Origin of the sequence: Coleofasciculus sp. A1-SPW-01 (assembly GCF_040217205.1) — a bacterium.
Taxonomy (GTDB): Bacteria; Cyanobacteriota; Cyanobacteriia; order Cyanobacteriales; family Coleofasciculaceae; genus Coleofasciculus; species Coleofasciculus chthonoplastes_A.
On sequence record NZ_JAVJNP010000147.1, the window covers coordinates 1 to 85538 of the forward strand.

Below are 85538 nucleotides of genomic sequence, written 5' to 3' on the forward strand. Positions count from 1 at the left end.
CCCCCACAGTGCTATACTGTGTTATGTAGATGCACCCTGATGATCGGGAGAGTCGCCTAATTTTAGGGCTCTCCTTTTTTATTTGTCTGGATGCTGCCGCTTCTAAAAACCTAGACAAACCTACCCATCAGTAATTCTGCCGGGTATCAGCCAAGCGTAAGCGTTAACGGTTATCGACCAAAAGTTACACCGTGGACTTATACCAAGGCAGAATTACTGATGGGTAGGTTTGTCTAGGTTTTTAGAAGCGGTTAAACGTGAAAATGCCTAATAATATGTAGGGGCGGGTTTAGGGACAAAATCAAGAAACCCACCTCAAACCAAACAACAAAACCCGCCCGAATCCCAACTTAATAATTTGAGATGAAGACAAATAAAGCCTTCTATAAGCTGATAGCCAATAACTGTGGTTCCTGGGAAATTTAGTAGTTCTTCAATAGCACCAATCATGGTTCAACTTCCTGCCAGATCAGATTCCTGTCAGATCAGATAACGACGCTCCGAGAGTAGAGACCTACTATGCTACCTCTAGACCCCCCAAGAGGGCTTCCAGTAAGATGGGATTATCGTGGACTTCACCAAATGCCTGGAGTAAACCCTGAGTATCTGGCATAGTTGTGTTCTCCTTCTCATTAAGTTGGCGTTATTGCCAGTGTCTAGGGTTACTGTAGCACGCTCATGTGAATTGGGTTAGTAACTAAGGGAAGAGATTGGGAGAAGGGAGATCAGGAAGAAGAGGGAGAGGGGCTTCCACCCTGCCGCTCTTTCCTGTGAGAGAATAATAGACGGTGTTCTCATATCAGAAGCGACTATGCAAACCAGCGATCGCACAGCTATCAATTCCCACTCTCAACGTCCTCTATTCCCCGCCCGGACAGCAACCGTGAGACGTACCACGGGTGAAACCGATGTCCAGGTTAGCCTGAATTTCAATGGTACAGGAACCTGTCGTGCGGACACAGGTATCCCCTTTTTGGATCACATGTTGCATCAGCTATCCTCTCATGGGTTAATTGATTTAGACGTGAAAGCCACGGGTGATATCGAAATTGACGATCACCATACCAATGAAGACGTGGGCATTACACTGGGACAGGCGTTTGCTCAAGCATTAAGCGATCGCAAAGGGATTGTCCGTTTTGGTCATTTTATCGCACCCTTAGATGAGGCATTAGTCCAAGTGGCACTGGATTTTTCGGGGCGTCCTCATTTAAGCTATGGCTTGGAGATTCCCACTCAACGGGTTGGCACCTATGACACGCAACTGGTGCGGGAATTCTTTGTCGCATTGGTGAACCATAGCCAAATGACGTTGCACATCCGTCAACTGGATGGAATTAATTCTCATCATATTATTGAAGCCACATTTAAAGCCTTTGCGCGATCGGTCCGTATGGCAACAGAAATTGATCCCCGTCGCGCTGAAATGATTCCCAGTTCTAAGGGGGTTTTGTGACTTAATGGTGAGTTGATTTCACTCCTAAAATGGCTCATCGGCGCGGAGAATAATCAAAGGGTATTTCGGTGACAAATGACGAATGATGTAGCTTGCTTCTCGATGAAAGCGAGTATGACAAATGACAAATAACGAATGACAAATTAAACCATTGGCGGAATCGTTAATCCTTTAAGCGATCGCGCTTTTTCTAGACTCAACCCTTTACACTGCATCAGCACCGCAAAACCTCCCAATCCCGTGGGGTCAATCAGTTGATGTAAAGCATCCCGACGCTGCATAATTCTAATCACATCCTGCGCCCCCGCCATCGCTTGTCCCTGATGGCTTCCTAATCCTGACAATGCCGAGATGCGATCGCCTAATCCTAATGCCATTAAAAACAACCCTTGTTTAGTCAATTCTACGGTTTGTAATCCAGACAATTCTCCTTGCCGTTCCAACGCCGTAAAATTCACATGAGCGGTAATATCTTGTTGCCCAACATTTACATAAGGATTATCATGATGGCGGTGACGATAATAGCATTTTAATGTTCCCTGATGTCGGACGGGTAAATAATAGCGATCGGCAGGATACCCATAGTCAATCGTGAGCAAAAACCCTTGTTTCAGCTTATTAGCAATCATCTCCATCCAATCCAACGCTGCCAAATTGACTTCAGTTCGATAGCCATCTGGATACGCACCTGAATATAAATCAATTCCTATCCATTGAAAATACTCATTTAACTGAGGTGTAGAACTATCATTGGTAACTTCGCCAAAATGAATCTCATCTCCTTCTGTCGTTACCGTTGTCACATACACTTCCCGAAGCTTTCCCTTTTCCAGCACAACTTGATGCACTGGAAAGGCATCCACGAGTTCATTAGAAAAACAACACCCGATAATTGAGTTGTCTGGTATTTCATCAAAGGTACACCAGCGTAACGGTAAACCCGGTAGATTCAACTGGGTTAAAACTTGCTGTTGTTTACTGATCAATCCCGCTGCTTTTTCAACAATGATATAGTCTAACGCTGCAAAACAGTCTGGATACTGTCGATATAAATAATTCAAAACATCAGCCGCAACCAATCCTTGACCCGCCCCCATTTCCACCAATGTAAAGGGTTCGGGGTATTCCAGAATCTCCCAGATTTGGGCGAACTGTTCTGCCAGTAACTCACCAAAATCATGACCCAGATGGGACGAGGTAAAAAAGTCTCCTTCAGAGCCAATATTAACTGCACCCGTAGCATAATATCCCTGTTGGAGATGATAGAGGACTAAATCCATATATTCGGCAAATGAAATACGCCGATTTGGTGTCGCCACAATTGTATCGGCAATTAGGTGTCTTAAGGATTTATCTTGGGGGGATAATGACATGAGTACAGATTTGGTAACCGAGTAGAGACTCGGGGAAGCAGAGGAAGCCTGTAGAGATGCGATCCAGAAGCGTCTGGAAAGCAGGGGTTGTAGGGGCGAGTCGCTGCATAAATGTGGAGGGTAAGAATTAACCTGTCTCGACTCGCCCCAGTCTCAATCGTTAATCTCAGAAAGGGGACTGTATTATTTAAATCATTAAAGAGCGCCCCCACAAACTGATATCAATTAACCAAGGGCTGAGTCGCGATCGCATCGAGTCCCACCGATTTCAATAAGTCTGCCCAAGCCACTTGAAAGGAGGAATCCTGTGGATTAGATTGTCTAAGTTGAGCCAGGGTTGTCAGCGTATCAAACCAAATACCATTTGCCCCATACTGGAGAGCCTGTTCTAGCAAAGGTTCTCCGTCTAGCTGATTTAATGTTCCATTCGGCTTAATCCGTTTAATCACGCCTTGGACTCCGGGACTATCGGGCGTAACTTGTGCGCCACAAATCATCAGAAACGACCAATGATACGTTTTACCCATTTCTAGCTTGGATGCTTCCTCAGGGAGCTTGACGCGGATAATCCCTGCTTGTTTGGGCATGGGCAAGGTTGTTTCGTAATAATAATCCTCATTTTCGTCCTTAAGCACAAAGAGTGCCTGCTTTGCTGTGGTTTTAGGGACGTAAACAAAAAATGTCGGGCGCTCTGCAACGGTCAATCCTTGGCGAGTCGTGGGCATTACAGGGGTAATCCTTGGGTCAAGTGCCTTGGCGTCTTGAGGACATCCACCATCACGAGTTCCTCCTCCTTGTCTATTGTTGGGTAAGAGTGGCTCACCCGTTGATGGCGGTGTGAAACTTACCGTCACCATCGACCGACTGGCTAACGTTCTACCCGGCATAACCTCTTGCGCCTGCACGGGTAGCCCCTCAATCGGCAGGATGTTCCACAACAGACTGAGGACAAAGAAGCTAATATAAGTGTAGTAATGTTGCCAAGTCATGAGCATAATCCTCTTGAACAGTAAATGCCTTGGCTAATGACACTATTAATATTAAACAATTTTGTTTATAATAGCCAGTCTTCACCCCTAGATTTTACTCAACCCATAGGAGTAAAAATTGAGAAAATTTATGATGACTCGCAATAAACCGATTTACTCCCTAGAGCGCAAGATTTCAGTTGCACTTGCATCCTAATGAGAGTCCTGATTCAGACGGAGTAGAGACGCGCCATAGCGCGTCTGGAAGCTGGGGATGTTAGCAAAGCTGATAAAAAGTATCGTTTGTTACAGAAATATTTTATCGACTAACTATGGCTTGCTGCATAAAGCCGAAACCATTAACTATCAAGGCTTTGAGTGGCATTGATATTTGCTCTTCTTCAAGGAAAAAAGGTCAAACCCTTTCATATCCTTGCACCACTATCAGGGAAAATGTACCATTGCTACCCCTGCTCCCTCTGCTCCCCCTGCTACCCCGGCTCTCTTCCCCCACCACAAGACTTATTCAGCCGCCCCTAAATATTTTTTCATCAGAGTAAAAAAATAGCGATAAATCTTGATGGAAACAGCAGAGCTTTCAACAGGGCTGTTCCTTCCTAATCTCAACTGTCCCGTTGCGTTGAATTTTGTTCGACTATAACCAATTACCTACTAAAACAAACGGTGCCCAGTAATAAGGATGCTCGTACTTAGGATTTTTCAAGATAGAAAGCTGTGCCTGACGCAGAGATTCCGCTTTGCTGTTTTCAGCTTGAGTCAGGTATTGGTAAAACTCAGCCATAAGTTGAGCCGTTGATTCGTCGCGAACTGACCACAGGGTTGCCAGAGTGCTGCGAGCGCCGGAACGTACAGCAACACCTGCTAATCCCAAGGCGGCTCGTTGATCCCCGGTTGCGGTTTGGCAAGCACTGAGAACCAGTAATTCAATCGGTTGGTTATCCTCTCGTTCTCGAACTTGCAGTAGTTGATCCAAATCATTGACATTAACTGGCCCCTCCCAGGTCAAGATAAACGTATCTTCCACCTCGGAACTAAACTGACCATGAGTAGCTAGGTGAACTATGGGGAAAGGAACATCACTAATTTCCTGCTTAAGTGTGGTTGTGGTAAACTCCTGATTGAACAGCATCTCAGACGGTACTTGATCCGAGATTTTTTTCAGTTCCAACTCAACTCCCGGTAAGGCAGAAAACCCCCCACGTTCCTCGCTGAGTCCACCAATTAATGCCTGAAGCCGTTCTCGGTCTAATGCACGCGGTTCTAACAGTTGCAATCCGGGACTAACCGCGACACTATATTTTTCAATGAGATACTGTTCTCCATCATAAAGGGCTGCCATAGGCAGATTTCGCAACGCCCCATCCAGGATAAAGACGAGGGTTTTAATCTCATTGTCGGCTAATTCAGCTTCTATGGGTCGAATCAGCCAGTCGTAAATGTCTTGGGAATAGCGTAACCGTTGTTTGTTTGACAGAACAGGATTGAGGAATTTGCGGAGTTGGACAAAGGCGTTGTTCACCTCTGCTTCCGGTAATTGGGTTTGATAATGGTGCAGGGGTTGTCCCGGCAATGATAGAATCACAGCTAATCGATCTGGCAGAATAATCGGATAAATCACTGCCGCCGTGGGATCAACCTGATCAATTTGTTGGGATTGCGCCTGGATACAGGTGTTGCGAAAAAAGTTATCTAATTCAGCAAGCTGGAGGGATTCAATCACCTCACGGGCTTTTTGGAGGTTTTTTTGAGACGGATCAGATTTGAGGAGTAATCCCACCAGTTGACGATAGACGGGTTCAACCCGTTCTCGAAAGTAAAATTGTAAATTGGGCAGGGCAATCAAATCACTGCGGAGCGATCGCAAGGTTTCCACGGCGACGGTATAAGCGGCGACGGCATCCTTTATATTTCCCTGCTTTTCCAGAATACGACCCAGTTGCCATTCCCATAAGTAGGCAATATCACCAGCATTAATGACTTGAACCAAACTCAGCGCCTGTTGCGTCAGCTTTTGCGCCTCGGCTAACTGCTGCTTCTGTTCGTAAAGTTTGCCTAACTCGCCCAAAGCGTAGGATTCAGCTTTCGCGTCTTGAATCTGTCTGGCTTGTTGAATGGCTTTGGCTAATATTTGTGCGATCGCGCCGTTCGTAGTGAGCGCTTTAGCGCCGTTCGTAGTGAGCGCTTTAGCGCCGTTCGTAGTGAGCGCTTTAGCGCTTCCGGTTTCTGGGGTAAGGTTATCGGTTAAACCCATCAATTGACATCCAGACGTGCCATTGCACGTCTCTACATCGCTGCTCATCCGCATCAGACTATCTGCTAAATTGACATGAGCATAAACCGCCGCCCGACTGGGGGATAGGGTGGCGAGACTAACTTGGATTTGCGGTAATAGTGCGATCGCGGCGTCTTCTTGTTCCGTATTGATCAACAGACTCAGTTGGTTCAATTGAGCTTTGATTTGGATCAGTGAATCGGTTGCATTTTTAGCGGCTTTCTGGTAATAATCTAATGCTTTGTCATCTTCTTGTAAGTCTCTAGCCACATTTCCTAAGCTCAACAGAATCGCACTGGTATCAGGAGTTGGGTTCAGTTTTTGGGCGATCGCTAAACTTTGAGTTAAAAGGGTTTGGGACGTTTTGGGATCACCCAACTCTTGCAGGGCAATTCCTAAACTCTGCAATCCTTGAACTTTTAGCAGGGAATCAGGTTGGGCTTGGAGGTGTTGATTTGCCTGTTCTAGGCGGGTTTGCGCCCGTCGATAGAGTCCCAAGGTTTGCAAGGCTTGGGCTTGGTTAATTTGGCTTCCCAGTTTTCCGGTTTCATCACCCGCACGGCGGTAAGCGTCGCTGGCTTGTTTCCAGGTGTCCAAGGCGGCTTCAGCTTGTCCTTTGGTAAGTTGTAGGCGTCCCTGCGTATTCAAGGCTTGACCCAGAATCGCTAAACCTCCTGATTCCCAATTGTCTTGGTGTTGCAACAGATCAAGACTTTGGCTAATCGCCTGTTCTGCGTCTTGGACTTGTCCCAAGTTTTGATAAGCTAGCGAGAGATAACTTAAACTTAGGGCTTGATTTAGGCGATCGCTCTTTGCTTCATACTCTTGGGCGGCTTGTTGCCACAGTTGTGCTGCATCAGCAAAACGTCCCGCTTCAAAGGCAGCAATCCCTTGTTCTAGAGGGGTTGGGGAATTGGCAATTTTGGCGTTTGCAGGTTGGCGTTTTAAGCGCCTGGTGTTATCCCCAAGGTGTAAGATTTTATCGGTTTGGGCAATATGCCCTTCTGCCCTCTGCCCTCTGTCCTCTACCTTGTCTCCACTAACGTGTAAAGATTCAACTGGATATGAAATTCCGGGTAATACAGTGGTGACGAGAAAAAGGGTTAGCCCAAACAGTATCACAAAGGAAGCATACCGTCTCAAACTAGACCGAATCTTTAGCCGAAAAATTTGACTAGCCCACTTCATAGTTTGACCTGATTTTGATAGTTAACGGTATCCAGAGGGAGTGTTGAGCGTTGACCCTTTGCTCAAAGGAATCTGGTTTTGAGTAGGGGCGGGTTTAGGAAATTATGTTTCGCTATTGATCATAACGTTTGTACAAAACCCGCCCTGACTTAATTGGCAGTTAGGAAATTATGTTTCGCTATTGATCATAACGTTTGTACAAAACCCGCCCTGACTTAATTGGCAGTTAGGAAATTATGTTTCGCTATTGATCATAACGTTTGTACAAAACCCGCCCTGACTTAATTGGCAGTATTGACACTTCGCTCAAGGGTATGATGTTGAGTTCATATCATATAAGTTCGCATCGAAATTATGTTTTTTTAACGCAGAGGGACGCCGAGGTTCACGCAGAGGGACGCAGAGGTTTTTTGCTTGATTTGAGTTCCTCCCAAGAATTAAAAAGAACAAGTTTGTGGTTTATATCGAGGACGTTGGGGAGAAGCTTCCGGTAAATTAGCTACCAATTCAACTTGACCTTTTTCATTGACAATCCAGCCTTGTGCTTCAATAATTTGAGGTTGAGGATTGGGTCGGGAAAAGTGGAAATTGTTTTCTGTTTTAGCGACAGACGATGGGGAAGATGCCACAGACAAATTGCGTACATCTGACCACACTGTCTCACTGGTAAGGGGTTGAGTTGGGTTGGCAGGTAAGCCACCGCGCCCCGTTATGGCAAAGTAATTCCCTTCATTAGCAGCACAGCCAAGAGCAATAAGTGTGCTGGTATCTGTGAAATTTTCGGGGAACTCAACTAATCCTTGAGAGGGGTCAATACCCTGGATCACAATATTCACAGTACCACTAAACTCAGGACCCAATTCAGAGGTGGCTGTAATATCACTTTCTGGTGTCAATTTCTCCCGAAACTCAGTGCCAAAAATACCTTGAGCCGTAACACTAACTCGTCCCCCTCGACCTTGTTGAGCATTGGCAGTAATATCGCTATTTTCGTCAGCGACTAAGGTATCGGTGATGATGGTAATATTACCCCCATCTGTATTCCCGGCATCTGTGGTAATCTGACTCTCTTGAATCATCAGCAAGTTTTGAGTTTTCAGGGATAAGTTACCACCTTGACCCGAATCTGTCGCCGCATTAATTGTTCCCTGATTGTCTAATTGAATCAAATCGGCGACAATTTCTAATGTCCCCGCATCCCCTGAACCAAGACTATTCACGGCAACTTCTGCCCCATCCCGGATAATCAGTTGACCTGCATTTACCTTTAAAACACCCGCGTCCCCAGTGGCTTGCAAGGCGGGAAAGTCAGCACGTCCGGAGGAAGAAACTAAACTACTGGGAATTTCGACGGTGACTCCTCCCCCTGTAGAAATTCCTGTACCGATGAGTTCCAAGGTATCGGAGACATTAACCGTCAATGTGCCTCCATCTCCCGCACTCAGGGTGGTGGTTGAAATATTTGCCCCATTGTGAATGATCATATTTTGAGTGGAAACTGTTACATCTCCTGCGGGCGCACCACTAAAACTGGTGGTTCCTGGACCACTAATAAAGCGAGCATCCGGGGATAAGCCGTCAATTTCGATAAAATCAGTCGCATTTATGACAACATCTCCAGCGGGACCCCCGACTGGAATTAACCCCAATCCCGTCAATGCACCCGTCTGATTTCCCACTTGCGCCCCGTCGCGCATAATCATCTGGCGTGTATTTACGGTGATGTCGCCGCCTGTCCCTGTACTAAAGATACTGTTGGCAAAAATCCCTGTGGGAGCTAGGGCGCCAATGGGAGTGCTGTCCATTTGCACAGACTCAGAGGCGTTGACTTGCAAACTTCCCCCATCGCCTTGAGCCAAGGTAATCGTTTGCAGGAGTCCTCCATTTTTCAGCGTTAGGTGTTGCGTATTTAATCTGAGATTCCCCGCATCACCTGTTGTGCCTTGAAACGCCCCGGTGACAAAGGCAGAACCGGATATTTCAACGGACTCAGAAGCGTTGACTAAGACATCTCCCCCTCTCCCAGCACCCCCTGTTGGTGTAGACGCGATCGCGCCATTCCCCATCACTAACCGATTCGTGTCAATGGTTAAACGACCGGCTGATGCTGATGCACTATTTCCTTGAGTACCCGCTAAAAGTCCACCTCCAACAAATCCTTCTATATCGGACACTTGTAAGGGTGGGGGAGGTAAACCTAATGTCTTTAATAGTTCTGATAGTTCGGGTGTCAATGATTCGGGTGTGGCTAACGCCCTTAAGATAACGCTGAGTTGCAAAGCCTCAAATCCCGAACCACTCAGTTCTACGGAGTCGGAAGCCCGAATCGTCAGATCTCCCCCTGTCCCGCTACCAAAGGTTGAGGCGGAGACTAATCCTCGACCCTGCACCCGCAGTTGTCCTGTATTGATGGTTAAATCTCCCCCTGATCCAGCACCGACTGTATTTGCCTTAATGCTACTGAGAACCAAACCATCATCAGTCGGTGCAGCGCCAACCACTTCGACTAACTCAGCCGCGTTTATGGTTAAATTAGCTCCAGGTTGAGATCCTTGGGTAATGGATAAAATTTGTGACCCATCCCGGACAGAAACTTGTCGTCCTTGCACCAGAATCTCGCCCCCGCCTGCACCACTTGCATTGACGGTGGCTTGTTCTATCAATTGAATCGTGCCTAATGTCGAACTTGTAGCGTTCAGGAACGAGGATTGGGGAGAATTAAGATTCCACTCTCCATCAAAAACAGAACCCAGTTCAATTTTTCCCCCAGGTGCGGTTAGATGACCCCCTTCTAACTCCACATCTCCACCAATTAAGGATAAAGTTTGACCAGGTTGCACCGCTAGACCCACGACTTCTCCATCCCTCTGGGCGACGGATTGATTGACAATCATGCCGGGATTGGCTCCAAATTGTAAGCCTAGGGGAACGTTAACGGTGAGTAAAGGGGACGGGGGTTGAGGATTTGTGGCGCTGAACTCTAGCCCATTCTCAAAAATAATGCTGTCTGCTGTCGTGGCGCGAAATGCACCGGACACGTTTAATTGAGCATTTTCACCAAAAAAAATACCATTGGGATTCAGCAAAATCAGGTTCGCTGATCCATCGACGCCTAAGGTTCCCAGAATATTCGTCGGACTGTTTTCACCAGTGACGCGAGTGAAAATGGTTTCAATCCCGCTGGGGTTAGCGAAATCAACTCGTTGTCCATCTCCCACATTGAACTGTTCAAAACTGTGGAATAGGTGAGAATCCCGTTGAGCGCCGCCTTGAATCAGAATGTCTATTGGGTTATCGCCCGGTGTCAATATCGACGTTTCATCACCCAAAGTAGCATCAGGAGTAATTTGCGCGATCGCAGGCTGAGTTAAAACAACGCCAATCCAGCATCCCAATAGGCTTGTCGCGGTCAATGCCATTCGCGGGAAGCTGGCGAGATCGAGGCTTTTTTGATTCAGGTTTCGTGCCACCGCACCATTACGTCTCAAGTAACACCAAACAAGTTATCGCTTTATTTGGCTACAATAGCATCTTTCTTTGGGAAGATGGTAGAATCCAACAATGCTGTAGGGGTTGGGTTCATCAGCGACCTTGACGTAGTACGGCTAGCTGCTGTAATTGCTGGCTTTGCTGCTCCACTTGCAGGGATAGAGTATCACAGACGAGATCACACAATTCAAACAAAAATGGGTTAGCTATCTTATAGTAGACACAAACCCCTTGCTGTTCACGGGAAACAATTCCCGCTTGGTTGAGTATTTTTAGGTGCTTCGATACATTAGCTTGTCCGAGTCCGGTTTCTTCAATAATCTCCGTGACGTTCTTTGCACCGCCTTTCAAGCAGCAGACAATCTGTAGCCGACTGACTTCCGAGAGTACCTTGAAAAAATCTGCCATCAAGGTCAACGCCACAGGAGAGAGTTGGGCGATACCGCAATCTGTTGATGAAGTCGCTTTCTTGGTCTTGGGTTTGGTCGCTGTGCGATTAGGCATAAGGAGTAATGTTGTGCGGTTCGGTCTTGTTTACTGATTAGTCATATTATTACATACCATAAATAGGTTGGCTTCGCTGTCATGGTGAGAGAACCGACTGTAGGGGCGGGTTTTACAGATAGCTTATGCCACAAGCTGATACCTTGCCTCAACCCGCCCTTGGGGAAGCCGGTGAGTAGAGGGCAAAATGGTTCCCCGAAAAAATTTTTGGGCAAACCCTTGACACTATATAACTAATTGCTCATATAATACATACATCGACGAGAGGCGTCACTCAGTCGCGTCAGTCAAAGGGGTTTACCAATGGGCAAACTATTTAATGAGCTAAAACAAGACATTTTGTATCAGCACGGCATGAATGCCTGCCTGAATTGCGGTGTATGTACTGCCGTTTGTCCGGCAGCCGAGTTTAACGATTACTCTCCCAGAGAGGTGATGAACATCGTCCAATCCGAAGATGATGAACTGATTGAAGAATTACTCAAATCCGACAAGATTTGGTATTGCGGACAGTGTTTCTCCTGCAAAACCCGGTGTCCCCGAGGCAACAGCGTCGCCTCAGTCATTCTTGCCTTACGCCGACTCGCCATTCATTACGGTTACTTTGCTGAGTCGGAAAAAGGACGACAGCAATTAATTGCCAAGCGAGTATTTGGGGAAAATATGCTCAAACGCGGCTATACCTTACTCGCCCAAAACATCTCCCCCTCTCATTTCCCTGAACTGGGTGAGAACTGGGAATACTATTACGATCATATCAAAGAAATGCGCGAATGGTGGGGTGTGCCGATGGATTTGGAAAATAGCCCCGGTTCCCACCGGATGATTCCGGAACAAGACATGGAAGAAGTGCGGACAATTTACCAAAAAACTGGTGCCGTCTCCTTAATGGATGCCGTGGAAAAAGGCATGGAAAAGAAACTCGGCAGCAAAGCGGAAGTGGAAAAATACTGGCAAACCTGGTTAGAAACTGGGGATAGCCGCAACTACGAAATCAAATAAATTAGGATAAAAATCATGAAATTAGCCGGAAAAAACCAAGCCTGGGAAAGACACCAAAAACAAGTTCCCAGCGTCGATGAACCAGGTGGAAACTTATGGGGATGCTTCCGCAGTTGTTTTCTCCAAAGTGCCGCCCCCTACACCGAAGGCGTCGCCTATAAAATCTTAAAAAATGACCTAGGTATCGAACTGCGGGAAGCCCCTGGTCATACCTCCTGTGGGGCAATTGGATATCACGGCGATGTCAACAACCTAGAAACTCAGATGGTAATTGCGGCGAGAAATTTTTCCATCGCCCATTATGAACAAGGTGTGGATAATCTTTTCTCCTTCTGTGTCACCTCTTTTGCTAACTATACGGAAGTAATTAAACTTTGGGAAGAAGAACCGGATTTACTGGAATACACCGAAAAGACATTAAAAGAAACAACGGGTCGAGAGTTTTGGATTCCTCATGTATCCGGTGGTAGACCTTCGGTTGTTCATGCCTCAGATGTTTTCTTTGCCAATCGTCATAAACTAGCTGCAAAAGCTAAATATAGTCTCAAAGGAATCAAAGCCACAGATCACGTCGGTTGCCATTATGGGAAGATTTTCCCCGGTGAAGCCATGGGTGGGGCAGAATTTCCCCAAGTGTTAGTGGGACTTTTAGAAGCCTTTGGTGCAGAAATTGTTGATTATCCCGAACGCCGACATTGTTGTGGGATGGGCTTCCGTCAATGTGCGTTTCCTGAAAACCGGGATTACACGGCTGGGAGTGTTTATAAGAAATTAGCTAGCTTGAAAGAAGCACACCCAGACTGTAATTTAATCTTAACCAACTGTCCGGGTTGTACGGTATTTATGGATGCTGAACAAGGCACGATTAAAGAAGTATTGGAAGAAGAATTTAACGTGTCTATTTTAGACTATGCCCAACTGACTGGACTGCTGTTAGGCTATGACCCCTTTAAAGATTGTGGACTGAATGCCAAAGCCGTTCCGGTCGAACCGTTACTGGATAAAATTGGTATTCCTTATGACAAATCTAAGACGGCTGAAGAACGGAGACGACCATTTTAGTTTGTAGTAAGCGCTGTCTTCGCTTCTGGTACTAAAGTGCCTACTACGAACCCAGCTTAAACCAGTGACATTCGTTTTAAGTGGGTCGGGATATTAAAGATTATCACTTGTCATTTGTAAGGGGATGACTTGACAAACGGCAAAACTGGCAAATATCGCAAGGATGAAAACAATGGGTAAAAACGTAGTCGTAATTGGTGGTGGTCCAGCGGGAATGGCGGCGGCTGGAAAACTCAGCGAGTTAGGACAAGAGGTCACGTTAATTGAGAAAGAAGCCGAATTAGGGGGACATTTAAAGAAATGGTATAAAGTGTTTCCTGATTTTACCGATGCTTCAGAAATTATCGCTGAACTCAAAGGTGGATTGCATGGAACCCGGGTGTTAAACAATTGTACAGTGAATCAGATTGAGGGTTCCGCCCCCAACTTTACCGTAACCACTTCAACTGGGGAAAAAATTGAGGCGGCTTCAATTTTGGTTTCGACGGGATTCAACCCTTTTGATGCATCGTTTAAAGAGGAGTATGGATACGATATCTACGATAATTCCATCACCTCGGTTGAACTCGATGCCATGCTAAAACAGCAAAAAGTAAAAACTGCATCGGGAGAAACACCACGGAAAATCGCCATGGTTCATTGTGTCGGGTCTCGCGATGAGAAAGTCAATAATAATTACTGTTCCCGAGTTTGCTGTACCAATGCGGTCAAGGTGGCAATTGAAATTAAAGAACAGATCCCTGATTGTGAAATTTACAGTCTGTATATGGACATTCGGGTGTTTGGTCGCGGTTATGAGGAACTGTACCGAACGTCTCAGGAAAAATATGGGGTTCAGTTCATCCGAGGTCGGCTGTCTGAGGCAAATGAGAAAAATGATGGCAGTTTATTGTTAAGGGTAGAAGATACATTAACAGCAAGACCGATGCGGTTAACGGTGGACTTATTGGTGTTAATGGTGGGAATGTGTGGGAATACGGAACTGGCAGAAATTGCCGATCTAAAAGTGGGTTGTGATCGGTTCTATGAAACCGCCCATACTCAATATTCTAACAATTATTCGGCACGGGCAGGTGTTTTTCTGGCGGGGACAGCAACGGGTCCGAAAGCGATTGCTGAATCAATTACAGATGGGCGTTCTGCGGCGGCAGAAATTGCCGGGTTTCTCGCCACTAAGGTTGGTTCTCTCTCCCCATTTGAATCAGCGACCAATGGGCATTTTGCCAGTCAAAAGCAGGTTGTACATCAGTGAGGATTAAATCAATGGTCGCCAAAAAGAAATGCTTCTTTGGTATCAAAACTGATCGCCAGGTTGATGGTGATAAAATCAGTCAAAAGTTTATGGATAAAGTGATCGCTGAGGGGGGTGAGAATGCGGCGATCGCGAGTTGTATGCAATGTGGGACTTGTAGTGGTGGATGTACCAATATTGACCGCATGGATATTTCCCCCCGGAAGCTGATCCTGTTGCTGCAACGGGGTGAATGGGAAACGATACTTAAAAGTAACACCCTCTGGTTATGTACCTCCTGTTACACCTGTACATCCCGATGTCCCCGTGGAGTACGACCAGCAGATGTCATTGAGGCGGTTAAAGCCCTTGCCATTCGCGAAGGAATTGAGAACGACTCGACCCGATTTAATCAGATCTTTGTGGAGTTAGTTAAGAAACGCGGGATTGTCTTTGAACCGGAACTCATGCATCAATATGGCGGGATTGAAGCCATGTTGGAACAAGCTGAGTTGGGCGTCAAATTAGCACTTCGGGGTAAGTTGTCGCCCTTTCCGGCTAAAGTGAAAGACTCCAAAACCTTTAATCAAGCATTAGAAAAAGCGAGGGAAAAATGACCTATTCTTATTATCCAGGATGCAGCCTCCATTCCTCAGCCAAGGAGTTTGATATCTCCACCCGGATGGTGATGCAAGAACTGGGAATTGAACTGGAGGAACTTGAAGATTGGTCCTGTTGTGGGGGTTCCATCGCGGCTGGGGTGTCTCATGAGGTGGGGATGGCGTTAGCGGCGAGAAATGTGGTGCTGGCGCAGCAGAAAAATCGCGATCTTTTGGCATCCTGTTCGGGGTGTTACAACAAGTCAGCCAAGGCAGCCAAGGCATTAGAAAACGAGACGGAACGCAATAAGATTACGCCGATTCTATCGCAGATGGGGATGTCGGTTTCTGACTCTAATACTAAGGTGAGAAATGTTGTTGATGTCTTGGCGAATGATGTGGATATTTCTAGCCGGATCAAAAAGCCGTTGCGGGGTTTAAAAGTTGCCTGTTATTATGGGTGTCTTTTGACTCGACCCCAGGAACTAACGGGATGGGATTCTCCAGTTTTCCCCATGTCGATGGATAAATTATCTGAGATTTGTGGGGCGGAAGTGGTTGATTTCCGGTCAAAGACCAAATGTTGTGGGGGACCGATTCTTGTTCCTCAGGAAAAGGTAGCGTTTGAACTGACGAAGCGCCTGTTAGATGAGGCAAAATCCCTAGGGGCAGATTGTATGGTGTTGGCTTGTCCGTTGTGTGCTAATAATTTAGAACTGAGACAGCCGGATATTGAGAAGGCATACAATGTTTCCTATAAGCTGCCCATTCTTTATATCACGGAAATTATTGGCTTGGCGTTAGGGATTAAGCCGGGAAAACTGGGGATTAACAAGCACGTTGTTTCACCTAAACCTGTTTTGGCTAAATTGGGATTCTAATCGGATAACTATACCACCACTCCTGGTGCGCCACAGTTAAAATCGTGAAATAGATTTGACCATTGAATTGGGCAGATGTCGGTGTGGTAAAAGGGCGCACGTCTGTGCGCCCCTACAGTTCTAATCCATCCAATTAGGTGTGCTATACAAGTAGTGCCGTGACCCAACTAAAATGGGGCTTTGTTTGTAGTGAGAACTTTAGTTCTCTAACGCCTAGCTGGAGAGGGCTGAAGCCCTTACTACGAACCCAATTATTACCATCAATTTAGGCTTGTTACACCACTATGAACCACCACTTGATATTAAGCAGACTTTCCCCGCGCCAATGTAGAGGTATTGTCGGCAATGTGTCTACTACCTTGCATTTTTACTTGTACAAACAGCTATATAGTGATATACTTAGTTAAATAATTACAAGGTTCCCTGGCAATGTGGGAAACACTCTCAGCCAATAACCAAGGATTGCCGTCACCATCGGGCAATCGGTTCAGAGTGTTAGAACGCCGAAAAATCTACTGTTCGTTTACATTAGGTATCATGTTCAACAATGTCGGACGCTTCGATCAAATTGTTCGCTTACTTTTAGCACAAGTTTTACTGTATGCAGGGTTGAGTGTTTATCAAGATACTGGCTTAGTGGTTGGATTGGATATTGCCGCAGCTTTGCTTGCTTTCAGTGCGGCGATTGGCTTTTGTGGCATTTATCGCTTACTCAATATCAACACTCGCCCACCTCACGATCATCCACCTGTCTAACCTTTACGCCAGTTCTAGCAACCATTCATTTAAAGTAGGAGAAACCATGAAAATTGCTGTCGCCAGTCAAAATAAAACAAGCATAACTGAACACGCTGGACATTGCCAGAGGTTTTGGATTTACGACATCAAAGACAATGAAATAACCGCTAAAACGCTTTTGGAATTGTCACCTGAACAGTCGTTTCACAATAGCAAACCCAATCACTCCCACCCATTAGATGATGTGCAAGTTGTGATTTCTGGGGGAATGGGAAAGAAATTGGTGAGCCGTCTGGAACAGAAAGGAATTGAACCCGTGATTACTAAAGAAACGGATCTAGATAAAGCGGTGAATGGCTATCTTAATGGGTCTTTGGTCAGAGAAGATAGCGAATGTCATGATCATAAACATGAGCATCAACACCGCCATCAACACCGTCACGGATGTGAAACGTAAGTGAGATTTAGAACGGAAACCGTAGGGGCGCATGGCGTGCGCCCGATTCAATGGTAAAAATTCCACCATTTTAGCTGTGCCACGCTAGTAGCAACGGCAGATGAATTTTAAACAGTGGTAAAATAGACGAGGAGCCAATCCAATTAATTACTGTAGCCGCTTCGCTTGAATCAGGGGATCTATCTTATCTTATGCAATGGCTTAAAGTTGTAGCTGCGTCAACGAGAAAGGCGTTGGTGTCGCTTAAATTGTTTTGGAATTTACCGCAATGTCTATTCTCTCCACTCAACAGAATTGCCAGATTTTACGCAGTATCTATGAAAAAGTCGATCATCCTATTTTCGTGATCGATATCGATGAGCAAGGACATTACCGTTATACCGATTTTAATCCCGTGGCTAAAAAAATTTTGGGGTTAACGTCAGATAACCTACGTGGACGTTTACTGCGGGAAATATTGCCACCTGAATTCGCCGCGCCCTGTATAGAACTCTATGATGAATGCGTTAAGGCGGAAAAAACGATTCAATATGAAAAACTCGTTACTCTAGATGGAGAACCGATTTGGTGGCTAACGGGACTCACCCCGATCAAAGATGATAATGGGCGCATTTATCGACTCGTGGGAACCTGTACTGATATCACAAAACGTAAGCAATTTGAACAAGCGTTGCAAGAATCGGAAACTCGATATCGACAACTGGCACAACGAGAATCACTGCTGAATAGTATTGCCAGTCAAATTCGCGCTTCTCTTGATTTTAATACGGTGGTAGAAACTGCCGTTGATAAACTTTATCACTTGTTACAGTTAGAACGCTGCGTCTTCCGATTATATGTACCAGAAGCCATTCCTCCCGTAGCAGAAGTTATCGCTGAAGCCAAAAATCCTGAGTTACCTTCCTTAAACGGAAGTCAAGTTCCCGTCGCCGAAATTACTCCCTTAATTGCTAAAATTACCCGCAAAGAAGTGACTCGTATTGAAGATACCCTGACGTTGCAAGATCCAGTCGAACGCCAATTTTTTCTGGAGACATTAAACTATCGTGCGGTGGTTTTTGTCCCCGTTCACACTCAAGCGGGAAAAATTGGCGCTATCTGTTGCAGTCACAGTGGGAAAACGCGACATTGGAGTGACAGCGACGTAGACTTGTTAGAACGGGTAGCCGATCAACTCGCGATCGCGCTCACTCAAGCGGAACTCTACGCCCAAACTCGCTCAATTGCTGAATCGGAAGCCCAGAAAGCCATAGAACTGACAGCAGCGTTGCAACAATTGCAACAGACGCAAGCTCAACTTATTCAACAAGAAAAAATGTCCAGTTTGGGACAACTGGTGGCGGGAGTGGCTCATGAAATTAATAACCCAGTTAGTTTTATTTACGGGAATATTAATCCAGCTAAAGATTATATCGACGATGTTTTGGAACTGGTACAGCTTTATCAGCAATCCTATCCCAATTCCACTCCCCTGATTCAAGCCAAATTGCAGCAACTGGATTGGGAGTTTATTCAGCGAGACTTTCCTAAATTATTGGACTCGATTAAAATTGGAGCCGATCGGATTCGCAAAATTGTGCAGTCGTTGCGGAACTTTTCGCGACTCGACGAAGCTGAGATGAAAGCGGTTGATTTGCATGAAGGAATTGATAATACTTTATTAATTCTCGAAAACCGCTTGCAAGCTAATCCCAACCGTCCCGCTATCCAGGTTGTTAAAGACTATGGTAACTTGCCCTTAGTCGAGTGCTATGCTGGAGAAATCAATCAAGTGTTTATGAATTTGCTAATTAATGGAATTGATGCTTTAGACGTTGATTTATTGAAGCCGCCTAGGATCTATATTTTGACTCAAAGAGTAGACGATGAAACTGTGGCTATTCACGTTCAGGATAATGGAGTGGGAATACCAGCAAAACTAAAATCACGAGTTTTTGAACCGTTTTTTACCACCAAACCTGTGGGCAAGGGAACGGGATTGGGATTATCAATTAGTTATAAAATTGTCGAGAAACATCGTGGCACTCTCGACTATCGTTCCCAACTAGGGAAAGGCACGGAGTTTGTGGTGAAACTTCCGCGATCGCAGAAAAAGTAAAAAGTCCTAAATTCAATGATAGAGTACCAGATGCAGACTCAAAAAAACGCCTGTCAGCTTACTGTTTTAGTCGAGAATACAGCTTATGGGCGGGGATTGTTAGGAGAACATGGGTTGTCTTATCTGATTGAAACCGACTCCCAGCGCATTTTATTTGATACAGGGCAGGGGTTAACATTGCGCCACAATGCTCAACAGTTGGGAATTTCACTACAAAATTTAGATGCGGTGGCGCTGAGTCATGGTCATTATGATCATACAGGTGGTTTAATGACTCTCTTAGAAGACTGTAAAATTGCTAAACTCTTTCTGCATCCGGCGGCGCTACAACCCAAGTTTAGTCCCAGAGGGAATATTGGCTCTCCGATTCAAGATGCAGATAGGCTCAAACAGACGATTGATCAGTTAGTTTGGACAGATAAACCGACAGAAGTTATCCCTGGTATTTACTTGACGGGTTCAATTCCCCGGTGTCATCCCCTAGAAGATACAGGGGGTGATTTTTGGCACGATTCCCAGCAAAATCAAGTGGATTTGATTGTGGATGATCAAGCCTTGTTTATGGATACACCCGCAGGAATGGTGGTGATTTTAGGCTGCGCTCATTCAGGTGTAATTAATACCCTCAATTATATTGCCCAAATCACCGGAACCGATAAGTTTTACGCCGTAATTGGGGGAATGCACCTATTAAGGGCGAGTCGCGATCGCTGGCAAGCAACGGTGGAAACCTTGGCGAACTATAAGGTTCAGGTATTAGGGGCGAATCACTGTACCGGAACCGCCGCGATCGCGTTTTTGTGGCATCATTTTTTAGGCAACTGTATAAGCTGCAATGTCGGTACTCGCTTAGGGTTTGGCACTTGAACGTTGGCACTTTTTTGCCGAGTGTGTGATGCGATCGCCTGATAATCACGTCTAATTTAGAACGTCTGCCCTGTGTAAACCGAGCGAACTTCTCCATTCCGTCGAATAATCGCTTCTCCGTTGTTCACATCAACTAACATCCAGCCACTTGTGCCAATGGCTTCACCAATGTTAATCCGCTGAGTAATCCCATCAATTTCAAATAAGGCAGCAGAAAGTTGGTCTGACTCTAGCACTCCCACTAGAGTATGGTTTACAGGAGGCGGGGGTGGCGGTGCTGGTGGCGTTGGCGATGCTGATGCTGTAGGTGAAGTCGGAGCAACGGTTGGTGGTGGTGTTGGCGGTGTTTGAGCCGTGACTTGAGGAGGTGGTGGTGTGGGTGCAGGTGGATTAGCAGCAGGTGAAGGCGCTGGGGCTGGTGGTGGGGCGACTGAGGAATTGGCAGGGGGTACAGGGGGTATCCAGGAACTCTGGGGTGGATAAACCGGATAGTAGATTCGTTCCAAAATTGTACCCGGTGGATTAGCACCCATGGCACGATTGATAGCACCGGAAGAGTTGGTCGCACCTGGAGGTAGATTAGGATTACCTGTTCCACCACCTGCCATTCCAGCTTGTTGTCTGGCTTCAGCTTTACGGTCAATGGCTTCTAGCGCCTCCAACGCATACTCTCCAAACTCGTAATCGGCTTCTGAGGGGGGTTGGGTGTCAGCAGACGGTGAGGCGATAAAGTTGGGCAACCAAGGCGCAAACCGTTGTTTTTGAGTAATCAGTAGCAACAGTGCAGTTAGACCCACTGAAATTAGAGCCATTACCCATAAAAATTTATCCACAGACCAACCTGATTTTTTGGCATGGGAATCACTACTCTTTGTTCCTTTCGTTTCTGAAGACTGGGTTTCAGACGATTTTTGGTTCGTCTCAGAGGGCTGTTCCACCAAGTCTTGAGTCGGTATCACAGCGGGTGGCGCGGTGATGGAAGGCATCACAAGTGACTTTAAGGATACATAATCGGGTTTAGCTGGTTCAGTTGGTAATTTGCTACTCCCTTCCAAGATGCGGTCAAGATCTGCAAATAAATCATCCATTAACTTATCTGCATCGGCTTCGGCTGACCAAGACTGGATCGCAGTGGAGGTGGTTGATGGCTTGTTTGCCTTGTCGTGAGTATTGATATCCTGAGACATAATGGCTCGCTCTGATGGCTATAGAATTCTCTATATTAAGATGCTCTAAAGCATTTCCTATCGCTTAGATTAGCAATCAAATTACCGATCTGAGAAAAAATTCTCATCTTTTTATTAAAATTCTGGACAATTTTAAGTCCAATGGCGATATTGTGGGTCTACTTCTGTTGATTGGCTTTGGCATTGCGTCGCCACATCTGGGGTTTGATGCGTCGCAACGCGGATGCCGGAAATCGTTGATGCCATTGGTGATCTGAAAGTGTCGCCAGTTCCGCTAAGGTGGGAGCGACATTCCCAGGATAGGGTTCAAAGTCGGCTACATCTGTTGGTTGAGCAAAGCGTTGGTTCCAAGGACAAACATCCTGGCAGATATCACACCCCGCCACCCAACCCTGTAAATGGGGGGTGATGGATGAGGGTAGTTCCTCGGCTCGGTTTTCAATTGTATGATAAGCAATACAACGATTAGCATCTACGACAAAAGGTTTAACAATTGCTCCGGTCGGACAAGCCTCCAGGCAACGGGTACAGGTCCCGCAATGCTGGGTATGGGGAGTATGGGGTGTGAGTGATAAGTTGGTTAAAATTTCCCCTAAAAACACCCAACTGCCATACTCTCGCGTAATTAGATTACCATTTTTTGCGATCCAACCAATTCCAGCACGTTCTGCCCACACTTTATCCTGCACCGGACCGGTGTCTACGTAGTAACGAGCTTCGATTCCTTCTCCTTGGGCTTGTAACCAGTGGGTCAAGGCTTTGAGTTTTTTGTGCATCACCTTATGATAATCTCGTCCCCAAGCATAACGGGATATCTTGGCGTACTCGTTTCCTTGAGGACGTTGGTGAGGGGTGTAGTAGTTGAGGGCAACGGAAATAACGGATTTAACGTCTGGCATACAGGTATGGATATCTAAGCGGCGAGGATTCTGCATCCAATCCATGTCAGCATGATAGCCTTGAGCCAACCACGTTTTCAGATGTTGAGCGGCTTCCTCGTCAGCATTCCCTTCTATAGCTGCAATACCACAGTGATGAAATCCTAGCGATCGCGCTTTTTGCTTAATTTGATTGCTTTTGTCCTTTGTCCTTTGTCCTTTGTCCTTGGTCATCATAGGCATACTTTGGCAAGTTTCTCTATGATGAATGAAAGTTATCCCGACTAACAACCTGAAATGACTATAGAGGGCATTACCCAGTCCGTGATTTTGCGTTACTTTGAAACGATGAATGCTGGGGATTATGACGATGACAAATGACGTAGCTTGCTTCTCAAGGGAGCGAGTATGACGAATGACGAATGACCACTAAGCCGCCACTTGCTCCCAGGAACGAGCGAGCAACTGACGCCCCAACTCAATATCTCTAGGCGCACAAAGCCAATCGGGATGAGCTGTCATTAACAAACTTTCTAATGCTTCTTGATCAAACAAATGCCAGACAGCCGCGCCGTTAATCGTGGTTGCGATCGCGTAGCAATTGGCGCTGATACACTGAATGGTTGAGGTGTTGGCAATTCGCCGCAGTTCCATGCGATCGCCTGGTTGAAGACTTCGGAACCGCCATAATATTTGCTTCCATTCCTTGAGTGATAACACCGTTAATCCTGGAATCGCAACCTGGATATCCGGATCTCCATTGATGGTAATCCAATAGTGGCGTGATGGATCAATTCCTTCTAACCATGGAGAATCATCATCCAATCGGTAGCGGGGAGACAAGATAAACGGCTGTGTCATAGGAATGATGGGTTGCACTAAACTTAACAGCTAACTCTTGGTTTCGGAGGCTCACCAGTCCTCGAAACAAGGGCATCCTTAACATACAGACAGTCAAGTCGCTCTTAGGGCTTGACTTATCTAAAATCCTATAGATTCAGATATCTATATCAAGTAAATTTAACAAAGCTTATAGATTTAATTAGGATTATGACTGTTTTTGTAATATCTCGTAACAATTTCCGTAATCTCGGATATTATACTACAGACATTCCGTAAATGGGATACAATTATCTAATCATTCGTCAGCCTTAGGTAAGCTCGTCTCCATCTTCAGACAATTACGACCATTGATCTGCAAGCGATACTCGACTCGATCCATCAGCTTTTGCATAATCAGCCAACCATATCCGCTTTCCTGTTTCGCCTCTGGAGAGGGTTGATTATAGTTGGTGATGTCATACCCTTTGCCGTGATCCCAAATTTCCAAAGCAATGTCCCGCTCTTTGAGTTCCAAGCGAATCAAAATCGGTAAATTGGGTTGATCTCGATGAGCATGACGCACCACATTGGAATAGGCTTCAACTAACGCCAGTCTTAACCGACTCGATTGATGTTGCCAATCCACTGAATCTCCTAACGCTACTTCCAAACTTCCCAGTAACCAGCTTTCGACAATCGTCAAAAACTTCAAGTCACTTGGTACATGCAGCTCCGTTTTCATCAACTATAGAACCTCCATTGAGAGAATTGTTTGGTCATCTTCCTGAACGTTGTTAGTCTCCTCGCGGATATGAACTAATAAATGGGGTAAATTAAAGGGAGCTGGCTCATGAAGCAGAAGTTGCCAAAGACCCGATGTCCCCAACATTGAATTCGTCAAGGATTTACTATTTTTAGAGTTTTGAGAATGGGTGTCGTGTTTTACGTCCTTAACCGTTGCTTCTGTAATCCCATCACTGATCAGCAGCACAACATCCCCCGAATGTAACGTCAACGTTCCGGCTTTGGCTTTCCACTCCGGAAGAATACCCAGGGGAATCCCCCGAGTTTTCAGGTAATCCGGTTCTACGGTGACAGATGATTCCGGTGCAGATTGTTGCTGAACAACTAAATGATGCGCCCAAACCAACGGATAAATGTGACCTGCATTCGCATAGACAAGCTGTCGCGAGGTTGGCGTATACCGCGCTAGTACCATCGTGATAAAACAGTTCGTACTGAACAGATCATCTGACATAATACTGTTCAGGTTTCGCATCACTACCTCCGGTTCGGGAGAGATTTCTTGAGCCAATTCTCGGCGCAAGATAGAAATCGCACTTGCCATAAATAAAGCCGCAGGCACTCCCTTTCCCGACACATCACCAACCGCCAGCCAAACATCGCCTTGAGGATGCACATAGACTTCAAAAAAATCACCGCCAACTTCTCGTGCGGGATAACAGTGGGCTTGAACTCTGACCCCTTCCACCTCAGGTAAACTTTGGCGCAACAAATTATTTTGAATTTGGCGAGCTACCTCCAATTCAGCCCGCATCTGTTCGGCTTGTAATTGGGTGCGTTGGTAGAGTTTTGCCTGAGAAATGGCTAACGCTGCCTGTTCAGCAACAGCTTCAATGAGTTTAATGTCCTCTGACATCCAAGGCTGATCACACTGTTGCTTATAAAGGGATAACACGCCCAATAGCTGTTGTTGCCAGATCAGAGGAACAACTAGATGCACCGAATGATTACCATCACTGAGCTGTTGAATAAGCTGGGTTTTCCAGTTTTCCAGCACATTTTGCACAATCGGTTCAACATCAGGTAACGATTCAGAATCTTTTGTTGACTTAGCTTGGTAAGAAAATGAGTCTGAAATCAGGTGATTACCATCGACAGGTTGCAGGATACAACTCGTCGCCTCGAAGGTTTGACCAATTGTGGTGACAACGGTTTGCAACATACTGCCATAGTCTAGCGACTCACGAATGGCTGTTGTCACGACATTAAAGAGTTCTTCGCGGCGTAAAGCGCGACTCAGTTCATTAGTTCTTTGTTTGAGAACTCGGTACGTATCGGCTGCTTGTTGAACGATGACTTTCAGACTTTCCGGATTCCAGGGTTTGGTAATATACTTAAAAACTTTGCCGGAGTTAATGGCTTCGACTAAATCTTCAACATCGGTATAGCCCGTTAACAGAATCCGAATTGTATCCGGGAAGCGATCAACTGTTTTCCCTAGTAATTCTGTACCATTCATCACGGGCATCCGTTGATCAGAGATAATGATCGCCATTTCTCCCTGTTCATCTAAAATGCTCAGAGCGCTCATCGCCCCATCCGCTTTATAAACCCGAAACTCTCGTCGGAAGGTTCTATATAATAAATCTAAATTGTCAGGCTCATCGTCCACTATCAATAATTTGAGTTTATCTGCCTGACTCATTCTGTGTACTCCGGTTTCTGCTTGAGTTAGAAACAATAAGTTAAGGGGGTTAATTTTTGTTCGTCTTTTAACCTCAAAGCTAGCTGAGGATAGCTGAAAATTATCCTTTTTTCTTTTGGTATATGGCAAATTTCCATATTGATGAATTTATTTTTGCTAATAAAATATATCATCATACCATATCTATTTTTTCGGGGGAATGAATCAGCCGTTTATTTTACCAAGAGCCTGCGCTCTGCACCAAGTCAGCTATTGAGATTGCCTTTTTTCCCTAGCTTAACCTTCTTCTGGGACAATGTGGTTGCTACTCAGATTATAGTTTCCCGTCCAAGAGCTGGGATGCAGGGGGAGCAGAGATACTTTTGTTATCATGATTCATTCCAGCGTTCAATGACCAATGACCAATGACAAAGGACGAATGACAAAGGACAAATGACCTTTAGCGAGTTACTCCCTGCACAACGGGGCGAATGGCGGAACCATCAAACAGTCCCGGATTCCCTGCCCAATTAAAATCATTAATTCGTAAGCTAATCGAACCTAACTCCTGAACTGGATTGTAGCGTAGGAGAAGGCTGTAGGTGCGACGGCTGTACTCCAAGAATAAATCTGTACTGATTTCCTCACCCGTGTCCAAATTGAAAGAGGTCTGAAAACCAGCCAGAAACGGACCGTAGATTTGTTGGCTAATGCCAGCAGAAAGCACAACTCGATCAGCCACTCGGTCAAACCGAAATGGGGATAAGTTCCCGCGTGCAACCTGAGTGTAGCTGAGGTTAAATCGAGTGTAGTCGAGATAGGGTCGGGAAAAATGCCCAAGCTGACCCACAAGCCCAACTGTACCACTGAGAGATTCCTGGGTATCGCCACTACTATAGGCGCTAGCAACCCCGGTGACTACTCCCCGCACTGCCAAAAAAGGAACCACAGGTCTTGGTGTATATCGTAACCCTTCGGTGGGGGTTAAAGGCAAAGCCTCACCTCGCCAGAGTGTGAAACTTCGGCTTAACGATGCACTGGCTTGATAGCGTGTTAAGTCGATGCGGTTATTCTCTCGTGGAGGGGGAGGTAGCAAGTCTTGTCTATCTGTCCTAGCGTTAATTGCCTGAATCCCTGCTTGATAGGTGAGATTGATCCCTGTGTCTCCTAAGCGAATTACTGGGGATGTGATCACCGCTCCCAGACTCTGCTGTACGGTTTGAAAACCCAAGGAACCGTTAAATAGGCGATCGCGAAAGCTATATTCCAGATTCAAGTTATGCGGTAAATCGGTACCGATAACCTGTTGGAGTCGTACACTGGCTCTGAGTTCTTCCTCAAAATCATCCGGATCAAGGCTGGTGAAGGTGGCTGAAGCCCGTAGGGTGGTTTGGGGGGTAAAGGTGGCATCTAGTTGGGCTTTGAGACCAAAGGAGGAGGGGTCTAAAAGACCATCATCATCTTTGTCTGGGGTATTGGGGTTTCTTTCACCAAGGACGGCTCTCTGGAGAAAGTATTGGGGGGTGACTTTAAATAGTACCCCTGGAGTATTGACAATATTAAACGATCGCTCGATAAATAAACCGCCGCGATCATCATCATCGAAGCCAAACTGAAGTAAACCCGGTTCCCGTTCCCGACGATCAATTACCACCCGATTGCGAAATGTGGGTACGGATAACCCTTGGTCAAATACCAACCGGGGACGAGTGGCAACGATTTCATCCACTAAGGGCGAAATCCGGCGAAATCGAGCCGTTTGAGCTCGTAATTCTAGTTCAGGTGGGGAAAAGGGGTCATTGGTGATCCGCACATTTTGAGCGATCGCTTCTGAACCTTCAAAGTCAATGCGATCGGCTTCATAGCGGAATCGGTTGATTGTTCCTACAGCCTGTGGCGCACCGGAAACGACATTCGAGAAATTTCCGGTTGTTGTGGTGCCAAAGCTGCCGCCGATAAAGAAGGAGTAAAAGCCGGGATTGGTTATGTCTTGCAGGGGTTGATTGCTGAGAACGCGATCGCTAATTGGTCGTTGTTCTTGGGGCGCATTGGGATCAGCCGGAGAGGGCAAGATGGTTAAATCAGTACCTGATGTCGGCACATATAATTCTCCACTGGCATCAAAAATCACACCGCTATCCTGGACAAAGGAATACTCAAAGCGTTGACCTCGTAAAACCTGATTTCCTCGCGTCAACACCACATTATCCTCAGCCACCAAAATCCGATTCGGTAGGTTAACTTGGACGCGATCCGCTTCCAGCAGAGCGCCGCGAAACCGCAACAGGACATCCCCTTGGGCGGTAATCACCTGTCGTTGTTGATCATATTCCTGTTGATCGGCGGTTACTTCCAGCACCCCTGTGATCGGACCGGGAGCCGCAGGTTCAGTGTCTTCTGAGGCGGAAGCATCAGGGGTTGGCTGGGAGGTTTGCGATCGCGGCTGTCGCTGATGAAGATCCGGTGCAGGGACTATCGCTGGGTTAGGTAATACTAGGGGATCGGATGGGGGAGATGTAAATTCAAACTCTCTGATCTCACCTCCCCGCTCTTGAGTGATGATACGTTCAACGTTTAAGAGTTCCAGGGTTACGGCGGAAGAACGCACCGAACTCGCATTTGTTGTCTCAGAGGTTAAGTTCGTGCTGAAAGCATCAGAATCAATCCTTTCTGCCCTCTGCCTTCCGCCTTCTGCCTTATCACTCTCTTCGGCTTTTCTTTGGTCATTAGTCCTTGGTTGTTGACCTATAGTCAATGACGGATTTAGCGTAGTTGAGATCGGGTCAGCCTGGACTTTTTCCGATTGACTCGTGCAACAGGGCTGCAAATCTGCCGCCGTTCCCATCTCTTCTGCTAGCTTGCTCCCAGACGTGCCATGGCACGTCTCTACATTCCTCCTCTGCTCGCCTGCTGGTTCGCAGGTGGTGACCAACTTTTGTTGAGGTGGATTAGCCGTATTCATTGAACGGTGAGCAGGTATCTTATCCTGTCCGTCTAAAAAGTCCTCACGTCCTTTTACCTCATTTCCTTGAAGCCTCTGACTGGGAGCCTCTGCATTGTTTCCACCCAAGGGTAAGGATTCCACAGGACTGGATATCAAGGATTGCGGCGTGCGATCGCGGGAGTCTCCGGTGCGGTTTGACGGCAAATCATGACCCGCTGAACTCGTCTTGCCATCTCTGCTCTTTGACACCTCGGTTCCGTGGTTTTCTCGGGCCGCATAACGGGCAGAAATCGACTGTCCTAGCAGAGTAGCCTGTGAAGATGTTATGTCTGATGAAAACTCTGGCGGTAACGTTTCGGGTGGGGTTGGTGTCGCCAGTCCCTTTGGCGTTTGCTGGGGAAGGCGAGTCGGTACTGAACTCAGATGTGAGGACGAAAGGGGAGCAACAGCGTCCTCAGTCGTTAACGATTGAATAATGGCAGGAGTTTCAGGCGGCTGAACGGGTTGGGGCATTTTTCAACAATAACGGTCGAAGGAACAAATCCGAAGCGTACCGCCTTACCGCGCCTAATCACAGCGGGGCGAGATACGCCTCGCCCCTTTAAAAAACTCAGGGATGAAGCAAAGTATAATTTACTCCAAATCCCGTCGCTTGGGGTTACGAGCCGGATCGTTTGACAGGAAGCCAAACACGAATAAGGCAACGAAAATACTAACAACGATATAGACCACAATCTTGAGTGTCAGCATCTTGAATATCTCCCAGAGGTATGAATCATCGAATTGGCGATTATGTTGCGTTTTGCAACAACTTTTCTAATCATACCCAATCGTGGTCTCCATGTTGATAGGCAAAGTTTACTCACGCTCAGGATGTTTGATCGGTATTTTCAGGACACTTTCTCTAAATCAGCCTGGGATCATTATCCCTACATTCTTATGCACATCAGACTTTTTTAGTCAAGAGTAAGTTCCATGACCTAAGACCCATGATAAATTCCTTGTGCCATCTGCCATCTGCCATCTGCCATCTGCTTTTCATGAATCATCCAAAAAATGAGCCTGAACCTCTTACTGATGGGATTTTAGCCTGAAGCTGACATCGATAAACCCAAGTCTGTTACAAAAACAGTATTAAAAGTCTCATCCTTTGTGTAAAAGTATGTACACAATGTTATCCGTGTAAGACTTAGAATTTTGTCGCTTTATGCAGCCTATTCGCACTTTTAACGTTTCTCCCGCTTTGCCAGAAGCCCTGGAACCCTTACGTAAGCTGGCATATAACCTGCATTGGGACTGGAATGTGGAAACAAAAGACTTGTTCCGGCGCCTAGACCGTAAACTCTGGGAATCGACTCGCCATAATCCCGTTTTGACGTTGGGGATGATTAGCCAAGCCCGTCTGGAAGAAGTGGCTGAAGATGATGGGTTTCTGGCACAAATGGAACGGGCATCTCGACAGTTAGACGACTACCTCAAGGAACGGACATGGTATCGTAAACATCGTGGCAACAGCGAGGAAAAAGAATGCTATGCCTACTTCTGTGCCGAGTATGGGTTAGTCGATTGCCTGCCCATATATTCCGGTGGTTTGGGTGTTCTGGCTGGCGATCATCTCAAATCTGCCTCTGACCTTGGTTTGCCTTTAGTGGCAGTCGGTTTACTTTATCAAGAAGGATACTGCGCCCAATACCTGAATGCAGATGGTTGGCAACAAGAGCGCTATCCGATTAATGACTTTTACAATATGCCGCTGCACTTAGAGCGGAATGCTGATGGTTCAGAAGTGCGGGTTGCCGTCGAATATCCAGGTCGTACTGTTTATGCCCGCGTCTGGCGCGTGCAAGTGGGAACGGTTCCCTTGTATCTGCTTGATACCAACATTGAACCAAATAATCCCTACGACCAAGATATCACCGATAGACTTTATGGGGGTGATTTGGATATGCGGATTCACCAAGAGATGATGTTAGGGATTGGTGGAATTAGAGCCTTAAAAGCCTTGGGATACAAGGTCAACGTTTATCACCTCAACGAAGGTCACTCCGCGTTTTTAATTCTGGAACGCATCCGTCGATATATGGAGGAAGAAGGGTTAAGCTTTGCCGAAGCCAAACAATTGGCTCAGTCTACCCAACTATTCACCACCCATACGCCTGTCTCAGCGGGATTTGACCTATTTCCTCCCGATAAGGCAATGTACTATGTGGGTCATTATGCGAATATCTTTGGCTTGTCGCGGGAAGAATTTCTGGGGTTGGGACGAGAAGATACGGGGAATTTGGCATCTCCTTTCAGCATGGCAGCGTTAGCCATTAAAACCTCTAGTTTTATTAATGGCGTCAGCCGATTGCATGGGGACGTGTCGCGGAAGATGTTCCATGGACTGTGGTCTGATCTGCCTCTCGATGAAGTCCCGATTACCTCAATTACCAATGGAGTTCATGCTCGTAGTGTGGTGGCAAAAGCCAACCAGGAACTCTATGACCGCTATTTGGGTCCGAACTGGTCAAGCCGCAAAGCAGAAGATCCCCTGTGGGATCGGGTGGCTTCGATTCCGGATGAGGAGTTGTGGCGCAATCACCAAGCTTGTCGGTCTCAAATGGTTATGTCTGTACGGGAACGCTTACAATACCATTTACGCGATCGCGGCGCTACCTCTGCTGAAATTGATCGGGCGCATGAGGTTCTAGATCCCAGCATTTTGACCATCGGTTTTGCCCGTCGGTTTGCCACATATAAGCGGGCAAACTTATTCATGCGGGATCTGGATCGGATCAAGAAAATTATCCAAGGCAATAAAGAACGAAAAGTTCAGTTTGTCATTTCCGGTAAAGCTCACCCCAAAGACATGCCTGGAAAAGATTTAATCCGCGACATTATCCATACAATTCGGGAAGCCGGATTGGAGAATTCTGTCGTCTTTGTTCCCAACTATGACATTCACATCGCCCGATTGATGGTATCGGGGTGTGATATCTGGTTAAATACTCCCCGTCGCCCCCGTGAAGCATCCGGAACCTCTGGAATGAAGGGGTCTATGAATGGTCTGATGAATGTCAGTATCCTTGATGGATGGTGGGACGAAGCCGATTACGTGCGAACCGGGTGGCCCATCGGTCATGGGGAAGAATACGATAATCCTGAGTACGAAGACGAGATAGAAGCCAATGCCCTTTATGAGCTAATGGAAAAGGAAATTGTCCCCCTATTCTACAATCGCGATAATGAAGGATTACCGCGTGGGTGGATTGCCAAGATGAAAGATGCAATCCGGCTTAATTGTCCTACCTTTAATACCGCTCGTATGCTGCGAGATTATGCGATGCGGGGTTATTTCCCAGCTAGCGAACGCTACAAGGCGATGACGAGCGAGAACTACCAACCCGTGAAAGCCCTTGCTCAGTGGAAACAACACTTATTTGAACAGTGGTACAACATTAAAATTGAAGACATTGACATTGCGGCTGCCAAGGATCTGATGGTCAATCAAACGGTTGCGGTGAAAAGCCGGATCAACCTCGCTGGACTAACGGCTGATGATTTACAGATAGAACTCTACCAAGGTTCAGTCAATGCCGACGGGCAAATTGTTAATGGCGTACCCGTGGTGATGGATTACCAAGGAACTGACGAACACAATATCAGCATCTACACGGCAGATATCTGTTATGGTGCCAGTGGCTTACAAGGTTTGTCTCTCCGGGTATTTCCCAAACACAAACACCTTTCTAGTCTCTATGAACCTGGTTTAGTTCTCTGGGCTTCTTAGTATTAGAGATGGGGGGAGTCGGGGCGGGTTGAGTCACATTTCGGGTGCAACCGAAAAGATAGTAATTAAACCCGCCCCTACAGAGGCACCAGATACCGTGAAAAGTGAGGTTAGCTCCCTCTGCTGTTGTTATACGAGGAGAACTTCAGGTTTCAACAAACAAGGAAATTATCTTGTACTTCAAATTGAAGTGCGGAGTCTGGGTTAAAGATAATCCAGTATCCTGGCAAAGGTGCGTTACGCTACGCTAACGCACCCTACAATTTTACAATTGTAATCCACCAATTAAGGTGTGCCACGCCGCCATCGTGGGCTCTTGCGAAGTCGAAACCCACCAGCATACCAGTCAGTGGCATTCGCTCTAAGATTGAGGTGACAAGGTACTTAAATCCTCTAACACTTTTGTCACAGACTGATATCGATCCATGAAGTAGTAGCGCACCATTTTTTCTAATATTTCACCGAATTCGTCACTCACATTTGCCAAATGACGCCAGCTAATTTCCCCGGTCTCTGAATCCAGCACTAACTGGTGAGGAGGAATGCCTGTTAAAGCTTGAATCCCAATCACCCCAACCGCATAAATATCGCTGCTCAGAGTCGGGTGTCCAGCGTATTGTTCTGACGGTGCATAGCCACGAGTACCAACCGCCACCGTATTATGTTCCTGGGTATCGTGTTCCTGATCCAGTTTTTGTTGAGGTTGAATCTGTTTAACTGCCCCAAAATCAATTAACACCAATTGACCATCGGTTTGGCGACGAATAATGTTACTGGGTTTGATATCCCGGTGAATAACATTATGTTCATGGATAAACACCATAATTTCTAAGAGACCTTTGATTAACTTGACCACTTGCTCTTCTGGCATTCGCTTATCTACAGGTAACTCGTCGCTGAGTGAATCTCCTTTAATGTATTCTTCGACAAGATAGAATTCCCGACTTTCTTCAAAATATGCCAGCAACTGGGGAATGTGAGAATGTCTGCCTAACTTTTCTAAGATTTCTGCTTCTGTATGAAAGAGACGTCTGGCAATGGCGAGAAATCGTTCATCGCGACGGGCTGGTTTTAAATGCTTGACCACACACTTGGGTTTGCCCGGTCTGTGGCTATCTTCAGCTAAATAGGTGAGACCAAATCCCCCAGAACCTAGAACCCGATTAATCTTATAGCGTCCGGCTAAAAGGTTGGGATTGTCAGATGGTTTAACCGTTGGCGCGGGTTGGCTCACAGCTGCATCAGGTGTCCAAATTGCCGTTTCTCCATCCCCATCCTGCTGCGATGGGGCAATAGCCGTTTCTTCACTTAGGGTTACCTCTTGCTGTTCTGCAATCAGAGTCTGATCGTCATCTTCAGCCTCTTGAGTGGTTGGAGCAAAGCTGGTTCTATCTTGTAATAAACCCTGAAGGGCAATGAGATTATTTTCCTGTTCTTGGAGTAGATGGGCAAAATGGGCGCGTTCTTGCTGATTTTGGTAGGCGCTATAAGCCAAGACCCCTGTAGATGACATCACCAATCCCAAGGCTGGTATCATCACCGGTATCCAACCCGCCTCCAGAAACACGATCAAGGATATACTGCCCAAAAGACCAATCGCTACTGTCTCAGCCAGCAGCAGTTGCCGGATATTGTGGGTGATGGATATCAGGATAGCGCCCGTCAATGACCAAAACCCGATCCAGACCACTTCTCCCCACTCAGGGATAAACCAAAACAGCTTGCGTCCATTGAGAACGGTACTGAGCAGTTGACTGACAATTTGACCATGAACAACTACTCCCGGCATTTTTTGCAGAACTTCCCCTTCGGAACTGTAGGGTGTGTAGAACAGATCATTTTCTGCCGGATCAGAAATCCCAATCAGGACGATGCGGTCTTTGACTAAGCTTGGATCAAGACGATCTTCGAGAACGTCTGTCAGGGTCACACTATCGGCGAGTTTGTCCGCAGAGCGGTAATTCAATAAAAGTTGATAGCCACCCGCATCCGCCTTTTGATACCCTCCTGACTTGGGCTTTAGGGGTTTGAAAACCACATCTCCCCATTTGAGATACTCTTGTTCGTCTTGGGTAATCGTTTGTGGTTCAATTCCTTTTTGTTCTAGGTAGTACCGGGCCAACTGAAAGCTAAAGGAAAGGCGGGTGCTACAACCTTCAGGAATTTCGGCATTGTGAAACAACAATGCCCGACGCACAACACCCCCTTCATCGATCGCTAAATCCGCAAAGCCAACCCGCTCCTGAGGCACAGCTTTCGGTGGGGGAGTCCCTCGCTTGGTTTCGTTCCCTAGCCGACAAATAGGAATGAGATTATCGCTGTTGTTAAAGAGTTGGGTTAATTCAGCGTTACCCGGAGGTATGGGAATATCCCGATACATATCCAAACCAACCACCGTCGGTTGATGCTGCTGTAGCTTTTGCAGTAGCTGCGTCATCACCGCATCAGTCATGGGCCACTGCTCTAGGGATTCAATATCCTGCTCCGTCACCTCAACCACCAACAGGCGTGGGTCAGGGGGTAAACTCGGTCGCAACTGCATCAACCGATCATAAGCATAAAGCTCCAATGGCTCCAAAAGCGCTAACTGGCGAGTCCCCAGCAACACACCTGTAACCGCCAAACTGGTTAGCAAGGCTGGATTTTTCCAGGTCAAACTACCAATGCGTTTAAGACGCGACCAAAAGGCAGAGAGCTTTGACCCTTCGCGACCCTCGTAGGGAACCTGGTTTTGAGATAACTCCCCACTAGTTTCCTTCACGTATCTGATTACTCACAACTAACACCTTAACGCTAGCAAGAATTTCCCTGAATTGTAGCCAACATCAACATAGAATTCAGTAGACACTGGTCTCTATTATGACTCAATGTGGGTTGAAAAATAATTCTCTGATTAGCGATAAATAAGTAGGGTGAGCAATGCCCATCCTACTCAAAAGAGTTCTCATTCTTGGGGTGCTAGTTGCTTGAATTACTTTTCAGTCATCGTGTAAGCCCCATCCCAGTCATCCGGTGGTGGTTCTTGGAGAAAATGTTGACACCGCTTCAGGTGTAATGCAGAGGCTTTATCATTTTTGTCAAATTCTTCCATGATAATGCCAAATTCACCCATCGCCCGGGTAAACTTCCGGTTGAGATAATGCTCCCGTCCTTTGTGGTAATGTTCAATAATTTCCTCTTTTTCGGCAGAAAGGGGATCAGAACGCAGTCCCACCAGTTCGTAAATTCTGACAGGCTTATTCTTGCCTTTGACGCGAATGCAATCGAGTTCCCGATACCAAATCCTATCCTGGCAGGGAGCAAAGGTATATTCGCTAATAATAATGTCACAGCCATATTGCTTACTGGCACCTTCTAGGCGGGAGCCTAAGTTGACACCATCGCCAATGGCGGTGAACTCCATCCGCTTACTCGAACCAATATTGCCGCTAATCACACTGTCCGAGTTAATCCCAATCCCAATTCGGATTTCTTCTTTTTTCTGTGACAGACGATTAGCATTAAAATCTGCCAATCGGTGGCGCATGTCCACAGCCGTTTGTACCGCTCTCCAGGCGTGATCGGGTAGGGGTAAGGGCGAACCAAATACCGCCATAATTGCATCGCCGATATATTTATCGAGAGTACCTTTCTGCTTGAAAATCGCCTCGACCATCGATTCAAAATACTCATTCAGCATTCCCACCACTTCTTCCGCTTGGAGTTTTTCGGTCAAAGTGGTGTAGCTACGAATATCAGAAAACAGCACCGAAACTTCTTTGCGATCGCCTCCCATTTTGGCATCACCCAGTTTCAGCAGTTCTTCTGCCAACTCCTGAGTCATGTACCGATACATTGTACTCTTGAGGCGCTTCTCATCACTGATGTCGTCCATCACCACCAACGCCCCATACACATTGGTCAGATCGCTAGTATCCGCAATGGAGTTAATCGACAAATGCACGCTATGCTCTTCATTGCTCGGCGTTAGCAACGTCTGATCGGGGTAGTACTGATTGCGGTCTTTCTCGCTTTTGGCATCTAAGCCATTCTGTAGTAATTGAGCAAAGCTGGCAAGACTACCCTCTTTCTCTTTAATTTTGATCAATTCGGAAACTGATCGCCCTTCGATAGTATCTCCCTTACTAAAGCCCAACAGTTGCTTGGCACTTTCATTCGCCGCGATAACTTTACCGGCTTTGTCTGTAGAAATTACACCATTGGTCAGACTCCGCAGGATATCCCTCTGCATTTGCTCCTGCTGTTTAACCGTGGCAAACAGCTTTGCATTTTGCAGCGCCACACCCGCTTGGATATTAAAGGCTTCCATAAAAGCGACATCGCTTTGATCGAAACTCGCCTTCCAGCATTCGGGTGCGTCTTGTTCCTCTTTATCTGGATTGGGCTGGTAAGGAGGAAACTCTCCCTTCTTTTTCTTATTCACTAATTGAGTGACGCCAATTAACTCGCCATCGGCGTTATAGACTGGCATACACAGCAAGCTACAGGTGCGATATCCCGTATTGCGATCGGTTTCTCTGGCTTTCTCGGAATCGGGATGATTGTACAGGTCAAATGGGATATTCAGAATTTCACCCGTCAGCCCGACTCGACCCGCAAAACCAGCTCCGATGGGAACCCGCAGTTCTTTCATCGAGCCGCCAGACTGAGTAATCTTCGTCCACAAATCATTGCGTTCGTGATCAATCAACCACAAAGTCGAGCGATCGGCATTCATCAGCTCCTTAGCTTCCTCCATCACCCGCTTGAGCGTTTCTTCCAAGTCCAAACTGCTCTTACTCAGGGATTCAGTCGCTTTCATCAGAGCATTAGCCGCTCGCTGTTGCTGGGTTGCCAGGTAAAATGACTTGGACGATTCCAGAATCAGGCGGATGGAGGGGGCAAATTCTTCAAAAAGTTTCTGATCGGTTTCGCTAAACCCTTGTTTATCAATTTTTTCTTCTAAGGGTAAATCATCCTCAGGCTCATGATCCGGCTTTAGCTTATTCAGTAGCTGAACCACCGCCACCAAGTCTCCCTTCTCATTGAGTAAGGGAAGCGTCAGCATCGTATACGTCCGGTATCCGGTTGTCTTATAGAGTTTTTTCGACCCTTCTGATCGCCGATCATCGAAGAAATCGTAGGGATTATTGACAACTTTTTTCAACGTTGCCACTTCCCCAGCAATTCCCTGATCAGCCGGAATCCGAAGTTCTATGGTTTTTCCATTCTCACCCTCGGCGACGATCGAAAATAATTCATTTTTATTTTCATCCAGTAAAAATATCGTTGTCCGGTCTGCACCCAAAAGCTCTGCTGTCTTCAAGGTGATGGCATTGAGCATCTCCTGAAGAATTGTCTCAAACCCTTGGCTGTCGAGGAGCATGGACAGGGTTTGATGAACAACTTCGAGTTTCTTTTCCACCCCCGTAACAACTTCTTTGAAACTGTCTTGAGTCAGGGGGGCAAGAAACGCCGTAAATGTTCCATTAGTGGTCGCTAGGGCACCAGCAGAGGCAGGTTGATGTTCATGCGCTCTTTGGTCGTCAGTATAGATTGGCGTTATATCAACGGTATCTCCATTGTGATCCGCAGACCTGGGTGAAAATGCAGCTGTCATATTTCTCGTTAGGGTCAGAGAACATTCCTGGCATACGAATAAGATTACTCTATCAGTTAAAGTTTTACCACTCAGGTTTATTTTATTGGCAAGATGGGGAAGCTGGGGGAGCTGGGGAAGCTGGGGAAGCTGGGGGAGCTGGGGAAGCTGGGGGAGCTGAGGGAGCTGGGAGACTAAATTTCTATTGCCTATTGCCTATTGCCTATTGTCTATTGCCTATTGCCTATTGTCTATTGCCTATTGCCTATTGTCTATTGCCTATTGCCTATTGCCTATTGCCTGTTCCCTGACGAATGACCATCTCCATTAATTCTGACGCCAATGACGGGCTTGGGTCAACAGCGAATCAGCAAACGTCATGGCTTCTTGACCCGATTGTCCACCCGCTAGCTGGGCAATTTCTTCCTGGCGGTGAGAATGATGATCGAGGCGACTGACGCGAATGACGGTACGCAGGTCAATCTCAGAAATTCCCTGATCAACGAGCGTGTTTGTCTGGTTAGTTTCGGGTAAGAGGGTTTGATCGATCACCTGTTTATCGACGCGGAAATGTCGATCTGCCATGGCGGCGATGATGGGTTGGTGTGTCACACACAACACTTGATTCTGCTGGCTCAGGTGATGAAGTCGTTCCGCGATCGCACTGGCTACCCGCCCCGATACCCCAGCGTCAATTTCATCAAAAATTAAGGTCACGCCTTGGTCGCCACTATTGGACAAACAGGCTTTCAATGCCAGTAAAAAACGGCTCATTTCCCCCCCCGATGCCGTTGCTGCTAACGGTTGTAGAGGTTCCCCAGGGTTGGGAGATAAATAAAACGTGACTTGATCCGCACCAGTCACTGTCGGCGTGATGGGTGTGATCGCGACCTGAAACTGTACCTTTTCCATGGCTAGAGGCTTCAGTTGCTCCACCAGACGCTGTTCCAGTTCCTCGGCTGCGACTCGACGTAACTGGGTGAGCTGATTACAATATTCTGTTAAGATTTCCTGACATTGATGATAACTTTTTTCCAACTCATCCAAGGATTGACCATTACCCCGGAGTTCAGCCAATTCTGAGGTCAGTTTTTCGTAATGGGCGATCGCATCGGCTAACGTGGGTCCATATTTCCGGCAAATTTGTTTCAGGGCGCGGATGCGTTCTTCCACCTCTTCTAAACGTTCGGGATCAGTTTCGAGTCCATCCCCATACGCATTAATTTGGTGAGAAGCTTCTACCACCTGCGCTAAAGCCCCACTGACCAATTCTAGGATGGGTTGTAATTGGCTGTCGTATTGCGCCATATCACTCAACGTGGTTTCGGCTTCCCCTAATAAATCGGCGCAGGCAAATGCACCGCTGTCATTTTGGTAAAGTGACTGATAGACCTGATAACTGTGCTGTTGAAGTTCTACGACATGAGTTAACCGTTGACTCTCTTGTTCGAGTTCGGTAAGTTCATCCGGATCAGCAAGATCAGCGGCGCTCAGTTCCTGAGTTTGATACTCTAGCCAATCGAGACGTTGTAGACGCTGCTGTTCCGACTGACGCCGTTTTTGCAGGGCTTGCCAAGCGTCCTGAGATGCCAGATAAGCCGTAGTCACTTGATCAAGGTGTTGTTTGATCGGGAAACCGCCGAAAAAGTCAAGCAGTCGCCGCTGGCGAGTTGAGGCAAAAAGCTGTACTGTTTGACCTTGGGCGGTAATTTCCACCAAGCGATCGCGTAATTGTTCCATCAAGCGGCGATTCACCAAAATCCCATTAATTCGCGATCGCGATCGCAGGGAGTTCTGTTTAGCCGTAATCTCTCGACTACAGACCAAATCCGCTTCATCAAGTAAATCAATTTCCTGTTCACTCAACCAAGCCATCAACGTCCCATCGATGCGAAACGTCGCCTCAACCAGCGCCCGTTTTTCCCCGGTGCGAATCAAGCGATGGGTGACTTTTCCTCCCAACGCGACATCAATGGCATCCAGAATGATTGACTTGCCAGCACCCGTTTCGCCCGTCAAAACATTCAGACCCGCCGCAAATTCCAATTCCAGTTGGTCAATTAAGGCAAAATTTTGAATCCGTAACGATAGCAACATAACATTTTCATCCAATAGTTAGAGAAAGCGGTTAAAAGACGAAATAAGTCATAAGTTATAAGTGGATACTACCGTGCCGATCGAGCCAACCTTGTTCCTTAATCATGAGTCCTGATCAGGATAAACTGAATGGCGTGGTATCTCAATCATTTTTTTGTTACAATTCTTTACAGAGCCGCTCCTGTTGGTGAATCCTGAATAAATATGAATCTTAAAACAATTTCTCCTGCCTCTCCCCAGCCAGATTCAATCGCCGAACTCAATCCCTCAGTGGAATCCTTACCCCCTGAGCCAATTGTGGTTGAGTATGAACAGACGCCGTCCCCGGGATCAGCGCTACCACAGGAGTGTTCGGAAAACCGAACCGAAACGCTGCGCTATGATCCAGTAGCGATTGAAGCTCAATATGGACGCGCACCGCTACAAGTCTTAGGACGGCTACTCAGGATTACTTTACCCACGGCTGCCTTTGCCTTAGGGCTATGGTGGGATCGGATACGAGGTCGCCGACAGATCAAAGAACGGCGGCGAGCGATTCAGTTGCGGGAACTCTTAACCCAACTCGGACCAGCGTATATTAAGGTCGGGCAAGCACTTTCGACGCGACCTGACTTAGTACCACCCCTCTACTTAGAAGAGTTGGCGTTGCTACAAGATCAACTCCCTCCCTTCCCCAATGAAGTCGCTTTTCGATTCATCGAAGAAGAACTAGGCGATCGCCCCGAAGAAATTTATGCCGAACTGACCTCATCGCCTGTAGCCGCCGCCTCCCTAGGACAAGTTTACAAAGGGAAACTTAAAACAGGGGAAACCGTCGCCGTCAAAGTGCAGCGACCAGGTTTAGCACGGCGCATTGCCTTGGACGTTTATATATTACGCCGCCTCGCTCAGTGGGTACAAAACAATGTTAAGCAGGTGCGGAGTGACTTGGTTGCCATTATGGATGAGTTTGGCACCCGCATCTTTGAAGAGATGGATTATACCCAAGAAGGGTGTAATGCTGAACGCTTTGCCAACCTTTACGGTCACCTTCAGGATATATATGTACCCAAAATTTACTGGCAATATACAGGACGGCGTGTCTTGACAATGGAGTGGGTCAGTGGTACTAAACTGACTAATCTGGAAGCAATTAAAGCTCAAGAAATTGACGCCAAGTATTTAATTGAAGTTGGCGTGCAATGTTCACTACGTCAACTATTGGAGCATGGATTTTTCCATGCTGATCCCCATCCCGGAAATTTACTAGCCACGCCGGAAGGCAAGCTGGCTTATCTGGATTTTGGGATGATGAGCGAAGTCAAACCCTATCAGCGTTATGGGTTGATTGAGGCGGTTGTTCATTTAGTCAATCGGGACTTCGCAGGTTTAGCTCATGACTATGTAAACTTAGAGTTTCTGTCGGAAGATACGGATTTAACCCCAATTATTCCAGCGCTTGCTAATGTTTTTAACAATGCCTTAGGCGCTAGTGTTGCCGAACTCAATTTCAAAAGTATCACTGACCAACTCTCGGAAGTGATGTATGAATATCCATTTCGAGTTCCCGCCTACTATGCCCTAATTATTCGTTCCTTGGTCACATTAGAAGGGATTGCGATTAATGTTGATCCGAATTTCAAGGTTCTCAGTAAAGCTTATCCTTATGTGGCGAAACGTTTGTTAACAGATTCTTCCCCACAATTACGCGCTTCTCTAAAAGACTTACTCGTCAAAGACGGTAATTTCCGCTGGAATCGCCTGGAAAATTTATTGCGGAATGCCGCCAATTCTCAAGATTACGATTTGAATAAGGTTTTAAATCAAACGTTAGAATTTTTATTCTCAGAACGTGGAGTTTTGATTCGAGACCAATTGATCGAGGAAATTGTCAAAGCCGTCGATATGTTTGGACGTCAAACCTTTGATAATGTAACTGAGTCTCTGCGCCAACGAGTGGGATTACAGCAAAAAACAGAATCCACTAGCAAAGTCGTAGAACTACCGCAAAGTGCAGAGCATATCAAACGAATTTGGCAAATTCTGCAAGATACGCCCGGTTTCGATCCCTTCCAACTTGCCCCCCTTGTTCCTCAATTTTTGATGAAGCCAGAAACTCAGCAAATGGGACAAAAAATTGCTGGCGGTTTAGCCCAACGGGTGATGGCACGATTAATTCGGGAAGTTTTACTTCAGGAGACTCAAAGTCAAGGGGAAAAGCCTTCTAATGGTTCTAGCGTCAAGAGAGCACCCAAACTCGTCCTGCCACCAGCCGCCGCGATTCACTGACATGCTCCCGGTGGGCAATGCCCACCCTACGGTCTATTAAGTTTCGGCGATCCTACAATGCTGATATGAATAAATTTAGTTTTGAGCCGGAAATTTATTTCCCGGCTCTTTTCTAATTCTATAGCAATAGACACATCGATTAGGACGTTCGGCATCATGTAGAGACGCGCCATGGCGCGTCTCTACATAAATGATGTGTCCTAACAGCCATGGCGGTTGCTATAATTGAGTGAATTAGAATTATTAATGACGCGAAAAGTTACCGTTTTTGCGGTTACCGCCTCTGTTTTCGCGAGGTCTGGCTTTATTCACCTTCATATTGCGCCCCATCCATTCAGCCCCATCGAGTGCCTCAATAGCGGCTGTTTCTTCATCGTCTGTTTCCATCTCTACGAAACCAAAACCCCGAGGACGTCCGGTTTCACGATCAGTGGGTAATTGCACCCGCTTGACAGCACCATAGTCTGCAAAGACAGCACTCAGGTCTTCTGCAGTAACGTCGTAGGATAGGTTGCCTACGTAAATTGACATGATTGTCTCCAAGCTCAAAGTTGTATAAAGATGAGGGTATCGGAGACAAGTCTGTCAAGTCGAAAGGAAAAAAGCCAATCTGTACTAAACACAAACACTGAAACCGAACACATTCTCAATGATTAAGCTAGCACAGGCTTGCCAATTTGGGTACGGATATCAAATTCTTACTGTTCGCCAATCTTAACCGTCAATTTTAATGAAAGTCCGACTACTTATCGATACCTTGGCGCGATCGCAATTTACCAGATCAGCGGTTAATGTCAGACAACTCGGTAGAATATGAAAGACATTGTGACTCAAGACTATCTGTGGCTAAGCCAAAACCTTCTCTTGCAAGAACTCCTCTGTTTGACCTCGCCGTTGAACAAAATGCCCGCTTCACTGGCTTTTCGGGTTGGGAAATGCCAGTCCAATACAGCAGTATTGGACAAGAACACGAAGCAGTACGCACCGATGCGGGAATGTTCGATATCTCCCACATGGGAAAATTTGCTTTTACCGGGAAGCAGCTATGGCAAGCGTTACAGCGATTAGTCCCATCAGATTTGAGTCGATTACAACCGGGTCAAGCTCAATACACGGTATTGTTGAATCCTCAAGGGGGCATCATTGATGATGTGATTGTTTACCACAAAGGGGAGGATGAAACGGGCGAATCGCAGGCGATGATGATTGTTAATGCGGCAACCTGTCAGAAGGATAAAGAGTGGTTGTTAGCACAACTGGAGAACACCGAGGTAAAATTACTAGACCTTTCCCAGGAAAACATCTTGATAGCCCTACAAGGATCTCAAGCCGAGACTTACTTACAGCCGTTTGTCCAGGAAGACTTAACCGCGCTGAAATCCTTTGGACATCTCAATGCAACGATTCTAGATCAACCCGGATTTATCGCCAGGACAGGGTACACCGGAGAAGATGGGTTTGAGGTGATGGTTAAACCGGAGGTTGGGGTACAACTGTGGCGGCGTCTGTTCCAGGCGGGAGTGACTCCCTGTGGTTTGGGAGCAAGAGATACGTTGCGACTAGAAGCAGGGTTGGCACTTTATGGACAAGATATTGATGATACGACGACTCCCCTAGAAGCTGGTTTAAGTTGGCTGGTACATTTAGACCGTAAAGGCGATTTTATCGGGCGTTCTGTACTAGAAGCCCAAAAAGCCAATGGTGTGGAACGTCGGTTAGTGGGGATTGAAATGCAGGGGCGACATATAGCCCGTCACGGTTACTCGGTACTATCTGAGGGACAAGTCGTGGGAGAGATAACGAGTGGTACCTATTCACCAACACTAGGAAGAGCGATCGCGCTTGCCTATTGTCCCACATCCCTCGCCAAGATGGGTCAACAGTTAGAGGTAGAAATTCGCGGTAAGACTTATCCTGCCGTTATCGTCAAAAAACCCTTTTATCGCGCCAAAAAACCTTCGAGTTAGAAACCAAAATTTTTCGGTCATTCATTCCAGTTCCCTCCCCTTGACAAGGGGAAGGCTAGGGAGGACACATCATTTATGTAGAGACGCGCCACGGCGCGTCTCTAACACAGTTCGTTTGTCCTAATAGATGTGTCTACTGCTATATCATTGCTCCCTCATCTGCCCCATCTGCCCCATCTCCCCCTCACCTCATCACTTATTCAGCAGCCCCTAGATATGATTATTTTGAGAAGGACTAGGAAAATTGCTGGGCTGGATTTGCTGAAGGCTTTCTCGTTCTGCCTCTAGATCTATATTAATTTTCAGCAGCATTTCATGTTCAGCATTTTGTCGTTGATAGAGCCGCTGAATTTCTCGTTCAAACTGTTCTCGTCCCTCTTGAAAAAAGTCAGGATAAGTGGTTAAAGCGCGGATAAATTGGGAAAATTGCTCAGAATTTAAAGATTTTTGATCGGCTACAGCTTTTTCCGGTTGTTGCCATAGCCCAATCGCAAATACCAATGTTGTGGCGATGAGAAAGCGGGTTAATTTCATGTAGTAGCAATCCTCCCCCTGACGAATGTCCTATCTTTATTCTGTCAGGGCAGAACAATTGGCAGCATCCATCAACAGGATGGATTGATATCACCTGATTGGATTATGTCATTTGTCATTTGTCATTTGCTCTCCTAATCCCTTACCTCCCATCTCCCCGCACTTCTACTCCTCGCTCATGTCATCCATCTTTCTGTGATCCAGAGGCTACAGCTTCGGCTTGATAGCGAATCCCGGCTTGCTTCAGACGCCGCAACACCTCAGCCAAGCGATCGCACTCCGCAATCAAACTTACCCGCACATAGCCTTCACCGCCGACACCAAAGGCATTTCCGGGCGTCACCACCACACCTGTTTGCTGGAGAATATCCAGGGCGAAATCCGTTGAATTTTGACCCGGTGGACAAGGAACCCATAAATACATTGTCGCCTTTGATTTAGGAATCTTCCATCCCAATTCCGCTAACCCTTGAATCAAAAAATCTCGGCGACGACAGTAACGTTCTTGCACCTGATGCACATAACTATCAGGTAAGTCTAATGCCGTTTCTGCGGCGGTTTGTAATACGGCAAAAATCCCATAATCTAAATTTGTTTTTAACGTCCGCAATCCTTGAATAATATGGCGATTTCCGACAACAAATCCAACCCGCCAACCTGCCATATTATAAGTTTTTGATAAAGTATGAAATTCTACGCCAATCTCCTTCGCGCCCGGAATTTCTAATAAACTCGTGGGTTGATAGCCATCAAATGCTAGTTCGGCGTAACATAAATCATGCACCAACAGAATTGAGTAACGACGGGCAAAAGCCACAATTTCCTCAAAAAACTCACGGGGAGCCGTCGCTGTTGTTGGATTATTCGGATAGTTAAAGTAGAGAATCTTTGCCCGTTGCGCCACATCCTCAGGAATAGCGGCTAAATCAATCAGCCAATCATTTTCCGGCTTAAGGATCATGCTGTGAATTTCAGCCCCAGCAATCAAAGGACCTCGGAAATGAGCTGGATAAGCCGGACTTGGCACTAATACCAAATCCCCTGGATTGACGTAAGCTAGAGCAAGGTGAGTCAATCCTTCTTTAGAACCCAACAGGGGTAGGGCTTCGCTATCAGGATCGAGAGTAACTTCATAGCGACGGTGATACCAACTGGTAATGGCGTGGCGAAAATCTGCCGTTCCTTCAAAGGGGGGATAGCCGTGGTTAATTGGATGATTCAGGGCGGTGATAGCGGCTTCAATCACGGGTGCAGGTGCTGAACCGTCAGGATTCCCCATGCCTAAATCAATTAAATCTAACCCTTGCTCACGGGCACGGGCTTTGAGTTCATCCAAACGAGCAAACACATAAGGGGGTAAAGCACTCAGGCGCTTTGCTGGGGTAATCCAATCTAAGTTCATTCAAAAATGCAGCGTTCCTAACCTAGAAAATTATATCGGCATTATCGGAAAATCGCTTAAGCTCCCAGAATTTTTGCCCTCAAGGGCTAAATCCGGGTTTATGAGGGCTTGCTGTATAAGCTGTTGCTGCATTCAGATGGGGATACCTAGATTTCTCAAAGGCAACAGGTAACAGGCAACAGGGAATACACAATTTAACAATCAAGGGTTGGACAACAATCCAAGATTCACAAAGAAACCGTAGGGGCACGGCATTGCCGTGCCTTTCCTACCATTATTTAAGTAGGTTGGTGGAAATAAACAATTCCATGAGGCAGTCAAGCAGGGGTTAATCAATTAACTCCAAAGAAAAACTAAATCGCCTCTAAATCTAGATACCAATTCTCAATCACCTGCTGAGAAATATGTTTCCCTCTCGTCTCAATCAGCATTTGTGCCATAGCCTTCACCTCACTTACTGTTTTATATTCCGTCTTTACCATCTCCGTCAATAATCTTAAAGTTCTAACATAAGGAATTGAACGTTTCCGACAAGTTTCAACCACTAAACCGTCATCACTGGCGCATAGTAAAAACCGATGCTGGGCGATGGCTAAAGTGGAACGATCCGCAATACTTAATAAAGGCGCTTCCCTTGAAAAATCAATCAAACTTTGGAACATTGCTTCCGTATCCAGAACAATCGGCGTAAGATATTTTGCTGCTGCTTCTCTAGTTTGGGGTTCTAAATTATCCGAATCTAGCACTTCTTGGGCAATGCAAAGCGGATCATAACATTTCTCTAACCAGTTCCATTCCCCAAGGTAAACAAAATCAATCAGTGCTGTAGCATCCAGAATCATCCCCTCCAGCTTCCTAGATGGTTCAGGCGACGGCATAAACCTCCTGTTCTCTGCGAGTCAGCCGTAAGCGCTCAATCGTCATCCCCAGCAGTTCCGACGCTTTCGACTCCGATATCTTCTCTTGTTCTAGTGCTTGCCAAACCAAGCTAGAATAGCGCTGATTGAGGGAAAAATCCTCTGCTTGCAGTTTCGGTTCCAGTTCAATGTCTTTGGTTAAAGACTCTCCTGTTTTATTTTTATACTGCACACACAACGCTTTTTTCGTTTTCCCAAAATCCTTTAATCCCATCTCATCCAAACGCTTGAGAATCACCGCATAACTCACCCGAAAATAAGACTTGAGTTTCAACCAGTCGTGCATATTAGTCCGCGCTTGGTCAAAAGCAGTTTGAGACACTAGCAAATGACTGGCAAAATAATTCGCCACTGCTTCACGGGCTTTTTCTTCCTCACGGTTGTCACTGGCTAAAAGCTGACCCTGATACTCTCCCCGATGAAAAATCAAATGGCCAATTTCATGGGCAAGAGTAAACAATTGACGCTCTATGCTGATCTTGTGGGTATTAATCAGCACAAACGCCCCTTGAGTATTGCTACAAGCACTTAAACCAAAGAAGTTATCCTGCTCAATGGGTAAGCGTAAAACCTTCAGACCAATTTCTTCCACCGCTTCAAACAAGTTGGAGATAGGAGCATCACCAAACCCTAAACGGGCGCGAAACTGCTTCGCCACTTGCTGAATGCGTTTTTCGTTCCCCTCTACACTGTCACAAGGGGTGCTTTCTGGCGCGTAGGGAGGCAAGCCCACCGCCGTTTCCAAAGCCGTATAGGTATTGAGCAACCCCTCGATATAACTCGCAAACTGGGGCTTTTTCGTGAAAGTCGTATGACAACGGAAACAGAACTGATTTTCAATAGGGAAAAGCTGATCCACAGGACGCAATAGATCATCAAGCGTCACCCCCAGATGTTTTGCTAACCGAGACAGGGTTTGACTATCGGGTAAGGTTTTCGCCTTCTCGTAGTTATTGATCGTCTGACGAGTCATCCCAACCTGTTCGGCTAACCGTTCTTGGGAAAGCCGTTGTCCTTTGCGATATCGGATTAAATTTTGCGCGATCGCATCTTTCATCAGAAGCAACCATAACTTTATTTTTTTACATTTTAGCTAAAACTTTAATTAAATGTAAAACATATTTTACATTTAGTCATCTAATCTGAAGTTCCCCTTTGACAAATCGCTTGCCTCACAGATTTTTTCCAAAAAGTATTAAGAAAATCTTAAATATACATGGGTACGAATTGAGAAGGGTAATTGGCTCAAACGCTTACATAGTCGGGGTTTCTACTTCTATCACCAATCGGGATGGGGGGAACTTCAGTTTAAAGAAAATAGATAGGGGTAAAGTGGGCAATACCCACCCTACTGGGTAAGAGTTTGAGTCGTCTTTAGACGACTTAAGCTTTTAGCCAAGAACTTGAGTTCTTGGCGGGTGTTGGGGCTTACTGACAACGATACAAGATATCAGTTATTCGTATTTTTCATTCATCGCCGTCGATAAAACGGGACTGCAATTTTTTTCCACAGGTGTTGTTGTCGAAACCATCGCCGCCATGAGCTGTTCAGGTGTCACATCAAACGGTAATCTGTGGATATCCGACTGCGGCTGACAAGCAATATCTGCCCCCTGGCGCAACTGTGCCAACGTGATATTTCCTAACCCCAAATCATCAAGAGTTTGGGGTAAACCGATTTCGCGATAAAACTTCAATAACTGTTGTCGTGCAGATGCGGCAAGTTGATTCCCCTGTACCATTTCTTCTAAGCGCAATTGCACCAGAATCCCATAAGCGACTTTCTCCCCATGTAAAGCGCTGTGAGAACCAGGAAGATGAGTTAAACCATTATGCACCGCATGAGCCGCCACAGTACGACACTGCGCCCCACCTAAACCACCAATCACACCCGCTAACAAAACTGAAGCATCAACTACCTCTCGCCAAACCTCGCTCCCTGGCGTTTTTAGGGCGTCTGCTGACTTTTGAAACAGGATATCCCGTAACACCCTCGCCTGTTGCACCGCCCCAATAATTAAGGTTTGAGCAGAATCCCCACTACTCACGGATGCCTCATACCATTTCGCTAAGGCGTCTCCAATTCCGGCGACTAAGGTACGTTGGGGGGCAGTTTCAATTAAGCTGTAATCCAGGATGAGTAAATCTGGGCAGCGATTCAGACTCACATCATACAGGAAAGCCCCTTCATTTGAGTAAATATTGGACAATGCTGTCCAAGCAGCACAGGTAGCGGCAGAGGTGGGAATTGTCACAACCGGAAGGTGACATTGATGAGCTAGGAGTTTAGCGGTGTCTAAGGCTTTGCCACCTCCCACACCAATAATTAAGTCGGCTTGATGGCAGGTTGCTGCTTCTTTGAGGGATGCGAGGGAGACTTCACTACAATCCGGACGATAAGATGCCTTAGCACAAGTTAACACCGACTGTTTCAAGATCGGTTCTAGCTGCGGTGATAACGTCGCCAAGGTATGATTCCCGCCAACAATCAGCGGGCGATGACCCAAAGATGCGATCGCCTCTCCAGATTGCGCTAATGCTTGGACACCGCGCAACACCTGCGCTGGGGCAACTGTGAGCGACAGCAATGAGGGAGGAGCCGAGTTAGTCATTTTTAGCAGAGGATGCAGCTAATTGAATTTTTATCTTACCTCATCTCCCCTATCTCCCCTACCAAATCAGTTTCAAGACTTCCCCTGAAAAGTCAGGTGGAGGTATCTGGTAATTGTGCCAAGCGTTCTTTGTAAATATTGATAGTCATCTGTTCATCATCACGTTCAGCCAGCGATCGGCTGATTTTACCTACAACTAGGGGTTTAGATACACCGGGTTCTGGGTGGATCACAGTGCGGGCGCGAATTGTCAGTTGGTTATTTTCTCCACCCAAACGCCCATAAGAAAAGAAGTCGCTGGCGGCTTGGCGCAGACTGGCTTCTAGTTGAGATTCGTTGATCGTTGTGGGCAAAGCGATAACGGCTTGGTTGCCTCCGTTGTCGTAGACTAAGGTAAAGTGGACTGCACCAGGAATCACTGTGCGGCTAAACGGGACGATACTTAGCGCAAATAAGCCGCCCGTCAGCACCCCCATAAAGCCCGTAATTCCCACCAACCGAAATCGGATGCCCCATTTAAAGATAAAACCTAAGAGGCTAAGAACTCCGAAAACTAGGGTGAGAATGCCTATCCATTGGGTATAGGTGAGAAAGTCAGTCGTTGTTGGCATAGAAGATAACCTGTGTTGACTCGATAAACGCCAATGGCTACATCGTTGCAGTTTGGTAACTTTTTTATCCTATCAGCGTTGCTTCATCCATGAATACCCTCAGATCAAGCTCCCTTAAGTATGACGCTCCTCGCCATTAACTTGAATTTCTCCACCTACTTCCTGTCCTCTCCCCGAATAATTGACTTTCGCATCCATTCCCGCACACTCTCTAGGTGGACAATTGCCTGATCACGTTCTCGGTTATCTGGACAACTTTCCAATATAGTATCTAACAGCCGTCCCCACAGGTATTCAACGGTGGCAATTTCTTCGAGTTGCGCTTGAGTGGGACTATCCCATCCAAACAAGCGATCGCGTATTGCCTTTGCTTCAGCGGATAGATGCTCCTTGTCCAACTGATCCTCTCCTGCATCACTTTATTTTTAGCTTATTTTTAACCACAAATTAAAACCCAAAGCCCTACTTGCACTGTTCCCTGTTGCCCGTTCCCCGTTCCCTTTAATGACCCACTCTAATTTCTTGCCGAGCTTTCTGAGTCCAAGCCTCATTAACTAGCAAATTGCCAGTAGACATTTTAAAATCAAATGGATGAGGAGGTTCAGGGACATCCAGAACACCACCTTGCCGATGAAATTTAATTAACCTAACGATCCAAGTACAAAAGTCTAAAATTTCCTCAGGTAATAGCGTTAGGTCAAAGTGCCAGCTTTGATTAATTCCCCGGCAATCTCGTCCCCACAGCCTCGATTGAATAATACCTGCTCCTTTATTAATAGACACACGCAAAATAAAGGGTCGTTCTGGGAGTAATTCATCAGGGGCTGTGTGAACATAAATACACAAATAATTCATGCGTTGCCGATCATCGATCCAAGATGCCATTGGCAGATTACCCGTTGATGAATTGCGGGTTGTAATCTTCACTGGCACGTTCATCTTGGCGGCAAATCGATCGTAGAACTCTTGCCTTAGCTGAGAAACTGTACGTATAGCTTCTGGAGTCATGATTACTGCATAAGAGTGAACACTTAAAACCGTTTTTTGCGATAGCGAGAAAGCCGCCGCAGTTGCTTATGCCGAGCAATGGCTTTACGTTTACGTTTTTGAATCGGCGTTTCAAAGTGGCGATGTTTCTTCATATCGGGAAAAATTCCCGCCTTGGAGACAGCTTGTTTAAATCGGCGGAGGGCTGACTCGATCCCTTCATGTTCACCGACAGTCACCTGTGCCATTTTATTTCCTCCTTAGCTTGAGTGAATTGCTCAATACCTGACAACATCTAGCAGAAATGCCTAAACTCCTACTCCAATCTTCAAGTTTGAATCTGATTCTTCCAAGCTGCCGCTTCAACTCTCGTAAGCGGCAGTCATTGATTATGAACGTAGAATTTAAAATATGAACGTAGAAGAGGAACGCAAGACAAAACCGATTGCTTCTATTGAGCCAAAGAAAATTGGAAAATCCCGACTGCCTTAGACTTGTTAACGACGGGAAGGCATATTGTATTGCCTTTCATCGGTGCAGTTGCTTTCCTGGTGCTTTTAGCCTGTACGCTTATGGGTTGGCTTGCGCCTAAACTTAAACTCGAATTATTCCGGTGAAAGTGAGCCTTGAAGTTGTTACCGAGCGCTACTTTCCCAATATCATGCTTCTTAACCCGCTCTTTACCTGTTTAGTTTAACTGTTCAGTTTCCGCCGATTGGAACTACCGCTAAACTGGTCAATTCCAGCGCATTCCCAGGTACGTACAGACGCGCCGTGGCGCGTCTCTACTTCTCGATAACGGCTGCTAGCAAAACCTAGCCCGGTCAACACAGACTTTTTTAAGCTCTTGCTACAACACTTAGACTTAGCGACGGGTTGTTGACTCGATAGTCCAGCATCTAGGAGACATTGAGAAACACCACCATGAATTAGCTGATTGCACCCGCATTATTCTGGTTTAGTAACGTCGAGAGAATCCATCCCGGTTGCCGCCGCCGCGACGACCACCGCCTCCTTGACCCCGAGGCTCACGAGGTTTAGCTTTATTCACTTTCAAATCCCGACCCATCCATTCAGCACCGTCTAGAGCATCAATAGCGGCAGATTCTTCAGCTTCTGAGTCCATTTCCACAAAACCGAAGCCGCGCATCCGACCTGTTTCCCGATCCGTGGGTAACTGAACCCGCTTTACTGTCCCGTATTCAGCAAAAATACTGGTGATGTCTTCTTCCGTAGCATCATAGGACAGGTTACCAATGTAAATCGACATAGAGTATCTCACAAAATCAATGAATGTAGAGACTTATGATTCGGAGACATGCCTGTCCGTAAATAAAAACAAACGATACAGCCGAATATAAACCTCGCTGATTATAATAACACCATTTATACACGACCCGGCTGACATTCTTCCAATCTAAAATCTAAGCCACCCAAAGGTGCTGGGAAAATCGAACGGCGAAGCTGAGCAATACTAGAGTGAAAAATAGGAGTGTTGCCCATCCCCATCGGGGATAACGAGCCAGCAACAGACCTAAGGCGATCGCAATGGATACAATACCATAAGCATGGCGTTCAGCCGAAATGGTGCGACCTGGGCTTAAAATCACGGCTAAGCTGCACAAGCCATAGATGACGGTAACAGGTCTGAGTTTTGTTCGCTGTTGCACGAGTAAATAACCACCGCCCCAAACCATGATCATATTAATTAGCGGATCTCCGGCTAAAAGCCACAGGAGAATTCCCAGAAGGTAGAAGCCATACCCTTTATCCACACACAGCCGTTTCAGGTGCGATCGCCATAATAAATAACTTGCAGCACAAATCGTAACAAAAATCAATGGATGCCACGGATCATGAAGCCAACCCTGATTCCAGTTGGCAGTTCCGGCGGAAATTTGCACCAACATCTTCAACCATCCCTGTCCGTAAAACGCTTGTTCAGGGTGCCATGCTTGTTGCACCCTTAAAAAGGCAAGCATGTCCCCAAAACGAATTCCGCAGTAGAGGCTATAGAGTCCCAATCCCCCGGCGGTGGCTAAACTAGGAAGATACGCGATCGCAGATCTTTTCTCTCGCCAAGCCACCAGCCAAAATGCTGGAGATAGAGCGATTCCTGGTAATCGTGTCGCACTGGCTAATCCTCCCCATAACGCTGACCAACCGTAGTGTTTCCGGTCAAAGGATCGCAAAGCGGCTGTACTCAACAACAGAAATAACCCCTCCGTATAAATTACCGTGCCAAATAGAGAAAAAGGACACCAAGCTAAAACCGCTGTTGTCCAGCGGGCAACCTTCTGTCCATGACTCTCTTGCACCCAAGCATAGAGAACAATGAGCGCCCCCCAAAATGCCAGATTATTGACAATAGTCCCCGCTACGTTAAAGGGCAATTCCCCAATCATTACCGCCCGAACCAATAAGGGAAACAAGGGAAAGAACGCCACATTATGTCCCTGACCATCATTAGCATACTCGTAACCGGAGAGAGCGATCGCCTGATAAAAATAACTATCCCACGCCAAAAATACATCCCAACTAACTGTCGGTTGAATGCCCCCAGGTGGCGCAGGCAATAAGGGCGCAATCACCAACATAGCGATCGCGATAACCATTCGGCTGAATAGCCACATTACCGTAGCAAAAATAACCCCATTCACGTAGATGCCTACTATTCCCTGAAGCTCAATATATCGATTCAGTTATTGCATCTTATGTCATAAACTGCTGGAAATGCGGTAGTGCCAGCTACATCATCTTTCCTTGGATAACTGATTACTGATTAATAAATGACAAAGGACGAATGAGAAATGACAAATGACAAATTCAAATTCCGATAACTAATTCCCAGCTTTTAAGTCTCCCTGTATCCGTCGGCACAGAATCGATGACCCTCAACTGCCAATGACCAAAACTATCCTGATTCAGCAACGACTTGAGCGCAGGGGTATTGTCTACCGAATAGGTGTATTGGAGTTGAGTATTGACACCCAATGTACGACTTTGTAACAGTACAGTCTGATCCTTGGGTGATGTCAACTCCACTTCTAAATCTCCCAAAAAGTCATGTTCAATGTCCACCGTCACCTGAATATCTTGCACTAAACCAGATTCAGTAATTTGAAGCGTGCTAGTCACACCACGGGAATTATTATCAGGAATAGCTAGGTTGTGATCATTGCGTCGTTTTAAAACTTGGGCAACTTTAGCCGTTTGAACTCGTTGCTTTTGGGCATCTTGTACCGCTTTAAAAGCATTAACCTTACCATAACCAAACCACTGGGAATACCCATTCGTATCATAAGTACCCAATCGCATACCGAGCTGGGAATCCGCATCACGGTCTACAATTTTGTCGGCTGTATCTTGCAGGATGCGTTTGACTTGTGCAGCGGTGAGATCAGGATTGGCGGAGAGAACCAGCGCCGCAACACCCGCGACAACGGGACAGGCGCTCGATGTGCCACCAAAACTCCCCACAAAATCACCGACTTCATACCCAGCCACGCCAAGTAAGTCGGTAGTAAAGACACCATTACCCGGCGTGGGGGCATTCACTTGGGGAGCCGTGCTAATAAAACCTGTTTTTTCAAACCACATTCCTGGCGGCGCATTGTTGCTAGGGGCGCAAACGGCGACATTCGTCCCCCAATTACTGTATGCCGCTTTTTTGCTCAGGCTGGTGCAAGCCGAAACCGCAATCACATCTGGATGTACGGCGAAACCACTGAGCCAGTTGGTAGGTCCACGTAGTAACTCATTTGTCCAACCGCGCTCAAAGATCGTGCCATGGATGGGGCGATTGGCATTTCCGGCGGCAAAGACGATCACACAGCCTTTCCCGCCGCGTCCCTCAGTCGCCGCACGGGTTAGGGCAGCCCGTTGCCGTAGGGAGAGGGGGAAGTAAACGGTTGCCGCACCCCAGCTACAAGAAACGACGCTGGCGTCATTTTCAATTGCCCAGTCAAATAATTCTTCAATACTTGTATCATCCAGATACCCACTGGTGCGAATGGGCATCAGCGCACATCCAGGTGCGACACCGACAATACCCTGACCATTTTCTTCAGCCACCGCAATCCCCGCACAAGCGGTGCCATGACTTTCACCAGAACCACTGGGTAGAGGAATAAAGTCTTTGTCTTTAAAGTCTTTGGGCGCGACAATTTTTCCGGTGCCTTGAAAATCGGGATGGTTGACATCAATGGCATCATCGGCTATTGCCACGACAATGGAGCGATTTCCCCGGGTAATATCCCAGGCTTTTTCTACGTCAATATGAGAACGTGGGGCTAAATTTGAACCACCACTGTGATTTAGATACCACTGTTGAGGGTATAAGGGGTCTTGGGGATGGTAGCTCGGCTGTTTGGGAACAATGATCTGGGGTTCTGCGGTTAAGACTTCGGGGCGTGTGATCAGTCGATTGGCTATTTTTAGCGGATTCTCTGGGGAATTCGGGGTGAGTTGAAAGATAAAGGTGTTGGGAATACCGATGAGCGATCGCACTGATTTTAAGCAAAATTCGGTCTCAATAGCGGAGATTGTGGCGTCATCGGTGTCGGGGTTAAATTGAATCGTTAGTTGATCGCCCAGGTAAATGAAGGTCGCTGGATCGTCCTTGAGTTGGTAAACATGACTAGCAAAGACAACATCTTCGCGATCGCGTGCCACTTGCATTGTCTCATCCCGGTGTTCGGCGTCAACCGTAAATTCCACAAGCTGAGTGCGGGGAATTTGACGCTGGTGGTGGATACTCAGGGCTTGTTCTAGCTGCTCGATGGGGATTTCAGGGGAGCAAAGGGTGAAGCGATCGCGCACCTTTAGTAATCCTAGTTCTTCACCGCCCCGTTGCAGGAGCAGACCGATGCTTTCTTCGGGAATCGGCGTGGTTTGAGGAGAATCGTCTGGCAGAGAATCAGGATGCGGGATCATGGTTTAGAATAGATTACTCGTCAATCGTACAAGATCATTAAATTATGACTATTTTTCTTGATCCTATTACTCCGGATGTCTAAGAAACCTTCCGGGTATTGTTTCAGTCTAGCTGGTTTAGACAGCCCCACTGACTGGTAATCGGGTCATCGCTGATGGTTAGTGATGGACGGCAAATTCCTTGCCCCCAAGTCTAGCGATCGTCATCTGACTCCCCTTGCCGCATCTGTCGATGGTAAGATACCCGACAGGTTCTGTGTTTGTTAAAATACTATCCCTATTTTTTACATGATCTCTTCTGGAACGATTCATAGCCTTGGCTTTACCTGCCTTGTTGCCTTTCCCTTCACAACGAGTGTGGCGCTCTTATCCCCCGCCCACGCTCAAACTCAAGCGGCTGCGCTTTCAGAAGAGGTCAGCCAAATGCAGCCTGAGCCAGATGATTCTACTGAGCTACGCCCCTTAACTCAGGACGATAGCCTGCTGAGTTTACAGGGGGGACAGCGGTTAATGGTAGAGGCAAATCAAGCCATTGAAGCTCAAGACTATACGTTAGCCTCTCAAAAACTTCAGCAGGCGCGTCAAGTTTTCAACCAATTGTCTAATTTCTATCAGCAGTTAGCTGAAAGTTTTTCGGGAATTGATAACCGGATTTTCAATGAGCATCGGCAAAACGCACTCAAGACAGCAGAAATGCGGGATGAAGCCACCTATCAGTTGGCGTTGGTACATCGCGCCCAAGATCAACCGGAGTTAGCGGTTCCCTTACTGATTCAGATCATTCGTTCTCAGAATCCCACCCGTGATTTGGGCAAAAAAGCTTACCAGCAGCTTTTTGAATTGGGATTCGTCGGTTCTCCCTTCCCCCCCTCTGGCAATAGCGAACCGACTTCATCCGTGACTCCAGAACGTTAAATTAATATGTAGAACGTTGAAGAAAAATGGAGTGGGTATGATTAGTCCAGAGCAAGTTGAGACAATGATCAAAGCAGAACTTCCCGATGCTCAAGTACAGGTACAAGATTTAACCGGCGGTGGAGATCATCTGCAAGCGATCGTTGTGTCCTCCCAGTTTGAAGGCAAAAGCTTGGTAAAACAGCACCAGCTTGTTTATGGCGCTCTCCAGCAAGCAATGGCAAGCGAAGCCATTCACGCCCTAGCGCTGAAAACCTATACCCCTGCATCTTGGCAAGCTACCCGTCAGGCTGTATAAACTCTCGCTACACTAGACCCATACAAAACTACACAAAACATTTCAGCAAAGCTATGACGTCAGCAGTTAAAGAACGGATTGACCAGCTCATCAACCAGGACAAAATTGTGGTGTTTATGAAAGGCACCAAACTGATGCCCCAATGTGGTTTTTCCAACAATGTCGTCCAAATCCTGAATACCTTGGGTGTTTCCTACGCAACCGTGAATGTTCTCGATGATCCGGAAGTGCGTCAAGGCATTAAGGAATATTCCAATTGGCCCACGATTCCCCAAGTTTACGTGAATGGCGAGTTCATTGGTGGCTCAGATGTGATGATCGAGCTTTATCAGAACGGCGAATTACAGGAGATGGTCGAAGTGGCATTAGCATCTTGACATCTTTCCCGTTCTAAGCTATATATCGCAAAATCAACCAAAAAGCCTGCTTAAGCAGGCTTTTTCAATCTATTAGGACTTACGCAAAGGCTCTATTTGTAGGGTGTGTTAGCGTAGCGTAACGCACCGCAAGCCGCTATCAGTGGTGTGTCTGCGTAAGTCCTGTCTATGCTTAACCTAAGAACAATGTAGAGACGTGCCATGGCGCGTCTGGGAGCTACCGGAGATTGGCAAGGATTGTGGCTTAAGTTGACACAGGTGAAGGGAGATCGCCCACACCGAAGTCCCTCATCCAGGTTTAATAGTAGTCAGTTTCGGGTTCTGGTAAGGGTACGGCTTCAAAGTTGGAGGGATCGCGTAGATAACGAACAGCATCTTCCTCCAAGCGATGAATCAAATAAACTTCTATAGCATTACTATGTCGAAGAGCATCAAGATAGCCATCAACGTATAACCGCAGTTCGTCAAAGCGATATCCCCGGTTCCACATAAAAACTAGAGCATCTGTAAGTTGCTGATAGTAGCGTATGGTTCGAGTGTCTTGAAGCATAGTCTAAAGCAGTGTGAATTCGGTATTTTAGCGTTAGAGTTACTAATTGTCAATTCTTTCAAATTGATCCCTAGCAACTCCAGCTAGCCCTTACTACTATTGTGCCTTAGATCAGTTGACAATGTGGTCAACTGATTGACAGAAATGAACGACTCCGCCCATCATACTGCTTGACACTCCCCCTTTTAGAAAAAGGGGGATTCTGCGGAACTCACATTCCACATATCCTGAGAGAACAGCTCTAGCTGTCTTCCCAAGTTCCCAGGCACACGACGTTTACCCTTGCGGGTGTCGTGTTTTCTCCTTTTAGCCCTTCGACTTACCTCGACTTCGCTCGGTACAAGTCGCTCAGGGCTAAGCACTGTTAATTCAGTGCTGGGCGTTTCAAACAGATTTAACTGCTTGGGTTCCGCCGAGTCCCGGCGTACCTTAACTAATTTCAACACCTCGACTCCAGCGGACGTGTTGACGCTGAGCGGAGTCGAAGCGTCAAGCCATATTCAACAACGGCTTTGTGCTTAATGTTTCGTGCCGCCTGCTTATCCGCATGATCGAAATGTCCACACTCGGTACAGATAAACCGTTCTCTATCCCGGTTGGCTTTATCGATATGACCGCAGGCACTGCACTCTCTAGATGTATTCCGTGGGTTCACTTTGAGCAAGACCTTTCCTGACTTCGCAGCCACGTACTGAATCTTGCGGGAATTGAAAAAGCGCATCCAGCCAATTTTAGGCAGATAGACCTTGCTCCCTTTGAACTTAACCCGACCCGGCTTATACTCAAACGACCGGAAATTGCTGCGGTTTTTGAATGCCGGAAAACCCCGCCCATCAAAGAAGTTTATCAGCTAATAAACGAAGGCGAATAAATTCGCCGTGTGAAACATTGAGCGAAGTCGAAATGTCGAACTTCATCCCCCGACGCTCAGTACGGGGGCTTCCGTTCTCCCGCTCTTTATCTGTGATGATTTCAATCATGAATCAGCCGACGAAATTAAATATCACAATAAAGCAAATTAGTCAATCCACTAAATGATTTTCTAGGGCAAAACGCACAATTTCGGCACGGTTGCTGGTTTCTGTTTTTCTCAGGAGACTGCTGACGTATTTTTCAATCGTCCGAGGACTCAGGTGTAGCTTGTTCCCAATTTCGCTATTGGATAACCCTGTGGTCAGTAAGTCTAAAACCTGTTGTTCCCGTTGAGTCAGATGCAGTACATTGGATGGGGAGGTGGGGGAGGCGATCGCACGAGGAGTTGATTCGGACTTGGGCGTCGCCTCCGTCGTCTCCGGCGATGGGGTTGATGGTCCTGTATCAGTGGAAGAGAATCGTAATTCGGCTTGCATCATCTGAGACCGTTCCAGCAGATTCCGAATTACAGCACTCAATTCCTTCATTTCAAAGGGTTTGGGCAAATACAAGTCACATCCTAACTGGTAGCCCTTAATCCGCTCATCAGTACTACTGCGCTCCGTTAAAAAAACCACAGGTAACAAGCGGAAAGCTGGTCGTTTCCGAACTTGTTGCACAAGTTCATAGCCATTCAATTTCGGCATATTGATATCGGTGACGATTAGGTGAGGATGATACTTGTCAATCAGAGACAGAGCCTCTTGACCATCTTCTGCCGTTACAACTGAATAGCCTGACATTTCCAGGTAATCGCTCACAGAAAGACGAGTACCTAGGTTGTCATCTACAACCAGGATTATCAATGGCATGAGAATAACTGCAATACAAGCCTATATAATAGTTGAAACATCTAGGGACTTTCTAGAGCATCGGTGCAATAATCACAGTTAGCGGACTCTAACTCTAACAAGTAATAAGTCTGTCCTAACCTTTACGGCGACAACTCTAACGTGTCGAGTTTGTCAACAAGTCATGAACTTGTAGGAATGACAGGCTCTCCTTGCGTCCGCTGGTAAACTCTAGTTCCTATTGACCAAACTCAATCCTAGCTTGCTCAACAATATCTACGGTAACGACATCCAAATCAGCCTCACGAGCTAAATGCTCAATCCGTTGTCGAGCTTGAGTACGCACAAAATACGGTATTTTTTTGAGTTTCGCCTTAGCTTCGGGTGTCCAGTCTAAGGTATCTGTATAATTAGCGCTGTTCATGTTCAATGCAAGCGGGAGACTTTTCTCATTCCGCTTTGATCTTAACCCAGAGGGGCAGGGGGAAGCGGGGGAAGCGGGGGAAGCGGGGGAAGCGGGGGAAGCGAGGAAAGCGGGGGAGGTAAAAAAAGATAAGTAGGTTGGTGGAAATAAACTCAACTATCCACCAGTTATGTGAATAGACCTCAAACCCTTACATAAACTAATGACGTAGCTTGCTTGCGCGTTGAGCGCGAGTATGACGAATGACGATCTGTGCCGTTAACTTTTATTGTCCCTACCTACTTAATAGTGAAACCCGCCCCTACAAACCAGGTTCCCTGAAGGTCGTGAAGGGTCAACACTCAACACTCAACACTCAACACTCAACACTTCCTCTATCCCAGCTAACCAATCGAGTAACATCTGATTAAACTGTTCTGGGCATTCATCATGAGGACAATGACCCGCATTATCCAACTCGATCAACTTGATATTCGGGTTGAGATCGGCAAACTGCTGGGCTAACTGGGAAGGAATCATCCGGTCTTGACGCCCCCAAATTAACAGTATAGGACTATCCAAAGTCGGCAAAACCGATTTGACCGGAGGACCAAATTTAGATGAGGTCATCGCTTTAAACAGCGCACTAAATGTAGCCGCCGCCCCGCGATCGCGAGCAGGGTGGGTGAGAATGTCCACTAATTCTGCATCAATAGCCTTGGGGTTGGCATAGGCAAGTCCTGCCCATTTCTGGACAATTGATGGGCGTCGCAGCAGATAAAAAAGACTTTGGAGAACCACAGGAGACGCGACTACACCCTCAACCGTTGATACCACAGGTCTCAGCCAACCCGGAAGTGCCTCTTCTCGGAGGGAAAAATCTGGCAAATTAACCAAGGCAAGTCCCTTAACCATCTCCGGGTGAGTGGCGGCTGCGCTCAGAGCCACCAGTGAACCGATTGAGTTACCCACTAACACTACGGGGTGTTGAATCAAGGTTCGCCAGAATTCATAAACTTGATTGACCCACAACTCAATCGTATACCTTGTCCCAGCTTTGCGCGAACTGCCAAACCCCAACAGATCTAGCGCATAAACCGGGTAGTTCTGACCCAGTACAGGTAGGTTATGACGCCAATGTCCGATGGAAGTACCAAATCCATGCAGCAGCAGAACGGGAGGAGTCAATGTTGAGTGAGACTGCGGTGGACGAATATAAGTGTAACGAGTCTGCCAACCTTGCCAAACCCAGTCTCGTTGATTGCCGACTCGTTGCTGCCACGATACCGATGGATTCACACCATGCCTCAACTTCAAAAACGTTTACAACTCCTTACCTATTATTGTAGTGGTTTCTTCAGGGTACTCTCTACAGCAGATGCCCCATAACCCAGGAAAAATCAGGACTAACAAACGCTTCAAATATTCCCTCTCTCGCGAGGGTTCTCTGCTATCCTCCGGCAATTTGGAAGTTACGTTAAAAAGATGGACAGAAACTGGATCAGAGTCAGTAAAATGGCAAGTAAAATCCGCTTACTTTTATCCAACCCTTAACAACTAGAAATTCAAGCAGACACCCGTGAGTGATAGAAGACGCCAACGCGATCTACCCCAAATCAACGAAAGAATCCGCTATCCTAAGATTCGTGCGATTGATACCGATGGCACACAGCTAGGAATCATTGCTCCTCAAGAGGCTTTACGCATCGCTGAGGAAAAAGAATTGGATCTGGTTTTGGTTAGCGATAAGGCAGATCCGCCCGTGTGCCGCATCATGGACTACGGCAAATACAAATTTGAACAGGAGAAGAAAGCCCGCGAAGCCCGGAAGAAGCAACACACGGCGGACGTTAAAGAAGTCAAGATGCGCTATAAGATTGATGATCATGACTACCAGGTGCGTGTCAACGCAGCTAGGCGCTTTCTGAAATCAGGAGATAAAGTTAAAGCCACGATTACCTTTCGGGGGCGAGAAATTCAGCACGCCAACTTAGCCGAAGACTTGCTCAAGCGCATGGCAACGGATTTACAGGACGTTGCTGAAGTGCAGCAAGCCCCCAAACGGGAAGGTCGTAATATGATGATGCTACTCTCTTCCAAAAAATAAGACTTGGGTTCATTGGTCATTAGTCATTAGTCATGGGTTAGCCGCTATGGACTATAGCTAATGACTTAGGACTAACGACTAAGGACAAACTGCTAAATGAAACTACAAACTCGTACTCGCATTCAAAATGAATGGGTACGGCGAATCCTAGAATTGGTCAATCTTCGTCCAGAAGAAGGCGAGCGCACCTTTTTGATGTTCGCCTTCTACACTGCTACCTCAGTTGGGCTGCTTTGGTTTGAGTATAGTGCGACAGCACTGTTCTTGGACGAATACGGTGCGAGGTGGTTACCCGTCATTTATATCGCCAGCTCCCTGATGGTGTCTGGGCTAGGGGTCTTATACTCTTGGCTACAAGAACGGGTACCGATGAGGCGTGTCTTAGTTACAGTCGCTTTCCTAACGTGCGTACCCTTGTTGATCTTACGGTTGACCCTAGGCTTTAGCTATTTAAACGGGTTAATCGCCTTGGGTACCGTTTTTCTGTTGCGATTGTGGATGGATGCGGTCGAAGTTCTCAATGATCTCAACTCTCAAGTTGCCGCGAATCAATTATTCAATATTCGGGAAATTAAGCGCACCTATCCGATTGTGTCATCAGGACTCTTAGTGGCTGATGTGATCTCCGGCTTTTCTTTACCCCTGCTGTTGTTGGTTGTCGGCACAATTCAAAACGTTCTCGTGGTGGCGGCGTTGATGATGATGGTTGGCGCTGGCACTTTGTTTTATTTAACCCAACGCTACCAGCAAGCCTTTCCTAACTTACCCACAAGGGATTGGGAAGACGATGACCAGAAATTTGTGGTTCGCCGCACGACCGGACATCTACAACGCTATATTGTGCCGTTATTTGCCTTTTTTATTCTCGGTGAAGCCCTGTATCTGCTGGTAGAGTTCCAGTATCTGGGTCAATTAGAGGCAAATTTAGAAGCTTCAGATATTGCTGGGTTTTTGGGGTTATTCAGTGGGATTGTCGGCATATTTGAACTCACCTCTCAGTGGTTCATATCCAGTCGCGCCGTGGAACGTCTGGGCGTCTTTGTCGCGGCGATGATGCTACCTGCGTCCTTAGCGATTATGGGCTTAATCACATTGAGTGGTTTACTGGATGTGGTGATTAAGCTATTCGGTGCAGTCATTACCATTCCCGGATTCGTGACCGGATTATTCGTCGGTCTAATTTTTCTGCGGTTTATTGACGAACTCCTGCGCTATACCTTAATTGCTGGCATTGAACCGTTCTTGTTTCAACCGATACCCGAAGGAATTCGTAATGCCCTGCAAACCCGAGTACAGGGAATTGCAGAACCCATAACCACGGGTGTTACAGGTATAAGTATGCTCGCTGGGATCTGGCTGTTGCATCACCTATTTCCGGGACAGCCGGAATCCCAAATTCAACAATGGCAGAGTGGTATGTTTATTCTTGCTATTGTGTTTTTCTCCCTAATCTGGTTGCTGAGTGCTTGGTCGATGCGCTCGACTTACGTTACCTTGCTGGTTGATAGCGCTGAACAAGGACGCTTAGGGTTTTCTGATGTTGACTTAAAGGCGTTCAAGCGAACGGTGATAGAAACCTTAGAGCAACCGGGTACGGAAGCGGATAAACGCTCTTGTATTCAACTTTTATCCCAGATTGACCCCACGAATGTGGGTGAGGTACTGGCTCCCCTTTTGCCTCGCCTTTCTATTGCGCTTCAGTGTCAGAGTCTAGAGGCGATGTTGGAGTATCCCAACCCCGCCTATTGTCGGGACGTGCAAGTCTTGATTGAGCAGAAACCGCCGCCAGAAGTGTTGGCGTTGGCGCTGCGTTATGTTTGGCTGACTCAACCAGAATTGGATATTGACACGATTAAACCTTATCTCCATGGAACCGTTGATCCGATGGTGCGAGCCACAGCCGCCGCGATTATCTTGCGTCGGGGAACCCCGCAAGAGAAGGCGGAAGCGACAGAGATCCTGCGGCGAATGGTGAACTCAAAACGGGAACGAGAACGAGTTATGGGGACACGAGCCTTAGGAGAGGCAGAGTATTTGCAAGCCTTGAGAGTTTATATTCCTCATCTGTTAAAAGATGAATCGTTGCGTGTTCGTTGCGCTTTATTAGAGGTGATTGCGGCAACTCATTTGGAAGAGTCTTATCCATCGCTAGTACGAGGACTTTATTACAAATCGACTCGTGAAGCGGCTCGCATGGCGTTGGTGCGTCTGGGGAATGAAGCGATTCCGTTGCTGCTGGAGTTGGCAGAAGATATCCATAAACCGGATTTAGTTCGGGTACAAGCTTGGACGGCGTTGGCGGAGATTGGCACACCCGAAACCCTGAACTATCTGGTGCAACAGCTAATGACGAGTTGGGGGATCAGCCGTCGTAATATTCTCCGCAGCTTATTGAAAATTCCCAATGAGGAAGGAATCGATGTGGTGCTAGATCAGTTGGGACGGAGTGGGATTGAGACGTTAATTGAGCAAGAACTGCTGTTTTTGGGTCAGATTTATGCCGCTCTGGTGGATTTGAAGCCAGAACTGATCAGTGGACAGGAGGCAGATTTGCTGCGACGGGCGTTAAATGATCAGCAAAAGGATTTGCTGGAGAATTGTTTTTTGCTGATGAAGTTTCTTTATCCCGTTGGTGCAATTCAAGCGGCATCCTTTAATCTGGAATCTGAGTCCCGCTCCAATATTGCGATGGGATTGGAAATATTGGACAATACCATAGATATTCCCCAAAAGCAAGCCTTTTTGACGCTGTTTGATCGCCGTTCCTTTGGCGAAAAGCTGGAATGTTTGCAAGAACTGGTGTCTTATCAACCGATGAATCCTAGCGATCGCGTGCGACGATTGATTGAGTTCCGTCATTTTCTCTCGGATTGGACTCTGGCTTGTTGTTTCCATTTAGCGCGGGGGGCTTATATGAGTTTGACACCGGCTGCAACGTTAGTCTGTCTGCGTCATCCCACGGGTTTTGTCCGAGAAGCGGTTTTAACCTATTTGAAAGCCGCATCGCCTCGTTCTTGTATTGAGTTACTACCGATGCTCAAACATGATTCTGATCGGTTGGTGGCGGCGGTAGCTCAACAGATGAGTAACGAATTTGGTCTGGTGAGCTGATGGAGCAGTCGTTAGGAAAGGTTTATTCCTCTATTATCAGTCAAAGTGGGATAAAGTAAACTAGAGCTTTCTACAGCTACACTTGGAACCAATCCCCAGCAGCTACCCGCTAACCCCATGTTAACCAGCGTTGAGCGTTTACTTTTTGTCAGGGGCGTCCCCATTTTTCAGGAATTGCGGGACGATTTTCTGGTGCGCGTTGCTTCGGTTATGGATGAGTTATCATTTCCGAGTGATCATACGATTGTTACCCAAGGGGAAGAAGGGCGATCGCTGTATATTGTGGTATCCGGTTCCGTGCGGGTTCACATTGGCGATCGCGATTTGGCTTATCTGAAGCAAGGTGCTTGTTTTGGCGAGATGTCACTGTTTGATGCTGAACCGCGTTCGGCTTCGGTGACGACATTGGAAACCTGCGAATGTCTGATGCTGACTCAATTGCAATTGTATGACGCCATTGATGAGACACCAGGAATTGCGATTAATATTATTCGCTTACTCTCGCGCCGCATTCGAGAACTAAATAATAAGTTGAATGCTTACGAGGTGAAACATCCGGCGTCTGATTTCAGCAAAACCAGCAGTAATTTTACGAGGTAGTTGAGGACGAATGGTGTTACAAGCTTTTCGCTTGGTGGTTATACCCGGATTTCTCACCCCAATTGTCCAAAGGCTTATACAACCTGGATTGACAGTACAATAAGGCTTTCAACACCCTGTCGAAATTTAGGTTCGGTCGAAAATTGTCTGACCCTTCGACTTCGCTCAGGGTCAAGCAATTTGAATTTTTCTTCATTTGTCCTAACTAGAGTGCGTAGTGCTATAAAACCCGCTCCTACATCTACCTTCGCGATCGCGTGAATGAATTACCGGGAATTCATGCCAGGAATGCGACCATTGACATAGTAGTCTCGGGTTCCTTTAGCATTAAGGGCTTCCCCTAAGCGATTCAACGCATGAACATAAGCAGCGGTTCGCAGGGAAACAGCTAACTCTTTATAAATTGACCAGATATGTTGGCTTTCTTCCACCATTTTCTGTTTCAAATTTTCATTCACTTTTGCCATTTTCCAATAGAGTCCACTGCGGTTTTGTACCCATTCAAAATAGCTCACTGTCACCCCACCCGCATTAACCAGAATATCGGGAAATACGAGAATTCCTTTGCTGTCTAAAACCTTATCCGCCTCTGAAGTAATCGGACCATTGGCGACTTCAAAAATATAGCGGGCGCGGACATCGTTAACATTCTCGTGGGTAATTTGATTCTCCAACGCCGCCGGAATCAGAATATCTACATCTAAGGCTAAGAGTTCGGCATTGGTTAACTGTTCATGTTCAACAATATTACAAACCGTGTCTTGACAGTAAACCGCTTGCAGACTTTGACTTGACATTTTATACTGGCGAATACTGGGAATATCTAAGCCTTTTTTGGCATAAATTCCACCTTGAGAATCACTGATGGCAACAACTTTATACCCAGCTTTAGCCAGGAGTTCTGCCAATACCGCCCCAGCTTTACCAAATCCCTGAATTGCGATTGTCGTGTATTGGGGGATTAGATCCAGTTTAGGTGCCATGGATTCAATCACAAAGTAAGCCCCCGTAGCGGTTGCGCCATCGCGCCCCACACTTCCACCCATGGTGATGGGTTTACCCGTGACGACAGCGGGACTAATTTGACGCCGAATGATGCTATATTGATCCATCATCCACCCCATAATCATGGCATTGGTGTAAACATCAGGGGCGAGAATATCCACATCCGGTCCAATAAAATCGGCGATCGCGTCAATGTAGCCGCGACTGAGGCGTTCGAGTTCCAGTTTGGATAAGCCTTTGGGATTAACCGTAACTCCCCCCTTCGCACCACCAAAGGGTAGATTTAATACCGCACATTTAAATGTCATCCAAAAGGCGAGGGATTGAACTTCATCCAGAGTAACGTTGGGATGATAGCGTACACCGCCTTTTCCGGGTCCCCTGGTGTCATCATATCGAACTCGATATCCTTGTACCATGGTTAATGAGCCATCATCCATGCGAACCGGGATGGACACACTCAGGCTCATTTTAGGATGCTTTAAGCGGGCGATCGCATCTTCGGAAATCGAGACATGTTTCATCGCCGCTTGCAATCGGGTGCCAGCATCAGCTAATAATGAATCAGACATTCCATTGTTCCTCATAAAGATAAGGGATTGAACTAAAATTAGAGAGAATTTGATCGCAAGGCAAATCGCCCCCTGGGATTGGGATTGAACCAGGAAACCCAATCACCAGCACAGCTTGCTTGGCGATTCAAGTCCCTAATGTCCAGACTCCAGCGCCAGTTGAGTAATTTTGGGTTTGAATTAAGCAAAACTTATATATAGGCGCGATCGCGCTTATCGATGAACAAAACAACGGCTTCATCTCTCCTTGATCTAGAAAAGATTAAAGTCGGTGCGACTTGTCCTTACTACGATTATTTCACGGGATTTGATTAAATTGCCAATAAAGTGTAGTTTTCGTTACTTTTTTAACATAAAGTTTACATTTCGCTTGTAGTTGCGCTTGTAGTTGCGCTTGTAGTTGCGCTTTAGCGCCGGTATAACTTTGAGGTTAGTTCCTACGTTGTAGCGATGATAGGCTAAAGCCCTTACTACAAACTACAAACTACAAACTACGAACTACAAACAGGACGACTAAACACTGGTGAATAGTCGCCCGGTGAACTTTTTGCCTGGGGGAACTTCAGTTGCGTTTAATCGTTGTTTGTTAGCCCTTCAATCATGTCTTTCGCTTTTTCTAACACGTTCTTGTCGGGCTGAGATTCTTCATACTTTTCTTTTTCCTCCTCGTAAAGTTTTTCCACCCCTTTTTGCGGATCTTCCGACAGTGCTTCTTTGGCTTCTTCGTAGGCTTCTTCTTTCTCTTGCTGTGACAATCCTAATTCGATCTTTTCTGCTTTTGGTGGAGTCGTCAAAGGTGTATCAGAGTCAGCTAATACGGCTTGATTGCTCAGGAGTAATAAACTCCCTAGATTGATTAAAGTAATTAAACTTAAAGCCCAAAGCATTTTGCCAATCCGTCGCTGAAAATTGATTAAAAATTGTAACATTGCCATCTCCTTTAAAGTATCAAACCGAAATTAGCTTGAAATGCTAATTATAGCTGCTAATGATAACCTTAGCTTCTGCCCATGGATAGATATACTAATTTTATAATTGCTGCCAATCCTCAAGTTAAGCAATTATTACTGGCTAGGCTTGCTTGAATAGCTAAACCCATCCTACCGATTGAATTATTACTTATTATTTATGAATGTCTATTAATCCAGCCAAGAGCATTTTTTTTAACTCCTGATTGAGCGCCTGATACCCCCTAGGATTGATATGTAACGTATCGTAAATGTACTGGCTTTTAACGTGCTGATCCTCTACCAAAAGTGAATAGGCATCTAAAATTAAGACATTTTTGGCTTTTAGCGAGTAGAGGTAAGCATTGACATCCTCAACGGCTTTGGCGACATCAGGTGACCAAAAGGGTTGACGAATCAGGGGAACCGAACCAATGGGAAAAATGGTGGTTAAAATAACAGTGGCATCCTGTTTGACTGCACGAGCGACAATCTTGTGAATATTAGTCTTACAGTTACTGATAATGGCTGCTTTTTGCTTAGGGAATAGCGGGATTGTTTTCAAATCGTTAATCCCAACTTGCACAACGATAATATCGGGATGTAAGGGTAAAATATGTTGATCAAAACGTTCCCATACCTGAGTGGACGTTTGACTGCCAATGCCACGATTGATAAAAGAAACATCGTTGATATTGTCTGGCTCAACCCACATTGCTGCTCGCGAGTCACCAAAGAAGACAACGGTTACTGGAGAGTGAATCGATGAACGATCAGCTAACGCATCCCCACTAAAGGTTTGTAGTCCAAGGGGATCGAGATTGGTTTTGTTCAGTTGCAGGTAGTACGATTTGGCTTGGGAGAAGAGGAAGATATTGACAACCAGCGACACAACTAATGCCACCAGAGATAAAAAAAATACCAACCGAAATAAGCATTTTCGTTTCTGCATTTTGTAAATGTATTTATTTTGAATATGCTCCTGTAACACACCATAATTTTAACGCCTTCGCTTGCGAAATTCACCTCCTAGATTTCGGCATTGTGCCAAGGAGTAACCCAGGAGTTGGGCGTGTTCCACGGCGGCTTGTTCGAGATAATTCTGTTGACACTCCCCGCTCTTACATAGACGGGGATTCTTGGTTCTCCGATCCGCCATTAGACGACAAGATTGCTCCAATCGCCCAAGAGGGCAGGTCTCCCCAAGCGTAGTTTCCGGCATGCCCTGCCGTACTTAACCCTTTTTGAAGGATGTTTAGACTGGCTGCGATGTCCCTGTCTTCGGTATATCCACAGTTTCCACAAACATGGGTTCTTTGGGACAGGGATTTTTTGACTCGATGATGACACTTCGGACAATCTTGGGAGGTGTAGTGCGGTGGAACTGCCACTGTCATTTTTCCGTATTTATGTCCGAAGTATTCTAGCCATTGCCTAAATGTAGACCAGCCAGCGTCAGAAATAGACTTAGACAAGTGACGATTTCTTACCAACCCTTTCACATTCAAGTCTTCATAAGCTACCAAATCGTTAGATTGGATAACGGAATATGCGACTTGCTTGCAGTATTCTTTTCGCTGCCTACTTACTCTTAAATGCTTCCGGGCATATCGTTTTCTTGCCTTATGATAGTTTTTAGACTGCGGTTTCGCTCCCCTGCGGTACTTCTTAGACTTCTTGCGATTAGCTCGATTGAGCTGTCTTTCCGATTTGCGGTAAAACTTTGGAGGCTCTTCGGTGTTACCATTGGAGTCGGCTAGAAAGTATTTGATTCCTAGGTCTAAACCAATGGCTTTTCCAGTAGGCTTAGTTTTAACTCGCACATCAGCTTTAACCGCAAATTGTGCATAATAGCCATCGGCACGTCGAACCAACCTCACTCGCTTGATTTGGTCAATAGAGTAGAAGTTGAGATCATAAGTGCCTTTCAGTTTTAGTCGTCCTATTCCTTTCTTGTCGCTGAAGGTTATAGCTTTACGGTTCTCCGATAGCTTCCATCCTGATGTTTTGTACTCAACAGAACGGCAGTTTTTCTTGAACTTAGGAAAACCTTTGGCCCCTTTAACCTTTTTTCGGCAATTTTCGTAGAAACGACTAATGGCACTCCAAGCACGATCAGCTGACGCTTGACGCGCCTGAGAATTGAGTTGATTAGCAAAGCTAAACTCTTTCGCCAATACACGACAATATTTACTGAGATCATACTTATCGACACCTTTGTTGTCCATCCAGTGTCGCAAGCATTTGTTTCGGACAAACTGAGTCGTCCGAATCGCCTCATCAATTGCTGCATATTGAGCGGGTTTAGCTTTTATTTCATCCCTCGGATAAATCACGAGGGAGCCTGCACTATCACTTGTAAACACCATTGTTGACATGTCCGAGGACATCAATTTCATAATGCCGCACCCGCAATTGCCTGGTATAGATTTGCATGGGCTTTCACTGTCGTCGAGGATTCTCAGGGTTGAGTATACGCGCTTTTGCGAGTCCCTAGCTAAGTTACAGCCTTTTCAGACTCGATGTGATACACCCAAACAAGAGCAGCACAGAGCTGTCCTAGAGTTGCTGTACTACACCGTGTTAGAAAGTGCTGTAGCATACTGAAAACTCTGGCACAGCCACGTCTATGACTGTCTTGATTTAGCCCAGATAGCGCCACCGAGTATTTCAATAGCGTGCTTGATCGTTTATTATAGAAATTAAGCTGTTCTATTTTTTCTCACCTTGCCATTAACCTGGAGGAATCATTAATAAACGAATCCTGAAGTGGGTAGCGGCAAAATAGCTGAATGTCTAGAACACGACTAATCGCTTTCAGTCAGATTAGGCACAATCAAGAGACGGCTTGCCACTCTCGATTTTTGTTGCTGCATTGAGTGATAAGTTCCTCTAGGAAAACTACAAACTATTTGACTTTTTTGCCATTTAATGCTGGTGTTAGAATTTATTGAGTTCCTAATCAATACGTAAATTTTTTTTAATTTTTTTTGCAGTTTAGCCCGACAAATCAGGAAAAGCTACGCAGAGCTTTGCAGTCTAGTTGTGGGTAGATAAACTAGTTAAGTGTTCAACTCTATGCATGGCAGATATAACCGACCCGCTTTTGCAACAGGGGTGTTTCTAAAGTCAGAAAAAATCGTAACTTTGACTCTGGGATATGGGCAGGAAAACTGTCACTGCATTACCTTAGTACCGCACGATCTTGGACGTCAAACGTCAAAAACATTTTGCCATGACTCAGTTCACTGATTTGAATAGTCGGTTTTTCTGGCGTCCGCGTGTAAGCTGTCACGCATTTAAATTGGGAATGGGTAGCGAGCAAGATGCAAAGCCTGCGGCATGGCTTCGCTAAACGCACTACAAGGATTTCGCAATTCTTGACATTATGGTTTAAATGCCGAACAGCTTACTACCCTGAATCCTTATGTTCAGTCCCTTTATCGTTATCGCTGACTGAAATAAGCCCAAGTTTCTCCGCTCGGTAGAGTTTGTTTGTATGTTTCCCTTTTTCAATCGACTGTTAATCGATGGGTTGATTTATTGGTTTAATGTAGCTGGCTGGCTTTTTGATTTCAGCCCAATTCGCCCAGTGCTAATGTATGGCGGTGTCTTGGCTGTCATGGGGTTACTGGCTATAGGTTTAGTCGGCTTAAGACAAACTCAACGAAAAAGAAATGCTACCGCTTTTGCCAATTCCCCAGAACACTTGACTAAAACAATACCAACCGACTTCGCCCCATTGTTTCAAGCGATTCCTCAGGCGGTAGTTGTTACGGATACAGACGGTTTTATCGTTAAGGTTAACTCAGCTTTTAATCAGCTTTTTGGGTATCCAACAAAAGCCTTAGTGGGACAACCCTTATCGCAGTTGTATGCGAATTCTGAGGAGTTTGATCCACAGACGATGAATCCGGATTCGGCAGATTTCAATCAGTCCAAACGGATAAACTATCAACGCCAAACCGGGAATATTTTCAGCAGCGAAACCCTCAATAGTGTCGTTAAAGATAGGGAAGGAAACGTTGTTGGAATTCTCTGGCTGATTCGCGATATTAGCGATCGCCAGCAAACCGAACTCGCCCTGCAAGCCAGTGATGAACGCTTAAACCTGCTGATTGACGGGATCAAAGACTATGCGATTTACCTGCTCGATACTGAGGGTAAGATTGTTAGCTGGAATGCAGGCGCTCAACGTCTGAAAGGGTATTCAGCATCAGAGATCATTGGTCAATCTTATCAGTGTTTTTTCCTCAAGGACGATCAAGAAAGCGGTAAACCCGAACAATCCTTAAAAATTGCCGCCGAAACGGGTCGATTTGAGGATGAAGGGTGGCGCGTGCGGCGGGATGGTTCCCACTTTTGGTGTACAACGATTATTACGGCGCTGCGCGATGAAACAGGATACCTGCGGGGGTTTGCCAAAGTCACCCGCGACATTACTGAATCCAAGCAGACTGAGGTGCGCTTACAACTGTTGGAACGGGCGATCGCAGCCAGTAGTAATGGTATCCTGATTACTGATCCAAATGTACCCGATAATCCGATTATTTTCGTCAATCCCGGCTTTGAGCGAATTACTGGTTATTCAGCTCAAGAGGTTTTGGGAAAAAACTGTCGCTTCTTACAAGGAGATAATCAGCAACAACCTGGCTTAGATAAACTAAAAGCGGCATTAAAAAACGAACAAGACTGTCACGTCATCCTGCAAAACACTCGCAAAGACGGGACACGCTTCTGGAATGAATTGTCCATTTCCCCCATCCGCGATCGCCATGGCAAACTCACCCACTATATTGGCATTCAAACCGATATTAGCGAACGTCGCCAAGCCGAACAAGAACGCGATCGCATCTTTGGCTTGTCCGTTGATATGCTTTGTATTGCGGGGTTTGATGGCTATTTTAGACGCCTGAATCCCGCCTGGGAAAAAACTTTAGGGTGGAGTGAAGCTGAATTATTAGCCCAACCTTATCTAGAATTGGTTCATCCCGATGATCGCGCTGTGACTCTGACGGAAGCCGAAAAACTAACAACTGGGAAAGACTCTATCGCCTTTGAAAATCGCTATCGCTGTCGCGATGGTTCCTATCGCTGGCTGTTGTGGAATGCTAAAGCCTTAGTGGAAGAAGGATTAATTTATTGTGTTGCTCACGACGTAACTGAACGCAAGCAAGCCGAAGCCGCCTTACGGGAGAGTGAAGCCCGTTTCCGTACCATGGCAGATAGTGCGCCTGTACTACTATGGGTGGCTGGAACCGATGGACGCTGTACGTTTTTCAATCGCCCTTGGTTAGAGTTTACCGGACGCCGTTTAGAAGATGAACTGGGCGAGGGGTGGCTAGAGGTGGTACATCCAGAGGACAAGAACAATTGTTTACAGATTTATAGTCATTCCTTTCACCAGCGCCAAACCTTTCGCATGGAGTACCGAATGCGACGCGCTGATGGGGAATATCGTTGGATTTTAGATACAGGTGTGCCGCGATTTGACACGAATCGGGGGTTTCTGGGATATATCGGCTCCTGTATAGATATCACCGATGTGAAAGAAAGTCAAGCCGCCCTAGAGTATTCCCAATCCCTGCTATCGGGGGTATTAAATAGTTCCCTGGATGGGGTGATGGCATTTGAAGCTGTTCGCGATCGCCAAGGGACGATTATTGATTTTAAATGGCTGCTGATTAATCCCGCTGCTGAACGCATGGTGGGACGGACGAGTGAGGAACTGATGGGTCAGCAGTTGCTCGTGGAAATGCCAGGAAATCGCCAAGACGGACTCTTTGATTTCTATGTTCAGGTAACCGAAACCGGGATTCCGATTGAGCGAGAATTTCATTACCGCCACGAAGGGATTCAGGCTTGGTTTCAAATCGCCGCTGTCAAATTAGGCGACGGATTTGCCGTTACCTTTGGTGATATTACTCATCGCAAACAAGCCGAGGAAATCTTATATCAGAAAAATTCAGAACTGCAAGCGATTTTTAACGCCCTTCCCGATTTATATTTTCGCTTGAGTCAAGATGGAACGATTCTCGACTATAAAGCTACCAATTTGGGTGAATTATATGTCGAGCCAGAACAGTTTTTGGGACAGTCGGTACACAATGTTCTCCCTGCTGATGTGAGTGATAAAATTCAGGGGGCGATCGCGCAGGTAATTCAGAGCCAATCCCCAGTTAGTCTGGACTATTCCTTATCCTTAGAGACAGGGGAGCAAAACTATGAAGCCCGACTCGTGCCATTTTTGGACAATCAGATTATTGGGATTATCCGTAATATTACCGAGCGCAAACAGATTGAACAACAACAGCGCCAAGACGAAGCCGCGATTCGGGCTTTATATCGAGTGGCTGCTGCACCCAAACTCACGTTTGAGCAACGCCTACAAGGACTCTTAGCCTTGGGGCGGCGTCATTTTGGTCACGATGTCGGTATTGTGTCTCAGATTGAACAAGGGCGCTGTCTGGTGATTGCGGCTCAAGTTCCGCCTAAATCACCTCGACAGGTGCAGGCGGGAGATACGTTTGAATTAGGACAGACAATTTGCAGCGAAACGATTCACGCCAAGGAACCGATCGCGTTCGAGTCGGCTGAAGATACAGAATGGGCAAATCATCAAGCCTGTCTCACGTTTGGGATTAAATCCTATCTGGGTACGAGTGTCAAGGTAGCGGGGACTGTTTATGGGGTACTGTGCTTTTTCAGTCTCGATCAATCTTCCACCACCCTCACCGCCAACAATCGCTCGGTGTCCCCTCAATTGCTCAAACTCATGGCACAGTGGGTGGGTCATGAGATCGAACGTCAACAAGCCAGAACCTTATTAGAGCGGCAATTACAACGGATGTTGCTGCTCAAACAAATTACCCAAGAAATTCGCCAAAGCTTAGACAGTAAGCATATTTTTCAGACGGCGGCGACGCAAGTGGGTCAGCTTTTCGGTGTAAATCGTTGTCTGATTCATACCTATTTGGCAAAGCCTTGTCCGCAAATTCCGTTGGTGGCTGAGTATCTAGAACCCGGTTATGAGTCAACCCGACAGCAAACGATTCCCGTTGTGGGCAATCCTCACGCCCAAGCGGTGCTGGCGCAAGACCAAGCTGTGAGTTCCGAGAATGTTTATATTGATCCACAATTAGAGGGGGCGAATCAACTTTGTCGTCAGATGGATCTTAAATCCATGCTTTCGGTGCGGACTTCGTATCAGGAGCAGACCAATGGTATTATTTGCCTGCATCAATGCGATCGCTTCCGTCAGTGGAGTGACGATGAAATTGAACTGTTAGAAGCGGTGGCGGCGCAAGTTGGGATTGCGTTAGCTCAAGCTCAACTCTTAGAACAGGAAAAGCAACGGCGGGAAGAATTGACGCTGAAGAACCTCGCCTTACATAAAGCGAAACGGGAAGCCGAAGTCGCTAATCGGGCAAAAAGTGAGTTTCTGGCAATGATGAGCCATGAAATCCGCACGCCGATGAATGCGGTAATTGGTATGGCTGGATTGTTGTTGGATACTGAGTTGACGTCCCAACAGCAAGACTTTGCTAATACGATTAGTAGCAGTGGTGAAGCTTTACTGACGATTATTAATGATATTCTGGACTTCTCGAAAATAGAATCCGGCAAATTGGAGTTAGAGGAACACCCCTTTGATGTGCATGTTTGTATTGAGGAAGCTTTAGATTTAGTTGCCTCTCAAGCGACGGCTAAGGGATTGGAACTCGCTTATTTAATTGAACCCTTCGGCTTCGCTCAGGGTCAACCCCAAACCCCAGCCACCGTGGTGGGTGATATTACCCGCCTGCGACAGATTCTGGTGAATTTGCTGAGTAATGCGGTGAAGTTTACGGAACGGGGGGAAGTGGTGGTATCGGTGATCAGTCGGGCGGTGTCTGGGGAAGCTGGGGGAGCAGAGGGAGCAGAGGGAGCTGGGGGAGCTGGGGGAGCAGAGGGAGCTGGGGGAGCTGTTCCGGTGGAACATCTGGAAGCCGAACAAACCTACGAACTGCAATTTACGGTCAGAGATACAGGAATTGGCATTCCCCGCGATCGCATGAATCGGTTGTTTAAACCATTCTCTCAGGTGGATGCGTCGATGACCCGCAATTATGGGGGGACAGGTTTGGGTTTAGCGATTAGTAAGCGCTTGAGTGAACGGATGGGCGGGCGCTTGTGGGCAGAAAGTGAGGTAGGGAAAGGTTCGACGTTTTATTTCACGATTGTAGTGAAATCAGACCCCAATTCGGTCACGGCGGAGTTGGATACACCCCAACCGGAGTTACGAGGAAAACGGTTACTGGTAGTGGATGATAATGCGACGAATCGGCAGATTATCACCCTACAGGCGCAGTCATGGGGAATGGAGGTGACAACAGCCGCATCAGGAGAGCAAGCGCTAAACTGGTTAGCCGACTCAGAACCCTTTGATCTGGCGGTTTTGGATTGGCAAATGCCAGAAATGGATGGTTTGACCTTAGCGTTACAAATCCAGGCGTTACCGAATAATGAACAACTCCCCTTGGTCATGCTCAGTTCTGTGGGTCGGCAAACCCCATATCAACCCGATGATATGCCCAACTTTGCGGCATTTCTGACCAAGCCGATTAAGCAATCCCAGCTTTATAATATTTTTGTGACAATTTTAGGACGTAGGCGGATTTCGGTGCGTCCAGGCGATCGCTTATTGGGACTGCTTGAGGCTCAGTTTGCCCAGAGGCTACCCTTAAGCATTCTGCTGGTCGAAGATGTGGCGGTCAATCAAAAGGTGGCTCGCCAAATGTTGCAGCGCTTAGGATATCGCGCCGATGTGGCGAACAATGGACAAGAGGCGCTGGAATCCCTGCGTCGTAAGTCCTATCAGGTTGTTTTCATGGATGTGCAGATGCCAGAAATGGACGGATTGGAGGCAACTCGCCGCATCCGGGCTGAATGGTCGTCAGCTTGCCAACCCTGGATTATTGCCATGACTGCTCATGCGATGCAGGGAGACCGAGAACAATGTTTGCAAGTGGGTATGAATGACTATATCAGTAAACCGATTCGACCGGAAGCCTTGGTGCAAGCCTTAACCACTTATGCTCAAGTGCTGGATCAAGAAGGCAGAGATAGTATAAGGGATCATTCAGATGAGGACGTATCTGTGCCAGAAATAACCTCAGACTCCAGTGTCACCCCTGCTTTGGATCGGCAAGTGCTGAAAGATTTAAGAGAAATTGCCGGAGATGATTATGAGGGGTTAATCGCGGAAGTGATTGACAGTTATCTGGAAGACTCCCCACCTAGGGTACAAGCAATTCGGAGTGCGATCGCTCATGATGATGCTAATGCTTTGCACCAATCTGCCCATGCATTGAAATCATCGAGTCTAACGATTGGTGCAACGGGTTTGGCGAAACTGTGTGCTGATTTAGAAGCGTTGGGTCGCACGGGAAACCTAGAGCCAGCTTCTACCCTGATTTCCCAGTTTGATGCAGAGTATGAGCGAGTTGTCACTGCGTTGCAACAAGAGCATCCGAGGAAACTATGATGAATGAGCCTGACTTTCACCGTGACCCGCCCCTGATTTTGATTGTGGATGATGAAAAGACCCTACGCCTGGTGCTGCGTCGGGCGATGGAACAGGAGGGATATCGGGTGTCAGAAGTGGGGGATGGGCATCAATGTCTGGCGTTTTGCACCGAACAGTTACCCGATATTATTTTGTTGGATGCGATGATGCCTGTGATGGATGGGTTTACCTGTTGCGCTCAGTTACAGGAACGATTTGGTCAGAAATGTCCACCTGTGTTGATGATTACGGGACTTAATAATCAGGAATCCGTAGACCGCGCTTTTGAAGCAGGCGCTACGGATTATATCACGAAACCGATTCATTGGGCGGTGCTGCGGCAACGAGTGCGGCGGTTACTGCATACCCATTGGGTGATGGCGGAGTTACACCGCAAAATTGAGCAAGAACGGGTGCTGAAGGCGAAGTTAGAGGAAATGAATCAGGAGTTGCAACGGTTGGTTGATTTGGATGGGTTGACTCAGATTGCCAATCGTCGGGCTTTTGATCAGGCGTTGCAGCAGGAGTGGAAACGATTGGCGCGGGAGCAAGCACCTTTGTCGTTAATTTTGTGTGATATTGATTTTTTTAAGGCATATAACGACACGTATGGACATCAAGCGGGAGATGAGTGTCTTAAACAAGTTGCTGATATTTTGCGTAAAGCGGCAAAGCGTCCAGCGGATGTGGTAGCTCGGTATGGGGGTGAGGAGTTTGTGGTGATTTTACCGAATACATCCCTCAGAGGTGCCATGCAGGTAGCAGAATCGATTCGCTCGAAACTGAAGTCGCGGGCGATTGTGCATGAGGGGTCTGGGGTGAGTAAATTTGTCACCTTAAGTTGTGGTGTAGCTGGAGTAATTCCGCCGCCAAAAACGACTCCAGATCGGCTAATTGCGGAGGCAGATCAAGCGCTGTATAAAGCTAAGGTAGAAGGGCGCGATCGCGTGGTAGGGAATTTGGTTGAAGTTTGATTGTTATTATTTTACTCCCTTTCCAGAACTTCTAATGTCAAAATACCCTTTCGTTTCTTTACGATTAGTTCGATACTATCTAACCACTGAGAACCGATTAAAATATCAGGGAGTCCTTCTCCAACGTGAACGGGAATGGTAAACTCTTGGTTATCGATCATTACCGTTCCTGCATAGAGGTCAAAAAGCTCATTACCTCGCGCCGTTGTCATGTCGATTTCATAGGCGATCGCAGACCACTGTAACGCCTCGATATCCTGAGCGTTAAGCGCTAGCCAGCCTGTGGTAAAACCCGTATCTAGAAGTGCTTCAACGGCAAAACATTCGCCATTTGCGGCTATCAGTTTAATCTCAAAGAACAACTCCCCATTTTCACCAAACCTGCCTACAATCATATCGTGCCGCAGGTTCCGGTTTCATTCAGTCGAAAGATTGTTAGCTTAACATCAGTATTGACATAACGTTCTTGTCCTTTTTGAATCACTCCTTCTAGTTTTGGGTCAATTAAATAGTCGCCGCTATCGGGTTCTATGGCAATGAACCAATTGTAGTATTGTTCAATCAGTTCCGGGCGAAGTCGTTCAAAAATAACTCGGCAACGCTTGCCCAGTTCAATGCGTTTCGCTCTGCGTCTGGCTAATTCTTCTGGCGGAATGGTATATTTTGGGAATATTCGTCCCCGTCTTGGTTGGCGCTTCTGTGGTAAGGATGTCATGTTGATAAGAGAATGTTACATTAGGGATTTTTGTAATGGTATTGTAGCTAAATCTGTCCCAGTAAATTCAGGGGGGTGTCGTGCGATCGCGTGTTAATAAAAGTGTCCCCACTCTGTTTTAAATGCCACTCCATAAGCTGTCATACATTTAAATTGGGTATGAGTAGCGAGCAAGATGCTCACCCTACAAGAATGCTCGCCATCATCATAAAATTGCACCTAAATTCCAACAGCACGAGAAATCCACACAGCATTATCCAAAAGTGCGATCGCAGATCTTGTCGGGTGCGTTAATGAAATGTAACGCACCCTGTATAGTGCGATCGCATCTGTATCTGTCGTCCTGAGTCGAGTTCGAGGCTCAAAGCGTCCTCGGCGAGGCTCAGAGTGTCCTTAGTCGAGGCTCAGAGTGTCCTTAGTCGAGGCTCAAAGCGTCCTCGGCGAGGCTCAGAGTGTCCTTAGTTGAGGCTCTAAGCGTCCTCAGCGAGGCTCAGAGTGTCCTTAGTCGAGGCTCAGAGCGTCCTTAGTCGAGGCTCAGAGTGTCCTTAGTCGAGGCTCAGAGTGTCCTCGGCGAGGCTCAGAGTGTCCTTAGTCGAGGCTCAAAGCGTCATGGGCGAGGCTCAGAGTGTCCTTAGTCGAGGCTCAAAGCGTCATGGGCGAGGCTCAGAGCGTCCTTAGTCGAGGCTCAAAGCGTCATGGGCGAGGCTCAGAGCGTCCTTAGTCGAGGGTCTATTGGCGTCATATTAAGACGTTCCGGCGGAACGTCTCTACCATCATGATGCTTACCGTCAACCCGATCACCCCACACGGGCAAGAATTCAAAGCCTCTCAAGAGCAGGAGAGAGGTTTGGAGAGAGGTTTCCCCCTCTGTCTTTTGGTATACCATAGTTAGCATCTCCCCTCTCAATTCCCCCATGAATGAACAACGCCAACAAGCCTATCTAACCCTGATTAATGCCCTATTAACCTGTCCCAATGGTGAGGAAGGGCAGATATTGCAGGATAACGCTGAGTTAGTGGATGCGGGGTTGGTAGCAACCATGGCACAGGTGGCGAAAGCGTTAGCAGAGAGAGGGGATGAAAATGCCGCGCAGTTTTTAATCGGAATGGCGAATCAGTTAGGGGAATCCTTGGGATTATCTGACTCAACTGCAACTTCTCAAGGTCAACTCGACTTCCTGGTTGAAGTATTACAAGCAACTGTAGATAGTAGAGGTAATCCGCAAGTTGTCTATCCCCTCCTCCAGCAAAACCTGCATCTATTGGATGATAAATTTGCCCGGATATTGTACGACTGGGCAACCGCAAAACTGGCAGAAGTGGAAGCCGAACCAGCCCAAGCTATTGCCTTAATTATTGGTGAATTCAGTAATCTGATCCAGCAGTTCCCTCTAGGAAGTCAAGCCACTAACTTGGAAATCGCGATTACGGGTTATGAATTAGCGCTGACTATCTTTACCCGCGAGAATCACTCAGAAACTTGGGCATCAATTCAAAATAATCTGGGAGAAGCCTACAGAAACAGAATCAGGGGAGAAAGGGCAGAGAATATCGAAAGTGAGATCGCTTCCTATCAAGCCGCCCTTCAAGTCAGAACCCGTGACGCTTTTCCCAGCGACTGGGCAATGACGCAATATAATCTGGGGATTGCCTACTGTGAGAGAATCCGGGGAGAGAGGGCACAGAATATCGAAAGTGCGATCGCATCCTTTCAAGCCGCCCTGGAAGTCTACACCCGTCAAGCCTTTCCTAGCGACTGGGCAATGACGCAAAATAATCTGGGGAATGCCTACTCTGACAGAATCCGGGGAGAGAGAGCACAGAATATCGAAAATGCGATCGCTTCCTATCAAGCCGCCCTTCAAGTCAGAACCCGTGAGGCTTTTCCTAGCGACTGGGCAATGACGCAAAATAATCTGGGGAATGCCTACAGAGACAGAATCCGGGGAGAGAGGGCTGAGAATATGGAAAATGCGATCGCGTCCTTTCAAGCCGCCCTGGAAGTCAGAACCCGTGAGGCTTTTCCTAGTGACTGGGCAATGACGCAAAATAATCTGGGGAATGCCTACAGAGACAGAATTCGGGGAGAGAGGGCTGAGAATATCGAATGTGCGATCGCATCCTATCAAGCCGCCCTTCAAGTTCTTACCCGTGAAGCCTTTCTCCAAGAGCATACTCAAACCCAATTTAACCTAGGACTTGCCTACCGAAACGCCCGACAATTGGACAACGCCTATCATGCCTTTGTCGCAGCGATTGATACGGTTGAATTCCAGAGAGTCGAAATTAGTTTAGGTACGGCTAATGATGCCGATAAACAGAAACTAGCGGAATATTTCAATAGAATCTATCGCCATACCATCGAAGTCTGTCTAGAATTAGCCGACAATACCCAAGCCTGGGAATACATCGAACGCAGCAAAACCCGTAACCTGATCGAACTCCTCACCAGTCGCAGCCTTTACCCCGATGGCGAAATTCCCACCCAGATCAAAAGCCAATTGCAACAGTTACAGGAAGAGATTCTGATTGAACAGCGACGCCTAAATCAGTTACAGGGGGCTGGGGAACAAAAGTTATCGGCAAAATCGATAACTGTAGAAGAGATAGACTACAGCCACATCAACCAACTGCGCCAGCGCTACAACGAACTTTATCCCTATAAACCCCTCAAGTTTGACCAACTCTCTACACTGATTGAGCCAAACACAGCGATTATTGAATGGTATATTTTCGATGACTGTTTCCGCGCCGTGATTATTAATGACCTAACCCCCCAGCCCCCTTCCCTGCCAGGGAAGGGGGAGGATTTAAGGAATAACGATAATTTAGGGAATAATAATAAGAATTCAAAGCCTCTCTCCTCGCAGGAGAGAGGTTTGGAGAGAGGTTTCCCCTCCATTTGGACATCCACCCCCGAAGACTTAGCTAACCTAGAAACCTGGGCTATCGACTATCTCCAAGCCTACTACGCCCCCAGACTTGCCGAAACCGACGCCGAAACAGAACAACTCAAACAAGACTGGCAAACCTCACTCCCCTCACGCCTCAACCAGCTAGCCGAAATACTCCATATTAACGATATCCTCACCTACATCCCCGAAACCTGCACCCAATTAATCCTAATTCCTCATCTTTATCTCCACCTATTCCCCCTCCACGCCTTAAACCTATTCCCCCGTTTCCCTGACGGTATCCGTTATCTCCCCAGTTGCCAACTCCTGCACCAACTCCAGCAGCAACAACGCCCTGACTTCCAGCACCTGTTTGCCATTCAAACCCCCACATCTGACTTATATGAACAAGACATCGGCGCCGTATCTGCCATCACCCGACAATTTTCCCCGATTGATATCCTCAAAAAAGACAAAGCCAGCAAATCCGCCCTCCTCTCTTCTGGGGAAACTCTCGACACCGCCAACAGTCTCCTCTTCTTCTGTCACGGCTATTTTAATCTCGATTCTCCCCTGGATTCCGGCTTACAGTTAGCCGATGCTAACCTCACCCTGGAAGACATCATCGCTGATTTTCGCCTCAGCAATTGTCGCCTCGTCACCCTTTCCGCCTGCGAAACCGGGTTAACCGACTTCAACAATATCAGCGATGAATATATCAGCCTCCCCTACGGTTTCCTCCTAGCCGGGAGTACCAATGTAGTCAGTAGCCTGTGGGAAGTCAGCGCCTTTGCCACCGCCCTCCTCATCGTCAAATTCTACCAAGAACTCCAGCAGCAAGAAAACCTCGCCCTCGCCCTGAATACCGCCCAATGTTGGTTACGAGACACCACCGTCAAAGGTTTTCAAGACTGGCTTCCCACTTCTCCCTTCAGTACCACCTGGCAGATAGAATTAAAGCAGTATTTCCAGAAACTAGAAACCGAACAAGGGGAAAAAGCCCAACCCTTTAACAATCCCTATTATTGGGCTGCATTTTGTCTAATTGGCAAAGGAGTTTAACATCATGTCTGTTTACGACAACAGTATTCTTGCCTTTATTAAAGTTATCGAAACTAACGCCAACTTACTCACCCCTCCAGACTGGGATAATTTAAATCAACTCGCCAATCAACTTCCTGACGATGATATTGAGAATATCTCGGATCAACTGGAAAACTGGTTAAAAGAATCTGCCTCCCGCCAAGAGATATTCCAGAGATACCAGGAACAGCGAGAGGGGTTAACAGAGGCAGAAATCAGAGATTTTCCAGAAATTGGTGTTGGCGGAAGCAAATCTCCCACGCCAGCGAATCAACCCAGCCCAGCTGCGAAGGACATGATTATTAATAGTATTATCAGACATTCACCTCCATCTACACCCCAGACAAACCCAGCCAATCCTCAAGGTTCCAATTAAGCGATAGGGATTGGCGGTTCGACTCAAGCTGATATTTTCCCCCTCATCCCCTAACCCCTTCTCCCACCAGGGGAGAAGGGGAACCGGATTCTCTGGCTCCCCTCTTACTCCCCTCTCCCAAGCTTGGGAGAGGGGCTGGGGGTGAGGGCTGGCGTGGGAGAGGGGCTGGGGGAGCTCACAAGGGTAGGTTTTTTAAGATTGCGGTTCAGGTAAGACAAGGAAGACAGGTAGACCAGTAGACAAGGAAGAGTTTTAACGAAAAATAGGGCGTTTCGGCTTTTAGAAGTTAGTTTGACCGAACCAAATTCTGTACGGTTTTCCCCCCTTGTCTTCTTTCCTTCCTTGTCCTCCTTGTCTTGTCTCCACCCTAAAATAAAAAACCTACACCTGTCAGGGCTGGGGGAGAGGGGCGATATCTTCAGCTAAACAGGGTACGGCAATGCCGTACCCCTACAGATATTCTGTATTATAGGCTAATAAAAATCTCGGCAATTTCCATCAACAAATGACATAAGACATAAGACCAATAACCCATAAATGAAAAACGTCAGCCTCACCCTCTACGCCTTCCACCTGCGTCAAACCCTCACCGACGCCCCCGATCGCGTGGCAGATGATGCGGCTTTATTATGGGATAATCTGACTAATCTGGGACATTTCCCTGAACTGACTACCCTCAAATCCCAACTCATCTGCTACACCAACACCGAATACACCCCCCAAAACGAACCCGGACAAAAAACTTACTGGCTTACCCACGCCAAAGATATCGACTTAGGCGCTATCTCCACCGCCGATGGCTTCAAAATCACCGCCAATCTGCAACCCTTTCGCCTCAATGACACCTACGCCATTGATCTCACTCTCACCCCCGACTCTCCCCACCTCGACATCACCCTCCCCCAACTGCAACACTTCAGCCCCCAATCCCTCCTCCCCAACACCATCCAAGCTTCCCTCGGACAAACCCTATTGTTATACGCCGAAGTAGACGCCCAAACCAACTGCGCCAGCCTCGCTGAACAATGCGCCACCGCCCTCCTCGCCAACACTCCCCTCAATCCCAGCTTCCAGCATCAAGACAGCCTCTTCGGGAGTCACCTCTTCCACTACCTCGCCACCCAACCCAGCCAACCCGATAACCCCGCCCAACAATGTCACATCCTCATCTCTCTCAACACCAACCAATCTCCCACTGTTGAACTGTTGGGAAAAG

64 protein-coding genes and 1 pseudogene are annotated in these 85538 nt (G+C 46.7%); 25 read left to right on the forward strand and 40 right to left on the reverse strand.

Annotated elements, in window-relative coordinates; genetic code table 11:
• The first annotated feature begins 811 nt into the window (after positions 1 to 811).
• Positions 812 to 1456 (forward strand): imidazoleglycerol-phosphate dehydratase HisB, encoded by a 645-nt coding sequence (gene hisB, locus RH949_RS22485; RefSeq protein WP_006099045.1) that lies wholly within the window; start codon positions 812 to 814, stop codon positions 1454 to 1456.
• A 143-nt stretch (positions 1457 to 1599) separates the two neighbouring features.
• Here hisB and RH949_RS22490 read toward each other — a convergent pair whose 3' ends face one another.
• The 5 genes from RH949_RS22490 to RH949_RS22510 all read right to left on the reverse strand — a co-directional run bounded on the left by RH949_RS22490 (position 1600) and on the right by RH949_RS22510 (position 11271).
• Positions 1600 to 2829: a class I SAM-dependent methyltransferase gene (locus tag RH949_RS22490; protein WP_446356270.1), complete on the reverse strand. Its 1230-nt coding sequence runs from the start codon at positions 2827 to 2829 to the stop codon at positions 1600 to 1602.
• A 221-nt stretch (positions 2830 to 3050) separates the two neighbouring features.
• Positions 3051 to 3818, reverse strand: coding sequence for a DUF928 domain-containing protein (locus tag RH949_RS22495; protein WP_446356272.1), 768 nt, complete (start codon positions 3816 to 3818; stop codon positions 3051 to 3053).
• Positions 3819 to 4452: 634 nt separating this feature from the next.
• On the reverse strand, positions 4453 to 7278 hold the full coding sequence (locus RH949_RS22500) for a CHAT domain-containing protein (protein ID WP_446356274.1): 2826 nt from the start codon (positions 7276 to 7278) through the stop codon (positions 4453 to 4455).
• A 437-nt stretch (positions 7279 to 7715) separates the two neighbouring features.
• Complete coding sequence (locus tag RH949_RS22505) at positions 7716 to 10748, reverse strand: two-partner secretion domain-containing protein (RefSeq protein WP_446356276.1); 3033 nt, start codon at positions 10746 to 10748, stop codon at positions 7716 to 7718.
• A gap of 112 nt (positions 10749 to 10860) precedes the next feature.
• Positions 10861 to 11271, reverse strand: coding sequence for an ArsR/SmtB family transcription factor (locus RH949_RS22510; RefSeq protein ID WP_006099097.1), 411 nt, complete (start codon positions 11269 to 11271; stop codon positions 10861 to 10863).
• Positions 11272 to 11574: 303 nt separating this feature from the next.
• Here RH949_RS22510 and RH949_RS22515 point away from each other — a divergent pair, with 303 nt between their 5' ends.
• From RH949_RS22515 to RH949_RS22555, 9 genes are all read left to right on the forward strand, one after another.
• Entirely contained in the window at positions 11575 to 12273 is a 699-nt protein-coding gene (locus tag RH949_RS22515) for a 4Fe-4S dicluster domain-containing protein (RefSeq protein WP_446356278.1), read from the forward strand.
• Positions 12274 to 12288: 15 nt separating this feature from the next.
• A complete protein-coding gene (locus RH949_RS22520; protein WP_446356280.1) occupies positions 12289 to 13335 on the forward strand; it encodes a heterodisulfide reductase-related iron-sulfur binding cluster in 1047 nt (348 codons plus the stop codon).
• 172 nt (positions 13336 to 13507) lie between these two features.
• The gene (locus RH949_RS22525; RefSeq protein WP_446356282.1) at positions 13508 to 14587 is read left to right on the forward strand and encodes an FAD-dependent oxidoreductase; all 1080 of its coding nucleotides are present in this window, start codon (positions 13508 to 13510) and stop codon (positions 14585 to 14587) included.
• An 11-nt stretch (positions 14588 to 14598) separates the two neighbouring features.
• Positions 14599 to 15183, forward strand: a complete 585-nt coding sequence (locus RH949_RS22530) for a 4Fe-4S dicluster domain-containing protein (protein ID WP_446356284.1) — start codon at positions 14599 to 14601, stop codon at positions 15181 to 15183.
• Positions 15180 to 16046 carry a CoB--CoM heterodisulfide reductase iron-sulfur subunit B family protein gene (locus RH949_RS22535; RefSeq protein WP_006098868.1) on the forward strand — a complete coding sequence of 289 codons (867 nt, stop codon included), beginning with the start codon at positions 15180 to 15182 and terminating at the stop codon, positions 16044 to 16046. Before RH949_RS22530 ends, RH949_RS22535 begins: the two co-directional genes overlap by 4 nt.
• A gap of 429 nt (positions 16047 to 16475) precedes the next feature.
• On the forward strand, positions 16476 to 16802 hold the full coding sequence (locus RH949_RS22540; RefSeq protein ID WP_232231642.1) for a YgaP family membrane protein: 327 nt from the start codon (positions 16476 to 16478) through the stop codon (positions 16800 to 16802).
• Positions 16803 to 16848: 46 nt separating this feature from the next.
• Positions 16849 to 17241 carry a NifB/NifX family molybdenum-iron cluster-binding protein gene (locus tag RH949_RS22545; RefSeq protein WP_006098951.1) on the forward strand — a complete coding sequence of 131 codons (393 nt, stop codon included), beginning with the start codon at positions 16849 to 16851 and terminating at the stop codon, positions 17239 to 17241.
• Between the two features lie 268 nt (positions 17242 to 17509).
• Entirely contained in the window at positions 17510 to 19339 is a 1830-nt protein-coding gene (locus RH949_RS22550) for an ATP-binding protein (protein WP_446356287.1), read from the forward strand.
• Positions 19340 to 19369: 30 nt separating this feature from the next.
• Positions 19370 to 20206, forward strand: a complete 837-nt coding sequence (locus RH949_RS22555) for an MBL fold metallo-hydrolase (protein ID WP_446356289.1) — start codon at positions 19370 to 19372, stop codon at positions 20204 to 20206.
• 56 nt (positions 20207 to 20262) lie between these two features.
• On the opposite strand, the gene RH949_RS22560 is transcribed toward RH949_RS22555, so the two are convergent.
• The 7 genes from RH949_RS22560 to RH949_RS22590 form a co-directional block, all read right to left on the reverse strand.
• Positions 20263 to 21393 (reverse strand): hypothetical protein, encoded by a 1131-nt coding sequence (locus RH949_RS22560; RefSeq protein ID WP_446356291.1) that lies wholly within the window; start codon positions 21391 to 21393, stop codon positions 20263 to 20265.
• Between the two features lie 158 nt (positions 21394 to 21551).
• Positions 21552 to 22508, reverse strand: coding sequence for a tRNA epoxyqueuosine(34) reductase QueG (gene queG, locus RH949_RS22565; protein ID WP_006099020.1), 957 nt, complete (start codon positions 22506 to 22508; stop codon positions 21552 to 21554).
• Between the two features lie 192 nt (positions 22509 to 22700).
• Complete coding sequence (locus RH949_RS22570) at positions 22701 to 23132, reverse strand: hypothetical protein (RefSeq protein ID WP_044205293.1); 432 nt, start codon at positions 23130 to 23132, stop codon at positions 22701 to 22703.
• 277 nt (positions 23133 to 23409) lie between these two features.
• Positions 23410 to 23835 (reverse strand): ATP-binding protein, encoded by a 426-nt coding sequence (locus RH949_RS22575; protein ID WP_044205155.1) that lies wholly within the window; start codon positions 23833 to 23835, stop codon positions 23410 to 23412.
• A gap of 3 nt (positions 23836 to 23838) precedes the next feature.
• Positions 23839 to 25542 (reverse strand): SpoIIE family protein phosphatase, encoded by a 1704-nt coding sequence (locus RH949_RS22580; RefSeq protein WP_006099083.1) that lies wholly within the window; start codon positions 25540 to 25542, stop codon positions 23839 to 23841.
• Positions 25543 to 25981: 439 nt separating this feature from the next.
• Positions 25982 to 28978: a DUF3769 domain-containing protein gene (locus RH949_RS22585; protein WP_446356295.1), complete on the reverse strand. Its 2997-nt coding sequence runs from the start codon at positions 28976 to 28978 to the stop codon at positions 25982 to 25984.
• 120 nt (positions 28979 to 29098) lie between these two features.
• The gene (locus RH949_RS22590; RefSeq protein ID WP_006099131.1) at positions 29099 to 29215 is read right to left on the reverse strand and encodes a photosystem II reaction center protein I; all 117 of its coding nucleotides are present in this window, start codon (positions 29213 to 29215) and stop codon (positions 29099 to 29101) included.
• 457 nt (positions 29216 to 29672) lie between these two features.
• Here RH949_RS22590 and glgP point away from each other — a divergent pair, with 457 nt between their 5' ends.
• On the forward strand, positions 29673 to 32237 hold the full coding sequence (gene glgP / locus RH949_RS22595) for an alpha-glucan family phosphorylase (RefSeq protein WP_446356297.1): 2565 nt from the start codon (positions 29673 to 29675) through the stop codon (positions 32235 to 32237).
• A gap of 361 nt (positions 32238 to 32598) precedes the next feature.
• On the opposite strand, the gene RH949_RS22600 is transcribed toward glgP, so the two are convergent.
• Positions 32599 to 34998, reverse strand: a complete 2400-nt coding sequence (locus RH949_RS22600; RefSeq protein WP_446356299.1) for a CHASE2 domain-containing protein — start codon at positions 34996 to 34998, stop codon at positions 32599 to 32601.
• A 210-nt stretch (positions 34999 to 35208) separates the two neighbouring features.
• Complete coding sequence (locus RH949_RS22605) at positions 35209 to 37836, reverse strand: GAF domain-containing protein (RefSeq protein WP_446356301.1); 2628 nt, start codon at positions 37834 to 37836, stop codon at positions 35209 to 35211.
• Between RH949_RS22605 and RH949_RS22610 the strand changes: the two genes are divergently transcribed.
• Entirely contained in the window at positions 37824 to 38126 is a 303-nt protein-coding gene (locus tag RH949_RS22610) for a hypothetical protein (protein ID WP_446356303.1), read from the forward strand. The genes RH949_RS22605 and RH949_RS22610 overlap by 13 nt on opposite strands.
• 16 nt (positions 38127 to 38142) lie before the next feature.
• On the opposite strand, the gene recN is transcribed toward RH949_RS22610, so the two are convergent.
• Complete coding sequence (gene recN / locus RH949_RS22615) at positions 38143 to 39912, reverse strand: DNA repair protein RecN (RefSeq protein ID WP_446356305.1); 1770 nt, start codon at positions 39910 to 39912, stop codon at positions 38143 to 38145.
• A gap of 204 nt (positions 39913 to 40116) precedes the next feature.
• Here recN and RH949_RS22620 point away from each other — a divergent pair, with 204 nt between their 5' ends.
• Complete coding sequence (locus RH949_RS22620) at positions 40117 to 42180, forward strand: ABC1 kinase family protein (RefSeq protein ID WP_006098785.1); 2064 nt, start codon at positions 40117 to 40119, stop codon at positions 42178 to 42180.
• Between the two features lie 243 nt (positions 42181 to 42423).
• On the opposite strand, the gene RH949_RS22625 is transcribed toward RH949_RS22620, so the two are convergent.
• Entirely contained in the window at positions 42424 to 42711 is a 288-nt protein-coding gene (locus RH949_RS22625) for an RNA recognition motif domain-containing protein (RefSeq protein ID WP_006098780.1), read from the reverse strand.
• Positions 42712 to 43022: 311 nt separating this feature from the next.
• On the opposite strand from RH949_RS22625, the gene gcvT reads away from it, so the two are divergent.
• Entirely contained in the window at positions 43023 to 44147 is a 1125-nt protein-coding gene (gcvT, locus tag RH949_RS22630; protein ID WP_446356308.1) for a glycine cleavage system aminomethyltransferase GcvT, read from the forward strand.
• Positions 44148 to 44357: 210 nt separating this feature from the next.
• Here gcvT and RH949_RS22635 read toward each other — a convergent pair whose 3' ends face one another.
• The 12 genes from RH949_RS22635 to RH949_RS22690 all read right to left on the reverse strand — a co-directional run bounded on the left by RH949_RS22635 (position 44358) and on the right by RH949_RS22690 (position 56145).
• The gene (locus RH949_RS22635; RefSeq protein WP_006099031.1) at positions 44358 to 44681 is read right to left on the reverse strand and encodes a hypothetical protein; all 324 of its coding nucleotides are present in this window, start codon (positions 44679 to 44681) and stop codon (positions 44358 to 44360) included.
• A 181-nt stretch (positions 44682 to 44862) separates the two neighbouring features.
• The gene (locus RH949_RS22640; RefSeq protein ID WP_006099023.1) at positions 44863 to 46083 is read right to left on the reverse strand and encodes an aspartate aminotransferase; all 1221 of its coding nucleotides are present in this window, start codon (positions 46081 to 46083) and stop codon (positions 44863 to 44865) included.
• 353 nt (positions 46084 to 46436) lie between these two features.
• Positions 46437 to 46961, reverse strand: a complete 525-nt coding sequence (locus tag RH949_RS22645) for a hypothetical protein (RefSeq protein WP_446356317.1) — start codon at positions 46959 to 46961, stop codon at positions 46437 to 46439.
• Positions 46948 to 48057 carry an ImmA/IrrE family metallo-endopeptidase gene (locus RH949_RS22650; RefSeq protein ID WP_446356349.1) on the reverse strand — a complete coding sequence of 370 codons (1110 nt, stop codon included), beginning with the start codon at positions 48055 to 48057 and terminating at the stop codon, positions 46948 to 46950. The genes RH949_RS22645 and RH949_RS22650 overlap by 14 nt, the downstream gene beginning before the upstream one ends.
• Before the next feature lie 397 nt (positions 48058 to 48454).
• Complete coding sequence (locus tag RH949_RS22655; RefSeq protein WP_446356319.1) at positions 48455 to 49612, reverse strand: iron-containing alcohol dehydrogenase; 1158 nt, start codon at positions 49610 to 49612, stop codon at positions 48455 to 48457.
• Between the two features lie 92 nt (positions 49613 to 49704).
• Entirely contained in the window at positions 49705 to 50223 is a 519-nt protein-coding gene (locus RH949_RS22660; protein ID WP_006099025.1) for a Ycf51 family protein, read from the reverse strand.
• A 155-nt stretch (positions 50224 to 50378) separates the two neighbouring features.
• The gene (locus tag RH949_RS22665; RefSeq protein ID WP_006099123.1) at positions 50379 to 50621 is read right to left on the reverse strand and encodes a hypothetical protein; all 243 of its coding nucleotides are present in this window, start codon (positions 50619 to 50621) and stop codon (positions 50379 to 50381) included.
• A 103-nt stretch (positions 50622 to 50724) separates the two neighbouring features.
• Positions 50725 to 51231 (reverse strand): hypothetical protein, encoded by a 507-nt coding sequence (locus RH949_RS22670; protein ID WP_006099034.1) that lies wholly within the window; start codon positions 51229 to 51231, stop codon positions 50725 to 50727.
• Between the two features lie 23 nt (positions 51232 to 51254).
• A complete protein-coding gene (gene rpsU / locus RH949_RS22675) occupies positions 51255 to 51458 on the reverse strand; it encodes a 30S ribosomal protein S21 (protein WP_006099092.1) in 204 nt (67 codons plus the stop codon).
• A 710-nt stretch (positions 51459 to 52168) separates the two neighbouring features.
• The gene (locus tag RH949_RS22680) at positions 52169 to 52480 is read right to left on the reverse strand and encodes an RNA recognition motif domain-containing protein (RefSeq protein ID WP_006098827.1); all 312 of its coding nucleotides are present in this window, start codon (positions 52478 to 52480) and stop codon (positions 52169 to 52171) included.
• Between the two features lie 154 nt (positions 52481 to 52634).
• The gene (locus RH949_RS22685) at positions 52635 to 53870 is read right to left on the reverse strand and encodes a mannosyltransferase family protein (protein WP_446356322.1); all 1236 of its coding nucleotides are present in this window, start codon (positions 53868 to 53870) and stop codon (positions 52635 to 52637) included.
• Between the two features lie 166 nt (positions 53871 to 54036).
• Positions 54037 to 56145, reverse strand: a complete 2109-nt coding sequence (locus RH949_RS22690) for a S8 family serine peptidase (RefSeq protein ID WP_446356324.1) — start codon at positions 56143 to 56145, stop codon at positions 54037 to 54039.
• 288 nt (positions 56146 to 56433) lie between these two features.
• Between RH949_RS22690 and RH949_RS22695 the strand changes: the two genes are divergently transcribed.
• The 3 genes from RH949_RS22695 to grxD are packed head-to-tail and all read left to right on the forward strand — an operon-like array spanning position 56434 to position 57735.
• Complete coding sequence (locus RH949_RS22695; protein ID WP_446356326.1) at positions 56434 to 57060, forward strand: hypothetical protein; 627 nt, start codon at positions 56434 to 56436, stop codon at positions 57058 to 57060.
• Positions 57061 to 57097: 37 nt separating this feature from the next.
• Positions 57098 to 57358: a BolA family protein gene (locus tag RH949_RS22700; RefSeq protein ID WP_044205138.1), complete on the forward strand. Its 261-nt coding sequence runs from the start codon at positions 57098 to 57100 to the stop codon at positions 57356 to 57358.
• A 53-nt stretch (positions 57359 to 57411) separates the two neighbouring features.
• The gene (grxD, locus tag RH949_RS22705; RefSeq protein ID WP_006098788.1) at positions 57412 to 57735 is read left to right on the forward strand and encodes a Grx4 family monothiol glutaredoxin; all 324 of its coding nucleotides are present in this window, start codon (positions 57412 to 57414) and stop codon (positions 57733 to 57735) included.
• Positions 57736 to 58033: 298 nt separating this feature from the next.
• Here the strand turns inward: grxD and RH949_RS22710 are convergent, their stop codons facing one another.
• From RH949_RS22710 to RH949_RS22730, 5 genes are all read right to left on the reverse strand, one after another.
• Complete coding sequence (locus RH949_RS22710; protein ID WP_044205135.1) at positions 58034 to 58285, reverse strand: DUF6761 family protein; 252 nt, start codon at positions 58283 to 58285, stop codon at positions 58034 to 58036.
• A gap of 439 nt (positions 58286 to 58724) precedes the next feature.
• A complete protein-coding gene (locus RH949_RS22715; protein ID WP_446356329.1) occupies positions 58725 to 59006 on the reverse strand; it encodes a zinc ribbon domain-containing protein in 282 nt (93 codons plus the stop codon).
• 301 nt (positions 59007 to 59307) lie between these two features.
• The gene (locus RH949_RS22720; RefSeq protein WP_446356331.1) at positions 59308 to 60009 is read right to left on the reverse strand and encodes a response regulator transcription factor; all 702 of its coding nucleotides are present in this window, start codon (positions 60007 to 60009) and stop codon (positions 59308 to 59310) included.
• A 217-nt stretch (positions 60010 to 60226) separates the two neighbouring features.
• Complete coding sequence (locus RH949_RS22725; RefSeq protein WP_006099000.1) at positions 60227 to 60412, reverse strand: PCP reductase family protein; 186 nt, start codon at positions 60410 to 60412, stop codon at positions 60227 to 60229.
• A 348-nt stretch (positions 60413 to 60760) separates the two neighbouring features.
• On the reverse strand, positions 60761 to 61690 hold the full coding sequence (locus RH949_RS22730; RefSeq protein WP_446356333.1) for an alpha/beta fold hydrolase: 930 nt from the start codon (positions 61688 to 61690) through the stop codon (positions 60761 to 60763).
• A gap of 280 nt (positions 61691 to 61970) precedes the next feature.
• Here RH949_RS22730 and infC point away from each other — a divergent pair, with 280 nt between their 5' ends.
• The 3 genes from infC (at position 61971) to RH949_RS22745 (ending at position 66209) form a co-directional block, all read left to right on the forward strand.
• The gene (infC, locus tag RH949_RS22735; protein WP_006098862.1) at positions 61971 to 62498 is read left to right on the forward strand and encodes a translation initiation factor IF-3; all 528 of its coding nucleotides are present in this window, start codon (positions 61971 to 61973) and stop codon (positions 62496 to 62498) included.
• Positions 62499 to 62594: 96 nt separating this feature from the next.
• Positions 62595 to 65609, forward strand: a complete 3015-nt coding sequence (locus RH949_RS22740) for a HEAT repeat domain-containing protein (RefSeq protein ID WP_006099014.1) — start codon at positions 62595 to 62597, stop codon at positions 65607 to 65609.
• A 117-nt stretch (positions 65610 to 65726) separates the two neighbouring features.
• On the forward strand, positions 65727 to 66209 hold the full coding sequence (locus RH949_RS22745) for a Crp/Fnr family transcriptional regulator (protein WP_006098974.1): 483 nt from the start codon (positions 65727 to 65729) through the stop codon (positions 66207 to 66209).
• A gap of 266 nt (positions 66210 to 66475) precedes the next feature.
• On the opposite strand, the gene RH949_RS22750 is transcribed toward RH949_RS22745, so the two are convergent.
• The 5 genes from RH949_RS22750 to RH949_RS22770 form a co-directional block, all read right to left on the reverse strand.
• Entirely contained in the window at positions 66476 to 67786 is a 1311-nt protein-coding gene (locus RH949_RS22750; RefSeq protein ID WP_446356336.1) for a Glu/Leu/Phe/Val family dehydrogenase, read from the reverse strand.
• A gap of 572 nt (positions 67787 to 68358) precedes the next feature.
• Positions 68359 to 68715 carry a hypothetical protein gene (locus RH949_RS22755; protein WP_446356338.1) on the reverse strand — a complete coding sequence of 119 codons (357 nt, stop codon included), beginning with the start codon at positions 68713 to 68715 and terminating at the stop codon, positions 68359 to 68361.
• A gap of 193 nt (positions 68716 to 68908) precedes the next feature.
• A complete protein-coding gene (locus RH949_RS22760; RefSeq protein ID WP_446356340.1) occupies positions 68909 to 69685 on the reverse strand; it encodes an SGNH/GDSL hydrolase family protein in 777 nt (258 codons plus the stop codon).
• 169 nt (positions 69686 to 69854) lie between these two features.
• Positions 69855 to 71102, reverse strand: coding sequence for an RNA-guided endonuclease InsQ/TnpB family protein (locus RH949_RS22765; RefSeq protein ID WP_446356351.1), 1248 nt, complete (start codon positions 71100 to 71102; stop codon positions 69855 to 69857).
• Positions 71086 to 71169, reverse strand: a complete 84-nt coding sequence (locus tag RH949_RS22770; protein ID WP_390434911.1) for a hypothetical protein — start codon at positions 71167 to 71169, stop codon at positions 71086 to 71088. The genes RH949_RS22765 and RH949_RS22770 overlap by 17 nt, the downstream gene beginning before the upstream one ends.
• 1063 nt (positions 71170 to 72232) lie before the next feature.
• On the opposite strand from RH949_RS22770, the gene RH949_RS22775 reads away from it, so the two are divergent.
• Together RH949_RS22775 and RH949_RS22780 are read left to right on the forward strand one after the other, a co-directional pair.
• Positions 72233 to 78259 carry a PAS domain S-box protein gene (locus tag RH949_RS22775; RefSeq protein WP_446356342.1) on the forward strand — a complete coding sequence of 2009 codons (6027 nt, stop codon included), beginning with the start codon at positions 72233 to 72235 and terminating at the stop codon, positions 78257 to 78259.
• Positions 78259 to 79254, forward strand: coding sequence for a response regulator (locus tag RH949_RS22780; protein WP_006098769.1), 996 nt, complete (start codon positions 78259 to 78261; stop codon positions 79252 to 79254). The genes RH949_RS22775 and RH949_RS22780 overlap by 1 nt, the downstream gene beginning before the upstream one ends.
• A gap of 11 nt (positions 79255 to 79265) precedes the next feature.
• Here the strand turns inward: RH949_RS22780 and RH949_RS22785 are convergent, their stop codons facing one another.
• Entirely contained in the window at positions 79266 to 79649 is a 384-nt protein-coding gene (locus RH949_RS22785) for an aspartyl protease (RefSeq protein WP_044205122.1), read from the reverse strand.
• Positions 79646 to 79969 (reverse strand): hypothetical protein, encoded by a 324-nt coding sequence (locus RH949_RS22790; RefSeq protein WP_006098841.1) that lies wholly within the window; start codon positions 79967 to 79969, stop codon positions 79646 to 79648. Before RH949_RS22790 ends, RH949_RS22785 begins: the two co-directional genes overlap by 4 nt.
• 914 nt (positions 79970 to 80883) lie before the next feature.
• Here RH949_RS22790 and RH949_RS22795 point away from each other — a divergent pair.
• The 3 genes and pseudogenes from RH949_RS22795 to RH949_RS22805 form a co-directional block, all read left to right on the forward strand.
• Entirely contained in the window at positions 80884 to 83925 is a 3042-nt protein-coding gene (locus tag RH949_RS22795; RefSeq protein WP_446356345.1) for a CHAT domain-containing protein, read from the forward strand.
• Positions 83926 to 83929: 4 nt separating this feature from the next.
• Positions 83930 to 84322, forward strand: coding sequence for a hypothetical protein (locus RH949_RS22800; protein ID WP_446356347.1), 393 nt, complete (start codon positions 83930 to 83932; stop codon positions 84320 to 84322).
• A gap of 537 nt (positions 84323 to 84859) precedes the next feature.
• Positions 84860 to 85538 (forward strand): annotated as a pseudogene (locus RH949_RS22805) (hypothetical protein); the annotation flags it as partial.

Bases quoted from the DNA above. Each gene is read 5' to 3' on its own strand.
- RH949_RS22625 (WP_006098780.1), bottom strand. From the start codon at position 42,711: ATGTCAATTTACGTAGGCAACCTATCCTACGACGTTACTGCAGAAGAC.
- RH949_RS22515 (WP_446356278.1), top strand. From the start codon at position 11,575: ATGGGCAAACTATTTAATGAGCTAAAACAAGACATTTTGTATCAGCAC.
- RH949_RS22520 (WP_446356280.1), top strand. From the start codon at position 12,289: ATGAAATTAGCCGGAAAAAACCAAGCCTGGGAAAGACACCAAAAACAA.
- RH949_RS22590 (WP_006099131.1), bottom strand. From the start codon at position 29,215: ATGCTGACACTCAAGATTGTGGTCTATATCGTTGTTAGTATTTTCGTT.
- RH949_RS22695 (WP_446356326.1), top strand. From the start codon at position 56,434: ATGATCTCTTCTGGAACGATTCATAGCCTTGGCTTTACCTGCCTTGTT.
- RH949_RS22710 (WP_044205135.1), bottom strand. From the start codon at position 58,285: ATGCTTCAAGACACTCGAACCATACGCTACTATCAGCAACTTACAGAT.
- RH949_RS22585 (WP_446356295.1), bottom strand. From the start codon at position 28,978: ATGCCCCAACCCGTTCAGCCGCCTGAAACTCCTGCCATTATTCAATCG.
- RH949_RS22495 (WP_446356272.1), bottom strand. From the start codon at position 3,818: ATGACTTGGCAACATTACTACACTTATATTAGCTTCTTTGTCCTCAGT.
- RH949_RS22725 (WP_006099000.1), bottom strand. From the start codon at position 60,412: ATGAACAGCGCTAATTATACAGATACCTTAGACTGGACACCCGAAGCT.
- RH949_RS22635 (WP_006099031.1), bottom strand. From the start codon at position 44,681: ATGAAATTAACCCGCTTTCTCATCGCCACAACATTGGTATTTGCGATT.
- glgP (WP_446356297.1), top strand. From the start codon at position 29,673: ATGCAGCCTATTCGCACTTTTAACGTTTCTCCCGCTTTGCCAGAAGCC.
- RH949_RS22775 (WP_446356342.1), top strand. From the start codon at position 72,233: ATGTTTCCCTTTTTCAATCGACTGTTAATCGATGGGTTGATTTATTGG.
- RH949_RS22690 (WP_446356324.1), bottom strand. From the start codon at position 56,145: ATGATCCCGCATCCTGATTCTCTGCCAGACGATTCTCCTCAAACCACG.
- RH949_RS22580 (WP_006099083.1), bottom strand. From the start codon at position 25,542: ATGAGTCAGGCAGATAAACTCAAATTATTGATAGTGGACGATGAGCCT.
- RH949_RS22765 (WP_446356351.1), bottom strand. From the start codon at position 71,102: ATGGTGTTTACAAGTGATAGTGCAGGCTCCCTCGTGATTTATCCGAGG.
- recN (WP_446356305.1), bottom strand. From the start codon at position 39,912: ATGTTGCTATCGTTACGGATTCAAAATTTTGCCTTAATTGACCAACTG.
- RH949_RS22720 (WP_446356331.1), bottom strand. From the start codon at position 60,009: ATGCCATTGATAATCCTGGTTGTAGATGACAACCTAGGTACTCGTCTT.
- RH949_RS22640 (WP_006099023.1), bottom strand. From the start codon at position 46,083: ATGAACTTAGATTGGATTACCCCAGCAAAGCGCCTGAGTGCTTTACCC.
- RH949_RS22535 (WP_006098868.1), top strand. From the start codon at position 15,180: ATGACCTATTCTTATTATCCAGGATGCAGCCTCCATTCCTCAGCCAAG.
- RH949_RS22510 (WP_006099097.1), bottom strand. From the start codon at position 11,271: ATGCCTAATCGCACAGCGACCAAACCCAAGACCAAGAAAGCGACTTCA.
- RH949_RS22500 (WP_446356274.1), bottom strand. From the start codon at position 7,278: ATGAAGTGGGCTAGTCAAATTTTTCGGCTAAAGATTCGGTCTAGTTTG.
- RH949_RS22655 (WP_446356319.1), bottom strand. From the start codon at position 49,612: ATGACTAACTCGGCTCCTCCCTCATTGCTGTCGCTCACAGTTGCCCCA.
- RH949_RS22645 (WP_446356317.1), bottom strand. From the start codon at position 46,961: ATGCCGTCGCCTGAACCATCTAGGAAGCTGGAGGGGATGATTCTGGAT.
- RH949_RS22700 (WP_044205138.1), top strand. From the start codon at position 57,098: ATGATTAGTCCAGAGCAAGTTGAGACAATGATCAAAGCAGAACTTCCC.
- RH949_RS22490 (WP_446356270.1), bottom strand. From the start codon at position 2,829: ATGTCATTATCCCCCCAAGATAAATCCTTAAGACACCTAATTGCCGAT.
- RH949_RS22750 (WP_446356336.1), bottom strand. From the start codon at position 67,786: ATGTCTGATTCATTATTAGCTGATGCTGGCACCCGATTGCAAGCGGCG.
- RH949_RS22610 (WP_446356303.1), top strand. From the start codon at position 37,824: ATGCAGCTGTCATATTTCTCGTTAGGGTCAGAGAACATTCCTGGCATA.
- RH949_RS22780 (WP_006098769.1), top strand. From the start codon at position 78,259: ATGAATGAGCCTGACTTTCACCGTGACCCGCCCCTGATTTTGATTGTG.
- RH949_RS22530 (WP_446356284.1), top strand. From the start codon at position 14,599: ATGGTCGCCAAAAAGAAATGCTTCTTTGGTATCAAAACTGATCGCCAG.
- RH949_RS22800 (WP_446356347.1), top strand. From the start codon at position 83,930: ATGTCTGTTTACGACAACAGTATTCTTGCCTTTATTAAAGTTATCGAA.
- RH949_RS22650 (WP_446356349.1), bottom strand. From the start codon at position 48,057: ATGAAAGATGCGATCGCGCAAAATTTAATCCGATATCGCAAAGGACAA.
- RH949_RS22795 (WP_446356345.1), top strand. From the start codon at position 80,884: ATGAATGAACAACGCCAACAAGCCTATCTAACCCTGATTAATGCCCTA.
- RH949_RS22790 (WP_006098841.1), bottom strand. From the start codon at position 79,969: ATGACATCCTTACCACAGAAGCGCCAACCAAGACGGGGACGAATATTC.
- hisB (WP_006099045.1), top strand. From the start codon at position 812: ATGCAAACCAGCGATCGCACAGCTATCAATTCCCACTCTCAACGTCCT.
- RH949_RS22555 (WP_446356289.1), top strand. From the start codon at position 19,370: ATGCAGACTCAAAAAAACGCCTGTCAGCTTACTGTTTTAGTCGAGAAT.
- RH949_RS22605 (WP_446356301.1), bottom strand. From the start codon at position 37,836: ATGACAGCTGCATTTTCACCCAGGTCTGCGGATCACAATGGAGATACC.
- RH949_RS22745 (WP_006098974.1), top strand. From the start codon at position 65,727: ATGTTAACCAGCGTTGAGCGTTTACTTTTTGTCAGGGGCGTCCCCATT.
- RH949_RS22740 (WP_006099014.1), top strand. From the start codon at position 62,595: ATGAAACTACAAACTCGTACTCGCATTCAAAATGAATGGGTACGGCGA.
- RH949_RS22770 (WP_390434911.1), bottom strand. From the start codon at position 71,169: ATGCAAATCTATACCAGGCAATTGCGGGTGCGGCATTATGAAATTGAT.
- RH949_RS22550 (WP_446356287.1), top strand. From the start codon at position 17,510: ATGTCTATTCTCTCCACTCAACAGAATTGCCAGATTTTACGCAGTATC.
- RH949_RS22715 (WP_446356329.1), bottom strand. From the start codon at position 59,006: ATGCGCTTTTTCAATTCCCGCAAGATTCAGTACGTGGCTGCGAAGTCA.
- RH949_RS22755 (WP_446356338.1), bottom strand. From the start codon at position 68,715: ATGTTACAATTTTTAATCAATTTTCAGCGACGGATTGGCAAAATGCTT.
- rpsU (WP_006099092.1), bottom strand. From the start codon at position 51,458: ATGGCACAGGTGACTGTCGGTGAACATGAAGGGATCGAGTCAGCCCTC.
- RH949_RS22670 (WP_006099034.1), bottom strand. From the start codon at position 51,231: ATGACTCCAGAAGCTATACGTACAGTTTCTCAGCTAAGGCAAGAGTTC.
- RH949_RS22545 (WP_006098951.1), top strand. From the start codon at position 16,849: ATGAAAATTGCTGTCGCCAGTCAAAATAAAACAAGCATAACTGAACAC.
- RH949_RS22620 (WP_006098785.1), top strand. From the start codon at position 40,117: ATGAATCTTAAAACAATTTCTCCTGCCTCTCCCCAGCCAGATTCAATC.
- RH949_RS22525 (WP_446356282.1), top strand. From the start codon at position 13,508: ATGGGTAAAAACGTAGTCGTAATTGGTGGTGGTCCAGCGGGAATGGCG.
- grxD (WP_006098788.1), top strand. From the start codon at position 57,412: ATGACGTCAGCAGTTAAAGAACGGATTGACCAGCTCATCAACCAGGAC.
- RH949_RS22570 (WP_044205293.1), bottom strand. From the start codon at position 23,132: ATGACACAGCCGTTTATCTTGTCTCCCCGCTACCGATTGGATGATGAT.
- RH949_RS22560 (WP_446356291.1), bottom strand. From the start codon at position 21,393: ATGTCTCAGGATATCAATACTCACGACAAGGCAAACAAGCCATCAACC.
- RH949_RS22575 (WP_044205155.1), bottom strand. From the start codon at position 23,835: ATGAAAACGGAGCTGCATGTACCAAGTGACTTGAAGTTTTTGACGATT.
- queG (WP_006099020.1), bottom strand. From the start codon at position 22,508: ATGATGACCAAGGACAAAGGACAAAGGACAAAGGACAAAAGCAATCAA.
- RH949_RS22785 (WP_044205122.1), bottom strand. From the start codon at position 79,649: ATGATTGTAGGCAGGTTTGGTGAAAATGGGGAGTTGTTCTTTGAGATT.
- RH949_RS22760 (WP_446356340.1), bottom strand. From the start codon at position 69,685: ATGCAGAAACGAAAATGCTTATTTCGGTTGGTATTTTTTTTATCTCTG.
- RH949_RS22540 (WP_232231642.1), top strand. From the start codon at position 16,476: ATGTGGGAAACACTCTCAGCCAATAACCAAGGATTGCCGTCACCATCG.
- RH949_RS22660 (WP_006099025.1), bottom strand. From the start codon at position 50,223: ATGCCAACAACGACTGACTTTCTCACCTATACCCAATGGATAGGCATT.
- RH949_RS22680 (WP_006098827.1), bottom strand. From the start codon at position 52,480: ATGTCGATTTACATTGGTAACCTGTCCTATGATGCTACGGAAGAAGAC.